General features: G+C 68.2%; 113 protein-coding genes (2 of these 113 running past the window's edge). 59 read left to right on the top strand and 54 right to left on the bottom strand.

Annotation, left to right across the window (positions count from 1 at the left end; genetic code table 11):
* The 3 genes in view from WKR98_RS08620 to WKR98_RS08630 are tightly spaced (at most 24 nt apart) and all read left to right on the top strand, a layout consistent with a single transcriptional unit that may run on beyond the window.
* Positions 1-364, top strand: partial view of an ABC transporter ATP-binding protein gene (locus tag WKR98_RS08620; protein WP_202865584.1) — the end only. The gene continues 476 nt to the left of window position 1, outside the view; 364 of the gene's 840 nt are visible here — the last part of the coding sequence; the start codon falls outside the window, past its left edge; its stop codon occupies positions 362-364.
* 14 nt (positions 365-378) lie between these two features.
* Positions 379-1,209, top strand: a complete 831-nt coding sequence (locus tag WKR98_RS08625; protein ID WP_341432642.1) for an ABC transporter permease — start codon at positions 379-381, stop codon at positions 1,207-1,209.
* A 24-nt stretch (positions 1,210-1,233) separates the two neighbouring features.
* Entirely contained in the window at positions 1,234-2,310 is a 1,077-nt protein-coding gene (locus WKR98_RS08630) for an ABC transporter substrate-binding protein (RefSeq protein ID WP_341432643.1), read from the top strand.
* Positions 2,311-2,322: 12 nt separating this feature from the next.
* Here WKR98_RS08630 and WKR98_RS08635 read toward each other — a convergent pair whose 3' ends face one another.
* Positions 2,323-3,087 (bottom strand): sulfite exporter TauE/SafE family protein, encoded by a 765-nt coding sequence (locus WKR98_RS08635; protein ID WP_341432644.1) that lies wholly within the window; start codon positions 3,085-3,087, stop codon positions 2,323-2,325.
* 96 nt (positions 3,088-3,183) lie between these two features.
* Here WKR98_RS08635 and WKR98_RS08640 point away from each other — a divergent pair, with 96 nt between their 5' ends.
* Positions 3,184-4,089: a LysR family transcriptional regulator gene (locus tag WKR98_RS08640; protein WP_124687710.1), complete on the top strand. Its 906-nt coding sequence runs from the start codon at positions 3,184-3,186 to the stop codon at positions 4,087-4,089.
* Between the two features lie 21 nt (positions 4,090-4,110).
* On the opposite strand, the gene lysA is transcribed toward WKR98_RS08640, so the two are convergent.
* Positions 4,111-5,403: a diaminopimelate decarboxylase gene (gene lysA / locus WKR98_RS08645; protein ID WP_341432645.1), complete on the bottom strand. Its 1,293-nt coding sequence runs from the start codon at positions 5,401-5,403 to the stop codon at positions 4,111-4,113.
* Positions 5,400-5,666: an LPS translocon maturation chaperone LptM gene (lptM, locus tag WKR98_RS08650; RefSeq protein WP_341432646.1), complete on the bottom strand. Its 267-nt coding sequence runs from the start codon at positions 5,664-5,666 to the stop codon at positions 5,400-5,402. Before lptM ends, lysA begins: the two co-directional genes overlap by 4 nt.
* Positions 5,667-5,730: 64 nt before the next feature.
* Between lptM and cyaY the strand changes: the two genes are divergently transcribed.
* The gene (gene cyaY, locus WKR98_RS08655) at positions 5,731-6,072 is read left to right on the top strand and encodes an iron donor protein CyaY (protein ID WP_124692203.1); all 342 of its coding nucleotides are present in this window, start codon (positions 5,731-5,733) and stop codon (positions 6,070-6,072) included.
* 74 nt (positions 6,073-6,146) lie between these two features.
* On the opposite strand, the gene WKR98_RS08660 is transcribed toward cyaY, so the two are convergent.
* Positions 6,147-8,510 carry a penicillin-binding protein 1A gene (locus WKR98_RS08660; RefSeq protein WP_341432647.1) on the bottom strand — a complete coding sequence of 788 codons (2,364 nt, stop codon included), beginning with the start codon at positions 8,508-8,510 and terminating at the stop codon, positions 6,147-6,149.
* A gap of 287 nt (positions 8,511-8,797) precedes the next feature.
* On the opposite strand from WKR98_RS08660, the gene WKR98_RS08665 reads away from it, so the two are divergent.
* The 5 genes from WKR98_RS08665 to WKR98_RS08685 all read left to right on the top strand — a co-directional run bounded on the left by WKR98_RS08665 (position 8,798) and on the right by WKR98_RS08685 (position 13,457).
* Entirely contained in the window at positions 8,798-9,334 is a 537-nt protein-coding gene (locus WKR98_RS08665; protein ID WP_124692204.1) for a shikimate kinase, read from the top strand.
* The gene (gene aroB / locus WKR98_RS08670; protein ID WP_341432648.1) at positions 9,331-10,440 is read left to right on the top strand and encodes a 3-dehydroquinate synthase; all 1,110 of its coding nucleotides are present in this window, start codon (positions 9,331-9,333) and stop codon (positions 10,438-10,440) included. The genes WKR98_RS08665 and aroB overlap by 4 nt, the downstream gene beginning before the upstream one ends.
* Positions 10,441-10,470: 30 nt before the next feature.
* Entirely contained in the window at positions 10,471-11,607 is a 1,137-nt protein-coding gene (locus WKR98_RS08675) for a deoxyguanosinetriphosphate triphosphohydrolase (RefSeq protein WP_341432649.1), read from the top strand.
* 1,215 nt (positions 11,608-12,822) lie between these two features.
* A complete protein-coding gene (locus WKR98_RS08680) occupies positions 12,823-13,080 on the top strand; it encodes a type II toxin-antitoxin system RelE family toxin (protein WP_087836810.1) in 258 nt (85 codons plus the stop codon).
* A 35-nt stretch (positions 13,081-13,115) separates the two neighbouring features.
* Positions 13,116-13,457: a helix-turn-helix domain-containing protein gene (locus WKR98_RS08685; protein ID WP_341432650.1), complete on the top strand. Its 342-nt coding sequence runs from the start codon at positions 13,116-13,118 to the stop codon at positions 13,455-13,457.
* Between the two features lie 107 nt (positions 13,458-13,564).
* Here the strand turns inward: WKR98_RS08685 and WKR98_RS08690 are convergent, their stop codons facing one another.
* On the bottom strand, positions 13,565-14,968 hold the full coding sequence (locus WKR98_RS08690) for an alkaline phosphatase PhoX (RefSeq protein WP_341432651.1): 1,404 nt from the start codon (positions 14,966-14,968) through the stop codon (positions 13,565-13,567).
* 138 nt (positions 14,969-15,106) lie between these two features.
* On the opposite strand from WKR98_RS08690, the gene WKR98_RS08695 reads away from it, so the two are divergent.
* Both WKR98_RS08695 and WKR98_RS08700 read left to right on the top strand, forming a co-directional pair.
* Positions 15,107-15,721: an LOG family protein gene (locus tag WKR98_RS08695; protein ID WP_124687718.1), complete on the top strand. Its 615-nt coding sequence runs from the start codon at positions 15,107-15,109 to the stop codon at positions 15,719-15,721.
* A gap of 92 nt (positions 15,722-15,813) precedes the next feature.
* Positions 15,814-16,224 (top strand): DUF3830 family protein, encoded by a 411-nt coding sequence (locus WKR98_RS08700; RefSeq protein ID WP_341432652.1) that lies wholly within the window; start codon positions 15,814-15,816, stop codon positions 16,222-16,224.
* A 7-nt stretch (positions 16,225-16,231) separates the two neighbouring features.
* On the opposite strand, the gene ilvA is transcribed toward WKR98_RS08700, so the two are convergent.
* Positions 16,232-17,743, bottom strand: coding sequence for a threonine ammonia-lyase, biosynthetic (gene ilvA / locus WKR98_RS08705; protein WP_341432653.1), 1,512 nt, complete (start codon positions 17,741-17,743; stop codon positions 16,232-16,234).
* A gap of 149 nt (positions 17,744-17,892) precedes the next feature.
* On the opposite strand from ilvA, the gene WKR98_RS08710 reads away from it, so the two are divergent.
* The 5 genes from WKR98_RS08710 to WKR98_RS08730 all read left to right on the top strand — a co-directional run bounded on the left by WKR98_RS08710 (position 17,893) and on the right by WKR98_RS08730 (position 24,193).
* Complete coding sequence (locus tag WKR98_RS08710; RefSeq protein ID WP_124687721.1) at positions 17,893-18,453, top strand: YqaA family protein; 561 nt, start codon at positions 17,893-17,895, stop codon at positions 18,451-18,453.
* A 19-nt stretch (positions 18,454-18,472) separates the two neighbouring features.
* Positions 18,473-18,835, top strand: coding sequence for an arsenate reductase (locus WKR98_RS08715; protein ID WP_124687722.1), 363 nt, complete (start codon positions 18,473-18,475; stop codon positions 18,833-18,835).
* A 142-nt stretch (positions 18,836-18,977) separates the two neighbouring features.
* A complete protein-coding gene (locus tag WKR98_RS08720) occupies positions 18,978-22,907 on the top strand; it encodes a DUF3683 domain-containing protein (RefSeq protein ID WP_124687723.1) in 3,930 nt (1,309 codons plus the stop codon).
* Positions 22,908-22,950: 43 nt separating this feature from the next.
* On the top strand, positions 22,951-23,703 hold the full coding sequence (locus WKR98_RS08725; protein ID WP_341432654.1) for a flagellar brake protein: 753 nt from the start codon (positions 22,951-22,953) through the stop codon (positions 23,701-23,703).
* 19 nt (positions 23,704-23,722) lie between these two features.
* Entirely contained in the window at positions 23,723-24,193 is a 471-nt protein-coding gene (locus WKR98_RS08730; protein ID WP_341432655.1) for an HIT family protein, read from the top strand.
* On the opposite strand, the gene serA is transcribed toward WKR98_RS08730, so the two are convergent.
* The 11 genes from serA to acnA all read right to left on the bottom strand — a co-directional run bounded on the left by serA (position 24,188) and on the right by acnA (position 37,915).
* Positions 24,188-25,387, bottom strand: a complete 1,200-nt coding sequence (gene serA / locus WKR98_RS08735) for a phosphoglycerate dehydrogenase (RefSeq protein WP_341432656.1) — start codon at positions 25,385-25,387, stop codon at positions 24,188-24,190. The genes WKR98_RS08730 and serA overlap by 6 nt on opposite strands.
* A gap of 80 nt (positions 25,388-25,467) precedes the next feature.
* Positions 25,468-26,442, bottom strand: coding sequence for an aldo/keto reductase (locus tag WKR98_RS08740; RefSeq protein ID WP_341432657.1), 975 nt, complete (start codon positions 26,440-26,442; stop codon positions 25,468-25,470).
* Between the two features lie 4 nt (positions 26,443-26,446).
* The gene (locus WKR98_RS08745; protein ID WP_341432658.1) at positions 26,447-27,427 is read right to left on the bottom strand and encodes a Bug family tripartite tricarboxylate transporter substrate binding protein; all 981 of its coding nucleotides are present in this window, start codon (positions 27,425-27,427) and stop codon (positions 26,447-26,449) included.
* A gap of 47 nt (positions 27,428-27,474) precedes the next feature.
* Positions 27,475-28,206, bottom strand: a complete 732-nt coding sequence (locus WKR98_RS08750; RefSeq protein ID WP_341432659.1) for a maleate cis-trans isomerase family protein — start codon at positions 28,204-28,206, stop codon at positions 27,475-27,477.
* Between the two features lie 8 nt (positions 28,207-28,214).
* A complete protein-coding gene (locus WKR98_RS08755) occupies positions 28,215-29,411 on the bottom strand; it encodes an FAD-dependent oxidoreductase (protein WP_341432660.1) in 1,197 nt (398 codons plus the stop codon).
* 185 nt (positions 29,412-29,596) lie between these two features.
* Positions 29,597-30,412, bottom strand: a complete 816-nt coding sequence (locus WKR98_RS08760; protein ID WP_124687731.1) for a GntR family transcriptional regulator — start codon at positions 30,410-30,412, stop codon at positions 29,597-29,599.
* Between the two features lie 97 nt (positions 30,413-30,509).
* Positions 30,510-32,060, bottom strand: coding sequence for an aldehyde dehydrogenase (locus WKR98_RS08765; protein ID WP_124687732.1), 1,551 nt, complete (start codon positions 32,058-32,060; stop codon positions 30,510-30,512).
* Positions 32,061-32,090: 30 nt separating this feature from the next.
* On the bottom strand, positions 32,091-33,098 hold the full coding sequence (locus WKR98_RS08770) for a CobW family GTP-binding protein (protein WP_341432661.1): 1,008 nt from the start codon (positions 33,096-33,098) through the stop codon (positions 32,091-32,093).
* Between the two features lie 11 nt (positions 33,099-33,109).
* Entirely contained in the window at positions 33,110-33,841 is a 732-nt protein-coding gene (locus WKR98_RS08775) for an isochorismatase family protein (RefSeq protein WP_124687734.1), read from the bottom strand.
* A 19-nt stretch (positions 33,842-33,860) separates the two neighbouring features.
* Positions 33,861-35,225 carry a dihydroorotase gene (locus WKR98_RS08780; RefSeq protein WP_124687735.1) on the bottom strand — a complete coding sequence of 455 codons (1,365 nt, stop codon included), beginning with the start codon at positions 35,223-35,225 and terminating at the stop codon, positions 33,861-33,863.
* Positions 35,222-37,915 (bottom strand): aconitate hydratase AcnA, encoded by a 2,694-nt coding sequence (gene acnA, locus WKR98_RS08785; RefSeq protein ID WP_341432662.1) that lies wholly within the window; start codon positions 37,913-37,915, stop codon positions 35,222-35,224. The genes WKR98_RS08780 and acnA overlap by 4 nt, the downstream gene beginning before the upstream one ends.
* A gap of 265 nt (positions 37,916-38,180) precedes the next feature.
* Here acnA and WKR98_RS08790 point away from each other — a divergent pair, with 265 nt between their 5' ends.
* From WKR98_RS08790 to WKR98_RS08800, 3 genes are read left to right on the top strand one after another with little or no spacing between them, the layout of a single operon-like run.
* Entirely contained in the window at positions 38,181-38,921 is a 741-nt protein-coding gene (locus WKR98_RS08790) for a GntR family transcriptional regulator (protein WP_341432663.1), read from the top strand.
* A gap of 26 nt (positions 38,922-38,947) precedes the next feature.
* On the top strand, positions 38,948-39,841 hold the full coding sequence (locus WKR98_RS08795) for an isocitrate lyase/PEP mutase family protein (protein WP_124687738.1): 894 nt from the start codon (positions 38,948-38,950) through the stop codon (positions 39,839-39,841).
* 59 nt (positions 39,842-39,900) lie between these two features.
* A complete protein-coding gene (locus WKR98_RS08800) occupies positions 39,901-40,035 on the top strand; it encodes a hypothetical protein (protein ID WP_255465718.1) in 135 nt (44 codons plus the stop codon).
* Positions 40,036-40,055: 20 nt separating this feature from the next.
* Here WKR98_RS08800 and phoR read toward each other — a convergent pair whose 3' ends face one another.
* Positions 40,056-41,342 carry a phosphate regulon sensor histidine kinase PhoR gene (phoR, locus tag WKR98_RS08805; RefSeq protein ID WP_124687739.1) on the bottom strand — a complete coding sequence of 429 codons (1,287 nt, stop codon included), beginning with the start codon at positions 41,340-41,342 and terminating at the stop codon, positions 40,056-40,058.
* A gap of 220 nt (positions 41,343-41,562) precedes the next feature.
* Positions 41,563-42,261 carry a phosphate regulon transcriptional regulator PhoB gene (phoB, locus tag WKR98_RS08810; RefSeq protein ID WP_087841592.1) on the bottom strand — a complete coding sequence of 233 codons (699 nt, stop codon included), beginning with the start codon at positions 42,259-42,261 and terminating at the stop codon, positions 41,563-41,565.
* A gap of 141 nt (positions 42,262-42,402) precedes the next feature.
* On the opposite strand from phoB, the gene WKR98_RS08815 reads away from it, so the two are divergent.
* The 8 genes from WKR98_RS08815 to WKR98_RS08850 all read left to right on the top strand — a co-directional run bounded on the left by WKR98_RS08815 (position 42,403) and on the right by WKR98_RS08850 (position 50,478).
* Entirely contained in the window at positions 42,403-42,828 is a 426-nt protein-coding gene (locus tag WKR98_RS08815; RefSeq protein WP_124687740.1) for a gamma-butyrobetaine hydroxylase-like domain-containing protein, read from the top strand.
* Entirely contained in the window at positions 42,825-43,601 is a 777-nt protein-coding gene (gene ubiE / locus WKR98_RS08820; protein ID WP_124687741.1) for a bifunctional demethylmenaquinone methyltransferase/2-methoxy-6-polyprenyl-1,4-benzoquinol methylase UbiE, read from the top strand. Before WKR98_RS08815 ends, ubiE begins: the two co-directional genes overlap by 4 nt.
* 235 nt (positions 43,602-43,836) lie before the next feature.
* Entirely contained in the window at positions 43,837-44,802 is a 966-nt protein-coding gene (locus WKR98_RS08825; protein ID WP_124687742.1) for a Tim44 domain-containing protein, read from the top strand.
* A 112-nt stretch (positions 44,803-44,914) separates the two neighbouring features.
* Entirely contained in the window at positions 44,915-45,538 is a 624-nt protein-coding gene (locus WKR98_RS08830) for a ubiquinone biosynthesis accessory factor UbiJ (RefSeq protein WP_161567686.1), read from the top strand.
* 3 nt (positions 45,539-45,541) lie between these two features.
* Complete coding sequence (ubiB, locus tag WKR98_RS08835; protein ID WP_341432664.1) at positions 45,542-47,095, top strand: ubiquinone biosynthesis regulatory protein kinase UbiB; 1,554 nt, start codon at positions 45,542-45,544, stop codon at positions 47,093-47,095.
* A gap of 103 nt (positions 47,096-47,198) precedes the next feature.
* Positions 47,199-47,939: a sulfite exporter TauE/SafE family protein gene (locus WKR98_RS08840; protein ID WP_341433834.1), complete on the top strand. Its 741-nt coding sequence runs from the start codon at positions 47,199-47,201 to the stop codon at positions 47,937-47,939.
* 119 nt (positions 47,940-48,058) lie between these two features.
* Positions 48,059-49,492 carry a sodium:solute symporter family protein gene (locus WKR98_RS08845; RefSeq protein WP_341432665.1) on the top strand — a complete coding sequence of 478 codons (1,434 nt, stop codon included), beginning with the start codon at positions 48,059-48,061 and terminating at the stop codon, positions 49,490-49,492.
* Between the two features lie 146 nt (positions 49,493-49,638).
* Positions 49,639-50,478 carry a ferritin-like domain-containing protein gene (locus tag WKR98_RS08850; protein WP_341432666.1) on the top strand — a complete coding sequence of 280 codons (840 nt, stop codon included), beginning with the start codon at positions 49,639-49,641 and terminating at the stop codon, positions 50,476-50,478.
* Positions 50,479-50,519: 41 nt separating this feature from the next.
* Here the strand turns inward: WKR98_RS08850 and WKR98_RS08855 are convergent, their stop codons facing one another.
* The gene (locus tag WKR98_RS08855; protein ID WP_124687748.1) at positions 50,520-51,974 is read right to left on the bottom strand and encodes a DegQ family serine endoprotease; all 1,455 of its coding nucleotides are present in this window, start codon (positions 51,972-51,974) and stop codon (positions 50,520-50,522) included.
* Between the two features lie 487 nt (positions 51,975-52,461).
* Here WKR98_RS08855 and WKR98_RS08860 point away from each other — a divergent pair, with 487 nt between their 5' ends.
* Together WKR98_RS08860 and WKR98_RS08865 are read left to right on the top strand one after the other, a co-directional pair.
* On the top strand, positions 52,462-52,926 hold the full coding sequence (locus tag WKR98_RS08860; protein WP_341432667.1) for a helix-turn-helix domain-containing protein: 465 nt from the start codon (positions 52,462-52,464) through the stop codon (positions 52,924-52,926).
* Positions 52,923-53,321, top strand: a complete 399-nt coding sequence (locus WKR98_RS08865; protein ID WP_341432668.1) for a hypothetical protein — start codon at positions 52,923-52,925, stop codon at positions 53,319-53,321. Before WKR98_RS08860 ends, WKR98_RS08865 begins: the two co-directional genes overlap by 4 nt.
* 4 nt (positions 53,322-53,325) lie before the next feature.
* Here the strand turns inward: WKR98_RS08865 and WKR98_RS08870 are convergent, their stop codons facing one another.
* Both WKR98_RS08870 and WKR98_RS08875 read right to left on the bottom strand, forming a co-directional pair.
* A complete protein-coding gene (locus tag WKR98_RS08870; protein ID WP_124687751.1) occupies positions 53,326-54,648 on the bottom strand; it encodes an ATP-binding protein in 1,323 nt (440 codons plus the stop codon).
* Positions 54,645-55,304 carry a response regulator gene (locus tag WKR98_RS08875; protein WP_124687752.1) on the bottom strand — a complete coding sequence of 220 codons (660 nt, stop codon included), beginning with the start codon at positions 55,302-55,304 and terminating at the stop codon, positions 54,645-54,647. Before WKR98_RS08875 ends, WKR98_RS08870 begins: the two co-directional genes overlap by 4 nt.
* 115 nt (positions 55,305-55,419) lie before the next feature.
* Here WKR98_RS08875 and rfaE2 point away from each other — a divergent pair, with 115 nt between their 5' ends.
* Positions 55,420-55,899, top strand: coding sequence for a D-glycero-beta-D-manno-heptose 1-phosphate adenylyltransferase (gene rfaE2 / locus WKR98_RS08880; protein WP_124687753.1), 480 nt, complete (start codon positions 55,420-55,422; stop codon positions 55,897-55,899).
* A gap of 6 nt (positions 55,900-55,905) precedes the next feature.
* On the opposite strand, the gene WKR98_RS08885 is transcribed toward rfaE2, so the two are convergent.
* Genes WKR98_RS08885 through WKR98_RS08895 form a run of 3 tightly spaced genes read right to left on the bottom strand, consistent with a single transcriptional unit; the run spans position 55,906 to position 58,511 of the window.
* Positions 55,906-56,766 carry an SPOR domain-containing protein gene (locus WKR98_RS08885; RefSeq protein ID WP_341432669.1) on the bottom strand — a complete coding sequence of 287 codons (861 nt, stop codon included), beginning with the start codon at positions 56,764-56,766 and terminating at the stop codon, positions 55,906-55,908.
* A 15-nt stretch (positions 56,767-56,781) separates the two neighbouring features.
* Positions 56,782-57,672 carry a type III pantothenate kinase gene (locus WKR98_RS08890; RefSeq protein ID WP_341432670.1) on the bottom strand — a complete coding sequence of 297 codons (891 nt, stop codon included), beginning with the start codon at positions 57,670-57,672 and terminating at the stop codon, positions 56,782-56,784.
* On the bottom strand, positions 57,669-58,511 hold the full coding sequence (locus tag WKR98_RS08895) for a biotin--[acetyl-CoA-carboxylase] ligase (protein WP_341432671.1): 843 nt from the start codon (positions 58,509-58,511) through the stop codon (positions 57,669-57,671). Before WKR98_RS08895 ends, WKR98_RS08890 begins: the two co-directional genes overlap by 4 nt.
* 132 nt (positions 58,512-58,643) lie before the next feature.
* Here WKR98_RS08895 and WKR98_RS08900 point away from each other — a divergent pair, with 132 nt between their 5' ends.
* From WKR98_RS08900 to WKR98_RS08965, 14 genes are all read left to right on the top strand, one after another.
* On the top strand, positions 58,644-59,813 hold the full coding sequence (locus WKR98_RS08900) for a VanZ family protein (RefSeq protein WP_341432672.1): 1,170 nt from the start codon (positions 58,644-58,646) through the stop codon (positions 59,811-59,813).
* Positions 59,814-59,849: 36 nt separating this feature from the next.
* Complete coding sequence (locus WKR98_RS08905; protein WP_087836781.1) at positions 59,850-60,167, top strand: (2Fe-2S) ferredoxin domain-containing protein; 318 nt, start codon at positions 59,850-59,852, stop codon at positions 60,165-60,167.
* 7 nt (positions 60,168-60,174) lie between these two features.
* Positions 60,175-60,834, top strand: coding sequence for an alpha/beta hydrolase (locus WKR98_RS08910; RefSeq protein ID WP_341432673.1), 660 nt, complete (start codon positions 60,175-60,177; stop codon positions 60,832-60,834).
* 160 nt (positions 60,835-60,994) lie between these two features.
* Positions 60,995-62,245, top strand: coding sequence for a D-alanyl-D-alanine carboxypeptidase family protein (locus WKR98_RS08915; RefSeq protein ID WP_124687759.1), 1,251 nt, complete (start codon positions 60,995-60,997; stop codon positions 62,243-62,245).
* A gap of 184 nt (positions 62,246-62,429) precedes the next feature.
* Positions 62,430-63,293 (top strand): D-amino acid aminotransferase, encoded by an 864-nt coding sequence (locus WKR98_RS08920; RefSeq protein ID WP_341432674.1) that lies wholly within the window; start codon positions 62,430-62,432, stop codon positions 63,291-63,293.
* A gap of 6 nt (positions 63,294-63,299) precedes the next feature.
* The gene (locus WKR98_RS08925) at positions 63,300-63,578 is read left to right on the top strand and encodes a DUF493 family protein (protein WP_124687761.1); all 279 of its coding nucleotides are present in this window, start codon (positions 63,300-63,302) and stop codon (positions 63,576-63,578) included.
* A gap of 6 nt (positions 63,579-63,584) precedes the next feature.
* Positions 63,585-64,271, top strand: a complete 687-nt coding sequence (gene lipB / locus WKR98_RS08930; protein ID WP_341432675.1) for a lipoyl(octanoyl) transferase LipB — start codon at positions 63,585-63,587, stop codon at positions 64,269-64,271.
* Between the two features lie 60 nt (positions 64,272-64,331).
* Positions 64,332-65,336, top strand: a complete 1,005-nt coding sequence (lipA, locus tag WKR98_RS08935) for a lipoyl synthase (protein WP_124687762.1) — start codon at positions 64,332-64,334, stop codon at positions 65,334-65,336.
* A 259-nt stretch (positions 65,337-65,595) separates the two neighbouring features.
* Positions 65,596-66,588, top strand: a complete 993-nt coding sequence (locus WKR98_RS08940; protein WP_161567688.1) for a Bug family tripartite tricarboxylate transporter substrate binding protein — start codon at positions 65,596-65,598, stop codon at positions 66,586-66,588.
* A 20-nt stretch (positions 66,589-66,608) separates the two neighbouring features.
* Positions 66,609-66,977 carry a cupin domain-containing protein gene (locus WKR98_RS08945; RefSeq protein ID WP_341432676.1) on the top strand — a complete coding sequence of 123 codons (369 nt, stop codon included), beginning with the start codon at positions 66,609-66,611 and terminating at the stop codon, positions 66,975-66,977.
* Positions 66,978-66,979: 2 nt separating this feature from the next.
* The gene (locus tag WKR98_RS08950) at positions 66,980-67,741 is read left to right on the top strand and encodes an HpcH/HpaI aldolase family protein (protein ID WP_341432677.1); all 762 of its coding nucleotides are present in this window, start codon (positions 66,980-66,982) and stop codon (positions 67,739-67,741) included.
* Positions 67,738-68,670 (top strand): DUF6282 family protein, encoded by a 933-nt coding sequence (locus WKR98_RS08955; RefSeq protein ID WP_124687766.1) that lies wholly within the window; start codon positions 67,738-67,740, stop codon positions 68,668-68,670. Before WKR98_RS08950 ends, WKR98_RS08955 begins: the two co-directional genes overlap by 4 nt.
* A gap of 8 nt (positions 68,671-68,678) precedes the next feature.
* Positions 68,679-69,545, top strand: coding sequence for an IclR family transcriptional regulator (locus WKR98_RS08960; RefSeq protein ID WP_341432678.1), 867 nt, complete (start codon positions 68,679-68,681; stop codon positions 69,543-69,545).
* Between the two features lie 41 nt (positions 69,546-69,586).
* A complete protein-coding gene (locus WKR98_RS08965) occupies positions 69,587-70,639 on the top strand; it encodes a dihydroorotate dehydrogenase (RefSeq protein WP_124687768.1) in 1,053 nt (350 codons plus the stop codon).
* Positions 70,640-70,680: 41 nt separating this feature from the next.
* Here the strand turns inward: WKR98_RS08965 and WKR98_RS08970 are convergent, their stop codons facing one another.
* The 4 genes from WKR98_RS08970 to WKR98_RS08985 form a co-directional block, all read right to left on the bottom strand.
* Positions 70,681-71,955: an O-acetylhomoserine aminocarboxypropyltransferase/cysteine synthase family protein gene (locus WKR98_RS08970; RefSeq protein ID WP_124687769.1), complete on the bottom strand. Its 1,275-nt coding sequence runs from the start codon at positions 71,953-71,955 to the stop codon at positions 70,681-70,683.
* An 84-nt stretch (positions 71,956-72,039) separates the two neighbouring features.
* Entirely contained in the window at positions 72,040-73,020 is a 981-nt protein-coding gene (locus tag WKR98_RS08975; protein WP_124687770.1) for a tripartite tricarboxylate transporter substrate binding protein, read from the bottom strand.
* Positions 73,021-73,068: 48 nt separating this feature from the next.
* Positions 73,069-73,347, bottom strand: coding sequence for a muconolactone Delta-isomerase (gene catC, locus WKR98_RS08980; RefSeq protein ID WP_124687771.1), 279 nt, complete (start codon positions 73,345-73,347; stop codon positions 73,069-73,071).
* A 23-nt stretch (positions 73,348-73,370) separates the two neighbouring features.
* Positions 73,371-74,495 carry a muconate/chloromuconate family cycloisomerase gene (locus WKR98_RS08985; protein ID WP_341432679.1) on the bottom strand — a complete coding sequence of 375 codons (1,125 nt, stop codon included), beginning with the start codon at positions 74,493-74,495 and terminating at the stop codon, positions 73,371-73,373.
* Positions 74,496-74,593: 98 nt separating this feature from the next.
* Between WKR98_RS08985 and WKR98_RS08990 the strand changes: the two genes are divergently transcribed.
* Positions 74,594-75,505: a LysR family transcriptional regulator gene (locus tag WKR98_RS08990; protein ID WP_341432680.1), complete on the top strand. Its 912-nt coding sequence runs from the start codon at positions 74,594-74,596 to the stop codon at positions 75,503-75,505.
* Here the strand turns inward: WKR98_RS08990 and WKR98_RS08995 are convergent.
* A complete protein-coding gene (locus tag WKR98_RS08995; protein WP_124687774.1) occupies positions 75,502-76,272 on the bottom strand; it encodes a phytanoyl-CoA dioxygenase family protein in 771 nt (256 codons plus the stop codon). The genes WKR98_RS08990 and WKR98_RS08995 overlap by 4 nt on opposite strands.
* Before the next feature lie 194 nt (positions 76,273-76,466).
* Between WKR98_RS08995 and WKR98_RS09000 the strand changes: the two genes are divergently transcribed.
* Together WKR98_RS09000 and WKR98_RS09005 are read left to right on the top strand one after the other, a co-directional pair.
* Positions 76,467-76,739 (top strand): CopG family ribbon-helix-helix protein, encoded by a 273-nt coding sequence (locus WKR98_RS09000; protein ID WP_341432681.1) that lies wholly within the window; start codon positions 76,467-76,469, stop codon positions 76,737-76,739.
* Entirely contained in the window at positions 76,727-77,017 is a 291-nt protein-coding gene (locus WKR98_RS09005) for a type II toxin-antitoxin system RelE/ParE family toxin (protein WP_341432682.1), read from the top strand. Before WKR98_RS09000 ends, WKR98_RS09005 begins: the two co-directional genes overlap by 13 nt.
* 234 nt (positions 77,018-77,251) lie before the next feature.
* Here the strand turns inward: WKR98_RS09005 and WKR98_RS09010 are convergent, their stop codons facing one another.
* From WKR98_RS09010 to WKR98_RS09020, 3 genes are all read right to left on the bottom strand, one after another.
* A complete protein-coding gene (locus WKR98_RS09010; RefSeq protein ID WP_341432683.1) occupies positions 77,252-77,497 on the bottom strand; it encodes a helix-turn-helix transcriptional regulator in 246 nt (81 codons plus the stop codon).
* A 554-nt stretch (positions 77,498-78,051) separates the two neighbouring features.
* Positions 78,052-79,026, bottom strand: a complete 975-nt coding sequence (locus WKR98_RS09015; protein ID WP_341432684.1) for a Bug family tripartite tricarboxylate transporter substrate binding protein — start codon at positions 79,024-79,026, stop codon at positions 78,052-78,054.
* An 80-nt stretch (positions 79,027-79,106) separates the two neighbouring features.
* A complete protein-coding gene (locus WKR98_RS09020) occupies positions 79,107-80,069 on the bottom strand; it encodes a Bug family tripartite tricarboxylate transporter substrate binding protein (protein ID WP_124687787.1) in 963 nt (320 codons plus the stop codon).
* A 122-nt stretch (positions 80,070-80,191) separates the two neighbouring features.
* On the opposite strand from WKR98_RS09020, the gene pcaQ reads away from it, so the two are divergent.
* Positions 80,192-81,151: a pca operon transcription factor PcaQ gene (gene pcaQ / locus WKR98_RS09025; RefSeq protein WP_341432685.1), complete on the top strand. Its 960-nt coding sequence runs from the start codon at positions 80,192-80,194 to the stop codon at positions 81,149-81,151.
* Positions 81,152-81,176: 25 nt separating this feature from the next.
* Here the strand turns inward: pcaQ and WKR98_RS09030 are convergent, their stop codons facing one another.
* The 5 genes from WKR98_RS09030 to WKR98_RS09050 all read right to left on the bottom strand — a co-directional run bounded on the left by WKR98_RS09030 (position 81,177) and on the right by WKR98_RS09050 (position 84,632).
* A complete protein-coding gene (locus WKR98_RS09030; RefSeq protein WP_341432686.1) occupies positions 81,177-82,061 on the bottom strand; it encodes a Kdo hydroxylase family protein in 885 nt (294 codons plus the stop codon).
* A 4-nt stretch (positions 82,062-82,065) separates the two neighbouring features.
* Positions 82,066-82,605: a TlpA disulfide reductase family protein gene (locus tag WKR98_RS09035; protein WP_124687790.1), complete on the bottom strand. Its 540-nt coding sequence runs from the start codon at positions 82,603-82,605 to the stop codon at positions 82,066-82,068.
* A gap of 113 nt (positions 82,606-82,718) precedes the next feature.
* The gene (locus tag WKR98_RS09040) at positions 82,719-83,393 is read right to left on the bottom strand and encodes a BON domain-containing protein (RefSeq protein ID WP_341432687.1); all 675 of its coding nucleotides are present in this window, start codon (positions 83,391-83,393) and stop codon (positions 82,719-82,721) included.
* Complete coding sequence (locus WKR98_RS09045; RefSeq protein ID WP_124687792.1) at positions 83,393-83,983, bottom strand: phosphoheptose isomerase; 591 nt, start codon at positions 83,981-83,983, stop codon at positions 83,393-83,395. Before WKR98_RS09045 ends, WKR98_RS09040 begins: the two co-directional genes overlap by 1 nt.
* 163 nt (positions 83,984-84,146) lie before the next feature.
* A complete protein-coding gene (locus WKR98_RS09050) occupies positions 84,147-84,632 on the bottom strand; it encodes a YraN family protein (protein WP_124687793.1) in 486 nt (161 codons plus the stop codon).
* Between the two features lie 26 nt (positions 84,633-84,658).
* Between WKR98_RS09050 and rsmI the strand changes: the two genes are divergently transcribed.
* On the top strand, positions 84,659-85,588 hold the full coding sequence (gene rsmI, locus WKR98_RS09055) for a 16S rRNA (cytidine(1402)-2'-O)-methyltransferase (RefSeq protein WP_124687794.1): 930 nt from the start codon (positions 84,659-84,661) through the stop codon (positions 85,586-85,588).
* Positions 85,589-85,715: 127 nt separating this feature from the next.
* Here the strand turns inward: rsmI and WKR98_RS09060 are convergent, their stop codons facing one another.
* Both WKR98_RS09060 and WKR98_RS09065 read right to left on the bottom strand, forming a co-directional pair.
* Positions 85,716-86,594: an IclR family transcriptional regulator gene (locus tag WKR98_RS09060; protein ID WP_161567690.1), complete on the bottom strand. Its 879-nt coding sequence runs from the start codon at positions 86,592-86,594 to the stop codon at positions 85,716-85,718.
* A gap of 80 nt (positions 86,595-86,674) precedes the next feature.
* The gene (locus WKR98_RS09065) at positions 86,675-87,343 is read right to left on the bottom strand and encodes a hypothetical protein (RefSeq protein ID WP_161567691.1); all 669 of its coding nucleotides are present in this window, start codon (positions 87,341-87,343) and stop codon (positions 86,675-86,677) included.
* Between the two features lie 174 nt (positions 87,344-87,517).
* Here WKR98_RS09065 and WKR98_RS09070 point away from each other — a divergent pair, with 174 nt between their 5' ends.
* Complete coding sequence (locus tag WKR98_RS09070) at positions 87,518-88,774, top strand: MFS transporter (RefSeq protein WP_130356935.1); 1,257 nt, start codon at positions 87,518-87,520, stop codon at positions 88,772-88,774.
* Between the two features lie 13 nt (positions 88,775-88,787).
* Here the strand turns inward: WKR98_RS09070 and WKR98_RS09075 are convergent, their stop codons facing one another.
* From WKR98_RS09075 to WKR98_RS09125, 11 genes are all read right to left on the bottom strand, one after another.
* Positions 88,788-89,867: a septal ring lytic transglycosylase RlpA family protein gene (locus WKR98_RS09075; protein ID WP_124687796.1), complete on the bottom strand. Its 1,080-nt coding sequence runs from the start codon at positions 89,865-89,867 to the stop codon at positions 88,788-88,790.
* A 3-nt stretch (positions 89,868-89,870) separates the two neighbouring features.
* Positions 89,871-90,803, bottom strand: coding sequence for an RNase adapter RapZ (gene rapZ / locus WKR98_RS09080; RefSeq protein WP_124687797.1), 933 nt, complete (start codon positions 90,801-90,803; stop codon positions 89,871-89,873).
* A gap of 182 nt (positions 90,804-90,985) precedes the next feature.
* Positions 90,986-91,918 carry an HPr(Ser) kinase/phosphatase gene (gene hprK, locus WKR98_RS09085; RefSeq protein ID WP_341432688.1) on the bottom strand — a complete coding sequence of 311 codons (933 nt, stop codon included), beginning with the start codon at positions 91,916-91,918 and terminating at the stop codon, positions 90,986-90,988.
* 39 nt (positions 91,919-91,957) lie between these two features.
* Positions 91,958-92,434: a PTS IIA-like nitrogen regulatory protein PtsN gene (gene ptsN, locus WKR98_RS09090; RefSeq protein ID WP_087837517.1), complete on the bottom strand. Its 477-nt coding sequence runs from the start codon at positions 92,432-92,434 to the stop codon at positions 91,958-91,960.
* A 394-nt stretch (positions 92,435-92,828) separates the two neighbouring features.
* On the bottom strand, positions 92,829-93,158 hold the full coding sequence (gene hpf, locus WKR98_RS09095) for a ribosome hibernation-promoting factor, HPF/YfiA family (RefSeq protein ID WP_124687799.1): 330 nt from the start codon (positions 93,156-93,158) through the stop codon (positions 92,829-92,831).
* Positions 93,159-93,434: 276 nt separating this feature from the next.
* A complete protein-coding gene (locus WKR98_RS09100; protein WP_124687800.1) occupies positions 93,435-94,910 on the bottom strand; it encodes an RNA polymerase factor sigma-54 in 1,476 nt (491 codons plus the stop codon).
* A 9-nt stretch (positions 94,911-94,919) separates the two neighbouring features.
* Positions 94,920-95,729, bottom strand: coding sequence for an LPS export ABC transporter ATP-binding protein (gene lptB, locus WKR98_RS09105; protein WP_124687801.1), 810 nt, complete (start codon positions 95,727-95,729; stop codon positions 94,920-94,922).
* Positions 95,726-96,334 (bottom strand): lipopolysaccharide transport periplasmic protein LptA, encoded by a 609-nt coding sequence (gene lptA, locus WKR98_RS09110; RefSeq protein ID WP_124687802.1) that lies wholly within the window; start codon positions 96,332-96,334, stop codon positions 95,726-95,728. Before lptA ends, lptB begins: the two co-directional genes overlap by 4 nt.
* Positions 96,335-96,341: 7 nt before the next feature.
* Positions 96,342-96,959, bottom strand: a complete 618-nt coding sequence (gene lptC, locus WKR98_RS09115) for an LPS export ABC transporter periplasmic protein LptC (RefSeq protein WP_341432689.1) — start codon at positions 96,957-96,959, stop codon at positions 96,342-96,344.
* Positions 96,956-97,564, bottom strand: coding sequence for a KdsC family phosphatase (locus WKR98_RS09120; RefSeq protein ID WP_124687804.1), 609 nt, complete (start codon positions 97,562-97,564; stop codon positions 96,956-96,958). The genes lptC and WKR98_RS09120 overlap by 4 nt, the downstream gene beginning before the upstream one ends.
* A 5-nt stretch (positions 97,565-97,569) precedes the next feature.
* A complete protein-coding gene (locus WKR98_RS09125) occupies positions 97,570-98,586 on the bottom strand; it encodes a KpsF/GutQ family sugar-phosphate isomerase (protein ID WP_341432690.1) in 1,017 nt (338 codons plus the stop codon).
* A gap of 209 nt (positions 98,587-98,795) precedes the next feature.
* On the opposite strand from WKR98_RS09125, the gene WKR98_RS09130 reads away from it, so the two are divergent.
* Positions 98,796-99,335: an adenine phosphoribosyltransferase gene (locus WKR98_RS09130; protein ID WP_124687806.1), complete on the top strand. Its 540-nt coding sequence runs from the start codon at positions 98,796-98,798 to the stop codon at positions 99,333-99,335.
* Between the two features lie 13 nt (positions 99,336-99,348).
* On the opposite strand, the gene uvrA is transcribed toward WKR98_RS09130, so the two are convergent.
* On the bottom strand, positions 99,349-102,255 hold the full coding sequence (gene uvrA / locus WKR98_RS09135; RefSeq protein ID WP_341432691.1) for an excinuclease ABC subunit UvrA: 2,907 nt from the start codon (positions 102,253-102,255) through the stop codon (positions 99,349-99,351).
* A gap of 250 nt (positions 102,256-102,505) precedes the next feature.
* Between uvrA and WKR98_RS09140 the strand changes: the two genes are divergently transcribed.
* The 3 genes from WKR98_RS09140 (at position 102,506) to WKR98_RS09150 (ending at position 104,783) form a co-directional block, all read left to right on the top strand.
* Positions 102,506-103,705, top strand: coding sequence for an MFS transporter (locus WKR98_RS09140; protein ID WP_124687808.1), 1,200 nt, complete (start codon positions 102,506-102,508; stop codon positions 103,703-103,705).
* A 160-nt stretch (positions 103,706-103,865) separates the two neighbouring features.
* Positions 103,866-104,363 carry a single-stranded DNA-binding protein gene (gene ssb, locus WKR98_RS09145; RefSeq protein WP_341432692.1) on the top strand — a complete coding sequence of 166 codons (498 nt, stop codon included), beginning with the start codon at positions 103,866-103,868 and terminating at the stop codon, positions 104,361-104,363.
* Between the two features lie 21 nt (positions 104,364-104,384).
* On the top strand, positions 104,385-104,783 hold the full coding sequence (locus WKR98_RS09150; protein ID WP_341432693.1) for a VOC family protein: 399 nt from the start codon (positions 104,385-104,387) through the stop codon (positions 104,781-104,783).
* A 63-nt stretch (positions 104,784-104,846) separates the two neighbouring features.
* Here WKR98_RS09150 and WKR98_RS09155 read toward each other — a convergent pair whose 3' ends face one another.
* Positions 104,847-105,179, bottom strand: a complete 333-nt coding sequence (locus WKR98_RS09155; protein WP_124687811.1) for a DUF190 domain-containing protein — start codon at positions 105,177-105,179, stop codon at positions 104,847-104,849.
* Positions 105,180-105,198: 19 nt separating this feature from the next.
* Positions 105,199-105,582, bottom strand: coding sequence for a fluoride efflux transporter CrcB (gene crcB, locus WKR98_RS09160; protein ID WP_124687812.1), 384 nt, complete (start codon positions 105,580-105,582; stop codon positions 105,199-105,201).
* Positions 105,583-105,682: 100 nt separating this feature from the next.
* Between crcB and WKR98_RS09165 the strand changes: the two genes are divergently transcribed.
* From WKR98_RS09165 to WKR98_RS09180, 4 genes are all read left to right on the top strand, one after another.
* Positions 105,683-107,170, top strand: a complete 1,488-nt coding sequence (locus tag WKR98_RS09165; RefSeq protein ID WP_124687813.1) for an AMP nucleosidase — start codon at positions 105,683-105,685, stop codon at positions 107,168-107,170.
* Positions 107,171-107,229: 59 nt separating this feature from the next.
* Positions 107,230-108,789, top strand: a complete 1,560-nt coding sequence (locus WKR98_RS09170; RefSeq protein ID WP_341432694.1) for an EAL domain-containing protein — start codon at positions 107,230-107,232, stop codon at positions 108,787-108,789.
* Between the two features lie 45 nt (positions 108,790-108,834).
* On the top strand, positions 108,835-110,040 hold the full coding sequence (locus WKR98_RS09175; RefSeq protein WP_341432695.1) for an MFS transporter: 1,206 nt from the start codon (positions 108,835-108,837) through the stop codon (positions 110,038-110,040).
* A 153-nt stretch (positions 110,041-110,193) separates the two neighbouring features.
* Positions 110,194-110,602: the start of a glycosyltransferase gene (locus tag WKR98_RS09180; protein ID WP_341432696.1), read on the top strand. It continues 641 nt past the right edge of the window; 409 of the gene's 1,050 nt are visible here — the first part of the coding sequence; it begins with the start codon at positions 110,194-110,196; its stop codon lies beyond the right edge, outside the window.

The following is a 110,602-nucleotide window of genomic DNA, read 5'->3' on the forward strand; positions in this document are numbered from 1 at the left end:
GCGCGTGAACCTGGCGCGCGCGCTGGCTACCGATCCCGACGTGCTGTTGATGGACGAGCCCTTCGCCGCGCTGGATGCGCAGACGCGGGAGTTCATGCAGTCCGAGCTGTTGAACATCTGGGCGCGTTCGCGCAAGACGGTGCTGTTCATCACGCACCAGATCGACGAAGCCGTGTATCTGGCCGACCGCGTGGTCGTGATGGGAACGCGGCCGGGCCGGATCAAGCGGGAGTTCCGCGTGGACTTCCCCCGTCCGCGCGAACTCTCGCTCAAGCGCGGGGCCGATTTCCTGCGGATGTCGGACGACATCTGGAAGCTGATCGAGGAAGAGGCCGACCGCATCAACGTGATCCGCGCGGAATGACACCAGGAGACAACATGGCAAGCATCGCCCCATCGCTGCCGGTCAGCCGTCCGGCGGCGCGCAAGGTCGGTTTCTACAAGCGGCACGAAGCCGCGATCCTCGGCCTGTCCACCCTGGCGGCGCTGATCGCCATCTGGGAGTTCTGCTGGCAGATGGGCTGGATCTCGCCTTTGTTCTTCAGCGGGCCGTCGGCCATCGCGCGCAAGTTCGTCGAGCTGTGCGCCGACGGGCAACTGGCCGCCAACGCGCTGTACAGCGGCAAGAACTACCTGATCGGCTTGGCGCTGGCCTTCTTAGTGGGCGTGCCGCTGGGCATCCTGCTGGGCTGGTACCGGCGCGCGCTGATGATGTTCGATCCGCTGATCAACGCGTTGTATGCGACGCCGCGCATCGCGCTGTATCCGCTGATCATCATCTGGTTCGGCATAGGCAGCGGCTCGAAGATTTTCGTGGTGTTCCTGTCGGCCATGCTGCCCATCATGGTCAACACGCTGGCGGGCGTGCGCAACATCGACCCCGATCTGTTGCGCGCCGCGCGCGCCTTCTGCGCGACGGATCGCCAGATCTTCACCACCGTGGCGCTGCCCTATTCGGTGCCGTTCATCCTGACCGGCGTGCGGCAGGGCGTGGCGCATGGGCTGATCGGCGTCATCATCGCCGAGCTGTCCGCGGGCAACGAAGGCATAGGCTTCATGATCGCCTACGCCGGACAGATGTTCGCCACCGACACGCTCATGGTGGGCGTGCTCGTCACCGCCTTCGCCGGCATGGTCATCACCTGGGGCGCCGAACGCATCCAGCGCCGGTTCCAGCGTTGGCGGCCCGAGCACGTGGGCGGACGCTAGGCTTGCAAGCAAAGGAGCGAGACGATGAGTGAACGGAACGACATCCCCTCGTTGCCCGGCCGGCGCCGTTTCATGGCCGGCGCCGGCGGCGCGGCCATGCTCGGCTGGTCGGCGCTGGGCGCGGCGGCCGACAAGCCCGCGAAAATGACGCTGGCTTACCCCACCCGCAGCGGCGCCACCTGGCCGATGTGGATCGCCAAGCGCGCCGGGCTCTACGAGAAATACGGCATCGATGCCAACCTGGTGTTCGGCGTGCATCCGGCCGGCGTCGCCATGCTGGTCAGCGGCGAGGCGCAGGGCATCAATTCCGGGCTGGACCAGGTCATCCCCGCGCTGGTGCGCGATCCCAGCATGGTCATGACGCACAGCATGCTCAACAAGGGGAACTTCGCGCTGGTCGCGCGCGGCGGGATCGGCAGCGTCAAGGATCTGAAGGGCAAGCGCATCAGCGTCGGCCGCCTGGGCGATCCGCCGTACTTCTATACCGTCGAACTGCTGCGCAAGTACGGCCTCGCGCCCGGCGACGTGCAATGGGTGTCGACCGGCACCGATGCCGCATCGCGCGCGAGCATGCTGCTGGGCGGACAGGTGGACGCCGGGCTGCTGACGGCGCCGTCGTACTTCAAGCTGGAAACCCAGGGCCTGAAGGTGCTGACCGAACTGCCGGACCACGAGGACATCTACGTCAGCACCGCCTTCCTCCATAAGCGCAGCTACCTGGCCGAACAGCGGGGCCGCGCCGAGGGACTGATCCGCGCCCATGCCGAGGCGATCAAGCGCTTCTACGACGACAAGGCCTTCGCCGTGGCGACCTTCAAGGCGTTCGACCAACCCGAGAGCGAAGCGGACATCAGCCGGGTCTACGACATCTACGTCAAGCGCAACGTGCTGGACCGCGTGCCGCTGATTTCCAAGGCGGCCATCCAGGCGACGGTCGACCGGCTGGCGGAGCAGACGCCGGCGGTGCGCAAGCTGGACCTGGGCAAGGTCGTGGACAACAGCCTGGTGCTCAAGCTGGCCAGGGACGGATGGTTCGAGCAGTTGTTCGGCTCGGCCGTGCGCGAGGAGCAGGAGCGCAAGATCGCCGGCGCGCTGGGCTGATCTCGCCGGTGATCACGACGCGAAGTAGCGCAGCACCAGGACCGCTCCCGAGGCCAGCACGACCAGCGCCACCAGACGCAGGAAGGCCTCGCGGCTGAGCGCCAGCGTGATGCGCCGCCCCGCCCAGGTGCCCAGCAGCATGGCGGGCGCCAGCAGCAGCGCGCTGGCCAGCAGGCCGGTGTCGGCATAGACGCCGGCCACCAGAAAGAACACGGCGCGGGTGAAGGTGGCGAGGCCGATCAGAGTGCTTTGCGTGACGCGGATGTCGTTCTTGTCGCGCAGGCGGCCGGCCAGGTAGATGGCATAGATGAAACCGCCGCTGCCGAACAGCGCGGAGAACACGCCGCCCACCGTGCCGAAGGCATAGGCCGACCGCGGCGGCAGCGCCCGGTGCGGCCGAAAGCCGCTCAGGGAATACAGCGCATAGGCGATGGCGAAGATGCCCAGCAGCAGGAGCAGGGCGTCCGGCCGGCTGCGCAGCAGGACGACGGCGCCCAGCAGGCTGCCCAGTACCATCGCCGGTACCAGCCGCCGCAGCTCGCCCACCGATGCGTGGCGGACGTCGCGCGCCACGCTGGTGGTGGCCGCGGCGAAGTCCAGCAGGGCCAGGAGCGGTACGATGGTGGCGACCGGCACGAAGTTGGCCAGCAGCGGGCCGGCGACCAGCGCGGTGCCGAAACCCGCCATGCCGAAGATGACGTAGGCCGCGGCCACGCCTGCGAACATCAGCGCGAACTGGGACGGGGTAACGGGAAGCAGGGACAGGAGGGCATCCACGGCGTGGCTCGATCGGGTCGACGGCAGCAGTCTGGGCCCTGGGCGCTCGGCGGTCCAATTCTAAAATCAGGCCTCATCCATCTCATCGCGCGATAAATGTTCTCGGTCAGGCAGCTTGGATACTACGTGGCGATCGTCGAGGCCGGCAGCTTCAGCGAGGCGGCCGAGCGGCTGCACGTCGCGCAGTCGGCGCTGAGCCGGCAGATCAAGCTGCTGGAGGAAGAGGTGGGCGTGGCGCTGCTGGCGCGCACCACGCGGCAGGTGGAAATGACGGCGGCGGGAAGGGCCTTCCACGAGGACGCGGTGCGCATGCTGGGGGAGCTGGGCGAGATGGCCAGTCGGGCCCGCCAGGCCGAGCGCGGCGTGCAGGGCAGCGTGGCGCTGCTGCATTCGAGCTCCGTGCCGCTGGGGCGGGCGCTGCTGGCGCCGCTGCGGCGCCATCTGTCGCGCCAACCCGGCGTCAGCCTGTCCATTTCGACCGCGTCGTCCGAGCAGCAGGCGCAGGACATCCAGGACGGCCGCGCCGACCTGGGGCTGGCCCGCGCGCCGGTGCTGCGGCAGTTGCCCGACGTCCTGACGGAAGTCCTGTACGACGAGGCGCTGGTGCTGGCCGTGCCGGCCGGGCACCCGCTGGCGGAGCGCGAGGCGGTGCCGCTGCACGCCTTGCGCGGCGAACGCTTCGTGTCGCTGCCGCATCCCCATCGGGGCGGATTGAGCTATCGGGTGGTGGAATTGTGCCGGCAGGCCGGGTTCTTTCCCGAGGCAGCCCAGGCGGTGTCCCGCAAGGCGACCCTGCTGCGGCTGGTGGAACTGGGGTTCGGCGTCGCGCTGGTGCCGGCCGACATGGCGGCCGAGACGCGGGCCGAGGTGCGCCTGGTCGCGCTGGCCGAATGCGATGCCCGTACCCAGGTACTGCTGCACGTCCACCGCTCGCCCACGGCGCAGGCTCGCCAGCTTGCCGATGCGCTGCGTGCGGCCTGCGCGGGACCGCGCGGGGAATGACCCCGCGCGGACGAGGTCCGGTCAGCCCAGGGTCGATTCCAGCGACAGCAACTGCGCGACGGTCTCGCGCGCGCGCACGACGTGGTAGTGGTCGCCGTCCACCATGACTTCGGCGGCGCGGGGACGGGTGTTGTAGTTGCTGGCCATGACCATGCCATAGGCGCCCGCCGATTCCACGGCCAGGTAATCGCCTTCGCGCACGGCCAGGTCGCGGTCCTTGGCCAGCCAGTCGCCGCTTTCGCACACCGGCCCGACCACGTCGTAGCGGCCGGCCGTTTCGCCGGCACGCGGCGTCACCGCCAGCACGCCGTGATAGGCCTCGTACAGCGTCGGGCGGATCAGGTCGTTCATGGCCGCGTCGACGATCAGGAAGTTCTTTGCTTCCGTGGGCTTGAGGTATTCCACCCGCGTCACCAGCAGGCCGGCGTTGCCGACCAGCGAGCGGCCGGGTTCCAGCACGATCTGGCGCGAGCCGTAGCCGCGCGCGTCGATGCGTTCGAACACGCGGGACAGCAGGTCGGCCGGGGCGAGAGCGGTTTCGTCGGCATAGCGGATGCCCAGGCCGCCGCCCAGGTCCAGGTGCTCGACCTGGATGCCGTCGGCGGCCAGCTTGTCCAGCAGGTCGAGCAGCTTGTCCAGCGCGTCCAGGAAGGGCGCGGTCTCGGTGATTTGCGAGCCGATGTGGCAATCGACGCCCACGATCTCGATGCCGGGCAGCGCGGCCGCGGTCCGGTAAGCGGCGGGGGCGTCGTCGATGGCGATGCCGAACTTGTTTTCCTTGAGGCCGGTCGAGATGTAGGGGTGGGTCTTGGGATCGACGTCGGGGTTCACGCGCAGCGAGACCCGTGCGCGCTTGCCCATTGCATGCGCGACCTGGGACAGGCGATGCAGTTCGGGCACGGATTCGACGTTGAAACACTTGACGCCGGCTTCCAGCGCCAGGCGCATTTCGGCGGCCTGCTTGCCTACGCCCGAGAAGACGACCTTGGCCGGATCGCCGCCCACCGCCAGCACGCGCTGCAGCTCGCCCGCGGACACGATGTCGAAACCGGCCCCCATGCGCGCGAACTCGCGCAGCACCGCCAGGTTGGAGTTGGCCTTCATGCCGTAGCAGACCAGCACGTCGCGCGCGCCGATGCCGAGCCGGTAGGCATCGTAGGCGGCATGCAGCGCGGCGCGCGAATAGACGTAAAGCGGCGTGCCGAGCGTGTCGGCCAGATGGGCCACGGAGACGCCTTCGGCATGGAGCACGCCGTCGCGATAGGCGAAGTGGGGGCTGCCGACCGGGGTGGGCAGGGAAGCGGGGGTGGTCATTGTGTCAGGGGGGTATGCGAGATGGATTCGTTGCGCCGGGAAATATCGTCGACGTCGCCCGTGGTCTTGGATGCCGGCGCGGGGGCCGGGGCCGGTTGCGCGGCCGGTGCGGGCGCCGTGGGCGGCGGCGTGGCGGGCAGGTAGAGCGGGCCCTTGATGCCGCAGGCGGCCAGCAGCGCGAGCGGCAGGGCCGCCAGCAGGGGGGCCAGGCGGCGCGAGGCCGGCCGGGCGCCGCTGGCTACAATGCCGGTATCAGCAACCAACGAAGGGTCTGGGCATGCGGCGCGCGCGGGACGCGTGGGTTTCATGTCGGACATAGTCGAAATTATGAACGAAAGCGAGTTTCTTGCCTTGGCCGACGCCATCCTGGATTCCATCGAGCGTCAGGCCGACGTGTGGTTCGAGCAGCGCGACATCGACATCGAGGCGACGCGCAGCGGCAATGTGCTGACGCTGACCTTCGCGGATCGCAGCCAGGCGGTGGTCAATAGCCAGGCGCCGATGCAGGAAATGTGGGTGGCGGCGCGCAGCGGCGGGTTCCATTATCGCCTGAAGGACGGAAAGTGGCTGGATACGCGGTCAGGAGAGGAATTGGCGCGGGCGTTGTCGCGGATTTGTTCCGAGCAGTCGGGGGAGGAAGTCGTGGTCGAGGAACTGCCGGTTCGGTGACTTCCGAACACGGCCAGCTCCGGGGCGTCTCGTGGCGCCGGCCGCCCGCGGCGTGCGGGCGGGTATAGAGGCGGTCAGGGTAGGTATTCCTGGCGGGTGTTGCCCCCACCGCTGTTGCTGCCCGAGTTGCCGCCATTGCCGTTGATCAGGTTGCCCAGGCTGTCGATCAGCCGCGACATGGGATCGGTGGAGGGGGGCGGCAGGCCGACGGAGGCGACGGCCTGGCCAGGCGGGAATTCGGCGAAGTAGTAGTCGCCGTTCTGCACGATGATGCCGGACGGCATGGGCTGTTCGCGCTGGGGGATTTCCTTCAGCGCGCGCTGCATGTATTTCAGCCAGATGGGCATGGCGGCGCCGCCGCCGGTTTCGCGCACGCCCAGCGAGCGTGGCTGGTCGTAGCCCAGCCAGGCCACGCCGACCAGGCCGGGGGTGTAGCCGGCGAACCAGGCGTCCACCGAGTTGTTGGTGGTGCCGGTCTTGCCCGCCACGTCCTGGCGCTTGAGCGACAGGGCGGCGCGGGCGGTGCCGGTGCGGACGACGTCGCGCAGCATGGAGTCGGCGATGTAGGCGGTGCGGGCGTCGATGGCGCGCAGCGATTCGTCGCCGGCCTTGGTCGGGCGGGCCTGCATCAGGACGCGGCCGGTGCTGTCGGTGACCTTGTCGATCAGGTAGGGGGTGACGCGATAGCCGCCGTTGGCGAACACGGAATAGGCGCCGGCCATTTGCAGCGGCGTGACCGAACCCGCGCCCAGCGCCATGGTCAGGTAGGCGGGGTGGCGCGCGGCGTCGAAGCCGAATCGGGTGATGTAGTCCTGGGCGTACTGCGGGCCGATGCTTTGCAGCACGCGGATCGACACCATGTTCTTGGACTTGGCCAGCCCCTGGCGCATGGTCATGGGCGGTTCGTTCTTGCCGTCGTAGTTCTTGGGTTCCCAGCGCTGCGAGCCGGTGGCCGAGGCTTCGAGCACGAAGGGGTCGTCGGAGATGATGGTGGCGGGGGTCAGGCCCCGTTCCAGCGAGGCCGCGTAGATGAAGGGCTTGAAGCTGGAGCCGGGCTGGCGCCAGGCCTGGGTGACGCGGTTGAACTTGCCGCTGTGGAAATCGAAGCCGCCGACCATGGCGCGGATGGCGCCGTTCTGCGGGTCGGTGGAGACGAAGGCCGCCTGGACCTGGGGCGTCTGCAGGATTTCCCAGTCGTTTCCGGTTTTCAGGATGCGGACGATGGCGCCGCGGCGGATGCGCACCGAGGGCTGGGCCTTGGCCGACAGCGCCGGCTGGACGAACTTGAGCCCCTTGCCGGTGATGTCGATGATCTCGCCCGAGCTGCGGGCCACGCGGACCTTGCTGGCATCGGCGGCCAGGACCACGGCGGACAGCAGGGTGTCGCTGTCGGGGTAGTCGTTCAGGGCGTCGTCGACGGCTTCGTTCAGCTTCTCGGGGTTGTTGTCGATGCCGCCGGGCAGGTCGACGAAGGCCTCGGGGCCCCGGTAGCCGTGGCGGCGCTCGTAATCCAGCACGCCGTCGCGCAGGGAATCGTAGGCGGCGTCCTGCATGTCGCGGTTCACGGTCGTGTAGACGTTCAGGCCGCGGGTGTAGGTCTCTTCCTTATAGATGTCGTAGACCAGCTGGCGCGCCAGCTCGGCCACGTATTCGGCGCGCACGCCGAATTCCCCGCCCAGTTGGCGGACCTGCTGCTTTTCGTCCAGGGCGGCGCGGTATTCGGGTTCGGTCAGGTAGCCCAGGCCGAGCATGCGCTGCAGCACGTATTGCTGGCGCAGCTTGGCGCGGGTCGGGTTGACCACGGGGTTGTAGCGCGACGGGGCCTTGGGGATGCCGGCCAGCATCGCCGCCTCGGCGGCGGTGATTTCCGACAGCGGCTTGCCGTAGTAGATGCGGGCCGCCGAGGCGAAGCCGTAGGCGCGCTGGCCCAGGTAGATCTGGTTGATGTAGAGCTCCAGGATCTGGTCCTTGGTCAGGTTGGCCTCGATCTTGAAGGTCAGCAGGATCTCGTAGAGCTTGCGGGTCCAGGTCTTTTCCGACGACAGGTAGAAGTTCCGCGCCACCTGCATGGTGATCGTGCTGGCCCCCTGGCTCTTGGACAGGTTCACCATGTTGGTCAGGGCCGCGCGCATGACGCCGGACCAGTCTATGCCGCCATGTTGGTAGAAACGGTCGTCTTCTGCCGACAAGATCGCCGATTTCAGCACGTCGGGCACATCGCGGATGCGCACCACGTTGCGTCTTTCCTCGCCGAATTCGCCGATCAGGGCGTTATCCGCGGTGTAGATGCGCAGCGGCATCTTGGGGTGGTAGTCGGTCAGGGCATCGAGGTCGGGCAGGTTCGGGTAGGCGAGGGCCAGCGCCAGCCCCACCAGGAGGGCGCCACAAACGGCCAGCCCGGCCAGAACGCCGGCGACCTTCAGGAGAATACGGGACATGAGGAAGCAGCTTCTCGTGCGAGGACGAGACCCATTATAGGAACATCGAAACGGATCGGCTTATAGACCGTCCGGCGGCCGGGGCGTTCCTGTAACAGTTGGTGTGCCGGACGCCCCGGGTCGATTTTCCGCTTCCGGCCCTCTTGCGGGATAATGCATCTTATATCGATATCTTTCTGTGGCTTCGGCCTCACGAGCTAGTGGATCAGGTCTCTTACGATTCATGCGCGGCCGCCGCCACGGGGCCGGCAGGCACGGTATTCGTGCCGCCCGTATTCCTCGTCGGCATGATGGGGGCGGGCAAAACCACGATCGGCCGCGGCCTGGCCCGGGCGCTGTCGCGCCAGTTCCTGGACGTGGACCTGGTGCTGGAAGAGCGCTGCGGGGTCCGCGTTCCCACCATTTTCGAGCTGGAAGGCGAGACCGGCTTCCGGCGCCGTGAAACCCACGCGCTGGACGAGTGCAGCCGGATTTCCGGAGTGGTTCTGGCCACCGGTGGCGGCGCCGTGCTGGCCGAGGACAACCGCCGCATGCTCCAGCAGCGCGGCACGGTCGTCTACCTGCGGGCCAGGGCCGAGGAGCTCTACCAGCGCACCCGCTACGACCGCAACCGGCCGCTGCTGCAGACGGCCGACCCGCTGGGCCGCATCACCGAGCTGCTGCGCCAGCGCGAACCGCTGTACGAGGAAATCGCCGATCTCGTCGTCGACACCGGCAAGGTGTCGGTGTCGCGGCTGGTCGGCCGCATCGTGCCCATGCTCGCAACCTGCAACAAGCAGGTCCGGCCGCCCGCCGACGACCTGCCCCCGCTGGAGTGTCTATGAAAGAAGTCCGTGTCGAGACGCCGGGCGGAAGCTATCCCATACGGATCGCTCCCGGCCGCCTCGATCGCCTGGCCGAGGCCGTGCCGGCCGACGCCACCACCCTGGTCGTGGTCACCAACCCCACCGTGGCGGCGCTGTACGCCGAGCGCGCCGAGCAGGCCCTGGCGGCCACCGGCCGGCCCATCCTGCGCATCGAACTGCCCGATGGCGAGCAATACAAGGATTGGCAGACCCTGAACCTGATCTTCGACGCCATGCTGGCCCGGCACTGCGACCGCAAGGCCGTGATCGTCGCGCTGGGCGGCGGCGTGATCGGCGACGTCGCCGGCTTCGCCGCCGCGGTCTACATGCGCGGCATCCGCTTCATCCAGGTCCCCACCACGCTGCTGTCGCAGGTCGATTCGTCGGTGGGCGGCAAGACCGCCGTCAACCATCCCATCGGCAAGAACATGATCGGCGCGTTCTACCAGCCGATCGCCGTGGAAATCGACACCGACGTGCTGTCCACGCTGCCGGCGCGCGAAGTGTCCGCCGGGCTGGCCGAGGTCATCAAGTACGGCGCCATCCTGGATGCCGACTTCTTCGCCTGGTGCGAGACCCACGCCCAGGACCTGCGCGCGCTCGAGCCGGGCGCGCTGGCCGTCGCCATCGCCCGCTCGTGCGAACTCAAGGCCTACGTCGTCTCGCAGGACGAACGGGAAACCGGCCTGCGCGCCATCCTGAACTTCGGCCACACCTTCGCCCACGCCATCGAGGCCGGGCTGGGCTTCGGCGCCTGGCTGCACGGCGAGGCCGTCGGCTGCGGCATGGTGCAGGCGGCCGAACTGTCCGCGCGCGCCACCGGGCTGCCGCAGTCCGACGCCGAACGCATCCGCGGCCTGGTGCTGGCCATCGGCTGCCCCGTCTTTGCGCCCGACCTGGGAGCCGACCGCTGGTTCGACCTGATGCAGGGCGACAAGAAGACCGAAGCCGGCCAGATCCGCTTCATCCTTTTGCCCAGGCTGGGGGAAGCGGTACGGACCCCGGCCGAGGCCGGACTGGTCCGACAGGTCCTGGACCGGACCGTCGCCAAAACAGCGGGTGAGCAACCAGCCACGCTCGCCTGACCCCACCCACTCCGGAGGAGCCCCGACGTCATGCCCCAAGTCCTCGCTCCCTACGCCGCCGACCCGGCCGCCACCCGCGGCCGGCGCCACCCCGAAGCCCCGCCCCAGGGGCGTTCCGAATTCCAGCGCGACCGCGATCGCATCATCCATTCCAACGCCTTCCGGCGGCTGGAGTACAAGACCCAGGTCTTCGTGAACCACGAGGGCGACCTGTTCCGGACCCGCCTCACGCACAGCCTGGAGGTGGCGCAGATCGCGCGCTCCATCGCGCGCAACCTGGGCTTGAACGAAGACCTGGTCGAAGCCATTTCCCTGGCCCATGACCTGGGCCACACCCCCTTCGGCCATGCCGGGCAGGACGTGCTGCACGCCTGCATGCAGGAGTTCGCGCCCGAGGCCGGAGGCTTCGAGCACAACCTGCAAAGCCTGCGCGTGGTGGACGAACTGGAGGAGCGCTACGGCGACTTCAACGGCCTGAACCTGTGCTTCGAGACCCGCGAGGGCATCCTCAAGCACTGCTCGCTGACCCGGGCCGCCCGGCTGGGAGACGTGGGCGAGCGCTTCCTGAACCGCACCCAGCCTTCGCTGGAAGCGCAACTGACCAACCTGTCGGACGAGATCGCCTACAACAACCACGACATCGACGACGGCCTGCGCTCCGGCCTGGTCTCGCTCGAACAGATGCGGCAGGTCGGCATCTTCAACCGCCATCATGCCGAGGTCGTGCAGCGCTATCCGGGCCTGCCCGAGCGGCGCGCCATTACCGAGACCGTGCGGCGCATGATCAATACCCTGATCATCGACCTGACCGACACCACCGCCGCGCGCATCGCCCAACACCAGCCCGCCACCATCGACGACGTGCGCCGCGCGCCGCCCCTGGCCGGCTTCAGCCCCGCAGTGAAGGCCGAGGCCGACGAACTCAAGGTGTTCCTGCGCGACAACCTGTATCGCCATTACCGCGTGCTGCGCATGACCACCAAGGCCAAGCGCGTGCTGCGCGACCTGTTCATCGCCTTCCTGGAAGACCCGCGCCTGCTGCCGCCGCAGTACCAGGCACGGGCCAATGTGGATCAGCCGCGGGCCATTGCCGACTACATCGCGGGGATGACCGACCGGTACGCGATCAAGGAGCATCGGCGGTTGTTTCTGGTAAGCGACGAGTAGGGGGCTGGAAGGGGCGTTGCTGGCGTCGATGTGGTTGGAATCCGCTTGGCCGTGTGAAGTGGGGCGTCGTTCTTGTTTTTCGGCGGGTGATCGGCTCTTTAAAAAGTTGGTGGATTTTTGCTGGGTGGTTTTTTCTTTTGAAAACAAGCGGTTATGTTTGGAGTGTTCCCCGCGGGCGCGGGGATGAACCGTGGACGACCAATGGTTAGGGCCGGAACCTATGGTGTTCCCCGCGGGCGCGGGGATGAACCGTGGCAGCGCCGGGTGGGAGCCCCCGCAGCCGTGTGTTCCCCGCGGGCGCGGGGATGAACCTATGACACTCTCAATTGGCGGTCAATTCGTCATGTGTTCCCCGCGGGCGCGGGGATGAACCGTCCGAGCTTAGTTCTAATGGGAACGGCTCCATGTGTTCCCCGCGGGAGCGGGGATGAGCCGATCGGGGAGCGCGCCGCCTACCCGCGACCGACGTGTTCCCCGCGGGAGCGGGGATGAACCGTCGCTCCAGTTGTGCCCGGGTCCAGTAGCCATGTGTTCCCCGCGGGAGCGGGGATGAACCGGATTGGGTGGCCCGCAACCTGGGCGTGCAGCTGTGTTCCCCGCGGGAGCGGGGATGAACCGCAGGACCATCCGTCGAACACCCCACAGATAGGGTGTTCCCCGCGGGAGCGGGGATGAACCGGCGCTGACCCTGACAGCGCGCGACGCGGCGGCGTGTTCCCCGCGGGAGCGGGGATGAACCGGGAAAGAACGGATCGCAGACCAGGTGGGTGCCGTGTTCCCCGCGGGAGCGGGGATGAACCGTGCTCGGTCGCCTGCGATCTCGGCGTCTGTCCGTGTTCCCCGCGGGAGCGGGGATGAACCGGCCATCATCGCGCGCCCGCGCAACACGGCCCGGTGTTCCCCGCGGGAGCGGGGATGAACCGGAACTCGCCGCCATCAAAGACCCGGTGAAGTAGTGTTCCCCGCGGGAGCGGGGATGAACCGGTCGATGCGGCGCTGGCTGAACGCAACACCAGGTGTTCCCCGCGGGAGCGGGGATGATCCGACCTATCAGACCGGGGCCGAGCAACTGGCCAAGTGTTCCCCGCAGGAGCAGGGACGAATCATGTTTCGCGCTCACGCATGAGCCCGGCGCGCTACCTGCTGCGCGATCCCCCGAGTCGTGGATTTTATATAGGTTTTCCTATAAAATAACCTATATTCGATAAGGCACAGATGTACACCATCAACTGGATGAAGAAGGCTCGCAAGCAGCTGGCAACGGTCGGTACGCAGAAGGCCCGCGAAGCGATTGTTGATGCCGTGTCCACGTTGGTGGACTTGCCCAACGCCCAGAATGTGAAAGCCCTCACGAAGCACCAGTACGGTTACCGCCTGCGCGTCGGTAAGTATCGAGTGCTATTCGACGCGGATCATGAAATCCGAATCGTCGAAGTGCAAGAGGTGAAGAAGCGCGACGACCAGACGTACTGACACCCCATCCGGGCAATAGCCCGGCGGAGAACGCGATGAGCAGGAACCACACCATCATCAACACTAGCGACGGCCGGCCGGCCTTCGTTGTGCTTCCCTACGACGAATACATTGCGCTGACTGGCAATAAGCCGCGCATCCCCGCGGGGGAGGCGGTGCCCCATGAGGTGATCAGCCTTCAGGTCAAGAACGGATGGAGCCTGATCCGGGCGTGGCGGGAGTACCTTGGGATCACCCAGGCGGAAATGGCCGCACGTCTTGAGGTGCGGCAACCGACCTACGCGAACATGGAAGGCCCCGATGCCCGGCCGCGCAAGGCGACCCGGGCCCGCATTGCCCAAGCGCTCGGGATTTCGCTCGATCAGCTTGATGGCTAGTGTTCCCCGCGAGAGCGGGATGAACCGTTCGAGCTCAGCCGCCGAATGGGTTCGTTCAAGTGCTCCCCGCCCAAGCGGGGCATGAGCTCATGCCCCTCGCTGCCTGGCTACACCACCAGCTTCGTCGGCAACAACACCTCGAACGTGATCCCTTCCTCCGACTTGCCCGCCGTGCCGCGCTGCGAGCTGAAGTAGAGCCGGGTGCCGTCGGGCGAGACGGCGGGGCCGGTGATCTCGCTGTCGTCGTGGCCGACCAGCCGCATCACGGCCTGCGACGTGCCGTCGTCGCGCAGCACGCCGATCTCCAGGTTGCCCGCGTCCTCGGCCACCAGCATTTCGCCGAAAGAGGTGATGGTGATGTTGTCCGGTTCGTCGATGCTGTGGGTTTCGGCCGGGCCGAGCTTGCCGTCGAAGATGACTTCGAGGGTGCGGTGGGCGGTGTCGTAGGCCCAGATGCGGCTGTTGCGGGACGTGACGAAGAACACGATGCCGTTGAAGAACCAGATGCCTTCGGCCTTCTGGAAGTAATTGCCCGGGGGCAGGATGCCGCCCTTGCGCAGGGTGTCGCGGATGTTCTTCTGGCCCTGGTCGGGGAAGGCCACGGGTTCCCAGGTGATGGACACCGGCGTCTTGCCGAAGCCGATCAGGTCGGCGTAGGCGGCGTCGGCGGAGTCGGCGTCGCGGGGCAGGGCGTCGATGCGCAGCACTTGCAGCTGGCCGGACTCGAACTTGACGGGGCGTTCGGCGCCGGCGGGCCAGTCGGTCGAGTCGCAGACGTAGCGGTAGATCCGCCCGCCGCTGGCATCCTCGGTCAGGTACAGCATGCGGTTGGACGGGTCGACGCAGACCGCTTCATGCGCGTATCTGCCCAGGGCGGGCCAGGCGCGGGGCGGGTTGGCGTCGGACCAGGGGTGGTAGGGGTCGCATTCCCAGACCAGGCCGGCGATCTGCTGGGTGAGTTCGAATTCTTCGCACGACAGCCAGGTGTTCCAGGGCGTGGGGCCGCCGGCGCAGTTGCCCGAGGTGCTTTTGAGGATGGGGTAGGCGTCGATGACCTTGCCGGTCTTGTCGAACTTGAGCGCGCTGACGCCGCCCAGCGGGGCGGTCATTTCGGCGTTGCTGACGTAGATCCAGCCGCCGTCGTCGGTGGCATAGCAGGCGCCGCCGTCGGGCGCGGCATGCCACAGGAAGCTGCCGCCGCTGACCGGCGCCTTGCCGCTGCGCGCGACGATGCGCGAGGAGAAGCCCTTGGGCAGCATCACGCCGTTGGCGTCGGCGGGTTGCAGCTCGGTGAATTTGGCGAAGGGGTTGAACTTCTCGACGGGCGGTTCGGGATCGACGGGGGGCTTGGGGTCGACCGGCGCGGGGTTGGAGGCGTCGTCGCCGTCGCCGCCACAGGCTGCCAGGAAGCCCGTCAGGCTGACCGCGCCGGCGGTGCGGAAGGTCTTGAGCAGGAAGGCTCGGCGCAGGGAGAAGTCCAGGGGGATGACGGGGTAGGTGTGTTCGCTCATTGTTCTCGGAGTGCGGATGGGTGAAGGCTCGAATGTGGAGCGCTGCCATCCTGCGTGCTTCGCGTTACAGGGTGGTGACTCCATCGGGCGGCCCGGCATTGCGTTTACACTTCCACGCTTCGGCACCGGGATTTTTTCATGGACACCACAGCGCTTGCCCTCGGCCGGGTCGCGGTCTTCTGCGGCTCGAATTTCGGTTTCTCGGACGAGTACGCCCAGGCTGCGCGGCAGCTGGGCGCGCAGATCGCGGCCCGCGGCCTGACGCTGGTGTACGGCGGCACTCACAAGGGCCTGATGGGCATCATGGCCGACACGGTGCTGGAGGCCGGCGGCCAGGCGGTGGGTGTCATCAATCGCCGGCTGCACGACCGCGGCCATCTGCATCCGGGGCTGACCTCGCACGAGATCGTGGCGGACATGCGGGCGCGCAAGGCGCGCATGGCGGATCTGGCGGACGCCTTCATCGCGATGCCCGGCGGCCTGGGGACTTACGAGGAGTTATTCGAGGCCGCCACGCTGACGCAGCTCGGGGACCACACCAAGGCGTGCGGGGTACTGAACGTGCGCGGTTTCTACGAACCCATGCGGGCCATGCTGACGCACGCGGTGCAGGAGGGCTTCATGAAGGCCGAGCACCGCGACATGATCGTGATCGAGGCCGACCCGGGCGCGCTGCTCGACGGGCTGGCGGCCTGGAAGGCGCCGACCGTGACGAAATGGATCGGCGATCCCGATCCCGCGCCCGCGGCCTGACGCGGCCGTCCATTTGATTAAACTGAGGCGGCCTGGCCGGTTTTTTTCATCACCCCGGGCCGGTCACCGGCCTTCACCCTTCGCAGACAATCATGACAAGAATCCGCATACGCGCCGCCGAATACGAGTTCATTGCCGAGACCAACCCGGATGCCCCGGAGACGGTGGCTGCTTTCATGAAGCTGCTGCCCTATACGCAGAAGATCATCCACGTGCGCTGGAGCGGCGAGGGCTGCTGGATTCCGCTGGGCGAGTTCAAGCTGGGCGTGGGGTTCGAGAACCACACCAGCCATCCATCGGTGGGGGACATCCTGTTCTATCCGGGCGGCTACAGCGAGACCGAAATCATCCTGGCCTATGGCAGCTGCATGTTCGCCAGCAAGATGGGCCAGCTTGCTGGCAACCATTTCCTGACCGTGGTCGAGGGCAGGGAGAACCTGCGCGCGCTGGGCGTGAAGACGCTGTGGGAAGGCGCGCAGGATATCGTTTTCGAACTGGCGTGAACGGGGCCTAGCGCAGGAACAGCTTGTAGGCCGGGTTTTCCGATTCGTCCCAGTGCCGGTAGCCCAGTTCCGCCAGGAAGGCCGCGAAGGTCCTCTTGTCGGACGGCGGCACTTGCAGCCCCACGACGATCTGTCCGTAGTCGCCGCCCTGGTTGCGGTAGTGGAACAGGCTGATGTTCCAGTTGGGCGACATGGAGTTCAGGAAGCGCATCAGCGCGCCGGGCCGCTCGGGGAACTCGAAGCGGTACAGCAGTTCGTGATTGGCCTGGGGGCCGCTGCCTCCGATCATGTGGCGCAGGTGGGTCTTGGCCAGTTCGTCGTGCGTGAGGTCGATGGCGGTGAAGCCGTTGCGCCGGAAGTTGGCGGCGATCTTGGCCGATTCGCCGGCCGACGCGGTCTGCAGGCCGACGAAGACGTGGGCCTTTTCCGAGTCGGCCATCCGGTAGTTGAACTCGGTCACGTTGCGGTTGCCGACCAGTTCGCAGAAGCGGCGGAAGCTGCCGCGTTCCTCGGGCATGGTCACCGCGAACACGGCTTCGCGCGCCTCGCCCACGTCGGCGCGCTCGGCCACGAAGCGCAGCCGGTCGAAGTTCATGTTGGCGCCGCAGGCGATGGCCACCAGGGTCTTGCCCTTCATGCGGTGCTGGGCGGCGTATTTCTTGAGGCCGGCCAGGGCCAGCGCGCCCGCGGGCTCCAGCACGTTGCGGGTTTCCTCGAACACGTCCTTGATCGCGGCGCAGATGGCGTCGGTGTCGACCACGACGAAGTCGTCCACGTATTTGCGGGTGAGGCGGTAGGTTTCCTCGCCCACGAGCTTGACGGCGGTGCCGTCGGAGAACAGGCCGACGTCGGGCAGGGTGACGCGGCGGCCTTTCCGCACGCTCTGGACCATGGCGTCGGAGTCGACGGTCTGCACGCCGATGATGCGGATCTCGGGGCGCAGCTGCTTGACGTAGGCGGCCACGCCGGAGATCAGGCCGCCGCCGCCGATGGCGACGAAGATGGCGTCGATGGGGCCGGGGTGCTGGCGCAGGATCTCCATGCCTATGGTGCCCTGGCCGGCGATGACGTCGGGATCGTCGAAGGGATGGACGAAGGTGAGTTTTTCCTTCGCTTCCAGCTGCTTGGCGTGGTTGTAGGCGTCGGTGAAGCTTTCCCCGTGCAGGACGACTTCGGCGTTGCGGGCCTTGACCGCGTCGATCTTGAGCTGGGGGGTCGTGACCGGCATGACGATGACGGCCCGGCAGCCCATGCGCTGGGCGGCCAGCGCGACGCCCTGGGCGTGGTTGCCCGCGGAGGCGGCGATGACGCCGCGTTCGAGCGCCTTGGGCGGCAGGTTGGCCATCTTGTTGTAGGCACCCCGCAGCTTGAAGCTGAAGACGGGCTGGGTGTCTTCCCTTTTGAGCAGCACCGTGTTCGCAATTCGCGCCGAAATCTGGGGAGCGGCTTCGAGGGAGGTCTCGATAGCGACGTCGTAGACTTTGGCGGTAAGAATGCGCTTGAGATAGTCGGTGGCCATGATGCTGCGTCAGGGGTTGGTGGAAAAACCGTAGTCCTTTAGTTTGACACAGATGGCTCAAGGGGCGCTTTGTCCCTTCGAAAGCGCCGGCGTTGGGGGTGCCTCCAGGGCGCCGCGTAAGCGGGTACGGGGTGGTCTAAACTCTCGCCATGCATCAATGGCTGGAATCCTCCGTTCAATGGCTGCTCCACACCCTGGCCCTGCCGGAAGTGGGGCTGTCGGCCATTTTCACGGTCAGCCTGGTTTCCGCCACGCTGCTGCCCATGGGATCCGAGCCGGCGGTATTCGGCTATGTGAAGCTGGCCCCGCAGATGTTCTGGGTGGCGGTGCTGGTGGCGACCGCGGGCAATACCGCGGGGGGGATGATCAGCTATTGGATGGGGGTGGGGGCCAAGCGGGCGGTGGAGCGCATCAAGGCGCGGCGCGAGGCCCGGCATCCCCACGAACACGAGGCGGAGCCGGACGGCGGCGAGGCGCATGCGCCCTCGCGGAAGGATCGCTGGCACGCCTATGCCCACGCCTGGATAGAGCGGTTCGGCGCCAAGACGCTGCTGCTGTCGTGGGTGCCCCTGGTGGGGGATCCGCTGTGCGCGGTGGCGGGGTGGCTGCGGCTGGATTTCCGGGCCTGCGTGGTCTATATGGCCATCGGCAAGTTCGGGCGCTACGCCACGATGACCGCCGCGCTGCTGTGGGTGTTCCCCGACAAGTAGCAAGAAAAGGATCTGGACTATGACGACGCGGGTCTACGGACTGAACAATTGCGATACCTGCCGCAAGGCGCGTAAATGGCTGGCCGCCCAGGGGCTGGAGGCCGATTTCATCGACTACCGGGAGCATCCGGTGGGCGCGGACGCGCTGCGGGACTGGGCGGGGCAGGTGGGGGGCTGGGAGAAGCTGGTGAACCGGTCGTCCACGACCTGGCGCAACCTGCCGGAGGACCGCAAGCAGCCCGCTGGCGAGGCGCAGTGGCTGGCGCTGGTGGCCGAGCATCCGACGCTGGTGAAGCGGCCGGTGCTGGTGACGGCGGACGGGGTGGCCAGCGTGGGGTTTTCCGAGGCGGGCTGGGCGCGGCGCCTGGGAGCCGCTTCCTAGGGCGGAAATCCCTCGCGTTGAATGCAATTCCCGCGAGATATGACCCTTTTCACGGGTCGGGAAAAGGGGGCGTCCCCAGCGAGGGGGCGGGGCAATCGGCTAGAATGATCGGCTACCCTCGGGATGAAGTACAGCCCCCACCATGAACGCCCCTCTGCCCATCGCCCTCGCCCCCGCGCACGCACCCACTCGCCTGCGGGAGATTCCGTACAACTACACGTCGTTTTCCGACCGGGAAATCGTGCAGCGGCTGCTGGGCTCGCAGGCTTGGGAAATGCTGTGCGACCTGCGGGGCGAGCGCCGCACCGGCCGGTCGGCGCGCATGCTGTACGAGGTGCTGGGCGACATCTGGGTGGTGCGCCGCAATCCCTACCTGCAGGATGACCTGCTGGACAATCCCAAGCGCCGCGGCCTGCTGGTCGAGGCGCTGAACCACCGGCTGCGCGAGGTCGAGCGCCGGCGCGAACCCGACGACGCCGAGCGCGACGGCAAGGTGGGCCGGCTGCTGGACATGGCGCGCAGCGCCGTGCGGGCCTTCGAGCAGGAGTTCAACGAGACCGCCGAACTGCGCCGCCGGGTGCAGAAGGTGCTGGGCCGCACGACGGCGCGCGACAACATCAAGTTCGACGGGCTGTCCCGGGTCTCGCACGTCACCGACGCCACCGACTGGCGGGTGGAATTCCCGTTCGTGGTGCTGACGCCCGACAGCGAGGACGAGATCGCCGCGCTGGTGCGTGGCTGTATCGAGCTGGGCCTGACCATCATCCCGCGGGGGGGCGGCACGGGCTATACCGGCGGCGCGGTGCCGCTGACCTGGAAGTCCGCCGTCATCAATACCGAGAAGCTCGAGACCCTGGGCGAAGTCACCGTCGGGCCGCTGCCTGGCGTGGACCGCGAGGTCGCCACGGTGTTCACCGGCGCGGGCGTGGTCACCAAGCGGGTGGCTGACGCGGCCGACAAGGCCGGTTTCGTGTTCGCCGTGGATCCCACCTCGGCCGAGGCCTCCTGCGTGGGCGGCAACGTCGCCATGAACGCCGGCGGCAAGAAGGCGGTGCTGTGGGGCACGGCGCTGGACAACCTGGCCTGGTGGCGCATGGTCGACCCCGAGGGCAACTGGCTGGAGGTCACGCGCCTCGAGCACAACCTGGGCAAGATCCACGACGTGGCGGTGGCACGCTTCGAGCTGAAGTGGTTCGACGGCGCGGGCAAGCCGGGCGAACACCTGCTGCGTACCGAGACGCTGGACATCCACGGCCGCGTGTTCCGCAAGGAAGGCCTGGGCAAGGACGTGACCGACAAGTTCCTGGCCGGCCTGCCGGGCGTGCAGAAGGAAGGTACCGACGGCCTGATCACGTCGGCGCGCTGGGTGCTGCACCGCATGCCCAAGCACGTGCGCACGGTCTGCATGGAGTTCTTCGGGCAGGCGCGTGACGCCATTCCGTCCATCGTCGAGGTCAAGGGCTACCTGGACGGCGAAGGGCGGGCGCGCGGCGCCATCCTGGCCGGCCTGGAGCACCTGGACGAGCGCTATCTGCGCGCGGTGGGCTATGCCACCAAGAGCAAGCGCGGCACGCTGCCCAAGATGGTCCTGATCGGCGACATCGTCGGCGACGACGAGGATGCCGTGGCCGTGGCTGCCAGCGAAGTCGTGCGGCTGGCCAATACCCGCCACGGCGAAGGCTTCGTGGCGGTCAGCGCCGAGGCCCGCAAGAAATTCTGGCTCGACCGTTCGCGCACGGCCGCCATCGCGCGCCACACCAACGCCTTCAAGATCAACGAAGACGTGGTGATTCCGCTGCCGCGCATGGGCGAGTACACGGACGAGATCGAGCGCATCAACATCGAGCTGTCGACCCGCAACAAGCTGCGGCTGATCGACCGGCTGGCCGAGTTCTTCGACGGCGAGCTGCCGGTGGGCAAGAGCGAGGACGGCGAGGGCGAGAAGCTCTCGCGCGAGGAAATCCTGGGCGACCGCGCCGTGCAGGCGCTGGAACTGCTGGAGGCGGTGCGCGACCGCTGGAACTGGATCCTGCGCAGCATGGACCTGCCGCTGGCCGATACGCTGGGCGAGTTCGCCCGCATCGGGCTGGGGCAGCTGCTGCCGGCCTTGCAGGAACGGCTGCAGGTCCAGCCCACGGCCCGCGTGTTCGACGTGGTGCAGGACCGTACGGTGCGCGTGTCCTGGAAGGCCGAGCTGAAGGCGCCGCTGTCGCGCATCTTCTCCGGCCAGGCCTGCGCGCCCATCCTGGTCCGCGCCCAGGAAATTCACGACAAGGAACTCAAGGGCCGGGTGTTCGTCGCGCTGCACATGCATGCGGGCGACGGCAACGTGCACACCAACATCCCCGTCAACTCCGACAACTACGAGATGCTGCAGGAGGCCAACGAGGCCGTCGCGCGCATCATGGACGTCGCGCGCAACCTGGACGGAGTGATCTCGGGCGAGCACGGCATCGGCATCACCAAATACGAATTCCTGTCCGAAGCCGAGCTGGCTCCGTTCCAGGATTACAAGCGCCGCATCGATCCGCACAACCGCTTCAACGCCGGCAAGCTGATGCCCGGCGGCGACCTGCGGCACGCCTACACGCCCAGCTTCAACCTGCTGGGGCACGAGTCGCTGATCATGCAGCAGAGCGACATCGGCGCGATCTCGCACGCCATCAAGGACTGCCTGCGCTGCGGCAAGTGCAAGCCCGTGTGCGCGACCCACGTGCCGCGCGCCAACCTGCTCTATTCCCCGCGCAACAAGATCCTGGCGACCTCGCTGCTGGTCGAGGCCTTCCTGTACGAAGAACAGACGCGGCGCGGCATCAGCATCAAGCACTGGGAAGAGTTCGAAGACGTGGCCGACCACTGCACGGTGTGCCACAAGTGCGAGAAACCCTGTCCGGTGGACATCGATTTCGGCGACGTGTCCATGAACATGCGCAGCCTGCTGCGCCGCATGGGCCGCAAGTCGTTCAACCCCGGCACGGCCGCGGCCATGTTCTTCCTGAACGCCAAGGACCCGCGCACCATCAACGCCACGCGCAAGGCCATGGTCGACGTCGGCTACAAGGCCCAGCGACTGGCCCACGACGTGCTGGCCAAGTTCGCGCGCAAGCAGACCGAGCATCCGCCGGCCACGGTGGGCAAGCCGTCCATGCGGGAACAGGTGGTGCACTTCGTCAACAAGAAGATGCCCGGCAACCTGCCCAAGCAGGGCGCGCGCAAGCTGCTGGACATCGAGGACGCCAAGTACATCCCCATCATCCGCAACCCGCGCGCCACCTCGGCCGATACCGAGGCGGTGTTCTATTTCCCGGGCTGCGGATCCGAGCGCCTGTTCTCGCAGGTGGGCCTGGCGACCCAGGCCATGCTGTGGCATGCCGGCGTGCAGACCGTGCTGCCGCCGGGCTACCTGTGCTGCGGCTACCCGCAGCGCGGCAACGGCATGGACGACAAGGCGCAGAAGATCATCACCGACAACCGGGTGTTGTTCCACCGGATGTCGAACACGCTCAACTACCTCGACATCAAGACCGTCGTGGTCAGTTGCGGGACCTGCTACGACCAGCTGGCCGGCTACGAATTCGAGAAGATCTTCCCCGGCTGCCGCCTGATCGACATCCACGAATACCTGCTGGAGAAGGGCGTCAAGCTCGAGGGCGTGACCGGCGCGCGGTACATGTACCACGACCCCTGCCATACGCCCATGAAGCTCCAGGATCCGATGAAGACGGTGCGGGCGCTGGTGGGCGAGGGCGTGGACAAGAGCGATCGCTGCTGCGGCGAGTCCGGCACGCTGGCGGTGACCCGTCCCGACATCTCCACGCAGATCCGCTTCCGCAAGGAAGAGGAACTGCGCAAGGGCGCCGACAAGCTGCGCGCCGACGGCTTCCAGGGCGACGTCAAGGTGCTGACCTCCTGTCCGTCGTGCCTGCAGGGGCTCAGCCGCTACAACGACGACGCGAGCCTGGACGCGGACTACATCGTGGTCGAGATCGCCCGCCACGTCCTGGGGCAGCAGTGGATGGAGGACTACGTCAGGCGCGCCAACGACGGCGGCATCGAGCGGGTCCTGTTGTAGGCGTGGCATTGGGAACGGGCGCGCACGCACGGAAGGGCGAGCCATGAGGGAGCACCCGCTGCTGCCTCTGACGCCCGAGCCCGCCGGCGACGACTCGCTCGAGGACTTCCGGATCTCGCAGCCGCTGGAAATCCTGACCCTGCTCGGACGCATGGCCGAGCAGTCCGAAATCGTGGCCCTGGCTGCCGCCGACGGCGTGTCCTGCCTGTCGGCCATCGCCGGGGTGGACCGCGGCAGGCGCCTGCTGTGGCTGTCGGGTACCCCCGGCGACACCTGCCTGGAACACCTGCTTGCTTCGCCGTGGAAAGTGGCCGTCGGCTACCTGGATCACGTCAAGATCCAGTTCCGTGTCCACAACCTGCAATGGCTGCCCGGCGCCGACGGCGGCCGGCTGGCCTGCCTGCTGCCGCTGGAGTTGTACCGTTTCCAGCGGCGCTCGTATTTCCGCGTTCGTCCGGCCGGGCGTCCCGCTCCGGTGGTGCGGGCGCGCCGCGATCCGGCCGACGCTCCCATCGAACTGGAAGTGATCGATATCAGCATGACCGGGGTCGGCTTGCTGCTGCCGCCCGGTAGCCGGCCTTTCCCGGTGGGCACGCAATTGCCGCGCGCGACGCTGGTATTGAGTCCCGCGATCCGGCTTCCGGTGGACCTGAAGGTGATGCACGTCACACCGCGCCGCGAGCCCGAGCAGGGCCACCACATGGGCTGCACCCTGGACGGCCTGGACGAGAACGGCCTGCAGGCCTTGCAGCATTTCATCAGCCAGGCGCAGTCGCGCCAGGGCGGTTCGTCATAGCCACCAAGGTCTTCCCCAGATGAGTTCTCCTGCCGATTCCTGCCCCCTTTGCGCCACCGACGGTGCGCCGGCCTTGTGGCGGGACGATCGTCTGCGCGTGATCGCCGTCGACGATGCGGACTATCCCGGCTATGTGCGCGTGATCTGGCGCACCCACGCGGCGGAGATGACCGACCTGGACGACGAGGACCGGCTGCACGTGATGCGGGTGGTGCTGGAGGTGGAGGCGGTCATGCGCGATCACATGCGGCCGGACAAGGTCAACCTGGCCGCACTGGGGAACATGGTGCCGCACCTGCATTGGCACGTCATTCCCCGCTGGCGCGGCGACCGCCATTTTCCCGATGCGATCTGGGCCGCGCCCCGCGTCGCGCCCGGCGCCGAGCCCGAGGCGTTCCGCGAACTGGCCCGGGCTGCGGCGCAGCGCGTGCCCGAGTTCCACCGCCGCCTGCAGGAGCGGCTGTCGGTGCGCTTCGCCCCTGCGCTATAGCAGGTCGCAGCGCACCGTCATCGGCAGCGCGCGCAGCGCATCCATCAGCGCCGCGTCCGCCTGGTTGCCGATGTCGGTCAGCACGTAGCCGATCGGTCCCTTGGTCTGCAGTTGCTGGCTGCAGATGTTGATCTTGCGTTCGGCGAAGACCGCGTTCAGCAGGGCCAGCGCGCCCGGTTCGTTGCGGTGCACGTGCAGGATGCGCGAGGTGCCCGCCATGTCCTGGTGGGACAATTCGGGGAAGTTCACCGCCCCCTTGGTCGTGCCGCCCTGGATGAAGCGCACCAGCTTCTCGGCCACTTCCTTGCCGATGTTCTCCTGCGATTCGACCGTGCTGCCGCCGATGTGCGGCGTCAGGATGACGTTGGGCAGGCCGATCAGCGGGCTTTTGAGCGGTTCGTCCACGCTCTTGGGCTCGACCGGGAAGACGTCCAGCGCCGCGCCGCGCAGCAGGCCGGCATCCAGCGCGGCCCGCAACGCATCGATGTCGACCACGGTGCCGCGCGAGGCGTTGATCAGGATGGCGCCGCGCTTCATCTGCGACAGCGTGGCCTCGTTGATGATGTTCTCCGTGGAGCGGCCGCCGGGCACGTGCAGGGTTACCACGTCGGACTCGGCCAGCAGCGCGGACAGGTCGGGATAGGCGCGGGCATTGCCCAGCGGCAGCTTGGCCTCGACGTCGTGGAAGATGACGCGCATGCCCAGCGCCTCGGCCAGGATGCCGACCTGCGAGCCGATGTTGCCGTAGCCGATGATACCCAGGGTCTTGCCGCGTGCCTCGTAGGCGCCGGTCGCGCTCTTGTCCCAGTGGCCCTGATGCACGCGCAGGTTCTTCTCGGGGATGCGGCGCAGCAGCAGGATGGCCTCGGCCAGCACCAGTTCGGCCACCGAGCGGGTGTTGGAGAACGGCGCGTTGAAGACCGGCACGCCATGTTCCATTGCGGTGGCGAGGTCGACCTGGTTGGTGCCTATGCAGAAGCAGCCGATGACGCGCAGGTCGGGCAGGCTGTCGATGATGCCCGCATCCAGGTGGGTGCGCGAGCGGATACCGACCACGCTGGCGCCCCGCAGGGCATCGCGCAGCGCGTCGGGCGGCAGGGCGCCGGCGTGGGTGGCGATGTCGCTGTAGCCCGCGGCGGTAAAGACTTCGACCGCGCTGGGATGGATGTTCTCGAGCAAGACGATTTGTGCCATGGGGAGCAGCTCCGGCTGAAATGCTGACGTCCCTATGGTAACGCCTGGTCCGCCGGCGGACGGCCTTGAACCTACGGGCGTCAGGGGTTCAGGCGCACCCGCAGGTAGTCGCGCGGTTCGTAGGCCGCGGCCAGCCGGTCCAGGGCCTGGGGGGGCAGGCGCAGGTCGCGCCCGCGCAGCGCCGCGTCCAGGTGCGAACTTCGCGACGCGCCGACGATGACCGAACGCACGCCGGGCTGGGCCAGCACCCACGCCAGCGCGACGGCCGCGGGTTCGGCGCCCAGTTCGGCGGCGATGCGCAACTGCTCGGCGCGGACCCGGGCGCCGCGCGGCCCGCCGTACAGGCGCTGCCCCTTGGCGTCGGTGGACAGGCGGGCGGCGGCTTCGGCGTCGCCCGCCGCCGCGTCGGCCAGGTAGCCGCGCGCCAGCGGGCTGTAGGCCAGGATGTCCAGGCCGTGTTCGGCGCAGGCCGGCAGGGTGGCGCGCAGCTCTTCCTGGTAGAGCAGGTTCAACTGCAACTGCGCGCTGGCGTAGCCGCGCGCGCCCAGGAGGGAGGCGGCCCGCGCCGCCTGGGCGATCTGCGAGTGGTCCAGGTTGGAGCAGCCGTACGCGCGGATCTTGCCCGCGTCGACCAGGGCCTCGAGGGCACCCAGCGTTTCCTCGATGGGTACCGTTTCGTCCCAGCTGTGGACCTGATAAAGGTCGATGTAGTCCGTGTCCAGGCGCCTGAGCGAGGCCTCGGCCTGCCGGGCGATCTGCGCCGCCGACAGGCCCCGGCCATCGGCCACCGGCAGGCCCACCTTGGTGGCGAGTGTCAGGCGGTGTCGGCCGCCGTGTTCGCGCACCAGCCGGCCCAGGATGCGTTCGCTTTCCCCGTCCGAGTAGTAGTTGGCGGTATCGAAGCACTCGATGCCGTTCTCCAGGCCCTGGCGAAACAGGGCCCGCGCCGTGTCCAGCCCGACGACCCAGGGCGCCCAGGCGGGATCGCCGTAGGACATCATGCCCAGGCACAGGCGCGACATCCGTGGCGGCGGGGATCCGGCGCGCGCAGCCATGGCGCTACTCCAGCGTGACGCCGGCCGTCTGCACCATCTTGCGCCAGCGGGCGATCTCGTTGCGGTGGAACTCCTCGACCTGCGCCAGGGGCTTGAACCAGGGTTCGAAGCCCGCGCCGGCCAGCTTCTGCTGGATGTCGGGCTGGGCCATGACACGCGCCAGCTCGTCGCTCCACTTGGTCAGGACCGCGCGCGGCGTGCCGGCGGGGGCGTACAGCCCGATCCAGCTGTCGGCCGACAGCGTCTCGTAGCCGAGTTCGTGCAGCGTGGGGACGTCGGGGGCCTGCGCCTCGCGGGTATCGCCCGAGATGGCCAGCGCGCGCAGCTTGCCGGCCTTGATGTAGGCGATGGCGCTGGCGTAGCTCGCGGTCATGAAATCCACGTGGCCGGCGATCAGGTCGGTCACGGCCGGCGCGGCGCCCTTGTAGGGGATGTGCGTGCAACGCATCTTCATGCTCGAGCACAAGGTCTCGGATACCAGGTGCGAGGACGAGCCGGGGCTGGAGGATGCGTAGTTCACCGGTTTGCCGCGCCCGCCCTGGATGAGTTCGGCCAGCGTCTTGTACGGCGAGGAGGCGGGCACGACGATGGCGTGGCGCGTGCGGGTAAGCAGGGCGATGGGCTGGACGTCCTTGCTCAGATCGAACTGGATCTTGGGGAACAGCGAGGCGTTGGTCGAATGGGTCTGGTTGTTGCCCAGCGTCAGGACGTAGCCGTCGGGCGCGGCGCGCACGCCCGCGGCGGTGCCGATCAGGCCCGAGGCGCCGGCCATGTTGTCGATCACCACGGACTGGCCCCAGGCTTCGCCGACCTGCGCGCCGATCAGGCGGGCCACCACGTCGGTGGTGCCGCCGGCCGGGAACGGGACGATGACGCGGACGGGCTTGTTGGGATAGGCGCCGTTCTGGGCGAAGGCGGGGGCGGAGGGCAGGCTGGCGGTACCGGCCAGGGTGGCCAGCAGGGCGACGAGGCGAACGGAGGTCATGGCGGATATCCTCGATGAAATGATGGGACGGAGTCGGACGATTCGGGTCAGGCCTTGCACAGCCAGGGGAAGGCCCGCGTCATCCAGTCGGGATGGGGGATTCCCAGCGTCCGGCTGATGCTCCAGATGCTGCACAGGTTGGACGACAGGATAGGGACCTGTTTGCCGGTCGCCTGGATGATCGATTCGATGGTGGGCATGCCCGTGCCCGACAGCAGCACGGCGCCGTCGGGATGCGCCTGCACCGAGGCCAGCCGCTGGGCGACCTCGGCCGGCGAGACCTTGTAGGCGACCAGTTCGTCGGCGAAGTGTTCGACGTGGTCCACCTGCACGCCCGCGCCGCGCCAGTAGGCGATGGCCAGTTCGGTCAGCCAGTCGGGATAGGGCGACACCATGCTGATGCGCGTGATGCCCAGGTGGCGCAGCGCGCGCGCCAGCGCGAAGCTGGCGGTTTCCACGGGCATGCCGAACTGTTCGGACAGTTGCGCGCAGCGGCGCAGGTCTTCCTGGTGGCCGATGCGGTACTGCGAGCCAGTCAGGGCGATGACGGCACCGTCGAGCCTGAGCGAGCCGAAGCCTTGCAGGCAGGACGCATAGCTGTCCAGATAGGCCAGGTTGCGAGTATCGAGATCGCCGGCCACCACGGGCAGGCGCATCGCGTGCAGCGCGGCGGCGGACGGCAGCAGCGCCGGGTATTCGACTTCCACGGTGGGGTTGGCGGGCGGCACCAGGGCGCCGACGCGCCATTGGGGGCGGCTGACGAGAGGGAGATCGGTCATGGCGGGTCTCATGCGGCGGCGGAAACGGGATCGATGCGGCGCGCCAGTTCGGGGGCCATGTCCAGCATGGCGGTCCGGCGCAGGAAGGCGAGACGCTGGACGGGGTCGCCCAGCAGTCCCTTGACGTTGTCGAGCCAGGTGGCCTGCCCGGTCACCATGGCATCGGTGCGCGGCAGCAGGGAGTCGGCGGCGACCTGGTGGCGCCGGTCGGCGGCCGCATCGACGACGGCCTGGTCGTCCTTGCGCAGGCCCTCGACCAGGGCGGTGGCCATGAAGTAGGCGTCGTGCAGGCCGCAGTTCATGTTCATGCCGCCGCGGGTGTTGCTGAGGTGGGCGGCGTCGCCGGCCAGGTAGATGCGCCCCGCGCGGTACGTGCCGGCCACGAACTTGCTGGCCGAATACACGTCCTGGCCGACGATGTTGGGCAGCTCCTTCAGCCCGGGCACCAGTTGCTGGAGCCGTTCCAGTATCCAGGCGCGCGACTGGGCGCGGGCCTCGTCCACGTCGGGCGGCACGCGCAGGATGATGCGCCAGCAGTCGGGCATGCGCAGGAAGCTGGCCGAGGCGTCACCGTTGACGAGGTAGCTGATGGGCCGCAGGCCGGGCAGGATGCGTTCCAGGCTTTCGTCGGCCAGCACCCGCAACACGCAGCCGGGATAGGGGGTCGGGTCGAACGGCAGGCCCATGGACTCCCGCACTTGGCTGCGCGCGCCGTCGGTGCCGAGCAGGTAGTCGGCGCGCAGAGTCTGGACACCCTCGGGGCCTTGCACGCGCACGGTGACGCCGCCGGCGTCCGAGGCCGCGTCCAGGAAGGCGGTGCCGAACCGGACGTCGGCATGCGGATGTTCGCGCAGTTGCGCCAGCAGCAGCGGCGTGATGCGCGACTGTTCCAGGTGCAGGCGATACGGATAGTCGGTGTCGTTCTTCAGTTCGGCCAGGGCGATTTCGCCCAGGATGCCTTGTTCGGTGCTGCGGTACTGGATGTGCGTGACGTCCTGCCCCTGTTCCAGCATGGCGGACAGCACGCCCAGGTGGTCCAGCACCGCCAGGGTGGGCGCGTGGAAGGTCGAGGCCTTCGAGGCTTCGTTGAGCCGGTCGCGCTTTTCCAGGAGCGTGACGCGCAGGCCGGCGCGCGCGATGATCAGCGCGGCGGTCAGGCCCACCGGCCCGGCGCCGGCAACGATGACGTGGTGAGGTTGCTGCATGGAATCCTTCTGTCGATGAGGCGACCGGCGCTGGCATCGAGCCGGTTTAAAAGTATTTTGTATCATACATAATACTTTTATGGGTATTGTCGGGGATACGGATCAGGGCGCGACGGCTCAGGCCGGCGACGGGCGTATCGGCGGGATCAGGGGAGGGGGCGGCGCGCGCGACGGCGCCGCCCGGGTCAGTCCGGGACTTCCGACCAGCGCGGGGCGTCGCCCTGTTCGATGCGCGACAGGTTCACGCGGTACTCGTAGCGATCGGGCCGGTAGAGTTCGTGCAGGATCTCGATGGGCCGCCCGGCGGTATCGCGGTAGACCCGCGTCAGGCTGATCAGCGCGCTGCCCATCTCGACCTGCAGCGCCTGCGCCGTATCCTTGTCGGCCAGCGTGGCGCTGATCCACTGCTCGGCCTGGGTGGCCTTCACGCCCTGGCGCTCGAGCAGGATGGACACCGGCGTGTTGCGCAAGTCGCTGCGTTTGAGCAGGCTGGCCTCGGGTTCCGGCAGGTAGCAGGTGATATGCGAGAAGGGCGAGGTGGCGTCGCTGCGCACGCGCACGATACGCAGGCCCGGCTCGCCCTGCTGCCGGTCCAGTAGCGGCGCGATGTTGGTCGGCAACCCGACGCGCTCGAACGCCAGCAGCCTGACCTTGGTCGTCTCCTGGAAGTGGACGATGTTCTCGATCAGGCCGCTGAAGCCGGTCTTGCCGGGCGGGCGGACGGGCTTGCGGGCGAAGGTCCCCCGGCCGCGCTGGCGCGTGATCAGGCCGTCGGCCTCCAGGATGTTCATCGCCTTGCGCAGGGTCACACGCGAGACCTGGAAGCGTTCGGCGAACTCGGCCTCGGTCGGCAGCGGCGTGTGTTCGTCGTAGCCATGGTCCCGGATGTGCTGGAGCAGCAGGGTATAGACCCGGTAGTAGAGCGGGACGTAGTCGGCGATGCGATGCGAGGCGGCGGCGTCCTCGCTTTTCCGGGAGCGGGTGGAGTCGGTTCTGGTCACGATGGGGCGGCACGGCGGCGCATGCCGTCATGCCGGGTAGGTCGCTGGGGGCTCGCGCCATCATAGCCAATTTGCCTTTCCGCCGCCGGGAGCCGGTTCAGCGCCGCACGAAGGGGTTGGGGATGTCGGTTTCCATGGACAGCCAGACGCTCTTGATCTCCATGTACTCGCGCATGCCGGCAATGCCGCATTCGCGCCCGACGCCGCTCATCTTGAAGCCGCCGAACGGCGAGGTGACGCTGGTCGAGCGGTAGTTGTTGACCCAGACCGTGCCGGCCCGCACCTTGCCCGCCATGCGCAGCGCACGCGGCATGGAGGTGGTCCAGACGCCGGCCGCCAGGCCGAAGTCGACGTCGTTGGCGATGGCCACGGCCTCGTCTTCGTCCTGGAAGCGGATGACCGACAGAATGGGGCCGAACACTTCTTCCTGGGCGATGCGCATGCGGTTGTCCACGTCCGCGAAGATGGTGGGCTGGAAGAACAGCCCCTCGGGGCACTCCGGCACGTGGGCGCGCTTGCCGCCCGCCACCAGCCGGGCGCCGTCGGCCAGCGCGACCTGCACATAGGATTCGATCTTGTCGAGCTGCGGCGCGGTGGAGATGGGCGCCACCTGGGTCTGTGCATCGGCGGGGTGGCCGAAGCGGGCGCTGCCGGCGATCTCGACCAGGCGTTCCAGGAAGCGGTCGTGGATGCCGTCCTGGAGGAGCAGGCGCGAGCCGGCCACGCAGGTCTGGCCCGAGGCGGCGAAAATGCCGGCCACGGCGCCCTTCAGGGCCTGTTCGAAGTCGGCGTCGTCGAACACGATGTTGGGCGACTTGCCGCCCAGCTCCAGCGTCACGCGCTTCATGCGCGAGGCGGCCTGCTCGTTGATGCGCTGGCCGGCCTCGGGGCCGCCGGTGAAGGCGATGCGCTGTACCAGCGGATGGTCCACCAGCGCGGCCCCGACCTCGGCGCCCAGCCCGGTCACGACGTTGACGACGCCCTCGGGCACGCCGGCGAGCTGGAACAGCTTCATCAGTTCGAGCAGCGAGGCCGAGGTGAATTCCGAGGGCTTGAGCACCACCGTGTTGCCGGCCGCCAGGGCGGGCGCGATCTTCATGCTGGCCAGCGGCAGGGGCGAGTTCCAGGGCGTGATGCAGGCGACCACGCCCAGCGGTTCGTAGACGGTGTAGTTGAAGACGCCCGGCTTGTCGGTCGGGATGACCGTACCTTCCATCTTGTCGGCCAGGCCGCCGTAGTAATAGTAGTAGTTGGCCATGTAGCGCATCTGCATGGACAGCTCCGCGCTGAGCTTGCCGTTGTCGCGCTGTTCCACGTGCGCCAGCCATTCCGCGTGTTCGGTGACCAGGTCGCCGATGCGGCGCAGCAGCGCGCCGCGTTGGCTGGCGTTCATGGCCGGCCACGCGCCCCGGGTGAAGGCGCGATGGGCGGCTTGCACGGCCGTGTCCACGTCCTGCGCGGTGCCGCGGGCGATGCTGGCCCATTGGCGTCCGGTGACCGGGTCGCTGGTGGCCAGGCGGGCGCCAGCGGCGCCGGTGAACCCGCCGTCGATGAACTGGGTGTAGACCAGGTGGCCCTGCGCGTCGGCGGCGGTGGGCGGGAGCTTGGGGAACTGCTGGGCGTAGGCCTGGGTGTCGGGACGTGGCATGGAATCGAAGTCTGGAAATGAAGGGGTGGGTCAGGCGCCGCCGTCGAGCGCGGCGGCGGCCCGTGCGAGGTCTTCCTCGTCGGCGTCGCGGGTGATGACCACCAGCACGCCGGACAGGTCGTCGGGCACCTGGCCGTCCAGCAACTGGGGCGGGCTGAAGACGTGGCGCACGCCATGGATGGCGTAGTGCGCGCCGTCTTCCATGCGCAGGATGCCCTTGACGCGCAGCAGCCGTTCGCCCAGCCGGGATTGCATGAAGGCGACCCAGGCGGCGTAGCGTTCCCAGCCGACCGGACCATCGGCCCGGATCAGGTGCGAGGCGATGCCGTAGCGCAGGACGTGGGCGAGCCGCGTCCAGGCCTGCGGGCGTTCCTGCTCGGGCGGGCCCGGCACCGCGGCCCGGCGGTCCGCCGCCTGGAAGAGGTCGGTCGGTTCCCGCAGGCCGTCGCGATTCGCGTGCAGGACCGGAGCTCCGGGCGCCTGCCGGCGCAGTTGCCCGGCCAGGGCCGATGCGGCCTCGGGCGCGACCGTGTCGGTCTTGGTCAGGACCACGAGGTCGGCCACCGCGAGCTGCGTGGCGGCGGTCTCGTATTCTTCCAGCGTGGCCGCGCCGTGGGCGGCGTCGATGGTGGTGATCACGCCGGCCAGCCGCACGTGGCGGGCGATGGAGGCGTCGGATGCCAGGGCGTTGATCAGCGGGCCCGGCTCGGCCAGCCCCGAGGTCTCGACCACGATGCGCGAGAACGCCGGGATCTCGCCGCGCAGGCGCCGGTAGTACAGCGACTCCAGCGTTTCCTGCAGCGCGTTGTTGCTGGCGCAGCACAGGCATCCGGAGTCCAGGAGCACGATGTCGTCTTCGCTGGACTGGCCGACCAGCACATGGTCCAGGCCGATCTCGCCGAACTCGTTGATGACCACGGCGGTGTCGGCGAACGCCGGGCTGCGCACCAGCCCGGCGAGCAGGGTGGTCTTGCCGCTGCCCAGGAACCCGGTCAAGAGATAGACCGGGATCGGCGCGGCGGGCGTGGCGGACGGCATGCGCGGGACGCTCAGCCGGCCGAGCCGCCGCCCTGGCGCACCGGCAGCGCGGCCAGGTAGTCGCGCACTTCGGCCGAGGGAATCACGTCGGCGTACTTGCAGTTCAGGTCGAACAGGTTGATGGCGTGGCTGGCCTGGAAACGGTCGAATGCCGTCTCTTCGGGAATGATCACCTTGAAGTTGTACGAGTAGGCGTCCACGGCGGTGGCGCGCAGGCAGCCCGACGAGGTGCAGCCGACCAGGATCAGCGTGTCGACGTCCAGGAAGTTCAGGTGGCTCATGAAGGTCGTGCCGAAAAAGCACGATGGCTTGGTCTTGGTGATGCGGATGTCCTGCGGGCGCGGTGCCAGCGCCTCGACGGTCCGGGTGGCGTGGGTATCCGCCAGCACGGTTTTTTCCCCGCCGCGATGGTTTTTGCCGACCTGCACGCCGCTGTCGAGCAGGTCGGGGCGGCGCGCGCTTTCCGTGTAGAACACGGGGATGTTCTTCTCGCGCGCAAGTTCGAGCAGCGGCACCATGTGCGCGACGGCGTCCCAGGCTTCCTTGCCGCAGTGGGTGCGGTACTGCTTGAGGCCGTCCAGGATCTCCTGCGGGGTGTCGCCGCAGAAGTTGTACTGGACGTCGATGATGAACAGGGCGGGGCGCGTGCCGAAGCCGCCGCGCTTGCCGTAGCCGGCCACGGCAAGGACCTGCTGGTCGCGTTCGGTCAGGAAGTCGTCCCAGATGCGTTTGGTTTGGCTCATGTCGTTTCCTTGGGGAGTATCAAAGGCGCCGGAGGTAGCGGCCGCCGGGCTGGCGGCGGGCGTCATCGGTGATCTTGCCGTCCAGGGCCACGGTGCGGCCGCGCACCAGCGTGCGCACCGGCCAGCCCTTGAGCGTCATGCCCTCGTAGGGCGAATAGTCGGCGTAGGATTCGAGCGTGGCCGGGTCCACGGTTTTTTCCAGGTCCAGGTCGACCACCAGCAGGTCGGCATCCTTGCCGACCTCGATGCCGCCCTTGGCCGGCATGTTGTAGTGCCGGGCCGAGTTGGCCGAGGCGACCTCCATCAGCCGTTCCAGCGGCACGCCGCGGCGGTGGTAGCCCTCGTGCAGCAGGATGGGCAGGATCATGCCGGTGCCGGGAAAGCCGTTGCTGGCGGCCCAGATGTCCTTGTCCTTGGTGCTGCGCTTGCGCGGCACGTGGTCCGAACCGATGGTGGTGACCGAGCCGTCCAGCACGCCTTCCCACATGGCGTCGACGTCGGCCTGGCCGCGCACGGGCGGATTGACCTTGGCATAGGGGCCGGCGGGGCTCTCGTCCGTCAGGAACAGATAGTGCGGGCAGGTCTCGACGTGGATGGGCGGGGCGTTGCGGTTGCGCCGATGGCGCCGGACCTCGTCCAGGGCCTCGCCGCTGCTCAGGTGGACGATGTTGACGGCGGCGCCGGTCTTGGACGCGAAATAGCACACGCGGTGCACGTTCTCGGCCTCCAGGAAGTCGGGGCTCTGCTCGTTCCAGGCCTTCAGGTCGTCGCGGCCGGCGGCGCGCAGCGGATCGCGCAGCAGCGGGATCACTTCCACGTTCTCGCAGTGCACGCCCAGGATCGCGCCCGGGATGCGCGCGGTCTCGCGCAGCGCGGCGAACAGGAGGCCGTCGTCGATGTCGGTGAAGCCCTGGGCCAGGCCGGCGGCGCCCTTGTACATCATGTAGAGCTTGTAGGACGAGACGCCGAAACGTTCGGAGATTTCCTTCAGCGTCTCGACGTGCAGGTGGCTGGTCAGGCCGAAGTGGAAGCCGAAGTCGATACAGCTTTGCGCCAGGGCCCGGTCGTGGGCCGCCTGGAACGATTCGCGGATGTCGCGCGAGCGGTGGAAGGACAGGACCGAGGTGGTGCCGCCCAGGGCGGCGGTGCGCGACTCGGTCTCGAAGTCGGTCTCGGGCGAGCCGAAGCCGAAGTGCACGTGCGGATCGATGACGCCCGGCAGCACGCACAGGCCCTGGCAGTCGATCGTTTCATCGGCCGCCAGTTGCGCGCCGGGTTCGGCGATGACGGCGATGCGCCCCTGGCTGATGCCGATCTGGCCGGGGGTCAGGCCGCGCTGCGGCAGCAGGATCCTGGCGTTGGCCAGGACGAGGTCCAGATTCATGGTTGCGTTTCCTCGTTGAAATCCGGGGTGGTGCCTACGGGGTCCAGGCAGGCCTGGAGGACGCTGGCCGGGATGCCGCCTTCCTGCATCAGCTGGCGCTCGGCCTGGGTCAGGACCTGGGCCTGCACCTGGAAGCGGATGACGCCGTCCGGGCCGGTGGCCTCGACCGTGATGGGGGCGCCGTCCATGATGCCGGGGATAAGCCCCTGGAAACCGAAGCTTTCGGCGCCGGTCAGGCCCAGCTGGCGCCATCCCTGCCCGGGCAGGAAGGCCAGGGGCAGCACGCCCATGCCCACCAGGTTGGCGCGGTGGATGCGTTCGAAGGACTCGGCCAGCACGGCCTTCACGCCCAGCAGCGCGGAACCCTTGGCGGCCCAGTCGCGGCTGCTGCCCGTGCCGTATTCCTTGCCGGCCAGGATCACCGTGGCGATGCCGTCCTCGCGGTAGGCGCGGGCCGCATCGAAGATGGTGCAGGGCGCGTGGTCGGGAAAGTGGACCGTGACGCCGCCCTCGGTGCCGGGCACCAGCAGGTTCTTGATGCGGATGTTGGCGAAGGTGGCGCGGGCCATGATCTCGTGGTTGCCGCGCCGCGCCACATAGGTGTTGAAGTCGGCGGGCGCCACGCCGGCCTCGATCAGGTAGCGGCCGGCGGGGGTGTCGGCGGGGATCTCGCCGCCGGGGGAGATGTGGTCGGTGGTGAGCGAGTCGCCGAAGGCGGCCAGCACGCGTGCGCCTTGCAGGCCGCGTTCGAACTGGCCGAGGCCGCTCGCGGCGCGGGCCTGGCGGAAGAAGGGCGGTTCGACCAGGTAGTGCGACTGCCGGTCCCAGGGGAAGAGCGGTCCGCGGGGAGCGTCCAGCGTGTCCCACAGCGAGCCGCCGGCGGCGCGCGCTTCGTAGGTGTCGACGAAGATCTCGCGGCGGGTGGCGGCGGGCATGGCCTGGGCGATTTCCTCGGGCGTCGGCCACAGGTCGCGCAGGTAGACCGGCACGCCGGCGGGGTCGATGGCGACGGGCTCGCGCGTCAGGTCGATGTCGATGCGGCCGGCCAGCGCGTACAGGACCACCAGCGGCGGCGCGCCGATGTAGTTGGCGCGGATCAGCTTGTGGATGCGGCCTTCGAAATTGCGGTTGCCCGACAGCACGGCCGCGGCGACCAGCCCGCGCTGTTCGATTTCGCGCGCGGCCTCGGGAACGAGCGGTCCGGACTTGCCGCCGCAGGTGGTGCAGCCGTAGCCGATCAGGTGGAAGCCCAGCGCGGCCAGGGGCGCCAGCAGGCCGGCCTCTTCCAGGTAGCGCGTGACGGTGCGCGAGCCGGGAGCCAGCGAGCGCTTGACCCAGGCCGGTGGCTGGAGCCCGCGCGCGGCCGCCTTGCGGGCGACGATGCCGGCCGCCAGCATGACGGCGGGGTTGGAGGTGTTGGTGCACGAGGTGATGGCGGCCAGCGCGATGCTGCCGTGGTCCATGGCGCCTGCGCCGGGGGCCGGCGCGGCGCCGAAGCCCCCGTCGGCCAAGGGGCGCGGCAGGCGGGCCCGGAAGTCTTCGGTGATGCGCGCCAGCGGCAGGCGGTCCTGCGGCCGGCGCGGTCCCGCCATGCCGGGCAGCACGGTGTCCAGATCGATCTCGACGATCTGGCTGTAGACGGGAGAGGCGTCGCCGGCGTCCCGGAACAGGTGGTTGGCCCGCGTATAGGCCTCGACCAGGGCAACCTGTTCCTCGGGACGGCCGGTGGTGCGCAGGTAGGCCAGGGTCTGGCCGTCGATGGGGAAGTAGCCGCAGGTGGCGCCGTACTCGGGGGCCATGTTGGCGATGGTGGCGCGTTCGGGCACCGTGAGGCCGGCCACCGCGGGGCCGAAGAACTCCACCGCGCAGGCGGTGACGCCCACCCGGCGCAGTGTTTCGGTAATGAGCAGCGCGGCGTCGGTGGTCAGCGCCGAGGGCGGAATGCGGCCGGACAGGCGTACGCCCACCACGCGGGGGATGGGGAAGGTGTAGGCCTGGCCGAGCAGCGCGGCTTCGGCGTCGATGCCGCCCACGCCCCAGCCCAGCACGCCCAGCGCGTTGACCATGGGCGTGTGGGAGTCGCCGCCGATGACGAAGTCCGGATGCGCCCAGGTGCCGTCGGGCCGTTCGGCGCGGCAGACCACTGGCGCGATGTGTTCCAGGTTGACTTGGTGGATGATGCCCGTGCCCGGCGGGAAGACGCGCAGGCCGGCATAGGCCTGCTGGGCCCATTTCAGGAAGCGGTAGCGTTCGGCGTTGCGCTGGAACTCGCGGGCGAGGTTGCGCTCGGCCGCGTCGCCGCCGCCCCAGTGGTCGACCTGCAGCGAGTGGTCGACGATCAGGTCCACCGGCACGCGCGTGTCCACGGTGGCGACGTCGCCACCACGGGCCGCGACGGCATCGCGCAGGGCCGCCAGGTCCTGCAGCACCGGCAGGCCGCTGGAGTCGGGCAGGATCACGCGCGCCACGTGCAGCGGCAGGTCGGCGCCGATATGCGCCTGCCAGTCGAGCAGCGCGCGCAGGTCGGCCTGGGCGACCTGCCGGCCCCATGCGCGGTTGCGCGCCAGGTTCTCCAGCAGCACGCGCACGACGTAGGGATAGTCGGCCAGCGGCTTGCCCGCCGCCTGCGCCATGGCGGCGAGATCGGCGATGAACAGCGAACCGGATCGGAAGGAGAAGGTGCGGGTCATGGACGGAGGCGGCGAAAATGCGTGCGGCTTTGCTATGGTATGAATCTTATGAGCACCGTTTGTTAAATGTCAACACTTTGGCGTGGAAGAGTGGTTGGGGAAATGGAGGCGGCCGCTTGCTTTGGTTCATTTCAAAGCTCGAATTTTCTTGATATAAGGCTTTTCATGCAGGCATCGGCTTATGCTCGAGGGTGCTTTTCATGCAAACCCGAATCACGCAAAAGAGTTGACACTTTTAAAACCGTTTTGATAATCTGTCGACACTATGGACGAATCAGCCGAGACCTTCATCAACAGGGAGGACGCCCAGGGGCCCCTGGCCGACGCGGTATTCCAGCAGGTGCTGGACGCGATCTACCAGGGCCGGCTGGCGCCCGGCAGCGTCATCAACGAAGTGGCGCTGGCCCAGGAATTCGGCGTGAGCCGTGGGCCGGTGCGCGAGGCGGTGCGCCGCCTGCAGGGCATCCAGTTGGTCACCCGCGAGCCCTACCAGAAGGCGCGGGTCGTGTCGCTGTCCGCCGAGTCCGCGCTGGAGCTGTTCCAGATGCGGATGGCGCTGGAGGGCGTGGCCTGCAGCCTGGCCACCCAGCGCATGAGCGACGAGGAGGTGGCGCAACTGCTGGCGGAGCTGGAGCAGGACCGGCAGCGCCAGCTGCGCAAGGACCGGGGCGAGTCGTCCGGACCTCGGGTATTCGATTTCCACGAGCGCATCGTGCGGGCTAGCGGCAACAACCGCATCATCCACGCGCTGTGCGAAGACCTTTATCACCTGCTGCGCGTGTACCGCCGGCATTCCGGGACCGTGCTCGAACGCAAGGAGGACGCCTATGCCGAGCACTGGCAGATCCTGCGCGCGATCAAGTCGCGCGATGCGGAACTGGCGGAGTCGCTGATGCGCTCGCATATCGAACGCGCGGCCCGGCACCTGTTCACCCATCTCGCGGACCGGGACGACACCGACGTCGCCCCGGGACGGCGAGGACGGGCGGCCGGGACGGGCACCTGAAACACTGACCATTTCGGAGTCATCGCATGAACAGTCCCCGCAAGTTCCGGGAGTTGCTCAAGAACGAGGAATTCATCGTCTCGCCCGGGGTGTACGACGGGTACAGCATACGGCTGGTAGAGGCCGCCGGGTTCAAGACCGCCTGCACCAGCGGGGCCGCCGTCTCGAACGCGCTGCTGGGCATCGCCGACATCGGGGTCATGGGATTGACCGAGAACGTCAACCATTGCCGCAACCTGGCGCGCTCGGTGTCCATTCCGCTGACGGCGGACGCCGACAACGGCTACGGCAACCCGGTGAACGTGTTCCATACGGTGCGGATGTTCGAGGAAGCCGGCGTGGCCGGCATCAACCTCGAGGACCAGGTCAGCCCCAAGCGCTGCGGCCACATGCCCGGCAAGGACGTGGTCAGCCAGGCCGAGATGGTCAAGAAGATCGAGGCCGCCTGCCTGGCGCGCCGCGACGATGACTTCGTCATCATCGCCCGCACCGACGCGCTGGCCATCGAGGGCATCGAGGGCGCGGTGCGCCGGGCCAAGGCCTATGCGGCGGCGGGCGCCGACATGCTGTTCCCCGACGCGGTGCGTACCGAAGACGACATCAAGCGCATCGTCGATGCCGCCGGCATTCCGGTCACCGTCAACATGGGATTCGGCATACGCAGCCGGCCCACCACGCCGCTGATCCCGCTGCCGCGCCTGAAGGCGCTGGGCGTCAAGCGCATCAGCCTGCCGCGCATGCTGCCGGCCGCCGCCATCCATGCCATGCAGCATGCGCTGCAGGCCATGCGCGGTGTGATGGAAAGCGGCGAGCCCGTCGATCGTCCCGACCTGCTGGTAGGCATCGAGGACATCATGAAGCTGATGGGCTACGAAGAAATGCGCGCGCTGGAAAAGCGCCTGACCACGCTGGCCGAATAGCCGCCGCCGAGCCCGCCTGGGCGCATGCCCAGGCCACGCAGTTCCCGAACGCGATCGTCTTGCATCCCAGGGTGCCGGCCAACAACCTGACCGAGTTCGTGCCCAGCTCCCCCGTCGCGTTCCGTGCCTTCGTGGAGCGCGAGATCGCGATGTGGGCCGAGGCGGTGAAGGTGTCGGGCGCGCAGGCCGACTGAAGGCCCTGGCGGCGCCTGGCCTACGCCACCCGGCTGTCGGGGAAATGCAGCGCGAAGGTGCTGCCTTGGCCCAGCTCGCTGGCGATTTCCAGTTCGGCGTCGTGCCGCATGGCGATGTGCTTGGTGATCGCCAGCCCCAGCCCCGTGCCGCCCGATTCGCGCGAACGGCTGCGGTCCACGCGGTAGAAGCGCTCGGTCAGGCGGGGCAGGTGATGCGAGGCGATGCCTATGCCGGTGTCCTTCACGGAATAGCGGGCATCGCCATCGGCTTCGCGCCGCCAGCGCACCGTGATGTGGCCGCCCTCGGGCGTGTAGCGCACGGCGTTGATCAGCAGGTTGGAGATGGCCGACGCGAGTTCGGTGCCGGTGCCCAGGACATCCAGGCCTTCGTCGATCTCGCCGACGATCTCGTGGCGGCCGCCCGACAGGGCGCGCGCCTGGCTCAGGGCCGTCTCGATCAGCGCCGGCATGTTCACCGGCTGCGGATCGGTGGTGGGCGAGGATTCCAGGGTGGACAGGGTCAGCAGGTCGGCCACGATGGCCTGCATGCGCTGGGCCTGGTCCAGCATCAGCTTCATGTACTGTTCGCGCTGCTCGTCGCTCAGCGCTTCCGCGGGCATGTCGCGCAGCGTTTCCAGGAAGCCCGACAGCACCGTCAGCGGCGTGCGCAACTCGTGCGAGACGTTGGCGACGAAATCGCGGCGGGTGGTCTCCAGCCGCTCGATCTGCGTCACGTCGCGCGTCAGCAGCATGCGCTGGTGCTTGTTGTACGAGATGAGCTGCACCATCAGCAGGCGATCGCCGCCGCCGGGGCTGCGCACCAGGCGCGGCGCGGGCCAGTCCTCCTGGCGGGCGTAGTTCACGAACTCGGGGGCCCGCACCAGGTTCAACAGGCTCTGGCCGCGGTCGGCCGGCAGGCGCAGGCCCAGGTGCTGGCGCGCGATGCGGTTGCACCAGTCGATATGGAATTCCTTGTCCAGCGTGACCAGTCCGTCGGGCAGGGCCTGGGCGGCGGCGAAGAAGCCCTGTACGTTCCCTTCCAGCATCGCGAGCTGGCGTTCCTGGTTGCGCAGGTGCCGGTAGATGCGGGCCAGGGCCTCGTCCCACGAACCGGCCGAGGGCGGCGGCGGCCGTTGCAGGTCGTTGGTCCAGCGCGTGACGCGCGAGAGCTGCCAGATATGCCAGACCAGCAGCGTGCCCAGGCCGAAACTGAAGACGGCCCAGCCGAAGCTGCCCGTGATCGGCCGCGTGAGGGCCGCCAGGCCGGCCCACAAGAGGACGACGATGAGGTTGCGTATCCAGACCATGGAGCGAATTGTCGCATTGCCCGGAGCCCGGACCCTGCCGTCTTTTATGGTTTTTTTGTGAATTTTCCAGGGCACGGCGGATCCGGCTCCGCCGGTCCTTCAGTAGAGCCCTGCGGGGCCCGGCGCCGGGCCGCCCCAAGGCGGGCCCCGGCCCCCTCGGGGGGGCTGCCGCATAGCGGCTGGGGGCTCACCATGCCGGGCGCGCGTCGGCGCGTGGGGGTTATTGGCCTACAGGATGGGCGGTGAAGCGGTAGCCGCTGCCGCGCACGGTCTCCACGTGCCCGTCGTGCTTGCTGGGCTCCAGGGCCTTGCGCAGGCGCCGGATGTGCACGTCCACCGTGCGTTCTTCGACGAACACGTGGTCGCCCCACACCTGGTCCAGCAGCTGCGAACGCGAGAACACGCGCTCGGGGTGGGTCATGAAGAAGTGCAGCAGGCGGAACTCGGTGGGGCCGATGTTCAGGGTCACGCCGTTGCCGTTGAGCCGGTGGGTGACCGGATCCAGCCGCAGTCCGGCGACGTCGATCAGGTCGTCGGTCAACTGGGGCGCGCGGCGCCGCAGGACGGCCTTGATGCGGGCCATCAGTTCCTTGGGCGAGAACGGCTTGGTGATGTAGTCATCGGCGCCGGCCTCCAGGCCGTCGACCTTGTCCTGCTCGGCGCCCTTGGCGGTAAGCATGATGATGGGAACGGCCTTGGTGCGCTCCTCGGTCCGCAGCTTGCGGGCCAGCGATACGCCCGAGGTGCCGGGCAGCATCCAATCGAGCAGGATCAGGTCGGGGAGTTCGGCCCGGATCAAGGTCTGGGCCTGTTCGGCGTCAGCCGCGCGCAGGACCTTGTGGCCCGCGAAGGACAGGTTGACCGAGACCAGCTCCTGGATGGCCGGTTCGTCTTCGACGACTAAAATAGTGCTGGACATGGATATGCCGGTTGGGTTGCTGAAGCATGTCCATAGTATGGCGGTATTGTTTCAGGTATGTGACATGATCCGGCGCCCGCGGACGCCCCGGCGCGGCCGCGGCCCCCATCGGCTACCATGGAGTCCCTACGCGAGAACACTATGGCAGGCCTGGACAAGAATACCCCTCTCCCCACCAATATCGTCGTGCACAGGCAGTCCAGGATGCTGGAGGTCGCCTTCGACGACGGCAGCAGTTTCCGGCTGCCTTTCGAGCTGCTGCGCGTCTACAGCCCTTCGGCCGAGGTCCGGGGCCACGGGCCGGGCCAGGAGACGCTGCAGGTGGGCAAGCGCGACGTGGATCTCGTCTCGCTCGAACCGGTGGGCAACTACGCGGTCCAGCCCCGGTTCTCCGACGGGCATTCGACCGGAATCTATTCGTGGGACATCCTGTATGCACTGGGCCGCGACCAGGACCGCCTGTGGGCGGAGTATCTCGCCGCGCTGGAGGCGGCGGGGGCCTCGCGGGATCCCGAGCCGCGGGACGGGATGGCGACAACCGAAGTACGCCGTGAAGGTAAGCAATGAGCGATAAGCAGCACTCCTCCGCGCCGGCCGGCGACACGCCGCCGGGCACGACCCATTTCGGCTTCCAGCAGGTGGCCGAGACCGACAAGGCACGCAAGGTGGCCGAGGTCTTCCATTCGGTGGCCGCGCGCTACGACGTCATGAACGACCTGATGTCCGGCGGCATGCACCGGGCCTGGAAGGTATTCACCGTGGCCCGCGCCGGCGTGCGCCCGGGCATGAAGGTGCTGGACATCGCCGGCGGCACCGGCGACCTGGCCAAGGCCTTCGCCCGGCGCGCCGGGCCCACCGGCGAGGTCTGGCTGACCGACATCAACGATTCCATGCTGCGCGTGGGACGGGACCGGATGCTGGATGCCGGGCTGATGCTGCCGACCGCCGTCTGCGACGCCGAGAAGCTGCCCTTTCCGGACGGCTATTTCGATCGGGTCTCGGTGGCGTTCGGGCTGCGCAACATGACCCACAAGGACCGGGCCCTGGCCGAGATGGCGCGGGTGCTGCGCCCCGGCGGCAAGCTGCTGGTGCTGGAGTTCTCCCGGGTCGCCAGGCCGCTGCGGGCGGCCTACGACTGGTATTCGTTCAACATCCTGCCCTGGCTGGGGCGCAAGGTCGCCCAGGACGAGGCCAGCTACCGCTACCTGGCCGAATCCATCCGCATGCACCCGGACCAGGACACCCTGGCCGGAATGCTGGAACAGGCGGGCCTGGCGCGTGTCCAATATTTCAATCTGACCGCCGGGGTGGTCGCCCTGCACGAGGGCGTGCGGCTGTAGCCTCCCTTGTTGCAAATTCCCTCGCGAATCCGGGGCGTTCCGACTGGCGATTTGCGCCGTAGTCCGTTAAATTTCAGCTTATTGTCAGGAAAGGCTGCTACGACCGCCCGTCTGCGGGGGCGTCGCGGCGCCGGGCATCCCCACCTGGCAGCAATGGCGCCCACGCTGGCCGGCAGACCCGGTACCGGGGCCGGCACGGCGGCGCCACGACATTGATTACAGGAGAATCCACACAATGTCCCGACGATTTTTTTCCAGGTTCATCCCGGCTCTGGTCATCGCCGTCTCGACGGTGGCGATGCTGGGCGTCTCGCATGACGCCCTGGCCAAGCGCCTGGGCGGGGGCGGCAGCATGGGCCGCCAGTCCAGCAACCTGACGCAGCGGCAGGCCACGCCGCCGGCGCGCACTCCCCAGCAGAACCAGCAGGCCGCGCCGTCGGCGGCTCCTGCCGCCGCGGGGGCCGCTGCGGGCGCCACCGCCGCGCGCAGCGGCATGTCGCGCTGGCTGGGCCCCATCGCCGGCATCGCCGCCGGCCTGGGCCTGGCGGCCCTGCTGTCGCATCTGGGCCTGGGCGCGGCCGCGGCCGAGCTCATCGGCAGCCTGCTGCTCATCGCGCTGGCCGTCTTCGCCGTGCTGTTCATCGTTCGCCGGCTGCGCGGCGTCGGTCAGCAGCCGGCGCTCCAGGGCGCGGGCAACAGCCGCTTCCAGCAGCGTAACGAGCCGCCCGCCACCATGGCGCGCGAATCGGCGGCACCCGCCGCCGCTCCTGCCGCATCCGTGGCCGCCGCGGGCCCTGCGCCCACCGGCGAGTGGGGCATCCCCAGCGATTTCGACACCGCGAATTTCCTCAGCCATGCGAAGAACTACTTCGTGCAGTTGCAAGGCGTCTGGGACCGCGGCGACGTGAACGAGCTGCGCGACCTGGTCACCGACGATCTGCTGGCCGAACTCAGCCAGCAGATCGGCCAGCGCGAGGGGCAGAACGTGACCGAGGTGGTGCTGTTGAACGCGGAACTGCTGGGCATCGAAACCGTCTCCGACGGCCATCTGGCCAGTGTCCGGTTCTCCGGCATGCTGCGCGAGGCACCGGGCACCGAGGCCTTCCGCTTCGAGGAAGTCTGGAACCTGTTCAAGCCCAACGACGGCGGCTGGCTGCTGGCCGGCGTGCAGCAGATCCCGGTGCAGGAACACAACCGGTAAACTTGCGGGGTCGAACCCCGTGGAACGCCCGTCCTCGGACGGGCGTTTTTCATTGGAAGGCCGGATTGCCGGTCGGTTCTCCTTACTGGTTTCCGCCTTGCATCCTATGCCCGTGTCCCTGCCGTACCCTTCCGCCGCCGCCATCCGGGCGCTCGACACGCTGCTGTTGCGCGAGCCCTGGGCCCGCGAGCGGCTGCGCCAGCATGCCGGCAAGACGGCCCGCCTGGCCGCCGGTTCCCTGCGCATGACGCTGACGATCACCCCGCACGGCCTGGTCGAGGCCGCCGCCGTGGATGCGGTGCCCGACGTGACCCTGACCGTCGATGGCGGCAGGCTGCCGGAACTGCTGTCGGGCGATGCCGCCCGCCGGATGGGGGCGGTGCGCATCGAGGGCGACGCGGCGCTGGCCCACGTGCTGGGAGACCTGGCGCGGGACCTGCGCTGGGACGTGGAAGAGGACCTGGCCGGGATTGTCGGCGACATACCCGCCGCCCGCCTGGTCCGGACGGCGCGGGGTGTGGCGGGCGGATTGCGCGCCAGCGCGTGGCGGCTGGCCGAGAACGTGGCGGAGTACCTGACCGAGGAAAGCGGGGCGGTGGCGTCCTCGCATGCGCTGCAAGCCTGGGGAGGCGAGGTGCGGCGCCTGCGCGACGACGCCGAGCGCGCGGGCAAGCGGGTCGAGCACCTGCGGACGCGACTGGCCCGGCTCGAAACCCGTCCGGGCGCGGAGGGCTAGGCCATGTTCACCTTCCTGCGCCTGATCCGCATCATGTTCGTCAGCTTCCGCTACGGCCTGGACGAACTCGTGATCTCCGGCATCCGGCATCCCTGGACCGAGCGCCTGCTGGTCGTGATGCGGCTGGGCCGCAAGCTGCACGCGCCGCGCGGCGAGCGGCTGCGCCTGGCGCTGGAGACGCTGGGCCCCATCTTCGTCAAGTTCGGCCAGGTGCTGTCGACCCGGCGCGACCTGATCCCGGCGGACATCGCCGACGAACTGGCGCGCCTGCAGGACCGCGTGCCGCCGTTCCCGTCCGAGGTGGCGATCGCCAGCATCCGCAAGGAGCTGGGCCGCCATCCGGACGAACTGTTCGCCAGCTTCGAGCGCGAGCCGGTGGCCTCGGCCTCGATCGCGCAGGTGCATTGCGCGGTGCTCAAGGATGGCCGCGACGTGGCCGTGAAGGTGCTGCGGCCCAACATGGCGCCGGTGATCGACAAGGACCTGCGGCTGCTGCGGGCGGCGGCCACGCTGATCGAAAGGATCTCGGCCGACGGACGGCGCCTGAAGCCGCGCGAGGTGGTGGCCGAGTTCGACAAGTACCTGCACGACGAACTCGACCTGCTGCGCGAGGCGGCCAACTGCAGCCAGCTGCGCCGCAACTTCGCCCCCGACGGCCCTCGCGGCGACCTGCTGATCGTGCCGGAAGTGATGTGGGACTACTGCTCGTCGTCCATCTTCACGATGGAGCGCATGCGCGGCATCCCCGTCAATCACGCCGAGCGGCTGGTCGAGGCCGGCGTGGACCTGAAGAAGCTGGCGCGGGACGGCGTGGAGATCTGCTTCACCCAGATGTTCGCGGACGGCTTCTTCCACGCGGACATGCATCCGGGCAACATCTACGTGTCGGACGACCCGCGCACGCTGGGGCGCTACATCGCGCTCGACTTCGGCATCGTCGGTTCGCTGTCCGAGTTCGACAAGAACTACCTGGCGCAGAACTTCCTGGCCTTCTTCCGGCGCGACTACCGCCAGGTGGCCCGCCTGCACATCGAGTCCGGCTGGGTGCCGCCCGGCACGCGCGAGGAAGAACTCGAGGGCGCGATCCGGGCCTGCTGCGAGCCTTATTTCGACCGGCCGCTGGCCGAGATCTCGCTGGGGCAGGTGCTGCTGCGCCTGTTCCAGACCTCGCGCCGCTTCCACGTCGAGATCCAGCCGCAACTGGTGCTGCTGCAGAAAACGCTGCTCAACGTCGAAGGCCTGGGCCGCGAACTGGATCCGTCGCTGGACCTGTGGAAGACGGCCAAGCCCTACCTGGAACGCTGGATGCACGAGCGCGTCGGCTGGGCGGCGCTGCGCAACAACCTGCGGCGCGAGTCGCAGCAGTGGGCGCAGATGCTGCCCGAACTGCCGCGCCTGGTGCATCATCAATTGGCCCGCCCGGATCGTTCCGCCGATACCCTGGCCGAACTGCAGCGCCTGCGGGCCGCCCAGCAGCAGACCAATCGCCTGATGGCTGTGATCGCCGGCGTGCTGGCGGTGGGCGTGGCCGTGGCCCTGTGGGCGGTCGCCCGCTAGCCTTGTTCCTGGCTCCGGATTTTCCGAAGGCTGGATCCGCGTAATCCGCATTTCCAGCCGGCGCGCCTTGCGGCAGCATGGCGTCATGGACTCCTTGCTCTCGATGTACTCCGCGGCCAGCTGGCCGCTGATCCTTCTCATCCTCGGTACCTTCTTCGTGGCCGGCGCCGTGAAGGGCGTCATCGGCCTGGGGCTGCCCACCGTCGCCATGGGGCTGCTGGGCCTGGCCATGGTCCCGGCGCAGGCCGCGGCGCTGCTCGTGGTGCCATCCTTGGTGACCAACGTCTGGCAACTGGCCGCCGGCGGGCGCTTCGTGCACCTGGCCAGGCGGCTGTGGCCCCTGCTGGCGGGCGTGGTGGCCGGCACCTGGCTGACGGCGGCGCTGGCCGGCACGGGGTCGCAGCCCTGGGCGGTCCGGGCGCTGGGCGTGGCCCTGGTGCTGTACGCGGCCTTCGGCCTGATGGCCTTCCAGCTGCGCGTGCCGCCCGGCGCCGAGCGCTGGCTGGGCGCGCTGTCCGGCCTGGCGACCGGCGCGGTCACCGCCGCCACGGGCGTGTTCGTGATTCCCGCCGTGCCCTACCTGCAGGCGCTGGGCCTGGCCAAGGATGAACTGGTGCAGGCGCTGGGCATGGCCTTCACGGTCTCGACGCTGGCGCTGGCCGTGGCGCTGGCGCGCGGCGGCGCCCTGGGCTACCAGCAGATGGCGGCGTCCCTGGTGGCCCTGGTACCGGCCATGGCGGGCATGTGGGCGGGCCAGTATCTGCGCCACCGCATCAGCCCCGCGGCGTTCCGCCGGGGGTTCTTCACGGGGCTCGGCCTCCTGGGCCTGTACCTGTGCTTCTGACCGGCCGCAGCGCCCCGCTCCACCCACCGATACGCCAGCCCTGACGGGCCTGGAAAGCCCTGGCCCGCTGTGCGATACTCGCGCGGTTTTGGCTTTTTTTCCCGGGTGGGCTCGGCATCATGGTGTTCTGGTTCGTCTTGCTCTACCTGCTGGTTTCCATCTGCATCGGCGTGGTCGCCGCCCGCCGGGTGTCGAACTCCACCGACTATGCGGTGGCCGGCAGGTCGCTGCCCCTGTTCATCGTGGTCGCCACGACCTTCGCCACCTGGTTCGGCTCCGAGGCGGTGCTGGGCGTGTCGGCCGTGTTCGTGCGGGAAGGGCTGGGCGGCGTGGTCGAGGATCCCTTCGGCGCGTCGATGTGCCTGGTGCTGGTGGGCGTGTTCTTCGCCGCGCGGCTCTACCGGCACAATCTGCTGACGCTGGGCGACTACTACCGCGAACGCTACGGCCCCATCGTCGAGGTCCTCATGAGCCTGGCGATCATCATTTCGTACCTGGGGTGGGTGGCGGCGCAGGTCAAGGCGCTGGGGCTGGTGTTCCACATGCTCGATCCGGGCGTGTTCTCGCAGACCGGCGGCATGATCATCGGTACGCTGATCGTGATGACCTACACCCTGTTCGGCGGCATGTGGTCGGTCGCGCTGACCGATTTCTTCCAGATGATCGTGATCGTGGCCGGGCTCTTCACCATCGCCTATTTCGCCACCGACCTGGCCGGCGGCGTGGGCGTGGTCGTGCACGAGGCGACCAGCCGCGACCTGCTCAATTTCCTGCCGCCGGCCACGGCGCACGACGTGCTGTTCTTCTTCGCGGCGCTGGTCACGATGATGCTGGGCTCCATTCCCCAGCAGGACGTCTACCAGCGCGTGATGTCGTCCAAGGACGTGGGGACCGCCCGGCGCGGCCCCGTCATCGGCGGGCTGCTCTACCTGATGTTCGCCTGCATCCCCATGTACATAGGCGTGGCCGCCTTCAGCGTGATGCCCGATACGGTCGGGACGCTGCTGCAGGAGGATCCCCAGAAGATCCTGCCCACCTTCATCCTCGAGCGCATGCCCGCGGTGGCGCAGGTGTTCTTCTTCGGCGCGCTGCTGTCGGCCATCATGTCGACCGCCTCGGCCACGCTGCTGGCGCCTTCGACCACCTTCGCCGAGAACATCCTGCGCCATTTCCTGCCGGGCATGTCCGACAAGCATTTCCTGCGCGCGATGCGCGTGTCGGTGGTGCTGTTCGGACTGTGCGTGCTGGCTTTCGCGCTCAGTACCTCCGACAGCATCTACGAGATGGTGGCGGGCGCCTATACCGTGACGCTGGTGGGGGCGTTCGTGCCCCTGCTGATGGGCCTGTACTGGCGGCGCGCGACCACGCAGGGCGCGCTGCTGTCGTCGGTGATGGGGGTGGCCGCCTGGCTGCTGGTCAGGGCTTTTGCCGCGGAGGAATTTCCGCCACAATTGGCAGGACTGCTGGCGGGATTCGTCGGCATCTGGGCCGGCAGCCTGCTTCCCCAAGTGGTGCGGGCGCGCGCGCGGCCCGCGCTGCATCCGGTCCTGTAAGTTCTGTTACAGGCGCGTCCCGCGCCATGCCCGGCCGGATCTGGAAGGAATGTGTCATGCGGGGGTAAGACTCCCGCTATATCGTTCGCCGACCTTCCGGCGACTTGGAACGCTCAAGCTGCCGGCTTCCATACAAGGGCCCCATCATGCTGTACCCGGAACTATTCAAATCCCTGGAGTCCGTGCGCTGGGACATGGGAAAGGACGTGCCGTGGGACCAGTTCGACGCCAGTCTGCTGACCGACGAGCAGGCGCATACGATCAAGATGAACGCGATCACCGAGTGGTCGGCGCTGCCGGCCACCGAGATGTTCCTGCGGGACAACCGCGAGGACAGCGACTTCAGCGCGTTCATGTCGATCTGGTTCTATGAAGAGCAGAAGCATTCGCTGGTGCTGCAGGAATACCTGAAGCGCTTTCGTCCCGACATGCTGCCGACCGAGGACGAACTGCACCACGTGCGCTTCGAGTTCGACGCCGCGCCCGCGCTCGAGACCCTGACGCTGCACTTCTGCGGCGAGATCCGGCTCAACCATTGGTACCGCCGCGCGGCGCAATGGCACAGCGAGCCGGTCATCAAGGCCATCTACAAGCTCATCGCGCAGGACGAGGCCCGCCATGCGGGGGCCTACCTGCGCTACATGAGGCGGGCGCTGACCGAGCGCGGCAAGGAACTGGCCGACCAGGCGCGTGCCGCCTTCGCCAAGATAGGTGTGCTGATGGCGTCGGCCAAGCGCACGTCGCAGGCGCTGCATCCGACCAATCTGCACGTCAACAAGAGCCTGTTCCCCAACGACACCGTGCAATCCCGGCTGCCCGAGCCGGGCTGGCTCGACCGCTGGCTGGACGACCAGATCCAGTTCGACCGCGAGTGGGAGGGCAAGGTGGCCGATCGCATCCTGCACACCATGTCGACCCTGCTCGGCCGCAGCTTCGCGACCGTGCAGGACCTGAACCGCTACCGCAAGGAGCTGGCCACCGGCTGAGCGGCGGCCAGGGTGCCGGCGGGATCCCGGCCCGTGGGTCTTCAGCCCAGCTGCACCGGCACGAAGATCTTGGCGTCGCCGCGCTGCACGAGCAGCGCCACGTTCTTGCCCGACTTCGCGATCAGCGAGCGCACCTGGTCGACGCTCTGCACCGGGACGCCGTTCAGCGACAGCAGCAGGTCCCCGGGTTCGATGCCGGCCTGTTCGGCCGGGCCGCCCACCTGCTCGACCACCAGCCCGCCATTGTCGCCCACGGCCATCCGTTCCTGCGGCGTGAGCGGACGCAGCGCCAGCCCCAGCCGGCCGTGCGCCGCGCCGCCGCGCGTATCGGCGCTGGCCGTGGCTTCGGCCTTGGCGCTGCCCAGCTTGGCGACGATGTCGTGCGGCGAGCCGTTGCGCCAGACTTCCAGCTTGACGTCCTGTCCCGGCGTGGCCAGGCTGATCACCGCGGGCAGGTCGCCCGAGGCCACCACGGGCTTGCCGTCGATCTTGCGGATGATGTCGCCGGACTTCAGGCCGGCCTTGTCCGCGGGGCTGCCCTTTTCCACGCTGGCGACCAGCGCGCCGGTGGGCGAGTCCAGCTTGAACGAGTCGGCCAGCGCCTGGTTGACTTCCTGGATGGTGACGCCCAGGCGGGCATGGTGGACTTCGCCGTGCGCCACGATCTGGTCCTTGACCTTGGCGGCCACGTCGATCGGGATCGCGAACGACAGTCCCTGGTAGCCGCCGGTCTGGCTGTAGATCTGCGAGTTGATGCCGACCACTTCGCCGCGCGAATTGAACAGCGGCCCGCCCGAGTTGCCAGGGTTGACGGCGACGTCGGTCTGGATGAACGGCACCGAGCCGTCATTGGGCAGCGAGCGGCCCTTGGCGCTGACCACGCCGGCCGTTACCGTGTTCTCCAGGCCATAGGGCGAGCCGATGGCCAGCACCCATTCGCCCACGCGCAGGTCGCTGGGATTGCCCACGACCACGACCGGCAGGTTGCGCGCGTCGATCTTCAGCACGGCAACGTCGGTCTGGGGGTCCGAGCCCAGTACCTTGGCGCGGAATTCGCGCCGGTCGGTCAGCTTGACGGTGACTTCCTTGGCGTCCTTCACCACGTGGGCGTTGGTCAGGATGATGCCGTCGGGGCTGACGATGAAGCCGGAGCCCTGGCCGCGCATCGGCACGCTGTGCGAGCCGCCACCGCCGCCGGGATAGCCGGGGAAGCCGCGGAAGAACTGCGCGAACGGATCGCCGTCGTCGTCCGAGACCTTGGTGGTGCCGGTCACGCTGATGTTGACCACGGCCGGGCCGTAGCGCTGGGTGATCTGCGAGAAATCGGGGGGCGTCACCGCGCCCACGGGCGCGGCCGCCTGCGTGCTTGCGGCGGAGACCGGCACGGCCTGCGCCGTGGCGGTGCGCTGGAACGCCGTGGCGCCGGCGGCGCCGAACACGCCGGCGGCAACCAGGGCGACGGCCAGGTGCGAAGCGGAGAACTTGCGGGTGTTCATGGTGGGCTCCTCTGCCAGGTAATGGAACATGGCGTCATGGTGGAGCGCTTGTCTTAAAGGGAACTTAAGTCCCCCCCTACGCGCTTCGCGCGCCCCCCAGGGGGCGATGCGGGTGGACCGGCGGAGCCGGATCCACCGCATCCTGGGTCTAGTACCGCTGTCTTGGGGTGCAGCACGGTTGCTATCGCTGGCTGCCAGCGGGAGCAACGATGTGGCGTACCAAGAAACAGGTACTAGACCCAGGGCGCCGAGGATCCGGCTTTGCCGGTCCGCCAGCGCCGCCCCTTGAGGGGGAGCGGCCAAAGGCCGCTTGGGGGTGGGCTTCCCTGACCGGCGGAGCCGGATCCACCGCATCCTGGGTCTAGTGGGGGCAGTGTTCTTGCTCTGGTCGGGGTTTGCTGTCGGAGGACAGACGGATTTTCGTTTGTTTCGTTTTTCGATTGTTTCGATTAATATGAGGAATGTTTCTTCGTCCGGGAGTTTTGCCATGGCCACCGCTCCGTCCAAGATGATGCTGCCCGTCGAGCGGGAAGTTCAGGCCGCCGTGCAAGGTCAGCGTGCACTGGCTGCCTATCTGGCGACGCGTGTCGAAACGCAGCGGATTCAAATCTTCGACGATAAGAACCAGGCTCATCAGGTCGAGCTGCCTACCTCAGCGCTGCGCCTGCTGGTGGACATACTGGCCGAACTGGCCGATGGCAATGCGGTGAGGGTCGTGCCTGTTCACGCCGAACTGACCACCCAGGAGGCCGCGGACATGCTCAATGTTTCGCGCCCGCATCTGGTCAAGCTATTGGAGGATGGCGCGTTGCCTTTTCACCGGACGGGCAAGCATCGCCGCGTGCGGTTTGCCGATCTGATGCGGTACAAGGAGACGCGTGATCTCGCCGCCGAGCAGGCCATGGGCGAACTTGCGCGGCAGTCGCAGGAGTTGAAGATGGGGTATGAATGAGGCATTTCCCCTTCACGGTCATCTACGATGCATGCGTGCTTTATCCCGCGCCGTTGAGAGACTTCCTGATGTGGTTGGGGTTATCAGGTCGGTTTCGGGCGCGATGGAGTCGCGAGATCCACGAGGAATGGAAGCGCAACCTGCTGCTTAATCGGCAGGATCTGACGCGCGCGCAATTGGATCGAACCTCTGACTTGATGGATCGTGCCATTCCGGACGAGTTCATCGACAATCTGTTCGATCTCGATGCGGCCGCGGTAGTGTCTGCCGCGCAGCGTCAGCGCGCGCAGCTTGTTCATCCCTCTATCGATGTCGACCGTTACCTGGACATCCTGCTCCGGCAGGGATTGGTGCAGACCGCGAAGGCGCTGGCGACGTATCGCGGCATCCTTTGAGTTGCTATGGGGCGACGGGAAACAGCACCCTCACGCGCAGGCCGCCCAGGGGGGAGTCCAGGAGTTCTATCGTGGCGTGGTGGCGGTCGGCGATGGCCTTGACGATGGCCAGGCCCAGGCCGCTGCCGGGGGTGTCGGCGGTCTGGGCGCGGTAGAAGCGGTCGAAGACGCGGCCGCGTTCGACCACGGGGATGCCGGGGCCGTCGTCGTCCACGTCCAGCGTGACGCCCTGCGGGCCGGCCGCGAGCCGGATGTCGACGCGTCCGGATGCGGGCGCGTATTTGACGGCGTTCTCCAGCAGGTTGCGCACCAGCAGGACCAGGGCTTCGTCCTGGCCCGCGATGCGCGCGCTGGTGGCGCCTTCCATGCCGATGTCCACGCCGCGCGCGTGGGCCTGGGGCAGGATGTCGGCCAGCGCGGTGCGCACGACGTCGCCCAGGTCGAGTGTCGCGAGCGCCGGCCCCTGCGCTTCCTGGCGCGCCAGCGACAGCAGTTGTTCGACCAGCCGGGTGGCGCGGTCTATGCCGGCCGACAGCCGGGTCACCGCCACCTGGCGCGTGGCGTCGTCTTCGGCGCGGCGCAGCGATTGCAGTTGCAGCTTGAGCGCGGCCAGCGGCGAGCGCAGTTCGTGCGCGGCGTCGCCCACGAATTGCTTCTGCGCGTCGAAGGCCTGGCGGACACGTCCGAGCAGCAGGTTGAGTTCATGGACCAGGGGCCGCACCTCGTCGGGCAGGCCGGCCTCGCTGACGGGCGACAGGTCGTCGGCCTGGCGCGAGGCGACCTGGCGGCGCGTCCGGTCCACCGGGCCGAGCGACAGGCTGATGACCCACCAGACGACCAGCATCAGCAGCGGCGCCATGGCCGCGATGGGCCAGATGGTGCGCAGCGCGAGCGTGCGCGCCGTGCCGGTGCGCACGCGTACGTCCTGGGCGACCTGGATGATCTGCAGCGGCGCTTCCATCGAGTACATGCGGTAGGTGGCGCCGTCGGCCTCGACGGTGGAGAAGCCCAGGATGACGCGGTCGGGCAGCACGAGTTTGGGCGTGGAGCGGAACAGGCGCACGCCGTCCGGCGTCCAGATCTGGATGATGAGGTCGCGCGCGGCCGGATCGTCCAGCAGCCCGCCTTCCGGCCCGGTGCTGAACAGCGGGTTGCCGTTGCCGAGCGCCAGCGCGGTGCGCTGCAACTGGTAGTCGAAGATCTCGTCGGTCTGGACCAGCGCGCCGCGATAGGCGATGGCGCCTTGCACCAGCGCGGCCAGGAAGATCGCGGCCAGCAGGAAGGCCAGCAGGCGGGCGCGCAGAGAGTGGCCGGGCAGGAGTTTCATGATTTGGGGATGACGTAGCCGACGCCGCGCACGGTCTGGATGAACTGTGTGCCGAGTTTCTTGCGCAGGCCGTGGATGTAGACCTCGACCGCGTTGCTGCTGATCTCGTCCTTCCAGCTGTAGAGCTTTTCCTCCAGCTGGGCGCGCGACAGGATGAGGCCCGGCCGCGCCAGCAGCGGTTCGAGTACCGCCCATTCCTTGGCGGTAAGCGTGACGGGCTGGCCATCGACGGTGGCGGTGTGCGTGGCGGGATCGAGGACGACGCCGCCGTGTTCGTACAGCGGTTCGGCCCGCCCCGCGCTGCGGCGGATCAGCGCGCGGATGCGGGCCAGGATCTCGTCCACGTCGTAGGGCTTGACGACGTAGTCGTCGGCACCGGCATCCAGGCCGGCGATGCGCTGGCCGATGGCGTCGCGCGCCGTGGCGATGATGACCGGGATGCGCACCTTGCGCGCGCGCAATTCGCGCAGCACGGACAGGCCGTCGCCGTCGGGCAGTCCCAGGTCGAGCAGCACGAGGTCATAGGTCTCGGTGCGCAGCGCGGTGTCCGCGCTTGCGGCGTTCTTGACCCAGTCGACCGCGTAATGTTCGGCGCGCAGGACGTCCATCACGCTCTCGCCTATCATCGGATCGTCTTCGACCAGCAGCAGTCGCATCGCATTCCCTCGTCCCGGGGTAGGTCCCGGCCATGGACGCGCACAGTGTATCGCCCCCTGCGCGCGCCGAAGCCCTCTACAATGGGCCGTTCAGCCATTCCCGCGCCGCCTGACCGTGCCAGCCCGCTTCGAATCCAAGATCCTCAGTCCCGCCGAATGCGTGGCCGCCCGCGCGGCCTGGCCGCGCCCGCTGGTCTTCACCAACGGGGTGTTCGACATCCTGCACCGCGGCCACGTCACCTACCTGGATGCGGCCGCGCAATTGGGCGCGATGCTGGTGGTGGCGGTCAACACCGATGCCTCGGCGCGCCGCCTGGGCAAGGGGCCGGACCGGCCGCTGAACGGCCAGGACGACCGCGCGGCGCTGCTGGCGGCGCTGGCCTCGGTGGACGCGGTGACGTGGTTCGACCAGGACACGCCGCTGGAGCTGATCGGCCAACTGCGGCCCGACCTGATCGTCAAGGGCGGGGACTACGACATGGACGCGCTGCCCGAGACCGCACTGGTGCGCAGCTGGGGCGGTGACGCGGTGGCCATCGACTTCGAGCACGACCGCTCCACCACCAAGCTCGTGCAGCGCATCCGGACGCGCTGAGCGCCGTCAGCGGCAGTCTTGCACCGAGGGGCGGTCGAACAGGCTGCGCGCTCCTTCGATGGCGCGGCGGCCGGAGGCGGCGACGCCGTCCAGGCGCAGCCAGCTCTTGCCGCCCAGGGCGCTGCGCGATACCACCTTGGCGTTGCTCACACCCTGGCCTTGCAGGGCCGTGGCCTGTTTCTTCGCTGCGGCCTCGGTGCCGAAGACGCCCAGCGAGATGGCGTGCTGGAGCGGGCCGCCTTCCTGGATCACGAAGTAGTCCTTGACTCCGTTCTTGCCGAGTTGGGCCGCGGCGGCCTGCGCGGCCGAGGCGTTGGGCAGCGGCGGCACGATGACCATCCATCCCTGCTTGCCCGCTTCGCGCCGGGTGCCCTGTTTCGCCGCCGGCAGGTGTTCGTTCGCCCATTTCCTGGCGATGATGAGATCGGCTTCGCTGAACGTGCCCCATTCGACGCAGGCGAGCGGTTCGCGCGGTGGGGGAGGGCTGGCCGGGGCGGCGGCAGGTGCAGGGGGAGTTGCCGGTGCCGGCGCGGCGTCGGACGGCGCGGCCGCGGGGATGATGGCGCCGGCCGGGGGTGGCTCGCCGGTCTCTGCCGCGGAGCCTTGCGCGGCATCGGCGTTGGCCGAAGGCTCGGTGGCCGGGGCCGCCTGGCCGGATTCCGCCGGTTCGGCGGCGGGCGCCGGCGGCGCCTCGTCGGTGGCGTTGATGCCGGGCAGCCGGGGCACCTGGATCGTGTCGGCGCGCAGTTCCGAGCGCATCCGGGCAGGGTCGCGGCCGCGTTCCGAAAAGGGCTGGCCGAACCAGCCGCGATCCAGGGCGAAAAGCGCCACGTTGGCCAGGAGCAAGACGACGAACAGGCTGCGCATGAAAAACCGGAGAGGTCAGGGGGAGGGGGCGAGCCCCGATTCGGCCAGGCAGGCCAGGCCGTCGAGGACGGGATTATCGACGACCAGTACCTGGCGCGTCGAGCCGGCGGCGCGCATCAGGTGGGCGACCTCTCCGGCGATGGCGGCCCAGGCGCCGCCGCTGGCCACCAGCAGCGGTTCCTGCCGGAAGCGTTCGCGCGCGGCCAGCCACTGGCGTGCCACGGCGCCGGCCTGGGCCGCCGCCACGCCGGACATGATCGCGTCGCCGGTGTTGTCGGGAAAAGGCGCGACCTGGCCGTTCGAGCGCGGCACGCCGGCGGTGCCGGCCGCCAGCGACTGGCGCATCAGATCGCGGCCGGGCAGGATCAGGCCGCCGACGAAGCGGCCCGCGCCATCCAGGGTGTCCACGGTGGTGGCGGTGCCGAAATGGGCCAGCACGTGCACCGGGGCGGGGGTGCCGGGGGCGGCCTGGCGGCGCCAGCGATTCCAGATCCCCACCAGGCTGAGCCAGCGGTCGGCGCCCAGGCGCTCGGGATGGCGGTAGCCGTTCGTGACGCCCAGCAGCCGCCGGCCGGCGCGTATCCAATCCACCGCGCAGCCGTTGCGCGCCAGCAGCTCGGCGATGGTGCGCTCGCTGTCGTCGCCGGCCACGTTCGAGCCCATCGCGGCATGGGGCCGCAGGCCCGCTTCGTCCAGCCAGGGCAGGAGGGCTTCGGGCACTTCCTCGTGGCGGAAGGCGACCTGCAGGGGCGTGCGCGGCACGGCCTGTCCCGCGGCCGCGCCGTCGTCCCGCCAGCCGAATTTGACGCGGGTGTTGCCGGCGTCGATCAGCAGCGTGCCCGCGCGTTCCGCATGCGGCGTGGATCCGGGCGCGCGCCCTTCGGGCGGCCGGGCGGGCGCGCTCATGCCTGGGCCGCCCGCACGGAGATGTCGCCCACGGTGACGGCGCGCGTGCCGTCGGCGGCCTGGACCAGCAGCTTGCCGCCTTCGTCCACACCCCGGGCCGTACCTTCGAACAGTATGCGGCCATTGTCCATGACCCGGACCGGCAGGCCGTACAGCGCGTCCCAGCGGGCGAATCGCGCCTGGAACGGGCCGAAGCCCTCGGCGGCATAGTGGGCGATGGCGTCGTGCCAGGACCGCGCCACGGCGGCGGCCAGGCGCACGGGATCGCCGGTGCTGCCGGTTTGCGCCCAGTCGGCGACTTCGCGGCCCAGGGCCTGCGACAGCGCGGCCGCGCCTCGAAGGTTGATGCCGATGCCGAGAATCAGGCCCACGCGCCCTGAGGCCGGCACGGCCACGGTCTCGACCAGGATGCCCGCCAGCTTGGCGGCACCCCATTGCACGTCGTTGGGCCATTTCAGGGCCAGTAGCGCGTCGTCGGCGCCGCTGCCCAGCAGGCCGCTCAGGGCTTCGCACGCGGCCACGCCGGCCACCAGCGACAGCGGCGGCAGGCGTGCGGGCGGGATGTCCGCCTGCCAGCCGCAGGAGAAAAGCAGCGCGTCGCCCGCGCGCGTGCGCCAGGGCCGGCCGGCCCGCCCGCGTCCCGAAGTCTGCTCGTGGCTGCCCAGCAGCGCCGGCCCGGCGCCGCCGCGGCGCAGGTATTGCTGGAGGTCGGCGTTGGTGGACGCCGTGGCGTCCAGCCAGGTCACGGTCCAGTCCGGCAACTGGCGCCGCAAGCCGGCGGCAAGCTCCCCCGGAGGGGCCAGCCGGGTGTCGGAGAGGGCGGAGTCGGGTGCAACCATGGATCTTCGTCGAGGGCCGCGCGTGGAACGCGGAAACACCGGATTGTAGGCAGAGCCGGCGGATTTCGCATGCCGGGGCCTGCAAAACGCATAAACTTGAGGCATGTCGTTTACGTTTTGCTCCCGTCGCCCATGAGCACGCCGCCCGAAGGACGTGCTCCCTCCCACACGGAGGATGTCGCGCAGCGACACGAGGGCACCCCGATCCCCTCGTCCGCCGTGCCCGCGCCGCCGGGCCTGCACGGCGCGCCGCTGGCGCGGCTGGCGTTGTCCATCATCGTTCTGCTGGTCGTCTATGCCAGCCTGTATCCGTTCTCGGGGTGGGTGGACGTCGGCGTGCCCCCGTTCGCCTACCTGCGGGCGCCGTGGCCGCAATACTGGGTCGGTTCCGAGATCATCGCCAACGTCGCCGCCTACCTGCCCGTGGGCGCGCTGTTCGTCTGGGCCGTCTATCCGGCCTGCCGGGGCCTGCTGGCCGTGGTCCTGGCCGTGGCGTGCTGCGGACTGCTGTCCGGCGTACTGGAGGCGTTGCAGACCTATCTGCCCAATCGCATCGCCTCGAACGTCGACCTCGCGGCCAACACCGCCGGCGCTCTGCTGGGGGCGCTGGTCGGCACCGCCACCGCCTCCTGGCTGATCGGCCACGGCGCGCTGGCGCGCTGGCGCCAGCGGTGGTTCCGGGCCGAGGCCGGTCCCGCGCTGATCCTGGCGATGCTGTGGGTATTCATGCAGATCCCGCGCCAGCCCATGCTGTTCGGCACCGGCGAACTGTGGCTGCTGCTGGGCGACTGGGCGGCGCTTCCCTCGGACGTGGTGGGCTTCCTGTGGTCGCCCGAGCCCGCGCAGCGCATCGTGGCCGAACAGGTCTGCACCGCCGCCGCCGTGGTGGGGGCCGCGATGCTGCTCCTGTACATGGCACGCCCGGTGCCGGCGCGCGGTATCCTTCCCATCGTCCTGGTCGCCTGCGCCGTGCTGGCGAAGGCGGCCCTGCAGCCCCTGGCCGTGCCGGGGCAGGCGCCCGGCGCGTGGGTCACCACCGGGGCCGCGGCGGGCACGGCGGCCGGGCTGCTGCTGGCGACCGGCATGGCCTATCTGAAGCCGGCCTGGCAGCGCGGCCTGGGCATCACGGCGCTGTGCGTGCAACTGGCCATCGTCAACCTGTTTCCGTCCGACCAGTATTTCGACATGACGACAGCGATGGCCCGCACGGGCTGGCTGCACCTGGAATCGCTCACGCTCGGCCTGTCGGTGATCTGGCCGCTGGCGGCGCTCTTTTTCCTGGCCCGGCGGCGTCCCGCCTGACCTCCCGATTGTCCCCATTCCCTTTTGCGAGCCGGTATGGAGTCCTACTACAAACACCACGTCTTCTTCTGCCTGAACGAGCGCGGGGCCGATGCCCCCCGGCCCAGCTGTGCGCGCCAGGGCGCGCAGGCCATGCAGGACTACGCCAAGAAACGCATCAAGCAGCTGGGGCTGGCCGGCAAGGGCGAGATTCGCATCAACAAGGCGGGCTGTCTGGACCGCTGCGAGGAAGGCCCCGTACTGGTGGTCTATCCCGAGGGCGTCTGGTACACCTACGTGGACCAGAGCGACATCGACGAGATCATCGACTCGCACCTGGTGCGGGGCGAGCCGGTCGAACGCCTGAGGATCTGAGGTTCGCATGGCCAACACCACGGAACATCTGGTTCTTGAAGGCGGCGCGGGCGCCGTCGATTGCGCGCTCGACATCCCCGAGGGCGGCCTGGAGGCCGCGCGCGGCTGGGCGTTGGTGCTGCACCCGCACCCGCTGTTCGGCGGCGCGCGCGACAACAAGGTGGTCACCACCATCGCGCGCGCCTGCGTCCAGCACGGGCTGGCGGCGGTGCGGCCCAACTTCCGGGGCGTGGGCGCGTCGGCGGGCGAGTTCGACAACGGCCAGGGCGAAGCCGCCGACATGCTGGGCGTGGTGGACCAGTTCCGCGACCGGTATCCGGCGCTGGCCGGCGGCCGCTTCGTGCTGGGCGGCTTCTCGTTCGGCAGCGCGGTGGCGAGCCAGGTCCACGCCGGTTGCGGACCGCAGAGCGAGCGCGGACTGGACATCGCGGGCCTGATGCTGCTGGGCACCGCGGCCAGCCGGTTCTCGGTCGCCAGCGTGCCGGAGGACACCCTGGTCGTGCACGGCGAACAGGACGACACCGTGCCGCTGCAATCGGTCATGGACTGGGCGCGCCCGCAAGGCCTGCCCGTGACGGTCATTCCGGGCTCGGGCCACTTCTTCCACGGCAACCTCGTGGTCGTGAAGCGGCTGGTGCTGGCTTACCTGGCACGGGTCCTGGGCTGAACCGGCCTGACATCCAGCTGTAGCATTCGGTTTCATCAGGTGTCCGGCGCCGCGTCGCCGGCCCGGCGGCCCGGGTGCCTATAATCACGTTTTCCACCCCGCATCGCGGGGCGCGCGCCAGGCCCGGCGGCACGCCCCTCTTGCACGACCATCCTCCCACATGAAACTGCGCTTTTTCTCGTTTGGTCCGGGACGTCGGTTCGCGCTGGCCACCGTGGCTTCCGCCTGCTTCCTCGCGTTCCCGGCCGCCGTGCCTTCCTCCGCCCTGGCCGCCGCCGCGCCTCCCGCCACCACTTCCGCCGCGACGCCGTCCGCGCCGCCGATGTCGACCGTCGGCCTGCTGTCTTCCGTGCCGGCGCCCGCGATCGCGGCGCGCGCCTGGGTGACCATCGACGTCACCAGCGACCAGATCCTGGCCGAGGAGCGCTCGGGTGAACGCATCGAACCCGCCTCGCTCACCAAGGTCATGTCGGCCTACCTGGTGTTCAACGCGCTGAAGGAAAAACGCCTGACGCTGGCCCAGACGGTCAACGTGTCGCAGAAGGCGTGGCGCACCGGCGGTTCGCGCATGTTCATCGAGCCGCGCAAGCCCGTCACGGTCGAAGAACTGATCCGCGGCATGATCACGCAGTCCGGCAACGACGCCACCGTGGCGCTGGCCGAGGCCGTGGCCGGCAGCGAGGACGCGTTCGTCGCGCTGATGAACCAGGAGGCCACGCGCCTGGGCCTGAAGGAGACGCACTTCACCAACTCCACGGGCCTGCCCGATCCGCAGCACGTGACCACCGTGCGCGACCTGGCCCTGCTGGCCAAGCGGCTGATCCAGGATCATCCCGACTACTACGGCTACTACAAGGAACGCCAGTTCACCTACAACAAGATCACCCAGCCCAACCGCAACCGGCTGCTGTGGGTGGATCCGTCGGTGGATGGCATGAAGACCGGCCATACCGATGCAGCGGGCTACTGCCTGATCGCCTCGGCGATGCGCGGTGACCGCCGCGTGTTGACGGTGCTGGTGGGCGCCTCGAGCGAGAACGCCCGGGCACAGGAAAGCCTGAAGCTGCTGAACTGGGGTTTCCAGAACTTCGATACCGTCAAGGTCTACGACGCCAAGCAGCCGGTGGTGGAGCCCAAGGTCTGGAAGGGCAGCGTGGGCAAGGCCAAGCTGGGTTCGCCGTCGGCGATCTGGGTGACCGTGCCGCGCGGCCAGGCCGGCAACGTCAAGTCCATGATCGAACGGACCGATCCGCTGGTCGCGCCGCTGCAGGCCGGCCAGCAGGTGGGCACGGTCAAGCTGACCCTGAACGACAAGCCGGTGCGCGAAGTGCCGCTGACCGTGCTTGAACCGGTGGACGTGGCCGGCATCTTCGGCCGGGCGTTCGACGCGGTTCGCCTCTGGTTCAATTGAAGCACCCCCCTACGCGCTGACGCGCGCCCCCCAGGGGGCGGCACTGGCGGACCGGCGGAGCCGGATCCGCTGTGCCCGGGCAACTCACCGGCTGATGGGGGAGGGGCTTGGCGCGGCATCGTCACTGGGGTGTAGCATTGTCGTCGTGTAGTACGTTTATCCGGGCTCTCAGCGTGGGGTAGCCATGATTCCTGGTATCGAGGGTGATCCTCGGGTCTATCTGAACGGCGAGTTCACGCCGTTGTCGCAGGCCAAGATATCCGTGTTGGACCGGGGGTTCATCTTCGGCGACGGGATCTACGAGGTCGTGCCGGTGTACGGGCGCAAGCCGTTCCGGATGGCGCAGCACCTGGCCCGGCTGGAACGCAGCCTGGCCGCGATCCGGATTCCGAATCCGCATACGGTCCGGCAGTGGCAGGACCTGGTGGGCAAGCTGATCGAGGCCTCGGATGCGCAGGACCAGCTCGTCTACCTGCAATTGACCCGGGGCGTGGCCAGGCGCGACCATGCCTTTCCGGCGCAGGTCGTGCCCACGGTGTTCGGCATGAGCAGTCCCTTCGCGCGGCCCTCGGCGCAAGCGCGCCGGGACGGCGTGAAGACGGTCAGCATGCCGGACGAGCGCTGGCTGCATTGCGAGATCAAGTCCACCTCGCTGCTGGGCAACGTGCTGGCGCGGCAGTTCGCGGCCGATCGCGACGTGCCCGAGGTGGTGATGTTCCGCGACGGCCATCTTTCCGAGGGCTCGTCCAGCAACGTCTGGGTCGTCAAGGACGGCCGGCTGCTGGCGCCCTTGAAGGACAACCTCATCCTGGAAGGCATCCGCTACGGCTTCATCGAGGACATGGCCGTGGCCCGCGGCATCCAGCTCGAGATGCGGCCGATTTCCCGGGCCGAGGTCGACGCGGCCGACGAATTGATGTTGTCGTCGGCCACCAAGGAAATCCTGCCCGTCGTGTCCCTGGACGGCAAGCCCGTCGGCGATGGCCGGCCCGGGCCGGTCTATGCGCGGCTGCGCGAGGGATACGACGAGGCGATTGCAAGGCTTTGATGCATCATGGCAGACTTACCTGAAACTCCCGACTCGCTGATCGAATACCCGTCGGACTTTCCGATCAAGGTCATGGGCGCCCATCATCCCGATTTCGTCGCGGTGCTGACCGAGGTGGTCCTGCGCCACGATCCCGGATTCGACCCCGAGTCGGTGGAAAAGCGACCCAGTTCGGGCGGCAATTACCTGGGCCTGACCTTCATCGTGCGGGCCACCTCGCGCGAGCAACTGGACGCCCTGTACCGCGAGCTGACCTCGCACCCCATGGTCAAGTACGTGCTGTAGCGCCGCATGTTGATCCGCTGGCTGCCGGCTCCCGCCGATTACCACCAGACCTGGGAGGCCATGAAGGCCTTCACGGCCGCGCGTGGGCCCGAAACGCCGGACGAGATCTGGCTGGTGGAGCATCCGCCGGTCTTCACGCTGGGCCTGGCCGGCAAGCCCGAGCACGTGCTGGCGCCGCGCGACGTGCCCGTGGTCAAGAGCGATCGCGGCGGGCAGGTGACTTACCACGGCCCGGGGCAGGTGGTCGCCTACGTGCTGCTGGACCTGAAGCGGGCCGGGTACTTCGTGAAGGAATACGTGGCGCGGGTGGAGCAGGCGGTGATCGACATGCTGGCCGGCCTGGGCCTGCCCGATGCGCGCCGCAAGCCGGACGCCCCCGGCGTCTACGTCGACTGGCCCCGGCCGCCCGAGGCCGCGCTGGAACTGGCGAAGATTTCCGCGCTGGGCATCAAGGTCCATCGCGGCTGTACCTATCACGGCGTGGCGCTGAACGTGGCGATGGACCTGTCGCCCTTCACCTGGATCAACCCTTGCGGCTACGCGGGATTGCGGACGATAGACCTGGCTTCCTGCGGCTGCGGCGTCAGTCTGGAAGAGGCCGGCAATCGCCTGGCGCGTCATCTGGAGCAGGCCCTGACGGCCCAGGCGCCGGCAGGGGCTTTGGCCGCCCCGGCGCCGGCGGCGGTAGAATAAGGGTCTTTACTAATCCCGGCCCCCGGTTCTACCCCGGTCACGCCGAACAGGAACCAGTCGATGAGCTCTGTGCCCGAAACGTCCGCCGTGGGCGGCAATGCCGACGCACCCGTGGCGGCACCGGCCTACGATCCGCTGCAGAAGCAGAAGTCCGAATCCAAGGTCTCGCGCATTCCCGTCAAGGTCGTGCAGGTGGAACGGCTCAAGAAGCCGGAGTGGATCCGCGTGAAGGCGGCGTCCCCGGGGTCGCGTTTCTACGATATCAAGCGCATCCTGCGCGAACACAACCTGCATACGGTGTGCGAGGAAGCCTCGTGTCCGAACATCGGGGAGTGCTTCGGCAAGGGCACGGCCACGTTCATGATCATGGGCGACAAGTGCACCCGCCGCTGCCCGTTCTGTGACGTGGGCCACGGGCGTCCCGATCCGCTGGACACCGACGAGCCCCTGAACCTGGCCCGCACCATCGCCGCGCTGAAGCTCAACTACGTCGTGATCACCTCGGTGGACCGCGACGACCTGCGCGACGGCGGCGCCGCCCATTTCGTGGAATGCATCGCCAAGACGCGCGAACTGTCGCCCTCGACCCGCATCGAGATCCTGGTGCCCGATTTCCGCGGCCGCCTGGACCGCGCGCTGGCCATCCTGAACGCCGGCCCGCCGGACGTGATGAACCACAACCTGGAAACCGTGCCGCGCCTGTACAAGCAGGCGCGCCCGGGATCCAACTACGAGCATTCGCTCAAGCTGCTGGCCGAATTCAAGGCCCTGCATCCCGACGTGCCGACCAAGTCCGGCCTGATGCTGGGCCTGGGCGAGACCGACGAGGAGATCCTGCAGGTGATGCGCGACATGCGCGCGCACAACGTCGACATGATCACCATCGGCCAGTACCTGCAGCCTTCCGAGCATCACCTGCCGGTGCTGCGCTACGTGCATCCCGACACCTTCGCGATGTTCGAGCGCGAGGCCTACGCCATGGGTTTCACCCATGCCGCCGTGGGTGCGATGGTGCGTTCGTCCTACCACGCCGACCAGCAGGCGCACGCGGCGGGCGTTGCCTGACGCGTCCCGGTTCCGCTGCCGAGAACGAGGCCTTCGGGCCTCGTTTTTTTTCGTCCATCGCCTGCGCGGGCGCTTGACACCCCTGGTCCGGCTCTTTACCATGTTTCTCACAAAGAAATTATTTTCTTTTTAAAAGAACAAATGAGAGGCGGGAGCAGGCCCTGGGTCCGCAATCTCCCCGCCTTTCCCCCGTTCCCGGAATCTCGCGCCCATGCCGTGCAGGCAGGGGGGCGCTCACACTCGAACAAGGAGACGCACCATGTCATTCCCGCGGCTTTTCCCCGCCCCCGCCTGGCGCGGCGGCGCCATTTTCCTTGCCTGCATGGCCGCCTGTGGCGTGTCGGTGGCCGAGACCTATCCCACCAAGCCCATCCGGCTGATCGTTCCGTTCGCCCCGGGCGGGGCGGTCGACATCGTCGGCCGCCTGATGGCGCAGTCGCTGAACGAAAGCCTGGGCCAGGCCGTGATCGTGGAGAACCGCCCCGGCGCGGGCGGCCTGCTGGCCATGGAGGAGGTGGCGAAAGCCGCGCCCGACGGCTACACGCTCGCGGTCGGCGCGGCCGGGCCGCTGACGGTCAGCCCGGCACTGTTCAAGGAACGCAAGTTCGATCCGCTGGAGCGGCTGGAACCGGTGATCTGGTACGCCAGCACGCCGGGCATCCTGGTGGTGAATCCCGCGCTCAAGGCCAACACCGTGGCCGAGCTGATCGCCTTGTCCAAGTCCGGTTCGCGTCCCCTGGCCATGGGGTCGGCCGGCAGCGGCAGCATCAACCACCTGATGGGGGAGTATTTCCAGCAGGTGGCCGGCGTCAGCTGGATGCACGTGCCCTACAAGGGCAGCTCGCCCGCGCTGACCGACCTGGTCGGCGGCAACGTGCAGGTGATGATGGACATCGTGCCGACCGCCACGCCGCTGGTGAAGTCGGGCAAGCTGCGCGCCCTGGCGGTGACCACACCCAAGCGTTCCAACATGCTGCCGTCGGTGCCCACCGTGGCCGAGCTGGGATATCCCGGTTTCGACGCCAGTTCCTGGCTCTCGCTGAACGCGCCGCACGGCACGCCGGCAGCCATCATCCAGAAGCTGAATCGCGCCCTGAACGAGGGGCTGGCCAAGGAAGACGTCCGCCGCCGCATCACCGACATCGGCGCCGAGCCGGAAGGCGGTACGCCGGACCGCGTCACGGCGCGCCTGAAGCTGGACATCCCGCGCTGGAGCAAGCTGCTGGAAACCGCGGGCGTCACGGTGCAATGAAGCGAACTCAAGGAGGCGGTATGGCATTGGCGAATCTGCATAACTGGAACGACCTGTCCCGGGAGACCGTTCGCAAGGGCGTGGAGCGGGTCGGTTTCCGCGGCGAGGACGTGATGTGCGTCATGAACTGGCTCACGCCGGGCATGGACACCAATCCGCACAGCCACACGTTCGAACAACTGGTGATCATCGTGCAGGGCCGGGTGCGCTTCCACGTGGGCGACGAAGTGGTCGAGGGCGGCCCGGGCAGCATGATCCGCATCCCGCCGCACGTGATGCACTATGCCGAGCCCGTGGGCGACGAAGTGGTCCTGAACCTGGACGTATTCGCGCCGCTGCGGGAAGACTACAAGCACCTGGTCGAGTACCAGTGCGCCGAGTTCGAGTGACCATGGCCACCGCGAACCAGGCGTTCCGCGCCCGCCTGCGCGAGCGCGCGCCGCTGAGCGGGACGTTCATCAAGACGCCCGCGTACCAGCACGTCGAGATCGCCGGCGGCGCCGGCCTGGACTTCGTCGTGCTGGATGCCGAGCATGCCGTGTTCGATCCGGCCCAGCTGGACCAGTGCGTGCTGGCTGCCCGCGCCGCCGGCACCGCGGCGGTCGTGCGTCTGCCCGACCCCGGCTCCTCCAGCGTGCTGCGCGTGCTGGACATGGGGGCCGCGGGCGTGCTGGTGCCGCACGTGGTCGATGCCGAGTGTGCCCGCGAGATCGTCGCGCGAACCCGCTACGCCGATGGCGTGCGCGGCTACAGCAATTCGCCGCGCTCGGGCGGATATGGCGCGCTGCCCATGGCGCGGCACATGCAGGAGGCCGATGCCGGCGCCAGCGTGCTGTGCCAGATCGAGGACCGCGCGGGCGTGGACAACATCGCCGCGATCGCCGCCGTGTCCGGCGTCGATTGCCTGTTCATCGGGCGCGCGGACCTGGCGGTCTCCTATGGCGTGACGGAGCTCGATCACCCGCTGGTCGCGCAGGCGGTCGACAAGGTGATCCAGGCCGGCGCGGCCGCCGGGGTCGCCGTGGGCATTTTCCTGCCCGATGCCGGCGCGCGGGCCGCCTACGCCGCCCGCGGCGTCAGCCTGTTCGTGATCGGCTCGGACCAGAGCTGGCTGCGCGCGGCCTTTCTTCAAACATTGGAGTGCAAACCATGAATACTTCCGCCGTCGCAACACCGGCCACCGAGCTGGACCCCCGGGTCGAAAACCTCGTGCAGGGCGCCATCGACCTGCATTGCCATAGCGGACCGTCGGTGATGGCCCGCTACCTGGACCACCTGGAGGCCATGCGGGAAGCCTCCGAGGCCGGCCTGAAGGCCGTGCTGCTGAAGGACCATTATTATTCGGCCACCCCGGTCACCTACCTGCTGAACAAGCATTTCAGCAACCTGGGTGTGCTCATGCTGTCGGGCGTGCCGCTGAACAACTCGGTGGGCGGCCTGAACGTGCACGCGGTCGAGCATGGCATCAAGCTGGGCGCGCGCCTGGTGTGGATGCCGACGTTCTCGTCGGCCAATCACATCGACCACCACAAGCAGGATCACAAGTTCACCGAGAAATTCCCGCAGACCAAGAAGAAGATGATCGATCCGGTGCCGCTCACGGTGCTGGATGCCGGCGGCAGGCTCAAGGAGGAGGTCAAGGACATCCTCGACCTGATCGCCGAGGCCGACGTGGTGCTGTCGGCGGGGCATCTGCACATCTCGGAGATCTGGCCGCTGTTCGACGAGGCCCGCAAGCGGGGCGTCAAGCGCCTGCTGGTCAACCATCCCACCTATGTGGTGGACGCCACGCTCGACGACATGAAGGTGCTGGCGCGCGACGGCGTCTACATGGAGCATTCGATGTGCATGTGGGTGCCCGGCTCCAAGTTCAAGTTCTACGAACCGGAGTTCCTGCGCCAGATCATCGAGGCCGGCACGGTGGACCGGACCATACTGGGGTCGGATCTCGGCCAGCAGGGCAATCCGCGGATCGTGGACGGTTTCCGCCACGTGATCCGGACCTGCCTGGACCTGGGCTACACCGAGGCGGAAGTTCGTAAAATGACTTCCACGAACGCATCCGCCCTGATGGGTATCTGAGGAGAGGTATGAGGACCAGCGCCGCAAAGAAGACGGAACCGGAAGCACCCGCGACCTCGGCCAAGGGGGCGGGCCCCGCGCTGCTGGAGTCGGTGGCCATCGTCTTCACGATACTCGATCAACTGGCCGCGGCGCGCCGCCCGCTGGGTGTGACCGAGCTGGCGCTGGCCATCGACGAACCCAAGCCGCGCGTCTACCGGCACCTGGCTTCCCTGCGGCAGCTCGGCATCGTCGAACAGGACCTGGTCAGCGAGAAATACCGGCTGGGCGCCAAGCTGGTGTCCTACGGAACGGCAGCGGGCGAGCAGTTCGACCTGAGGCTGATCGCCGATCCCTACCTGACGCAGCTGCGCGACCAGACCAGCCAGACGGCGCTGCTGTCCGCGGTTACCGAGGACTCGGCGCTGGTCATCTCGTCGGTGGAGTCGACCAACCAGGTCTGCATCACCGTCAAGCCCGGCAACCGCGTGCCGCATCACTGCTCGGCCCAGGGCCGGATCGTGCTGGCCTACTGCGATCCGGCCACGCAGCGCAAGATCCTGCGGCGCGAACTGCAGGCCTATACCGACCGGTCCATGGTCGAGCCGGCACGCATCCTGGAGCGCCTGGCGCTGATACGCGAGCGGCTGTTCGAAGAAGCCAACGGCGAGGTGCTCGAAGGCATCAACGTGCTGGCCGCGCCCATTTTCCGGGGCGCCGAGAAGGGCGACGAACTGATGGGCATCATAGGCGTGATCGGCGCGAGCAAGGACGTGCCTTCGCCGCCGCCGCCCGGCATGGTGAAGCTGGTCCAGCAGGCGGCGGCCGCGCTGACCGAGCGCCTGAACGGGGTTTCCTACAAGCACCTGGAGTTGGCCGGCGCCGGGAAGAATTGAAGCGGCCGGGGGCATGCCCCGCCGCAATCCGAGAGAATTCCATGTCTAGACTCGAAGTGGCAGTGGGGTCGCTGCCCTTGAAGAACCCCGTGATCTGCGGATCGGGGGAACACACCATGACGGCCGACGGTATTCGCGCTGCCCTGCGGGCGGGCGTGGGCGCCGTGGTCGCCAAGTCCGTCAACGAATCGGCCGCGGCCAAGCAGCAGCTGGACCGCACCGACTACGCGTTGCTGGGCAGCGACTGGCAGCGGCTGCCGTGGAATTTCGCGCCGCCGGCCGATGCGCAGCTGTTGTGCCGCTCGGGCCTGATCCAGTTGGAGTTCGAGCCCTGGATGGAACAACTGGTCGCGCTGGACCGCGAAGCCGCGGCGCAGGACGCCTACGTCATCCCCAGCCTGATCCTGAGCGATCTCGACCAGTGCGCGCGCTATGCGCGGGCCATCGAGCAGATGGGCCTGCGGGTGCTGGAAGTGAACATCGGCGCGCCCCATGGCGAGGAAGCCGCGCGCGGCGCCATTGTGCTCGAACGCAGCAGCGAACGCATCACCACCATCGTCCGCACGCTGCGCGCCGCGACGCGGCTGCCGCTTTGGATCAAGCTGACGGGGCAGAGCGAGGACGTCGCCGCCCTGGCCGACGCGGCCAGGCAGGCGGGTGCGGACGCGGTCGTGATGATGGGGCGCTTCATGGGCTTCCTGCCCGATCTCGACACCGAGGCGCCCGTGCTGGGCACTTCCGCGGCGCTGGGCGGCGGCTGGGCGCTGCCGCTGACGGCGCGCTGGCTGGCGCTGAGCCGCAAGCGGCTGGGGCCGGACTACCCCCTGCTGGCCACCAACGGCGCGCGCAGCGGCCATGACGTCGCCCGGTTCCTGCTGGCCGGCGCCTGCGCCACCGAGATGACCTCGGCGGTGTTCACCGGGGGGTACGAGGTGCTGGCCCGCAGCGTGCGCGAGCTGGACGCGTACGTGCAGAGCCGGGGCAAGCGCGCCGTCGATCTGCTGGGCGTGGCGGCCGACCGGCTGGCCTCCTACGGCGACCAGGCCTCGCGGCCGGGTTATTGGCAGACCTTCGTGCCGCCCGCGGCGGCCTGAGCCGTTGCCGCAGGCAGCCTCTCGGCTGCCTGCTTTGTGGGTCAGGCCGCGGCCAGCGCCTGGTCCAGATCGGCGATCAGATCGTCCAGATGTTCGATGCCGATGGACAGCCGCAGCATGTCCTCGCTCACACCGGCCTTCTTCAGTTCGTCGGCATCCAGTTGGCGGTGGGTGGTGGACGCGGGATGCGTGGCCAGCGAGCGCGCGTCGCCGATATTGACCAGCCGCGTGAAGAGCTTGAGCGCATCCAGCACCCGGGCGCCGGCTTCGCGGCCGCCGGTCTTCAACCCGAACGACAGGATGCCCGAGGCGCGCCCGCCCATGTAGCGCTGTGCCAGATGGTGGTCGGGGTGGCTGGACAGTCCGGCGTAGTTGACCCAGCCCACCTTCGGGTGATCCTGCAGGTATTGGGCGATGGCCTGGCTGTTGTCGCAGATGCGGTCCATGCGCAGCGGCAGGGTCTCGATGCCTTGCAGCACCAGGAAGGCGTTGAAGGGCGACAGCGCGGCGCCGGTGTTGCGCAGCGGCACGACACGCGCGCGGCCGATGAAGGCCGCCTCGCCCAGGGCTTCCGTATAGACCACGCCGTGGTACGAGACGTCGGGTTCGTTCAGCCGGCGGAAGCGGTCCTTGTGCCGGGCCCAGGGAAACTTGCCGCTGTCGACGATCGCGCCGGCCATGCTGTTGCCGTGGCCGCCCATGTACTTGGTCAGCGCGTGCACCACGATGTCGGCGCCGTGCTCGAACGGGCGGCACAGATAGGGGCTGGGAACCGTGTTGTCCACGATCAGCGGGATGCCGTGGGCGTGCGCGATGTCCGCCAGCGCGGCGATGTCGGTGACGTTGCCCAGCGGGTTGCCCACCGATTCGCAGAAGATGGCCTTGGTCCGCGCGTCGATCAGCGGGGCGAACGAGGCGGGGTCGGACGGGTCGGCGAAGCGTGTCTCCAGGCCCTGCTGCGGGAAGGTATGGGCGAACAGGTTGTAGGTGCCGCCGTACAGCGCGCTGGCCGCGACGATGTTGTCGCCGGCTTCGGCGATGGTCTGTATCGCATAGGTGATGGCCGCCATGCCCGAGGCCAGCGCCAGCGCGCCCACGCCGCCTTCCAGCGCGGCCACGCGCTTTTCCAGCACGTCGGTGGTGGGGTTCATGATGCGGGTGTAGATGTTGCCCGGCACCTTCAGGTCGAACAGGTCGGCGCCGTGCTGCGCGCTGTCGAAGGAGTAGGCGACCGTCTGGTAGATGGGCACGGCCACCGCGTGGGTCGTGGGCTCGGGGCTGTAGCCGGCGTGTACCGCCAGGGTTTCTATTTTCATGGGGCTGTCTCCGCAGGTTCCGCTTCGATGAACGGCGCATTATGCGCGAGGATGCGCATTGGAAACAGCCCCCGGGCCCGCGCCTTACTCCATCCTGATCCCGCGCGATTCGATCAGCTCGCGTCCGCTCTTGATTTCCGCGGCGAGATAATCGCGCAGTTCGGCGGGCGATCCGCCTATGGGTTCGGCGCCGATCGAGGCCAGGGTGCCCTGCACCTTGGGCGTCTTGAGCGCGTCGCGCATGGCCCGGTTCAGCTTGTCGATGACGGCGGGCGGCGTACCCGCCGGCGCGAAGGCGGCGAACCACGGCGTCAGTTCATAGCCGGGCAGGCCGGCTTCGGCCACTGTCGGTACGTTGGGCAGCGCGGCCGACCGCTTTTTGGTGGTGACCGCGATGGGGACGAGCTTGCCGGCGTCGATGTGCGGCTTGGACGAGGTGATGCTGTCGAACATGTAGTCGACCTGCCCGCCCAGCATGTCGGCGATCGCCGGGCCGCTGCCCTTGTAGGGCACGTGCAGCATCTGTACGCCGGCCATCTTGGCGAACAGTTCTCCGGCCAGGTGGATGGAAGTTCCCACGCCGGCCGAGGCATAGGTGTACTTGCCGGGATGCGCCTTGGCGAGCGCGATGACTTCCGGCACGGTCTTGGCCTGGATGCGCTGGGGGTTGACCACCAGCACGTTGGGCACGACGGCCAGCAGCGAAATGGGCGCGAAATCCTTGACGGGGTCATAGGCCATGTCGGGATACAGCGCGGGGTTCACCGCCATGCCGTTGGCCACGATCATGATGGTGTAGCCGTCCGGCTTGGCGCGCGCCACCGAGGTGGCGCCGATGTTGCCGCCGGCGCCCGCGCGGTTCTCGATCACGAAGGACTGGCCCAGGCTCTTGCCCATGGCTTCGCCCAGCGTGCGGGCGATGTTGTCCATGGCGCCGCCAGGCGGGAAGGGAACGATCCAGCGGACGGAGCGGTCCGGATAGCTGTCACCCGCGGCGGCCGCGCCGAGCGGCAGGGCAAACAGGGCGGCAAGGACCAGGGCGGTTGTCTTGTGCAGGGGTTTCATCGTTGTCTCCGATATGAATAGTAGATACGGATGGGCCGCCGGTGGCGTTCAGTGGATGGACGAGGGGTGGCGGGCCAGCGGCGTGACGTGGATCTCCATGTAGGGAAACAGCGGCAGCGACGACAGCAGCGCGTGCAGCTCGTCGTTGTCGGCCACGTCGAAAATGCTGTAGTTGGCGTATTCGCCCACCACGCGGTAGAGCTGCGGCCATTTGCCCTGTCGTTGCAGATCCTGGGAATAGGCCTTTTCAGTGGCTTTCAGCGTGTCGGCTTCTTCCTTGGGCATGGACGGCGGCAGGCGGACATCCATGCGGACGAGGAACAACATGTGACTCTCCTGGTGATGGCGCTTCAGCGATCGCGGCGATAGCGCCTGAGTTTTTCTTCGTCGAGCGCCAATCCCAGTCCGGGTCCGGTGGGCAGCGTCATCGAGAATTCCTGGTAGGCGGGGCGTTGCTGGACGACGTCGTCGACCAGCAACAAGGGGCCGAACAATTCGGTGCCCCATTCAAGACGGGGCAGGGTGGCGAAGGCGTGCGCGGCGGCCACCGTGCCTATGCTGCCTTCCAGCATGGTGCCGCCATACAGCGCCATGCCCGCGGCATCGCCGACGGCGGCGGTGCGCAGCACTTCGTAGAGGCCGCCCGACTTGGAAATCTTCAAGGCCAGCACGTCGGCCGCGCCCTGGCGGGCGAGGTCCATGGCGTCTTCGGGGCTGTGGACGGCCTCGTCGGCCATGATGGGCACGACGAAGCGCGCCGCCAGCCGCGCCATGCCTGCCCGGTGGGCGCGGGGCAACGGCTGCTCGACCAGGTCCACGCCGGCCGCCTCCAGCCGGGCGATGCCGGTGGCCGCCTGCGACTCGCTCCAGGCCTGGTTCACGTCCACGGTCACGCGCGCCCGCGCGCCCAGCGCCTCCTTGATGGCGCACACGTGGGCCACGTCCTCGGCCACGGAACGGCGGCCGATCTTCAGCTTGAAGGTATCGTGCCGCCGCGCGGCCAGCAGGGATTCGGCCTCTTCGATGTCGCGCCGGGTATCGCCGCTGGCCAGCGTCCAGAGCACGGGCACCGTATCGCGCACGGCGCCGCCCAGCAGCGTCGAGACCGCTACGCCCAGCCGCTTGCCCTGCGCGTCCAGCAGCGCCGTCTCGAGCGCCGACTTGGCGAAGGTGTTGCCGCGCGCCACCCGGTTCATGCGTTGCGTCGCGGCCAGCACGTTCGAGGCATCCTGCCCCCGCAGCGCCGGCGCCAGGTAGGTGTCGATGGCGAGCTTGATGCCCTCGGGGCTTTCCTCGCCATAGCTCAGGCCGCCTATGGTCGTGGCTTCTCCCAACCCTTCCACGCCGTCGGAGCAGCGCAGACGCACGATGACGAGCGTCTGCACGTTCATGACCGTCATCGCCAACTGGTGGGCGCGGATGGTGGGCAGGTCGACCAGGATGGCCTCGATCGACTCGATGTGGGGGAAAGCCATACTTTTCCGGTTCATTGTGATTCGGGAAGTCAGTATGGAAGTCGATTTTTCCTGCGTCCAAGACTATATTTGGCGTTTTCAATACCTAAAAAGTATCGATGGACGTCAGGCAACTCCGCTATTTCCAGGCCGTGGCGCAGGAAATGAACGTCACCCGCGCCGCCGAGAAGCTGCACATGGCGCAGCCGCCGCTCAGCCGCCAGATACGCGCGCTGGAAGACGAGCTCGGGGTGCTTCTGTTCGAGCGCACCGGGCGATCGCTGCGATTGACCGAGGCCGGCCGCTTCCTGCTCGAACACTCGCTGCAATTGACCGCGCGCTTCCAGGAAATCACCGAGGCCACCCGGCGCCTTGGGCAGCAGGGGCGGCGCTGGTTCGGCGTGGGCTTCGTGCCGTCCACGCTGTACGGATTCGTGCCGGAGTTGATCCGCCGCCTGCGGGGCGCGGACCGGCACGTCGAAGTGGGCCTGTCGGAACTGACGACATTGCAGCAGATGGAGGCGCTCAAGGCCGGGCGCATCGACATCGGGTTCGGGCGCATCCTGTTCGACGATCCCGACATCGAGCGCAAGGTACTGATGGCCGAACCGCTGGTGGCGGTGGTGGCGCGCTCCCATCCGCTGGCCAGGCGTACGCGGAACGGGGTGCGGGCGGCCGAGCTGGCCAAGCAGCCCTTCATCCTGTATCCGGCACGCCCCCGGCCCAGCTATGCCGACCATGTGCTGGGCCTGTTCCGGGCGGCGGGGCATGGCCTGGACGTGGTCCAGGAAGCCAACGAATTGCAGACGGCGATCGGGCTGGTCGCGGCCGGCCTGGGCGTAACCGTGGTGCCCGCGTCGGTGCAGCGCCTGCAGCGCGAAGACATCGCCTATGTGCCGCTGGACAGCCCGGGATTCACCTCGCCGGTAATCGTCAGCCGCCGCCGCGACGACCGTTCACCGTTCCTGCTGCAGGCCAGCGCGCTGGCCGACGAACTGGCGGCCCAGGAACTGCGCGCGCATGCGCGCTAGCTGCCTTCCAGGCTGATGCTGCCCTTGGCGGCCGAGCGGGTACCGGGCAGGGGGCGGTTGCTGGCGGCATGGTAGGTGAACACCACCGAGAACTTCACGTCGTCCGTGGCGTTGCGGTCGGCCGCGTGCAGGGTATTGCAGTGGAAGAACATCACGTCGCCTGCACGCAGTTCCGGCACGATGGCGCGCTCGATGATCGCCCGGTTGGCCGGCAGGTCGTCGCGGAAGAATTTGCGTTCGTCGAAACGCGAGGCATCGAAGCTTTCCCGATGAGACCCCGGCACCAGATGCAGCGCGCCGTTGCGGTCCACTTCGTCCCCCAGCGCCAGCCAGATCGAGACCATGTCGTCGCGCTGGAACGACCAGTAGCGGAAATCGCGGTGCCAGCCCGTGAGCGTGCCGTAGCGCGGATGCTTGGTCATGACGCAGTTGTGATGGGCCAGCGACAGCTTGGCCGGTTCCGCGAAATAGGCGGCCATCCAGTCGCGGATGGGCGCACAGGTCGCGTACTGCCGATAGGCTTCGTCGCGTGACCAAGCATCCAGCAGCCGCCGCACCGTCCGCCCGCCCTCGGCCTCGCGCGAGGTCGGGGCGCCCGGGTAGCCCAGGTCCGCTTCGTACTCGATGGGCTCGATATGAGCGTTGAGCTGCGCACGCGCACTCTGCAGCAGCGCCGCGCACGCATCGGCATCGAGGAAATTGCGCACCACCACCAGACCATCCCGGCGCAGTGCCGCGATCTGTTCGTCGCGTGACAGGCTAGCCATGCTGCTCAAACACAAGAGAAGAAAAATCAGCTGACTAGGATACGCTGAATTTCTCCGAAAAACGCTTGCGCCTTTGTCCGTCTGTCGCCCTTTCTGTGCGTGAGTCAGCACAAGCCACTGCCACACGCCGTAGACGAACACTCGCACAAAGACTACAGTATTCATTGGTACTACCTTCGAATATACATTCCATCATGGCCACGACCATCAAGCTCAATGACGACTTGAAAGCTCGCATACATCGCCTTGCAGATCAGCGGGACCGTTCGGCCCACTGGATCATGCGCGAAGCAATCACGCAGTACGTGGAGCGCGAAGAAAAGCGCGAGGCGTTCAAGCACGATGCGATGCGTGCATGGAATGACTATCAGGCCAACGGATTGCACGTGACGCTTGAAGAAGGGGATGCCTGGCTGGCGAAGCTCGAAGCGGGCGAGGATGCGGAGCCACCTAAGTGCCACGAGTGATATGGACGCCACTGGCACTGGACGATGTGCAGAGCCTCTATCGCTTTCTCGCGCAGAAGGATATAAGCGCCGCGCGACGTGCCGTACAAGCAATCCGCGCCGGGGTGAGGATGCTTGCCAGGCAGCCGCGCGTCGGTCGTCCGATCGAAGACATGGACGCGGAGTTTCGTGAATGGCTTATCGATTTCGGGCCACGCAGCTATGTTGTCCTATATCAATTGCATGGCGAAACCGCTTCCATTTTGGCTGTGCGCCTTCAAAAAGAAGTAGGGTATTGAGAAGAAGTTCTCTGCGTGAGCGGGCAGTCCTGGACAAATAACGAAGCCGGCTTGCTGTAGCCTCCATCGGCCCGGGACTCCGGGCTTTCGGAGCCCTCATGGAAACCCCCGCTCAATACGGCTTGGGAATGATCTGGTGACGGCGCGTGTGGCGTGCATTCCGCACTGGATGAATAGCAAGGATGGTGTCCAGAGTCCACGACGAGGGGGGACACTCTGTTCTGTTCGCACGTTCTACCCGGCAATCCCAAGACGGCGATAAGCCATCTTGCGGTCTCTAATCGTGAGCTGATCGATCGAAATCCCGAGCGCCTGCGCGATTTGCGCGCGTCGCTTTTCTCGGCCAGGCCTGGGTGCCTCCATGCTCGCGTAGGTCGGTTGCCGCACTTCAAGACGCGTTGCCATCTCCGCCTGGGTGATGCCCAGGTATTCCCTCCATGCGCGGATCAGACTCCATTCGTTCTTGACCTGAAGGTTCACGTGTTCCCCGCGGGAGTGTGGGGGTTTACTCGGGTGAATGCCTGATCTTGGGCAAGGGGGCATTCTTGCAGTAGCCAATTCGCCTGTAGAAATACCTTGAATTAAATGCCCATATTGGGTGGCTTCATTCCCAATATAGGTATGTTTTGCTTCACCATGAACTCCAACTTGGCCGATGCCCTATTCCCTCGGACCAAACAGCGCGTGTTGGGATTGCTGTTCGGCCAGCCTTGATGCAGTTTCTATGCCAACGAGGTGATGCGAATCGTGGCCAGTGGCTCCGGCGCGGTTCAGCGTGAGTTGGCGGCCTTGGCTCAGAGCGCCTGGTCACCGTCAAGGCTGTTGGCAATCAAAAGCACTATCAGGCCAACCCAGACTCCCCGATTTTTGAAGAGCTGTGTGCGGTCGTGCCGAAGACGATAGGGCTGGCAGACCCTCGTCCCTGCCCATCGAGAGTCGTTTCGATTGGGCCTACAACGCGTGGTTCCCCGCGAAAGCGGGGATGAAACGCCCGACAGCGGGCGCTTGTCCGCCTCGGTGACTGGAAGCTCCTCTTACTCCACCGTGATCTTGTTCGCCGTCGCCAGCTCCTTCCAGCGGCGGGTCTCCCCCTGGATGAACGTGGCGAACTCGGCCGGCGTGCTGCCCACGGTGTCCAGTCCGAGCTTGTTCAGCTTGGCGCGCGTATCGGGATCCGACACGGCCGCCTTGATCTCCTTGGCCAGGCGGTCGACCACCGCCGCCGGCGTGCCCTTGGGCACGAAGAAGCCGTTCCATTCCAGCACTTCGAAGTTCTTGAAGCCGTTTTCCGCGATGGTGGGCGTGTCGGGCAGCGCGGCCATGCGCTTGGCGGAGGTGACGGCCAGCGCCTTGAGGCGGCCGGACTGGACGTAGGACAGGCCCGACGCGGCGTTGGCGAAGTAGGCGTTCACCTGTCCGCCCATGACGTCCGCCAGGGCCGGGGCGCCGCCCTTGTAGGGCACGTGCAGCATGTCGATGCCGGCCTGGTTCTTCAGCAGCTCGCCCACCAGATGGGCGGGGCTGCCGGCACCGTACGAGGCGTAGCTGACCTTGCCCGGATGCTGGCGCGCGTAGTCCACGAATTCCTTGAAGCTCTTGTAGGGGGCGTCGGGATGGACGACCAGGATGTTGGGCACCGTGATCGCCAGGGACACGGGCACGAGATCCTTGTCCGGATCGAAGGGCATCTTGCGCAGCGCGGGGTTGACCGCGTAGGTGGAGGCGTCGTACAGCACCGTATAGCCGTCAGGCGCGGCCTGGACCACCGCCTGCGCGCCTATCATGCCGCTGGCGCCGGGCCGGTTGTCGATCACGACCTGCGTGCGCAGCGCCGTGCCCAGCCGCTGCGCGATCACCCGTGCCGCATTGTCCGCGCCGCCGCCGGCCGAGTAGGGAACGATGACCCGGATGGGGCGGCTGGGATAGTCCTGGGCGTGGCCGGGCGCGGCGACAGACAGGGCAAGCGTGGCAACGATGCCGGTGGCGGCCAGATGGGTGAATACGGGCATGGGGGTCTCCGAAGGCGGATATCTTGTCGGCGCGGCCGCTACGTGGCGGCCTGCCCCCGTAGTGTAGTAGTCAGGGAAGCCTATTCCTTGATATCGATGCGCTTGACCACTTCGGCCCACTTGGCCGTGTCGCGCTTCAAGGTTTCCGCGGCTTGCGCGCCGACCTGGCCCACCGGGGTCAGGTCGAGCGAGGTCAGGCGCTGGCGCACGGGCGCTTCCTGCAGCGCCGCCGCCACGGCTTCCTGCAGCGCCTGCACCACGGCGGCCGGCGTGTCCTTGGGGGCCATCAGGTACTGGTTGAACGAGGCGTCGATGTTGGGCAGGCCGACCTGCGGCAAGGTGGGCACCGTGGGCGCCATGGGCGAGGGCCGGGCCGAGGAGACGGCCAGCGCGGTCAGCCGTCCGGCCTGGACGTTGGGCAGCACCGTGGGCGTCGCCAGGAAGCCGCAGTCGACCTGCCCACCCATGACGTCGGTCATCGCCGGGCTCGGGCCTTTGTACGGGACGTGGGTCATGGCGACGCCGGCCTTGCTCAGGACCAGTTCGGCCGCGAGGTGGCCGGGCGAGCCCTGGCCGCCGGACGCATAGGTCATCGGCGTCTGCCGGGCGCGCGCGATCAGTTGCTCCATGGACGTGAGCTTGAGCGCGGCATTGCACACCATCATCTGGTTGAAGTTGGCCACCAGGGAAACCGGTACGAGGTCGGTGCGCGGGTCGAAATCCATCTTCTTGTAGACGAAGGGGTTGACCGTGACCACGGTGTCGGGCGTGACCAGCAGCGTGTAGCCGTCGGCCGCGGCCTTGGCCACCTGCTGCGCGGCCAGGCCGTTGTTGGCGCCGGCGCGGTTCTCGACCACGAAGGTCTGCTTGAAGCGGCTGCCCAGTCGCTCGGCCAGGATGCGGGCGACCATGTCCGACGGCGCCCCCGGCGGCGAGCCGACCAGGACGCGTACCGGCTTGGCCGGGTAGCCGGACTGCGCGTGCGCGACGGAAGAGGCGGCAAGGATGGCGGCGGCCAGCAGGGCCGGTCGAAGAACGGGCATGGGTCTCACTCCTGATGCTGATGTTTTGCCGCAGTGTATTTAGTTATTTTGGTTATGAAAAATGAAAAATAAGAAGAGTTGATTTCCTTTTGGTTATGATTCGACCTGATCGGGAGGAGAGCATGCAGGAACACGGCATATCCACGGGACTGGGCCGCATCAAGCTGCGGCATCTCCAATGCCTGGTCGCCATCGCCGCGTGCCGCCACATGGGGCAGGCGGCCGATGCGCTGGGCATCTCGCAGCCGGCCATCTCCAAAACCCTGGCGGAACTCGAGGACGTGGTGCAGGCGCAGCTCGTGGTCCGCAGCAAGCGCGGCGCGTCGCTGACGGACAAGGGCCGTGTGCTGCTGGGTTATGCCGGCAGCAGCCTGCGCACGCTGCGCGAGGGCCTGGACCGCGTGTCCTCGGTCGTGCGGGACGACGTGGCCGTCATCGCGATCGGCACCTTGCCTACCGTCGCGCCCACCATCGGGCCGCAGGCGGCCAGCCTGTTCAAGCGCCAGTGGCCGTCGGTGCGGCTGAGCGTGCATACGGGCGTAAACGCGGGGCTGCTGGCGCTGCTCAAGCAGGGTGAACTGGATCTGGTGCTGGGGCGCGTGGCCGAGCCCTCGGAAATGCTGGGCCTGTCGTACGAGCACCTGTACGAGGAGCCGGTCGTGGTGGTCGCGCGGCCCGGGCATCCGCTGGCGCCCGCCCGCCGGGTGGAGGCCGAGGAGATCGCCGCCTGCGGCATGGTGGTGCCGCTGCCGGGCACGGCCATTCGCCACACTATCGATTCGTACATGGTCCGGCACGGCGTGGGAGTGGGACGCGAGGCGATCGAGACGCTGTCCGATGCCTTCGCCCGGTCCTACGTGGCCCATACCGACGCGGTCTGGATGATCGCGCTGGGTGTGGTCGAGCACGACCTGCGCGCCGGCAGCCTGGTCCGGCTGGCCTGCGATACGCAGCACACCTCGGCCTCGGTCGGACTGACGCTGCGCAGCGATGCCGTGCCCTCGCACGCGGTGCGGGCACTGATCGAATGCATACGCGAGGCGGCCGCGCAGCGGCGCCAGCAGGCCGAAGGACAGGCCTGAAGGGCCGTGCGGGGAAGTAAGGGGGCTAGTGCGCCGCGGCGACCTGCCGCGCCAGCACGCGCTGGGGCGACATATCGGGCCGGGCCATGGCCGACACCGGCAGCAGGTAGGTCTGCTCCAGCATGAACTGGCCCGTCATGGCCGCGTGCGGGGTCTGGTCCGAGAAGCAGATCCAGGTGCTGCCCGGCGGGAACTCGATGCTCTCCTGCTGGCCGTCGCGCTGGTAGCCGGAGTCGGCCTTCATGCGGTCGTGCAATTGCAGCATGAAGTGGTCGTAGGCGCTGCGGCGGCTCTTGGTGATGTGCAGCTTGTGCAGCAGCCACGCCACGCCGGGGCGGTAGGCCGGCATCTGCGGCAGATAGCGCGCCGACAGCGTGTCGAAGGCTTCGCCGACCCGCCACAGGCGGGTGTCGCCGTGCGGGTTGATGTTATTGAAGACGCGCAGGATGCGCTGTTCGCCCACCGGCCGTGAAGGGAAGGCATCGACGTGCAGGCGGGTGTCGTCCTTGCGCCAGGACATCTTCCAGGTGCCGATGCGATGCAGGCGCAGGCTGGTGGTGGGGGCGTGCAGGTGCGAGGCGTACTCGGGCAGCAGGCGGTCCAGGAAGCGGCGCGTGGTCTCGTAATAGCGGCGCACCAGCGCGCCGATGGCGGCCTGGCGCTCGTCTTCCACGGCTACGCCGGTCAGCTTGCCGGTCGTGGCGTTCAGGCTGATGTTCTTGCGTTTGGGATCGACCAGCGCGGGGTCGAGCAGGCCGGTTTCGGCCTGGCTCAATTCGAACCGCAATTCGGGGAAATACAGGACCTTGCCTTCTTCCAGCTCGGCCACGGGCGTGGACGCGCCAGCGTGGCCGGGTGCGTCGTCCCAGGAGCGGTGGTCGATGCGGACGATGCGGGAGGGCGCGCTCATGGCGTCAGCTGGCCAGCGCCTTCTCGATCGTGGCGTGGAACTCGGCCACGTTGGGCTCGCCCAGATAGCGCTTGATGATGCGGCCCTGCTTGTCGATCAGGAACGAGGTGGGCGTGAGCTTGACGTCCTCGAAGCTGCGTGCGATCTCGCCCATCGGGTCGAGCGCGACCTTGAAGGGCAGTTCGCGGGTCTGCGCGAAATTGAGCACGTAGTTGGCCGGGTCGTAGCTCATGGCTACCGCGACCATTTCGTAGCCCTGCGGCGCGTACTTCTTGTAGGTCTCGACCATCATCGGCATTTCCTTCACGCAGGTCACGCAGCTGGTGGCCCAGAAGTTGACCAGCACCACCTTGCCGCGCAGGCTTTCGGTGGTGAACTGGTCGCCGTGGATGGAGGTGAAGGTGGTGTCGGGCGCCTTGGCGGCGGGGGCCAGCGCGAACCAGGCGCCGGCGGCGGCCAGCAGCGCGACCACGAGGATGGCGGCCAGCTTGGCGGCGCCGCGCTGGGCGCGGGCGGTTGCGTTGAAGGGGGCTGAAATCGGCATAGGGAGCGATCCGTTGCGTGGCGGGCAAGGCGGCGTGTGTCCGCGCCCGCGATGCGGCCCATTATAGGCCGGGATGCGCGGCCCGCCCGCTTCGCCGCGGGCGGGGACGCCGGTCAGCGGCTGGCGGACGAGCCGCCGGTGGCCGGCGACTGGTCCTGCTCGGCCTTCACCTTGGACAGGTCCTGCAGTTCTTCTTCGGTGATGTAGTCGAACACCTTGACCACCTTCTTGACGCCGCTCACGCCGGCGGCGATCTCGGCGCCGCGCTTGCCCTCGCGTTCGGTGACGCGGCCCATCAGGTAGGCCACGCCGTTCTCGACCGTGATGCGGAAGGAATTGGCGAAGAGATCCTTGGCGTCCACCAGTGAAGCCTTGATCTTGCCTTCGATGAAGACGTCGTTCGAGCGGGTGGCCAGCGAGGTCGGGATGCCGATCTGGAGCTCGTTCACGAGGGCGCGGACGTTCTCGACGCCGCGCGCCTGTTCCTCGGCATCGCGCTTGGCGGTCTCGTCGGGGACTTCGCCGGTCAGCAGGAGCTTGCGGTTGTAGGCGTTGACGTTGATATGGCCCTTGTCGCCATAGCGGCCCGACAGCCGGCTGGACGCCTTGAGCTCGATGTTCTTGTCCTCGACCTGGATGCCCACGGTGCGGCGGTCGGTGGCGGCCATCGTGCCGACGTAGGCGCTGCCCAGGACGATGGGGGCGCAGGCGGATACCGCCCATGCCGAGCTTGCGACCACGAGGGCCAGGACCAGGGGGCGTACCGAAGCGGCCGGTTTGCGAAACATCAGAGATCTCCCAGCAGTTGAGCGTCGATGCCGTCGCACATGGCGTGCAGCAGCAATATGTGGACTTCCTGGATGCGCAGGGTGCGGTCGTGCGGCACGCACAGGTGCACGTCGTCTTCCGTCAGCATCTGGCCGATCCGGCCGCCGCCCTTGCCGGTCAGCGCGATGACGCGCAGCTCGCGGGAATGGGCCGCTTCGATGGCCTCGATCACATTGGCCGAGTTGCCGCTGGTGGAGATGGCCACCAGCACGTCGCCCGGCTGGCCCAGTGCGTTGACCTGCTGGGAGAACACCCGGTCGTAGCCGAAGTCGTTGCCGACCGCGGTCAGGATGGAAGTATCGGTATTGAGCGCGATGGCGCCCAGCGGCAGCCGTTCGCGTTCGAAGCGGCCGACCAGCTCGGCGGCGAAGTGCTGGGCATCGGCGGCCGACCCGCCATTGCCGCAGGCCAGGATCTTGCCGTTGTTGGACAGGCTGAACACCAGCGCATCCACGGCCGCCGCGGTAGGCGCCGACAGGGTGTCCTGGCAGTGTTCGAACAGCGCGACGGCGTCGCGGAAATGGGCGGATATGCGGGCGATAAGGTCCATGCCGGGATTATCTCATGCAGGGGAAACGGCCGGCTTGCCGGCCGCGCCGGCAAGTGTGTCCGCTGTAACCGGCCGTGACGCCCCGGTTGCGGGGCGACAGCCATGGCGTTGGAGCGGTTGGAGCAATGATAGTTTCCCTGGCCGGCCGACGGGAGGCCGCCCGCTACCGGAAACCGGGCAGCGCCTCGAGCGAAAAGGCGTGCCGTATCCAGCGCGGCGGGGCATCGGCCTCGAAGGCCAGGACATCGAAGCGGCAGGCGGGCGGTGGTCCCTTCCAGCAGGCGCGCAGGAAATAGGCGGCCGTGCGCGCCAGGCGCAGCCGCTTGGCCGGGCCCACGCTGGCCGCCGCACCGCCGTAGCGGTTACGGGCACGCGCGCGGACTTCGACGAAGACCAGGACGGCGCCCTCGCGCATGACCAGGTCGATTTCGCCGGCGCGGCAGGCCACGTTGCGGGCCACCAGGACCAGCCCGGCGGCGTGCAGGTGCGCCAGCGCCTCGCGCTCGGCCCGGTCGCCGGCCTGCTGCGCGGGCGAGCGGCGGGGCGGCAAGGCCGCTTCCTGCCTGCGGCCCGGCCGGGGGCTGCGACGTATCGCCCGCCGCTGCGCCGCATGGGCCAGTGCATAGGCCTGGGTGTCGGCCGCCGTCACGGGCGCCCTCGCGGTATTCTCGCGCCATGGACAATGAAATCGAATCCTCCAGGCCCGCCACGGGTGCCTGGGAACGGCTGGCGGACAAGGTGGCGGCGCAGCACTGGCCCGCCCCGGCGCTGTACGTGGTGGCCACGCCCATCGGCAACCTGGGCGACCTGAGCCTGCGCGCCCAGGCCTGCCTGCAGCGGGCCGACGTGATCGCCGCCGAAGACACGCGCATGACCCGGCCCCTGCTGGATGCCTGGGGCATTTCCACCCCCTTGATGGCGGCCCACCGGCACAACGAGGCGCAGGCGGCCCAGGCCATCGTCGGCCGGCTGGCCGCGGGCGAACGGGTGGCGCTGGTGTCGGACGCGGGCGCGCCCGGCGTCAGCGATCCCGGCTCGCGCATCGTGCGCGAGGTGCGTGCGGCCGGCCACCCGGTGGTGCCGGTGCCCGGCGCCAGCGCCGTGATCGCCGCGCTGATGGCCAGCGGCGCGACCTCGGACGAGAACCCGGCGTTCGTCTTCGCCGGCTTTCCGCCGCCCAAGGCGGCCGCCCGGCAGCGTTGGCTGGCCCAGTGGTGCGCGCTGCCCGCGCCGGTGGTCATGTACGAATCGCCGCACCGGATGGCGGCGACCCTGGCCGACCTGCTGGCGGTCTGCGGCGCCGCGCGGCAATTGACCGTGGCGCGCGAGCTGACCAAGCGTTTCGAGGAAATCGCCACGGTGCCGCTGGCCGAGGCCCAGGCCTGGCTGGCTGCCCACCCCCAGCGGGCGCAGGGCGAGTTCGTGCTGATCGTGGAGGCGGCGCCCGAGGAAGCGGCGGGCGCGCTGGATGCCCGGACCGACGAGGTGCTGCGGGCGCTGCTGGAGGTATTGAGCGTGCGCGACAGCGCCAAGGTGGCATCCCGCATCACGGGTGCGCCGCGGGATGCCTTGTATGCCCGCGCGCTGGCGCTGAAGGACGCGTAGCGGAAAGGCCTGGCCACAGGCTGGGACGGGAACGGGAAGGGGCATGGCGGCAACCGGAACGCGGAGTGCCCAGCATGCCCCAATCGGACGGGTACCGGGGCGCCGGTAGGACAGGCGTGTCCCGGTTTCAGCCCGGCCCGGTCGCGCCCGCCTGGCCCGCGCCCAGGACGGCGGAGATCGCGGCGGCCGCCTGCATCAGATCCCGCACGGTGTCGGGATGGGCCCGCGCCGGCAGGTAGTGGATCGAGGCGACGATGGCCAGCGCGCCGAACAGCGAACCGTCGGCCTGGAAGATCGGCGCCGCCAGGGCATTGATGCCGGTGAAGATTTCCTCGGGTGCCTCGGCCCAGCCGCGCTGGTGGACGAGCTGGATCTCGGCCCGCAGGCGGTCGGGATCGGTGATGGTCTTGGGCGTGCTGGCCGCCAGGGGCTGGGACAGTACCGCCTCGCGCAGCGACGGCGGGCCGAAGGCCAGCACGACCTTGCCCTGGGCCAGGGTATGGAAGCCCGGGAATTGTGTGCCGGGGCTGAGCAGGATCTCCAGCGCGCTGCGGCCGCGCACGACATCCAGCACGACGACCTTGTTGGGATCGAAGGTGGTGATGACGATGGTCTGCTCGACGCGGTTGCGCAGGTCTTCCATGATGGGTTTGGCCAGCGACACGGCGTCGAACTGCTGCACCAGTTTTCGTCCCAGCAGGAACAGGCGCCAGCCCACGCGGTAGCGGCTGGTGCGCTTGTTCTGCGTGACGTAGCCCTGCTGGCGCAGGGCCGTCAGGTGGCGATGCACGCGCGCCTTGGGCATCCCGAGCAGCTCGGCCAGTTCCGTGACTCCGCATTCGGTGCCCTGGGCCGCCATCAATTCCAGGATGCGCAGGGAGATGACCGAGGTCGACGAGATCGTGGCCTCGTCGCCCGAGGTCGGCAGCGCATGGCCGGTCTGGGCGTCGTCCGCGGTGGGGGCGGTGGCGTCGGGGGGCAGGAGGTCCGGGGCGGGGAGATGCATGGATCGAAGCGTGTCTTGGCAAGGCCGGTGGGTTCTCGATGGACGCATGCCCGCCCCGCCGGGGGCCGGGAAGATGCCCCTCAGGGCAGGGTCAGCATGCGCTCGCCGTACACATGATAATGCTGACGCTTGGGCTTGCCGGCGTCTTCCGGCAGGACGTAGCGCAGGGAACTGCGCTGGCGGCATCCCTGGGGCAGGATGAAGCAGCGGATGAAACTGGTATCCGTGGCCTCGGTAGTCGGGGCCAGGACCGGGGCGTGGCCCAGTTCGAACCATGCCGAGCCAGCCGGATGCACCGTGGTCCTGCCCTGGGTCTCGATGGTGATCTCGCCCTTCAGGCAGCAGCGTATGCCGGGTCCCTGGTGCACGTGCGTCAGCGCCACGCCGCCGGGCGGGAAGTCGACGCGGTCGCAGCGCATCAGCCAGTCGAACTGGTCGTCCAGCTCGATCTCCTGTTGCAGCTTGAGGGTGGACGTGGCGCCGGGGGCGCTGCGCAGCGTGCCCGCGGGGGCGTCGGGCGAAACCAGTTCCCAGCGCCACAGCACGGCGTCTTCCTCGCCCGCCACCAGCGCGATCGGGTCCTGGCCCACCCAGGCGGACTCCTGGCGCTGGTGCTGGGTACCGTCCAGGAATTCCACCGTGATTCCACCCTGCACGATGTAGACCGATCGCGGCATGCGCGGCAGGTAGACCGGCGCATGGCCGGCGGGAATGCTGTCTTCGTAAAGCCTGATGATGAAACTGCGCATGGATGACTCCTGAGGCTATGGCCGGCCCCATGCCGGGCAACGGACCGGTTTGTATCGATAAACAATACGTTCGTATCATTTATCGTAAACCATGAATGCATGGCTTGTGAATATTCAGATAGAATATTTATCGATACGTTTGTATCGTTGATCGATACATCAAGGAGACGAAGCATGGCATCCTCCGCGACCTCGCTATCCGGCGTGGCCCAGGAAAAATGGTACGTAGGGCGTACCAAGGAACAATGGCGCGCGTTCGGCTCGGCCTACATAGGCTGGATGCTGGACATCATGGATCTGATGCTGTTCGCCATGGTGATCACGCAGATGCGTGCCGAATTGAATTTCGACAGCGGCGCGGCCGGCGTCATCGCCTCGATGACGCTGCTGGCCACGGCTTTCGGCGGCCTGATCTTCGGTTTCCTGGCCGACCGGCTGGGCCGGACGCGGTCGCTGGTGCTCAGCATCGCGTGCTATTCCATCGGCACGGCCTTGTGCGGCTTCTCGCAAAACGTCACGCAACTGCTGATCTTCCGCTTCCTGCTGGGCCTGGGGGTGGGCGGGGAATGGTCGGCGGGCGCGGCCCTGGTCACCGAGACGTGGCCGGCCAAGCACCGCGGCAAGGTCATGGCCTGGGTGCAGAGCGCTTTCGCCGCCGGCTATGCGCTGGCGGCCATCGTCGCGGCGCTGGTGCTGCCCACGCTGGGCTGGCGCTGGGTGTTCGCGGTCGGCCTGGTGCCCGCGCTGTTCGCATTCTGGGTGCGCCGCCATGCGTCCGAGCCCGAGATCTGGGCGGGCCAGAAAGAGCGCCTGGGCGTCGGCGCCACCCTGAAGCTGCTGTTCGGCCAGCACCTGCGCAGCACGGTGGTCGGCCTGGCCTTCACCGCCGCGGCCATGTGCGGCTACTGGGGCCTGTTCACGTGGATTCCGACCTATCTGGCCACGCCCGTCAGCGCGGGCGGCGCCGGCCTGGACCTGACCAAGTCCACGACCTGGATCGTCATCATGCAGGTGGGCGCGGCACTGGGCTTCATCTGCTTCGGCTACATCGCCGACCGGATCGGCCGCCGCATGGCCTTCATCCTGTTCTTCCTGCTCTCGGCCGTGTGCGTGCCGCTGTACGTGCAGATCGAGTCCAGCCTGGTGCTGCTGGCGTTCGGACCGCTGGTCGCCTTCGTGGGCACGGGGTTCTACAGCGGTTTCGCGCCTACCTTCGCCGAGCTGTTCCCGACCAGCATCCGCGCGACCGCGCAGGGCTTCATCTACAACACCGGCCGGGCCACCAGCGCGCTGGCGCCGGCCGCGGTGGGCTTTTTCTCGGCTACCCACGGCGTCGCGAGCGCGCTGGGAGCCACCGCCGGGTTCTTCGCGCTGGCCGCGGTCATCGTGTATTTCTTCCTGCCCGAGACCAAGGGCGGCGAGCTGGAATAGCGGTGGCGCCCGGTCAGCGCACGACGATGACCGGGGCGATGTCCAGCCTGGCCTGCACGCGCTGCGCGGCCGCCAGCGCGCTTTCGCGCGAGGGGTAGGGGCCCAGATGCACGCGGTGCAGGCTATCGGTGTTCACGATGCGCAGCGGTTCGGTCTGGTCCCCCAACTGGGTCCGGATCCGGGATGCCAGGTCCTCGGCGTTGCGCTGGCCGCTGAAGGCGCCCACTTGCAGGAAGATGCCCGATTGCGGTGACGACACCACCGGCGTGGTGGCCGCCAGCGGGACCTGCACGCCGCCTGCCATGGGCGCGGGGCTTGCTGCCGGCAAGGGGGACGCCAGCGGCGGCAGTTCCCGTACCTGGCTGGCCGGTGGCTGCGTGGCCACCGGGATGGCGACCACCTCGGCCTCGGCCACCGGCGCGGGCGCCGCGGCCAGCATGGGAGCGCTGCCGCGCTCGTTGCGGATCCTGGCGATTTCCTGCGGGCCCAGCCATTCGACCTCGACTTCGCCGCTGCCCTGCGAGAGCAGGCCCAGCTTGTAGGCGGCGGTGTAGGAAAGATCGATGATGCGGTCGCTGTGGAACGGGCCGCGGTCGTTCACGCGCACGATCACCGACTTGCCCGTCCCGACCCGCGTGACGCGGGCGTAGCTGGGGATGGGCAGCGTGGTATGGGCCGCGGTCATCGCGTACATGTCGTAGATCTCGCCGTTCGACGTGCGCGCGCCATGGAACTTGCGGCCGTACCACGACGCGACGCCGCGCACCTTGTAGGGCTGCATGGAGGTGTCGGGAACGTAGCGCTTGCCGAAGATCACGTAGGGCTTGTTCGCGCCGCTGGCCAGCGGTTCCACGGCCGGCAGCGGGTCGGGCACCAGGTCGAGGTTGGCGGGCGGATTGGACGGCGGGCCGTCGTCCTTGTAGTAGCCGCCGCCGCGCGAACCAGACGGCCCCTTGGGCGTGGTGCCGCAGGCGGCCAGGAGCACCGTGGCGCAGACCGCCGCCCAGAGCAGGGGACCTTTGGTCCCCCCGCGCAATGGGCGGCTGGTCGTGGGGCGCGCGCCAGGCAGGGGAGGCCGGTCGGTCTGCTTCATCGTCTAGGGTCCTGGATGCTGGGGTCTGGCAAGCGGCGGCGCCTCGGCGGGGCCGCCGCCCGGATCATAAAGGTCGAACTGCTTTTGTGCACGGTGGCGCACCAGCACCTGCCCCTGGCCCGCGAACATGGCGGCCAGTTGTTCCACCACGTAGACCGACCGGTGCGTGCCGCCCGTACAGCCTATGGCCACCGTCAGGTAGCTGCGCGTGTCCTGCATGTACTCGGGCAGCCAGGTGCGGATGAAGGCGGCGATGTCGTCGATCATGCGCCCCACGCTGGGGATGGCCGCCAGGAAGTTCGCCACCGGGGCGTCCCGCCCCGTCAACGGCCGCAGGACCGGGTCGTAGTGGGGGTTGGGCAGGCAGCGCACGTCGAACATCAGGTCCGCGTCCAGCGGCACGCTTTCCTTGAACGCGAACGATTCGAAGGTCAGGACCAGCGGCACGGTATCGGCCTGCACCACGTTGCGCACCCAGGACCGCAGTTGCGAGGGCGTCAGCCCCGTGGTGTCGATGACGTGCCCCAGCTCGCGCAGCGGTCCCAGCAGCTCGCGCTCATGCGCGATGCAGGCCTCGACCGAGGGCGCGACGCCTTCGTGGAAAAGCTTGTCGGTTAGCGGATGGCGGCGGCGCGACTCCGAATAACGCTGCACCAGCGTACCGGTGTCGGCGTCCAGGAATACCACGCGGATCTCGGTGCCCAGCGCGCGCAGCGCATTGATGGTGCCCGGCAGGCTGGCGATCGCCCCGCTGGAGCGCGCATCGATGGATACCCCGACACGCTGCAGCCCTTCATCGTGCGCGGCCGCGATGAAATCGTGAAGAAAACGGACAGGAAGATTATCGACGCAGTTGTAGCCGAAATCCTCCAGGGTACGAAGAGCCACGGACTTGCCCGAGCCCGAGATACCGGTGATGAAAACGACACGTAACACAGCAGGCTTTGCCTCGTAAAAGAGGTTCGTTCGAAGCCTGAACAATAACGCACACTCCCAAACCTGTCCCCCTTTCCCCCTACCCACGCCAGCCTATTGGTTGCCAGGAAACCGCGGATCCGGCTTTGCCGGTCCGCCGGTTTCGCCCCCTGGGGGGCGCCCGAAGGGCGTAGGGGGGGACCCTACGGTTCGCCGTTCTGGATGGCGTCCATCTGCCGTTCCATGAACTCGGTCATGGTGTCGATGCCGCGCAGTTGCAGGATGGCGTTGCGTACCGCCGCCTCGACCAGCACGGCCAGGTTGCGGCCGGCGGCTACGGGCAGGACGACCTTGCGTATGGGCAGGGCCAGCACGTCCTGGGTCATGGCCTGGAGGGGAAGGCGCTCGAAATTGGCTTCGGGCGAGGTGGTGCGGACCAGGTGGACGATGATCTTGAGCTTCATCTTCCGGCGCACCGAGGTCTCGCCGAAGATCGCGCGGATGTCCAGCAGCCCGAGGCCGCGCACTTCCAGCATGTTCTGCAGCAGCGGCGGGCACCGGCCCTCGATCAGGTTGGGAGCGATGCGCGAGAACTCCACGGCGTCGTCGGCGACCAGGCCGTGGCCGCGCGAAATCAGTTCCAGCGCCAGCTCGCTCTTGCCCAGGCCCGATTCGCCCGAGATCAGCACGCCCATGCCGAGCACGTCCATGAACACGCCGTGCACGGTGGTGACGGGGGCGAGCTTCTTGGCCAGGTAGATGCGCAGCAGGTCGATGACCTGCGCCGCCGAGCGGGGTGAGGCCAGCAGCGGCACGTTGCGCTGGTCGCAGTGTTCCAGCAGGTCGGCCGGGGCGGCCAGGCCGTCGGCCATGATGATGGCCGGCACGCCGCTGGCCAGCAGTTCATCCAGGTGGTGGGCGCGCCGGCGGGCTTCCAGCCGGGCGTAGAACGCCAGTTCCTCGTGGCCGAAGACCTGGATGCGGGACGGGTGGATGAGGTTCAGGTGGCCGACCAGGTCGGCGGCGGCCAGGCAGGTGTCGGGCAGCGGCGAGCGATTCGCGTTCGAGCGCCCCGCCAGCCAGCTCAAGGAAATCTTGTCGGTGTTTTCGTCGACCAGTTTTTCGATAGTAAGCATGGGGCACACGGAAAAGGCGGCCGACCGGGGCCGGCCGGGTCAGACCGCGGCGTCGGACTGGGCCGGTTCCCAGTGGGTCAGCAGCGAGTGGATCGCGCTGGCCGAGGGTTCGGTGGCCAGGGCCTCGCGCAGCGCGCGGTTGGACAGCATCTGCGCCAGCTCGGACAGGATTTCCAGGTGCACCTGCGTGGCCTGCTCGGGTACGAGCAGGAATACCAGCATTTGCACGGGCTTGCCATCGGGGGCGTCGAAATTGATGGGCTGAGCCAGGCGCACGAAGGCGGCCACCGCATCGGTCAGCCCCTTGATGCGGCCGTGCGGCACGGCTACGCCTTGACCCAGGCCGGTCGAGCCGAGCCGTTCGCGCGCGAACAGGCTGTCGAACACCACCGAGCGGGCGATGCCGTGATTGTTCTCGAACAATAGGCCGACTTGTTCGAAAACGCGCTTCTTGCTGGTGACTTCCAGATCAAGCAGCACGTTCGAAGGGGGGAGTATCCGCGAGATCAGATTCATAACGTATGCGCCGGTCGGGCGATACAAATTCGCACAATAGATGGACCGGGCGACATCTTTTGGAGATGGACGTCGATTATAGCCAGCGTCCCGGTTCTGTCACGAAAAGCGGCACTTTTGTGCCCCGCAAACAACCCGTCCGTATCCCGACCTGGCATCACACGCCCTCGTCCCACGAAGGAAGCGCCCACCCGGGGCCCTACCCAGTCCCTCGAAAACCATGGCGCAGCGCGGCATTTCTCGATTCTGATCACGGGTAACTGGACGCGAACTCATCCTTTAAACGAAACAACGGCGGGAAAAGCCTCCTTCCCCCGCCAGCCGATGTTTTATCCAGGGGCACCGCGGATCCGGCTCCGCCGGTCCGCCAGTGCCGCCCCCCGGGGGGCGCCCGTCAGGGCGTAGGGGGGGGAATTCTCTTCATTGCTTCCTCGACCCGAGGTCGCTGGACCTTGTCCTTGTACTTGATGACCTGTCGGTCGACTTTATCGACAAGGGCGTCGATGGCCGCGTATAGATTTTCTTCTTGGGCCTCGCAATGGACGTCCTTGCCTCGGAGATGCATGGTGATTTCCGCGCTGTGGCGCAGTTTTTCCACGGAAAGCAGCACCTGGATATCGATGACGTGATCGAAATGCCTCAGCACCCGCGTGAGCTTGTTCAGGACGTACTCACGTATGGCAGGGGTCACGATGAGGTGATGTCCGCTGATGCTCAGATTCATGTAAAGCCCTCCTTGAAGCAATGTACCGGGAGACTTCCCCGGAGCCCGCGCCCATGTCCGCAGGGCATGGGCGCTTGTGGCACGAGCGTGCCACTTTGCTTGCGTCGCTCCGAACGTTCCGGATGTCGCCACGCAATCGAAGTGGCTGGCACATGCGTTTTCAGCGGTTGCTATAAAGATGAGCCTTTATCCGGGGCTTTCAAGTACGGTCTAACCCTAGCATCGCGATCCGGTGATGGATGCGCGGCATGCGATGCCGCGCGGGCGCGATCCGTACTAGATGCTCTTACGCAGGGAAACCGGCGGAATCTTGAGCGCTTCGCGGTATTTGGCCACCGTGCGGCGGGCCACGACGATACCCTGCTCCCCCAGCGTCTGCGCAAGTTGGCTGTCGGATAGTGGCTGGGTAGGATCCTCCGCACCAATGAGTTGCTTGATCAGCGCACGGATCGCCGTGGACGATGCCGCTCCTCCGGTCTCCGTGGCGACGTGGCTGCCGAAGAAATACTTCAACTCGAAAGTCCCCAGCGGGGTGAGCATGTATTTCTGCGTAGTGACGCGTGAGATCGTCGACTCATGCAAGCCTAGTGTATCTGCTATTTCGCGTAATACAAGAGGCCGCATGGCGACTTCGCCATGGTTGAGGAAACCCTGCTGCCGGTCGACGATGGCCTGGGCCACGCGCAGAATGGTGTCGAAGCGTTGCTGGACATTGCGTATCAGCCAGCGCGCCTCCTGCAGCTGCGAGGACAGCCCGGGATGGGCCGAGCTGCGCTCGGACTTCAGGATCTGCGCGTACATCTGGTTGATGCGCAGCCGCGGCATGGCTTCGCCGTTGAGCATGGCGCGCCACTGGTTGCCGGCCTTGCGCACGATCACGTCGGGCACGACGTAGTCCGCGGCGGGCGACGAATAGCGCGAACCGGGCCGCGGGTCGAGCCGGCGGATCAGGCTCTGGGCCGCGCGCAGCTGGTCGTCGTTGCAGCCCAGCGCCTTGCGCAGCTTGGCGTAGTCCCGCGCGCCCAGCAGCGGCAGGTGCTGGGCGGCGATCTGGCGGGCCAGCGCCAGCACGTCGGCATCGCGGGCCTCGGGCAGGCAATCGAGGTCCGGCACGCGCAATTGCAGGCACAGGCATTCGGAGATGTTGCGGGCGCCCACGCCGGCCGGATCGAAGGACTGGAGCAGCCCCAGCGCCGAACGCAGTTCGTCGGCGTCGATTTCCAGCTCGGGCGGGAACAGCGCGGCCAGTTCTTCCAGCGACACGTCCAGGTAGCCGTTGTCGTCCAGTTCGTCGACCAGCGCCGTCACCAGCGCCGCATCGCGCGGCGTGGCCTGCGTCAGCGCGAGCTGGCCCAGCAGGTGCTCGCGCAGCGAGGCATCGGGCGCCGCCAATTGCGGCGCGGTGTCGTCGTCGTGCTCGCCGCCGGGGCGGTGCAGCTCCGGCATGTCGGGCAGGTCCGGCGCGTCGCCGGCGTCGGCCGGCGACGGCGCCTCCACGGCCTCGCCGCCCGGTTCGGCGTCGGCTTCCGGCGAGGCGGGCGTGGTCGTGTGCATGCTGCCGTCGGCGTCGACCCGCAGCGTGGCCGCCACAGGGTCGTCCTCGCGTTCAAGCAGCGGGTTCTCCTGCAGGATCTGCTCGATCTCGTGTTCGAGTTCGAGCGTCGACAACTGCAGCAGCTTGATCGACTGCTGCAGCGCCGGCGTCAGCGCCAGGTGCTGGGAGGTGCGAAGTTGGAGTCCGGGTTTGAGCATGGGCACCGCTTACATGCGGAAGTGTTCTCCGAGGTAGACCCGTCGCACGGCAGGATCGCCGACGATCTCCTCGGGGTGCCCGCTGGCCAGTACCGTGCCGTCGCTGATGATGTAGGCGCGGTCGCAGATGCCCAGGGTCTCGCGCACGTTGTGGTCGGTGATGAGCACGCCTATGCCGCGTCCCTTCAGGAAGCGCACGATGCGCTGGATCTCGATGACGGCGATGGGGTCCACGCCGGCGAACGGTTCGTCCAGCAGGATGAAGCGCGGATTGGTGGCGAGCGCGCGCGCGATCTCGACGCGGCGGCGTTCGCCGCCGGACAGCGAGATGGCGGCGTTGCTGCGGATGTGTCCGATCTGCAATTCGTCCAGCAGCGACTCCAGGCTCTCGTTCACCTGCTTCGTGCCGAGCGGCGCGCCCTGTTCGTTGCGCTGCAGTTCCAGCACCGCGCGGATGTTCTGTTCGACGTTGAGCCGGCGGAACACGGAGGCGTCCTGCGGCAGGTAGGAAAGCCCCAGCCGCGCGCGCTTGTGGATGGGCAGGCTCGTGGCCGAGACGCGATCGATGTCGATGGTGCCGGCATCGGCCGGCACCAGCCCGACGATCATGTAGAAGCAGGTGGTCTTGCCGGCGCCGTTGGGGCCCAGCAGTCCGACCACCTCGCCGCCGTCCACGTGCAGCGACACGTTCTTGACCACCGTGCGCCCTTGATAGGATTTGCGCAGGCCCTCGGCCCGCAGGCGGCCCTCGCCCTGGGTCGACTCCTCGGCGCGCGGCGCCCCGGCCGGCGCTCCGGCTTCTATGATCGGCGCGTTCATTGCGCGGCCTTGCCCGAGGCCGGGGCGCCACAGCCCGCCGCCGGCGCGCCGGCGGCCGTCTGGCCGCGCGGCTGGATGATGGTGCGCACGCGCTGGTTGGGCGTGGGGGCCTGCGGCCCGCCGGTGGCGGTATAGGTGTCGGTGCGCTGGTTGTAGGTCACGCGCTGACCGCGCACTTCGTCGACCATCTGTTCGCAGGCCAGCCGCTTGACCACCGCCTTCGAGATGAAATGGATCAGCTCGCCGCGTCCGTCGTATTCGACGCGCTCGGCCACGCCCTCGACGTATTCGTCGGTGCCCTCGCGCCGCTGGCGCACGTTGACGAGCTTGCCGCTGTTGGCGGTGGCGACGCCGAACTGATAGCCCTCGGCGTCTTCGCGCAGGTCGAGCCTGTCGGCGCGCAGGATCAGCGAACCCCTGGTCAGCACGACGTTGCCGGTGAAGATGCTGGTCTGCTTCAGGTCGTCGTAGCGCAGCGAATCGGCATCCACCGTCGTCGGCTGGTTGCGGTCGGCGGCGGCCGCGAGCGCCTGGGCGCCGCAGGCGAGGGCGGCCAGGGCGAGCACGGCCTGGGCGGCGTATCGGGAGAATCGATGATGTGGCACGGTGTTTTTATCCTTTGGATGGCTGTCGGGCCGGGGGCGCGGCCGGCCGCGTGCTGCCCGGCACGATCTGCACCCGTGTCTGCTCGTTGACCTTCAATTCGCGCGAGACGTTGTCATAGCGCATGCCGCGTCCCTGTATGCGCGTGGTGCCGTTGACCACGGTGGCGGGCAGGTCCGTGTAGGCGACGTCCTCGTCGGGCAGCAGGGTGACTTCCTCGCTGCGTATGTTCAGCTCGGGGCGCCCCTGCCCGGGCAGCCGCCGCAACTGAACGTCGCCGCGCATGGTCACGCGCGCGCCGTCCTGGTCCATTCGCGCGTGCCGGGAAGTGGCCGTCATGGTCGGCCGCTCGGTGCGCTGGCTGACCGCGCGGAACTGCGTGACTTCCGACGAATCGTCGTCCGGGTAGTGCTCGAGCCGGTCGCCTTCCATCCGCGTCGTGGGCATGCCCTGCTCGTCGCTGCGGACCATGACGAACTGTTCGACGAAGGAGTCGATCTCGTGGGTCAGCCGGCGCGGCGGATCTTCCTTCACCGCCCGCTTGGCGTAGTCGGCCGCCCACCACGTGCCGGCCACCAGGGCGGCCAGCAGCGCGATCGATACCCCGGAGGCGAGTCGGTCTTTCATTGGGCAGAGGATCCGGCGGTGATGGTCGTGAGGGTGCGGCTGGTGATGTAGCCGCCCAGCCGGCCCTGCGCGGCCAGGATCAGGTCGCAGCATTCGCGCGCCGCGCCGTCGCCCGCGGGACGGGTGGCCACCCAGTGGGCGGCCTGGGCGACGTAGGTCGGCGCTTCGGCCACGCTGGCGGCGAAGCCCACGCGCTGCATGGCGGCCAGGTCGATGATGTCGTCGCCCATGAATCCCACGTCGTCCAGCTCGACGTTGCAGCGCTGCGCCAGCGCGGTCACGGCCGCGCTCTTGTCGCGCACGCCCTGCTGGACCTCGGAGATGCCCAGCTCGGCGGCGCGCCGCGAGACGGTGGGCGAGTCGCGTCCGGTCATGAACACGACCTCGATGCCGCTTTCGTGCAGCATGCGCAACCCGAAGCCGTCCAGCGCATGGAAGCGCTTAATGGTCTCGCCGTGCTCGCCGTAGTACAGGCGGCCGTCGGTCAGGACGCCGTCGACGTCGAAAATCATCAGCCGCAGGCGGGCGACGCGTTCGCGCACGTCTTGCGGCACGCGGGCCAGGATCAGGGCTTCGGCCGGATGGGGAGGAAGAGGAATCGCCATGGAACTCAGAGCACCTTTGCTGCCATCAGGTCGTGGGTATGAAGGGCGCCGACCAGCCGGCCGGTGGCATCGAGCACCAGCAGCTGGTTCTTGCGGTTGTCGTCCATCCGCGCGGCCGCCTCGGTGGCAAGGGCGTCCGGGCCGATGTGAAGGGGATTGCGCGTCATGCCGGCAACCACGGTCAGGTTGCGGATGTCGCCTTCGCGCTCGATCAGGCGGCGCAGGTCGCCGTCGGTGAAGATGCCGACCACGCGGTCGCCGTCGACCACGACGGTCATGCCCATGCTTTTGCGGGTGATCTCCACCAGGGCTTCGGTAACCGACGCCGTGATCGGCACGATGGGCACGTCCTTGCCGGTGCGCATGACGTCGCTGACGTGGGTCAGCAGGCGGCGGCCCAGGGCGCCGCCCGGATGCGAGCGGGCGAAGTCCTCGGGGCCGAAGCCGCGCGCCTCGAGGCAGGCTACCGCCAGCGCGTCGCCCAGCGCCAGCGCGGTGGTGGTGCTGGCGGTGGGCGCGAGGTTCAGCGGGCAGGCTTCCTGCGGCACGCTGGCATCCAGGTGCACGTCGGCAAGCTGGGCCAGTTCGGAATCCGCGTTGCCGGTGATCGCGATCAGCGGCGATCCCAGGCGCTTGACGACGGGCACGATGGTAAGCAGTTCGGCCGTGGTGCCCGAATACGAGATCGTGACCAGCACGTCGTTGGCGGTGATCATGCCCAGGTCGCCGTGCACGGCCTCGGCAGCGTGGACGAAGAACGCGGGCGTGCCGGTCGAGGCGAACGTGGCGGCGACCTTGCGGGCGATGTGTCCGGACTTGCCGATGCCGCTGACCACCACGCGTCCGGGGCAGGCCAGCAGGATGTCGACCGCGCGCACGAACGTGCGGTCCAGGCGCCCGGACAGGGCCTTGAGCGCCTCGATTTCCACCGCCAGGGTGCTGCGGGCCGAGTCGATGACGTCGACGGGGCCGGAGGCGCCGGGAACGTATACGTTGGACGTGCCGTTGTCTGAGGTGTTCATGATGGGTCCGCGCCGGTGCCGCAGGAGGGCGGGCGGCGAAAAATGCGCCTCGCGTCGCCTCGCGCGGCAACGGTCATTCAATTGCGACGATCTACCAGTATAGTAGCAAGGGCACGATCCTTGCTTTACGCTCTTTGCGTTACAGTGGCGTCCTGTGCCGCGGGAGCGCCGACCCTGGTCGCCCCCGATTCCTTCCTGTCGAGCCCGCCATGTTCCTGGACCCGAACTACATCCGAGACCGCATACGCACGGTGCCCGACTGGCCCGAGCCCGGCGTGCAGTTCCGGGACATCACGCCGCTGCTGCAGGATCCCCGCAGCTTCCGCGTGCTGATCGAGCTGTTCGTCTACCGCTACATGAACCAGCGCCTGGACCTGGTGGCCGGCATCGACGCGCGGGGATTCATCGTGGGCAGCGTGATCGCGCACGAACTGAACCTCGGTTTCGTGCCCGTGCGCAAGAAAGGCAAGCTGCCCTACGACACCATCGCCGAGCACTATGCCCTGGAATACGGCAGCTCGACGGTGGAGATGCACGCCGACGCCGTGCGCCCGGGGCAGCGGGTGGTGCTGGTGGACGACCTGGTCGCCACCGGCGGCACCATGCTGGCCGGCATGAAGCTGCTGCAGCGGCTGGGCGCCAACGTGGTTGAGGCGGCCGCGGTCATCGACCTGCCCCAGTTGGGCGGGTCGAAGGCGATACGCGATTCGGGGCTGAATCTGTACACCGTCTGCGAATTCGACGAGTGACCGCCCGGCCGGGTCAGCCGGCCTTGCGCCTGGGCGCGCGCGCCGCCCTGGGGGGCGCCGACGAAGCGCCGGCAGCCAGGAATTTCTTCAGATAGCTGCCGGTATGGCTGCCGGGCGCCTGCGCGATTTCCTCGGGCGTGCCCTGGGCCACGATGCTGCCGCCCCCGCCGCCCCCCTCCGGCCCCATGTCGATGATCCAGTCCGCGGTCTTGATGACGTCCAGGTTGTGCTCGATCACGACCACCGTGTTGCCGGCGTCCACCAGGTGCCCGATCACTTCCAGCAGCAGCGAGATGTCGTGGAAATGCAGGCCGGTGGTCGGTTCGTCCAGGATATACAGCGTGCGCCCGGTGCCGCGCTTGGACAGTTCCTGTGACAGCTTGACCCGCTGCGCTTCGCCGCCCGACAGGGTGGTGGCGCTCTGCCCCAGCCGGATGTAGCCCAGCCCCACGTCGATCAGCGTCTGCAGCCGCCGGGCGATGGCCGGCACGGCTTCGAAATACTCCAGCGCCTGTTCGACCGTCAGGTCCAGCACTTCGCTGATGTTGCGGCCGCGGTAGCGGATCTCCAGCGTTTCGCGGTTGTAGCGGCTGCCGTGGCAGACGTCGCATGGGACGTAGATGTCGGGCAGGAAATGCATTTCCACCTTGACCACGCCGTCGCCCTGGCAGGCCTCGCAGCGGCCGCCCTTGACGTTGAAGCTGAAGCGGCCGGGATCGTAGCCCCGGGCCCGGGCTTCCGGCACGCCCGCGAACAATTCCCGTATCGGGGTGAACAGGCCGGTGTAGGTGGCCGGGTTGCTGCGCGGCGTGCGGCCGATCGGGCTCTGGTCGACGCTGATGATCTTGTCGAAATGCTCCAGCCCCTCGATGGCCTCGTAGGGCGCGGGCTCGGTCTGGCTGTTGTACAGGTGGCGCGAGACCACGTTGACCAGCGTGTCGTTGATCAGCGTCGACTTGCCCGAGCCCGAGACTCCGGTGATGCAGACCAGGCGGCCCGCCGGGATGCGCAGGTCCACGCCTTTCAGGTTGTTGCCCGAACAGCCCTTGAGTTCCAGCCACGGCAGTTCGTCCTGCCCCGCCACCGGCCGGCGGGCCGGGATGGCGATGGACTTCTGGCCGCTCAGGTACTGGCCGGTCAGCGACTGCGGGTCGGCCACGATGTCGGCCGGCGACCCCTGCGCCACGACTTCCCCGCCATGTTCGCCGGCGCCGGGGCCCATGTCCACGACCCAGTCGGCCTCGCGGATCATGTCCTCGTCGTGCTCGACCACGATCACGCTGTTGCCGAGATTGCGCAGGTGCCGCAGGGTGCCGATCAGCCGGTCGTTGTCGCGCTGGTGCAGGCCGATGGACGGCTCGTCCAGCACGTACATCACCCCGGTCAGGCCCGAGCCGATCTGGCTGGCCAGGCGGATGCGCTGGGCCTCGCCGCCCGAGATGGTGTCGGCGCTGCGATCCAGCGACAGGTAGCTCAGCCCGACGTTGTTCAGGAAGGTCAGGCGGGCCGCGATCTCGCGCACGATGCGGTCGGCGATCTCGCGCTTGGCGCCGGTCAGCGCCAGCTGCTCGAACCAGTGCAGGCAGTCGGACAGCGGCAGGGCCTCCAGCTGATAGATCGCGCGCCCCTGGTCGTCCTCGCCCACGCGGACGTTGCGGGCCTCGGCGCGCAGCCGCGAGCCGCCGCAGTCGGGACAGGTCCGCACGTTCCGGTACTTGCCGAGTTCCTCGCGCACGGTGGCCGAGTCGGTTTCCTTCCAGCGCCGTTCGAGGTTGGGGATCACGCCCTCGAAGGGATGCGAGCGGACGGTCGTGCGGCCCTTCTCGTTGACGTAGGTAAAGGCGATTTCCTGCTCGCCCGAGCCGTACAGCACGCGCTGCTGGGTGTCCTCGGACAGTTCCTCGAACGGCGTGTCGACGTCGAAGTCGTAGAAGGCCGCGAGGCTGGTCAGCAACTGGTGGTAGAAGGGGTTGCGCCGGTCCCAGCCGCGGATCGCGCCGCCCGCCAGGCTCAACTCGGGAAACGCCACCACCCGCTTCGGATCGAAGAAACCCACGTGGCCGATGCCGTCGCAGCTCGGGCAGGCACCGATGGGATTATTGAAGCTGAACAGGCGCGGCTCGAGTTCCGGCAGGCTGTGCCCGCACACCGGGCAGGCGTAGCGGCTGGAGAACAGATGCTCGCGTTCGCGGTCGTCGGTGCCGGCATCCATTTCCAGCACGATGGCCCGCCCCTCGGCCAGGCCGATGGCCGTCTCGAAGCTCTCGGCCAGCCGCTGCTGGGCATCGGGCCGCACGCGCAGGCGGTCGATCACCACGTCTATGCTGTGCTTCTCGGTCTTCTTCAGCGGCGGAACGCTGTCGATGTCCAGCACCTCGCCGTCCACGCGCACCCGCACGAAACCCTGGGCCTGCAGGCTGGCCAGTTCGTCCTCGAAGCTGCCCTTGCGGTCGCGCACCAGCGGCGCCAGGATCGCCAGCCGGCTCTCGGCCGGCAGGGCCAGCGTGATGTCCACCATCTGGCTGACGCTTTGCGCCTGCAACGGCAACTGGTGGTCGGGGCAGTAGGGCGTGCCCACCCGGGCGAACAGCAGACGCAGGTAGTCATGGATTTCCGTGACCGTGCCCACGGTCGATCGCGGATTGTGGCTGGCGGCCTTCTGTTCGATGGAGATGGCCGGCGACAGGCCCTCGATCAGGTCGACCTCGGGCTTGTCCATCAATTGCAGGAACTGGCGGGCGTAGGCGGACAGGCTTTCCACATAGCGCCGCTGGCCTTCCGCGTACAGGGTGTCGAACGCCAGGGAAGATTTGCCCGAACCGGATAACCCTGTGATCACGACAAGCTGGTGGCGGGGCAATTCCAGCGAGACGTTCTTCAGATTGTGGGTGCGCGCACCCCTGATGCGGATGACATCCATCAAGCAAACCTTTACGCGAGCGGTGGCGAAAGCCAACTTGGTAATATAACCCCCCCGTACGCGCTGACGCGCGCCCCCCAGGGGGCGGGCGGCGGGGGACCGGCGGAGCCGGATCCCCCGGGCCCTGGTCTAGTGCGGCTTTCTTGGGGCGGGGCACCTGTGCTTCGCTGGCTGGCAGGGGAGGCTGCGGTGCCGCATGGGGAAGTCCCTTTAATTGGTTTTTTCACGAATGGCTAACCCTTCATTTCGGATGACCCCTTTCGAGCGCCGCGCGAGCTTGTCGCTGGCGGCGCTTTTCATGTGCCGGATGCTGGGGTTGTTCCTGCTGCTGCCGGTGTTCGCGGTGGCGGCCAAGGCCTTGCCGGGGGGGAACGATCCGGCGCGGGTGGGGTTGGCGCTGGGCATGTACGGGTTGACCCAGGCGTTCATGCAGATTCCGTTCGGGCTGGCTTCGGACCGCTGGGGCCGGCGGCCGGTGGTGGTGATGGGGCTGGTGCTGTTCGTCGTCGGCAGCGTGGTCTGCGCCACGACCGACGACCTGTTCTGGATCACGATCGGCCGGGCCATCCAGGGCTCGGGCGCGATTTCGGCGGCGGTGACGGCGTGGCTGGCCGACGCCACGCGCGACGAGGTGCGGACCAAGGCCATGGCCATGATAGGCGCTTCGATCGGGCTGACCTTCGCGGTGTCGCTGGTACTGGCCCCGGTGGTGGTGGGCTGGGGCGGGCTGACCGGCCTGTTCTGGACCATCGCCGCGCTGGGCGTGGCCGCGCTGGGCGTGGCCGCCTGGGTGGTTCCGGCCGCGCCGCCGGCGCCGCGGGGCGAACCGGTATCCATGTCCAGCGTGCTGTCGCACCCCGACCTGCTGCGGCTGAACCTGGGGGTCTTCACCCTGCACCTGATCCAGGTCGCGCTGTTCGTGGTGGTGCCGGCCGCGCTGGCGCGCACCGGCGGCCTGGACGCGGCCACGCTGTGGAAGGTCTACCTGCCGGTGGTGCTGGCCTCGTTCGTCGTGATGGTGCCGGTGATCGGCGTCACCGAGCGCTACGCCACCCACCGCAAGACCCTGCTGGGGGCCGTTGCCGGACTCGTGCTGGTGTGCATGTTCCTGCCGTGGGCGCAGGACCGCTACGGCTGGCTGGTCGGCGCCATGATCGCCTTCTTCTCGGTGTTCAACATCCTCGAGGCCATGCAGCCTTCGCTGGTGTCCCGCGTGGCGCCGCCGTCGCTGAAGGGGCTGGCCCTGGGTTTCTATAATACGAGCCAGGCCATCGGGCTTTTCGCCGGCGGGGCGCTGGGCGGCTGGCTGCTCTCCCACCTGGGGCCCGCGGCGGTATTCCAGTCTGCGGCGGGGCTGGCGGTAATATGGCTGCTGGCGGCCTGGGGGATGAAGCCCCTGCCCGCCAGGCGGGCCGCGCAGCCGGAGCGGGTGTCCCACCCCGCCTCCTGAGCCCTTTCTGTCCCATTTACGCACGAGACCGTATTGCGGTCGGCGCATTTTCAACCAATGATGTTTTTTTTCTTGTGGCCCGTGGCCGCGCCGGGCGGGGGTGGCTACAATCCCTCCGCCTCGCTGCGGGCCGGTGAATACAGTCAATAGGAGTGTGGTAATGGCATCCGTCAACAAAGTCATCCTGGTCGGCAACCTGGGCCGCGACCCCGAAGTTCGCTACACGCCCGATGGCGCCGCGATCTGCAACGTGTCCATCGCCACCACGTCCCAATGGAAGGACAAGAACTCGGGCGAACGCCGCGAGGAAACCGAGTGGCACCGCGTGGTGTTCTACAACCGCCTGGCCGAGATCGCCGGCGAATACCTGAAGAAGGGCCGTTCGGTGTACGTGGAGGGCCGCCTGAAGACCCGCAAGTGGCAGGACAAGGACACCGGCGCCGATAAATACACGACCGAGATCGTCGCCGACCAGATGCAGATGCTGGGCGGCCGCGAAGGCGGCGGCGGTGGTGGCGAAGGCGGCTATGGCGATTCCGCGCCGGCCCCGCGCCAGTCCAACCGCCCGGCCAGCGGTGGCGGCGGCCAGCAGCGTCCGGCCTCGCCGTCGAGCTCGGCGCCGAACTTCGCCGACATGGACGACGACATCCCGTTCTGACGGGTACGCCCATCCGCCTCGATGCTCCACCATCTTTCTTTCGGCGTGGCCGACCTGCGTACCGCCGCCGGTTTTTACGACGCGGTACTCGGGCCTCTGGGCTATGAGCGTGTCTGGACGGACTTCGACGGCGATCCCGACCGGCACGCCGTCGGGTACGGCCTTCCCGGAGGGGGCGACAAGTTCGCGCTCAAGCAATGCTCGAAAAGAGAGAGCGTGCCGGGACCGGGGTTCCATCTCGCCTTTTCCGCGCCCAGCCGGGATGCCGTCGACCGTTTCCACGAGGCGGCCCTGCGCCACGGGGGCGCCGACAATGGCGCGCCGGGACTGCGGCCGCGCTACGGTCCGGACTACTACGCGGCGTTCGTGGTCGACCCCGAAGGCAACCGCATCGAGGCCGTCATCAGCACGGCGGCCTGAACAGGCCCTAGCCAAACCCCGTCCGAGCCGGCGGGGTTTTTTGTTGCAAATGATCCGATCGTTTCAGCCCGCCGCCGGCGCCTGGGCGCCCACCCGCCCGAACTCCACCGGCTGCTTCACGTAGAACAGGTCGATCGGTTCCTTGGCCAGCGCCGCCAGCAGCCGGTCGCAGGTCGGCGCATCGACCGCGATCGACACCTCGACCGGCTGGTCCGCCAGCTCGAAGAAGCGTGCCGAGTGGAAGCGGCCGGTGTGCCCGAAGCTTTCGCCGGCGGCCACCAGGGTGCCGCCCAGCGCGCCCTGCGCCTTGGCGAAAGCCAGCAGCCAGTGGGCCAGGGGCTGGCCGCCGTGGCGCCGGTCCTGCTGGGTGAAGAAGGTCAGTTGGAAGCCGTTCACGGTGTGTCTCCTTGCGGGGTCAGGACTGCCGCAATCCGGCGTAGGTGGCGATGCCGAGCAGGGTCATCGCGACGGAGCCGCCCACGTGGACCAGGATGGTCGCGGCCACCCAGCCCAGCCGCTGCTGCTGGATCAGGGCGACCAGTTCGGCCGAGAAGGTGGAAAAGGTGGTCAGGCCGCCGCAGAAGCCGGTGATGATCAACAGCCGCCAATGGGGCGGCAGGGCGGGGTTGCCGGCGAAATAGGCCACGGCCAGGCCGATGATGTAGGCGCCGATGAGATTGGCGGCCAGGGTGCCCGGCGGCATGGCCGGCAGCAGGGCGTTCAGGCCCAGCCCCAATACCCAGCGCAGCAGCGCCCCGATGGCGGCGCCGACGGCGATCGCGATTACCGCGAGCAGCATGAGGGACTCCTTGCTAAGGCGGGCTAGTGTAGTACGAGCGCGGCGGACCGGCCAGGCCGCGGTAGGCTAAGCTATGCCAAGCCCTTCCTCAAAGCCGATCATGACCCCGCCCGCCAGTGTCCTTCTTCGCCATCCCGCTCCCTGGCCCGCCGAATCCTTCCGTGATCCCGACGCGGCCGTCCAGCGCCTGATCGACATCTACACGCGCAATACCGCCTTCCTCTGCGACAGCTTCCGCGAAGTGGTCGCCACGCAGGCGTCCTCGCCCGGCCGGATCCGCGCCTGCTATCCGTTCATCAGGATACGCGTGGATACCTACGACGAGGTCGACTCGCGCCTGTCGTATGGACACGTGGCCGAGCCCGGCGTCTATCAGACCACCGTCACCAAGCCCAAGCTGTTCCGCTCCTATCTGACCGAGCAGCTCCGCCAGTTGATGGCCAACCATGGCGTCGCGGTGGAGATCGGCGAATCCGACGTGCCCATCGCGCTGCATTTCGCGTTTCCCGACGGCATCTATGTCGAGGGCGAGGACATCGAGGCGTTGAAGCGGCCCCTGCGGGACCTGTTCGATACGCCCGATCTCGCGGTCACGGACGATGCCATCGTCAACGGCAGCCATCGCCACCCGCCGGACGGGCCGCAGCCGCTGGCGCCGTTCACCGCGCCGCGCATCGATTACTCGCTGCATCGCCTGCAGCACTACACAGCCACCGCACCCTCGCATTTCCAGAATTTCGTGTTGTTCACCAACTACCAGTTCTACGTGGACGAGTTCTGCCTGCGCGCGCGTACGCTGGTGGCGCAGGGCCACTACGACGCGCTGGTCGAGCCGGGCAACCGCGTCACCCGCGCGGGCGATCCGGTGCCGGACCCGGCGGCGCCGATGTCGCGGCTGCCGCAGATGCCCGCCTATCACCTGGTGCGCGAAGGACATTCGGGCATCACCCTGGTCAACATCGGCGTGGGGCCGTCCAACGCCAAGACCATCACCGACCATATCGCGGTGCTGCGTCCGCATGCCTGGCTGATGCTGGGACATTGCGCCGGGCTGCGGGCCTCGCAGCGGCTGGGCGACTACGTGCTGGCGCACGGCTACGTGCGCGACGACCACGTGCTGGATGCGGACCTGCCGACCTGGGTGCCGATACCGCCGCTGGCCGAGGTGCAGGTGGCGCTGGAGCAGGCGGTGGAGGAGGTGGCCGGGCTGTCCGGCTGGGAGCTCAAGCGCATCATGCGCACCGGCACGGTGGCGACCATAGACAATCGCAACTGGGAGCTGCGCGAGCATCTGGAGCCGGTGCAGCGCTTCTCGCAATCGCGCGCCATTGCCCTGGACATGGAGTCGGCCACCATCGCGGCCAACGGTTTTCGCTTCCGCGTGCCCTACGGCACCCTGCTGTGCGTGTCGGACAAGCCCCTGCACGGCGAACTGAAGCTGCCGGGAATGGCCAGCGCCTTCTATCGCCGGCAGGTGGGCCAGCACCTGGACATCGGGCTGCGGGCGCTGGAGATCCTGAGCAAGATGCCGCCCGAGCGGCTGCATTCGCGCAAGCTGCGCAGCTTCCTGGAGACCGCGTTCCAGTAGCGGGGCGTGCCGCCCGCACGGTAGGATGCGACCCATGATCCGGGCGTGAAGGGGGGGGCGTGACGACCGAGGGACGGCACGACAAGCGTTGGTGGCTGAGGTGGCTGCTGGTGGCGGCCGCCGCCGCGTTGCCGCTGGGAGTGGCGGTACCCTTTGTCTATCTGCAGGCCAGCCTGCTGGCGCGCCATGACGCGCGCGGCGCCGCCGAAGTGGTGATGCGCCAGGCCGATGCCATTTTCGCCGAGGCCGACAGGCTGGCCGCCGAGATGGCGCCGCAGGCCGGCAAGTCCTGTGCCGAGGCCGACGCCACGCTGCGCGAGGCGGCCTTCCAGCCGTATTTCCGCGCCATCGTCCTGGTGCGGCACCGCGTGCTCTATTGTTCCTCGATCACGGAATCCTTCACGCTGCCGCTGGCGCAACTGCTGCCGGAGGGCGAGGTGCCGCCGGGGCGGTCCTTTCATTTCGTCCCCGGCACGCCCATGGTCCCGGACCGGCCCGCGGTGATGGCGATCCGCCTGGACCAGGCCGGCGACGGTGTCATCGTCACGGTGGATGGCCGCTACTTGCGGGATCTGCTGGACGCCGTCGGCGGCACCGGCCGCTACCGGATCGGCATCGAGGCCCTGGATGGCCGGCATGGGCTGGCGGGCCGGCGGGTCGGTGTCCCGCCTCCCGGCGCCTATTTCGTGCAGGACGTGGTGTCGACGATCTATCCATTCCGGGTGCGCTCCCTGGCGGATGCGGCCCTGCTGGCCGAATACCGGAAGCGCCTGGCGGGCAGCTACGCGCCCTTCGTCGTGCTGCTGGCCCTGCTGCTGGGCTATCTGTGCCACCACTTCCTGAAGTACCGGTTCTCGCTGGTGGCCGCGATCCGGCGCGGCATGCGGCGGGGCGAGTTCGAGGTCCACTATCAGCCCGTCATCGACCTGCGCGACGGGTCGTGCGCGGGCGCCGAGGCGCTGATGCGCTGGTTTCGTCCCGGGCAGGGGGCCGTACGCCCGGACCTGTTCTTCGCCGTGGCCGAGTCCAGCGGCCTGGCGATTCCGCTGACCCGGCACCTGTTCAAGCTGGTGGGGCGCGACCTGCGCCGCTGTCCGATGGGGCCGCTATTCCGCGTGGGCCTGAACGTCACCGCCAGCCATCTGGTGGAGCCGGGCATCGTCGACGACGTTGCCCGGCTGCGCAAAGTGGTCGGTTCGGGGGCGGCGGATTTCGTGCTGGAGATCACCGAGCGCGAGCCCCTGCCCCCCATCGAGCAGGTCTACGAGCACATGGGTGTGCTCAGCGCCAGCGGCGTGAAGCTGGCCATCGACGACTTCGGCACGGGCCACAGCTCGCTGGCCTACCTGGAACGGTTCCCGGTCGATTATCTGAAGATAGACCGCGGCTTCGTGTCGGCCATCGGCACGGATGCGATCAATGCCTCGGTGCTGGAGATGATCATCGGGCTGGCTTCGCGGCTGGGGGTGGAGCTGACCGCGGAAGGCGTGGAGACGCGCGAGCAGCTCGACTATCTTGCCGCCCAGGGCGTGCACTATGCGCAGGGCTTCCTGTATGCCCGGCCCATGCCCATCGAGGCCCTGCGGGTCTGGGTGGATGCGTTCCACGGCGCGCCGTAAGCTAACATCCAGGGTCGTCCCGCCACACTTACGCCGCCCCGTCCCATGCTGCAGCTCGAACGCGTGTTTCCCGCATTGTCCGAACCCACGATGCGGCGCTACCTGATGGGGCAGGGGGTATCGGTGCTGGGGAGCTGGACGCAGAACGTCACGCTCAACCTGGTCGTCTACCACCTGTCGGGATCGGCCGCCGTGCTGGCCCTGCTCAATTTCCTGCTGTATGGGCCGCAGCTGGTGATCGCGCCCCTGGCGGGGGCGCGGGTCAATGCGGCCAACGCGCGCCGCTCGACGCTCGGCGTCCTTTATTCGTCGATGACCGTGGCCTGCATCCTGGCGGTGCTGTCGCTGCTGCACTGGCTGACCCTGCCCATCATTCTGGGGCTGGCGCTGTGCGCCGGCGTGCTGAACGCGATCGAGACGCCGTCCCGCCAGGTGCTGCTGCTGACCGGCCTGGAAGACCCGGCGCTGCTGCCCAACGCCATCGCCATGAACACCATGGTCTACAACGTGGGGCGCATGGTGGGGCCGAGCATGGCCGCCATCATCTATCCCATGTTCGGCCAGGCCGCAGCCTTCCTGACCTATGCCGCCGCGCTGGTGTTCATGGCCTGGTGCGTGCGATCGATGCCGCGCCGCGCGGCGGCGGCCGCGTCGCCTTCGCATGATCGCGGGGGCCTGCGCAATGCGCTGGTCTATGTGCTGGACGACCGCTTCACCGCCAAGTATCTGTCCATCCTGGCCTGCATGGGCCTGCTGGCGGGCAGCTACCAGACGCTGGTGCCGCTGCTGGCGGACCGGGTCTTCCACGACGCCGCCCGATACACCGGCGTTTTCTTCGCCTGCGCCGGCATGGGCGCGCTGGCCGCCGCCGTGGTCCTGTCGTCCTCCATCGCCTCGCGCACCGCCAGCCTGCTCCGGTTCGCGCCCTGGATCGCCTGCGTGGCGCTGGCGCTGCTGTCCATCAGCTGGAGCAGCGCCGTCAGCGGCGTGGCCTTCGTGCTGCTGGGCTTCTGCCTGAGCTTCTCGGCCACCTCGACCAACGCCACCATCCAGCGCCGCTGCCCGGAATCCGTGCGCGGCGCGCTGGTCGGCCTTTACGGCATGGCCTATAACGGCACCATGCCTTTCGGCTATCTGCTGGTCGGCTCGTTCTCGGAGGCCTTCACGGTAACCGGCGCGTTCGGCACCATGGCCGCGGTGCTGGCCGCGTGCATCGGGCTGCTGACGCTGCTGTACTGGCGCAAGACCTGAAGCGGCAAACGCCGATCAGAGGGAGGATTCGCACGCTGGCGCATCGACTCCCGCCCGCCATGGCCGGTAGAATGGACCGAGCTTCGAGCAAGGTCTGTCTTTTCCATGCGCGTGCTCCATATTTGCAGAGTCTATTTTCCTGACGGATGTGGCGTGACCGAACGTGCCGTCCACAGCATCGCTTCCAAGGGCGGCACCCACGGGATCGACAGCCGTGTGCTGACGGTGTCGCCGCGCGGCGGCTGCGACGAGACCGATCTGTCCGGATATCGCATCAGGCGCTACGCCGCATGGCGCAGCGGCGGGTCCCCCCCCTTCATCGCCAGGTTCCGCCGCGAGGCCGCCTGGGCCGATCTGCTGCACTTCCACTTTCCGTGGCCCTGCGCCCAATGGGCCTATCTGCTCGGCCGCGTCGCGGTGCCGGCCATGGCGACGGTCCACACCGACGCGGCGGACGGCGCCCCCCTGGCCCGCCTCGGGCGGGACGCCTTCCTGGCGCGCATGCGCCGCATCATCGTGACGTCGCCGAATTACCTGGAAGGCAGCGCGATCCTGCGCGGCC

This window comes from Pigmentiphaga sp. YJ18 (genome assembly GCF_038066655.1).
Taxonomy (GTDB): domain Bacteria; phylum Pseudomonadota; class Gammaproteobacteria; order Burkholderiales; family Burkholderiaceae_B; genus Pigmentiphaga.

Bases quoted from the DNA above. Each gene is read 5' to 3' on its own strand.
- hprK (WP_341432688.1), bottom strand. From the start codon at position 91,918: ATGCTTACTATCGAAAAACTGGTCGACGAAAACACCGACAAGATTTCC.
- WKR98_RS09035 (WP_124687790.1), bottom strand. From the start codon at position 82,605: ATGCCGATTTCAGCCCCCTTCAACGCAACCGCCCGCGCCCAGCGCGGC.
- lipA (WP_124687762.1), top strand. From the start codon at position 64,332: ATGAGCTCTGTGCCCGAAACGTCCGCCGTGGGCGGCAATGCCGACGCA.
- WKR98_RS08700 (WP_341432652.1), top strand. From the start codon at position 15,814: ATGACAAGAATCCGCATACGCGCCGCCGAATACGAGTTCATTGCCGAG.
- WKR98_RS09175 (WP_341432695.1), top strand. From the start codon at position 108,835: ATGCTGCAGCTCGAACGCGTGTTTCCCGCATTGTCCGAACCCACGATG.
- crcB (WP_124687812.1), bottom strand. From the start codon at position 105,582: ATGCTGCTCGCGGTAATCGCGATCGCCGTCGGCGCCGCCATCGGGGCG.
- WKR98_RS08755 (WP_341432660.1), bottom strand. From the start codon at position 29,411: ATGCAGCAACCTCACCACGTCATCGTTGCCGGCGCCGGGCCGGTGGGC.
- WKR98_RS08665 (WP_124692204.1), top strand. From the start codon at position 8,798: ATGATGGGGGCGGGCAAAACCACGATCGGCCGCGGCCTGGCCCGGGCG.
- WKR98_RS08910 (WP_341432673.1), top strand. From the start codon at position 60,175: ATGGCCAACACCACGGAACATCTGGTTCTTGAAGGCGGCGCGGGCGCC.
- WKR98_RS08625 (WP_341432642.1), top strand. From the start codon at position 379: ATGGCAAGCATCGCCCCATCGCTGCCGGTCAGCCGTCCGGCGGCGCGC.
- WKR98_RS08765 (WP_124687732.1), bottom strand. From the start codon at position 32,060: ATGCCACGTCCCGACACCCAGGCCTACGCCCAGCAGTTCCCCAAGCTC.
- WKR98_RS08850 (WP_341432666.1), top strand. From the start codon at position 49,639: ATGCTGTACCCGGAACTATTCAAATCCCTGGAGTCCGTGCGCTGGGAC.
- WKR98_RS08885 (WP_341432669.1), bottom strand. From the start codon at position 56,766: ATGCGCAGCCTGTTCGTCGTCTTGCTCCTGGCCAACGTGGCGCTTTTC.
- catC (WP_124687771.1), bottom strand. From the start codon at position 73,347: ATGTTGTTCCTCGTCCGCATGGATGTCCGCCTGCCGCCGTCCATGCCC.
- WKR98_RS08685 (WP_341432650.1), top strand. From the start codon at position 13,116: ATGAGCAGGAACCACACCATCATCAACACTAGCGACGGCCGGCCGGCC.
- WKR98_RS09075 (WP_124687796.1), bottom strand. From the start codon at position 89,867: ATGAAGCAGACCGACCGGCCTCCCCTGCCTGGCGCGCGCCCCACGACC.
- lysA (WP_341432645.1), bottom strand. From the start codon at position 5,403: ATGACCACCCCCGCTTCCCTGCCCACCCCGGTCGGCAGCCCCCACTTC.
- WKR98_RS09030 (WP_341432686.1), bottom strand. From the start codon at position 82,061: ATGAGCGCGCCCTCCCGCATCGTCCGCATCGACCACCGCTCCTGGGAC.
- WKR98_RS08695 (WP_124687718.1), top strand. From the start codon at position 15,107: ATGGACACCACAGCGCTTGCCCTCGGCCGGGTCGCGGTCTTCTGCGGC.
- ssb (WP_341432692.1), top strand. From the start codon at position 103,866: ATGGCATCCGTCAACAAAGTCATCCTGGTCGGCAACCTGGGCCGCGAC.
- WKR98_RS08890 (WP_341432670.1), bottom strand. From the start codon at position 57,672: ATGAGCGCGCCCGCCCGGCCGCCCGAAGGGCGCGCGCCCGGATCCACG.
- WKR98_RS08815 (WP_124687740.1), top strand. From the start codon at position 42,403: ATGGCAGGCCTGGACAAGAATACCCCTCTCCCCACCAATATCGTCGTG.
- WKR98_RS08960 (WP_341432678.1), top strand. From the start codon at position 68,679: ATGAGGACCAGCGCCGCAAAGAAGACGGAACCGGAAGCACCCGCGACC.
- ptsN (WP_087837517.1), bottom strand. From the start codon at position 92,434: ATGAATCTGATCTCGCGGATACTCCCCCCTTCGAACGTGCTGCTTGAT.
- WKR98_RS08630 (WP_341432643.1), top strand. From the start codon at position 1,234: ATGAGTGAACGGAACGACATCCCCTCGTTGCCCGGCCGGCGCCGTTTC.
- uvrA (WP_341432691.1), bottom strand. From the start codon at position 102,255: ATGGATGTCATCCGCATCAGGGGTGCGCGCACCCACAATCTGAAGAAC.
- WKR98_RS08940 (WP_161567688.1), top strand. From the start codon at position 65,596: ATGTCATTCCCGCGGCTTTTCCCCGCCCCCGCCTGGCGCGGCGGCGCC.
- WKR98_RS08955 (WP_124687766.1), top strand. From the start codon at position 67,738: ATGAATACTTCCGCCGTCGCAACACCGGCCACCGAGCTGGACCCCCGG.
- WKR98_RS08745 (WP_341432658.1), bottom strand. From the start codon at position 27,427: ATGACCTCCGTTCGCCTCGTCGCCCTGCTGGCCACCCTGGCCGGTACC.
- aroB (WP_341432648.1), top strand. From the start codon at position 9,331: ATGAAAGAAGTCCGTGTCGAGACGCCGGGCGGAAGCTATCCCATACGG.
- WKR98_RS08895 (WP_341432671.1), bottom strand. From the start codon at position 58,511: ATGGTTGCACCCGACTCCGCCCTCTCCGACACCCGGCTGGCCCCTCCG.
- WKR98_RS08860 (WP_341432667.1), top strand. From the start codon at position 52,462: ATGGCCACCGCTCCGTCCAAGATGATGCTGCCCGTCGAGCGGGAAGTT.
- WKR98_RS09045 (WP_124687792.1), bottom strand. From the start codon at position 83,983: ATGGACCTTATCGCCCGCATATCCGCCCATTTCCGCGACGCCGTCGCG.
- WKR98_RS08840 (WP_341433834.1), top strand. From the start codon at position 47,199: ATGTACTCCGCGGCCAGCTGGCCGCTGATCCTTCTCATCCTCGGTACC.
- WKR98_RS08795 (WP_124687738.1), top strand. From the start codon at position 38,948: ATGAACAGTCCCCGCAAGTTCCGGGAGTTGCTCAAGAACGAGGAATTC.
- WKR98_RS09070 (WP_130356935.1), top strand. From the start codon at position 87,518: ATGGCATCCTCCGCGACCTCGCTATCCGGCGTGGCCCAGGAAAAATGG.
- WKR98_RS08740 (WP_341432657.1), bottom strand. From the start codon at position 26,442: ATGGCTGCGCGCGCCGGATCCCCGCCGCCACGGATGTCGCGCCTGTGC.
- ubiE (WP_124687741.1), top strand. From the start codon at position 42,825: ATGAGCGATAAGCAGCACTCCTCCGCGCCGGCCGGCGACACGCCGCCG.
- WKR98_RS08975 (WP_124687770.1), bottom strand. From the start codon at position 73,020: ATGAAACCCCTGCACAAGACAACCGCCCTGGTCCTTGCCGCCCTGTTT.
- WKR98_RS08925 (WP_124687761.1), top strand. From the start codon at position 63,300: ATGGCAGACTTACCTGAAACTCCCGACTCGCTGATCGAATACCCGTCG.
- WKR98_RS08990 (WP_341432680.1), top strand. From the start codon at position 74,594: ATGGACGTCAGGCAACTCCGCTATTTCCAGGCCGTGGCGCAGGAAATG.
- cyaY (WP_124692203.1), top strand. From the start codon at position 5,731: ATGAACGAAAGCGAGTTTCTTGCCTTGGCCGACGCCATCCTGGATTCC.
- WKR98_RS08845 (WP_341432665.1), top strand. From the start codon at position 48,059: ATGGTGTTCTGGTTCGTCTTGCTCTACCTGCTGGTTTCCATCTGCATC.
- WKR98_RS09040 (WP_341432687.1), bottom strand. From the start codon at position 83,393: ATGTTTCGCAAACCGGCCGCTTCGGTACGCCCCCTGGTCCTGGCCCTC.
- WKR98_RS09060 (WP_161567690.1), bottom strand. From the start codon at position 86,594: ATGCATCTCCCCGCCCCGGACCTCCTGCCCCCCGACGCCACCGCCCCC.
- lptC (WP_341432689.1), bottom strand. From the start codon at position 96,959: ATGAAAGACCGACTCGCCTCCGGGGTATCGATCGCGCTGCTGGCCGCC.
- WKR98_RS08985 (WP_341432679.1), bottom strand. From the start codon at position 74,495: ATGGCTTTCCCCCACATCGAGTCGATCGAGGCCATCCTGGTCGACCTG.
- WKR98_RS08950 (WP_341432677.1), top strand. From the start codon at position 66,980: ATGGCCACCGCGAACCAGGCGTTCCGCGCCCGCCTGCGCGAGCGCGCG.
- WKR98_RS08875 (WP_124687752.1), bottom strand. From the start codon at position 55,304: ATGCGACTGCTGCTGGTCGAAGACGATCCGATGATAGGCGAGAGCGTG.
- WKR98_RS09150 (WP_341432693.1), top strand. From the start codon at position 104,385: ATGCTCCACCATCTTTCTTTCGGCGTGGCCGACCTGCGTACCGCCGCC.
- WKR98_RS08995 (WP_124687774.1), bottom strand. From the start codon at position 76,272: ATGGCTAGCCTGTCACGCGACGAACAGATCGCGGCACTGCGCCGGGAT.
- WKR98_RS08675 (WP_341432649.1), top strand. From the start codon at position 10,471: ATGCCCCAAGTCCTCGCTCCCTACGCCGCCGACCCGGCCGCCACCCGC.
- WKR98_RS08965 (WP_124687768.1), top strand. From the start codon at position 69,587: ATGTCTAGACTCGAAGTGGCAGTGGGGTCGCTGCCCTTGAAGAACCCC.
- lipB (WP_341432675.1), top strand. From the start codon at position 63,585: ATGTTGATCCGCTGGCTGCCGGCTCCCGCCGATTACCACCAGACCTGG.
- serA (WP_341432656.1), bottom strand. From the start codon at position 25,387: ATGGCACAAATCGTCTTGCTCGAGAACATCCATCCCAGCGCGGTCGAA.
- WKR98_RS08690 (WP_341432651.1), bottom strand. From the start codon at position 14,968: ATGAGCGAACACACCTACCCCGTCATCCCCCTGGACTTCTCCCTGCGC.
- WKR98_RS08730 (WP_341432655.1), top strand. From the start codon at position 23,723: ATGAGTTCTCCTGCCGATTCCTGCCCCCTTTGCGCCACCGACGGTGCG.
- WKR98_RS08945 (WP_341432676.1), top strand. From the start codon at position 66,609: ATGGCATTGGCGAATCTGCATAACTGGAACGACCTGTCCCGGGAGACC.
- phoB (WP_087841592.1), bottom strand. From the start codon at position 42,261: ATGTCCAGCACTATTTTAGTCGTCGAAGACGAACCGGCCATCCAGGAG.
- rsmI (WP_124687794.1), top strand. From the start codon at position 84,659: ATGGACAATGAAATCGAATCCTCCAGGCCCGCCACGGGTGCCTGGGAA.
- WKR98_RS09065 (WP_161567691.1), bottom strand. From the start codon at position 87,343: ATGCGCAGTTTCATCATCAGGCTTTACGAAGACAGCATTCCCGCCGGC.
- WKR98_RS08770 (WP_341432661.1), bottom strand. From the start codon at position 33,098: ATGCCGTCCGCCACGCCCGCCGCGCCGATCCCGGTCTATCTCTTGACC.
- WKR98_RS08720 (WP_124687723.1), top strand. From the start codon at position 18,978: ATGAACGCCCCTCTGCCCATCGCCCTCGCCCCCGCGCACGCACCCACT.
- WKR98_RS09020 (WP_124687787.1), bottom strand. From the start codon at position 80,069: ATGCCCGTTCTTCGACCGGCCCTGCTGGCCGCCGCCATCCTTGCCGCC.
- pcaQ (WP_341432685.1), top strand. From the start codon at position 80,192: ATGCAGGAACACGGCATATCCACGGGACTGGGCCGCATCAAGCTGCGG.
- WKR98_RS08855 (WP_124687748.1), bottom strand. From the start codon at position 51,974: ATGAACACCCGCAAGTTCTCCGCTTCGCACCTGGCCGTCGCCCTGGTT.
- WKR98_RS09000 (WP_341432681.1), top strand. From the start codon at position 76,467: ATGGCCACGACCATCAAGCTCAATGACGACTTGAAAGCTCGCATACAT.
- lptB (WP_124687801.1), bottom strand. From the start codon at position 95,729: ATGAACGCGCCGATCATAGAAGCCGGAGCGCCGGCCGGGGCGCCGCGC.
- ubiB (WP_341432664.1), top strand. From the start codon at position 45,542: ATGTTCACCTTCCTGCGCCTGATCCGCATCATGTTCGTCAGCTTCCGC.
- WKR98_RS08825 (WP_124687742.1), top strand. From the start codon at position 43,837: ATGTCCCGACGATTTTTTTCCAGGTTCATCCCGGCTCTGGTCATCGCC.
- WKR98_RS09125 (WP_341432690.1), bottom strand. From the start codon at position 98,586: ATGAACACCTCAGACAACGGCACGTCCAACGTATACGTTCCCGGCGCC.
- WKR98_RS08905 (WP_087836781.1), top strand. From the start codon at position 59,850: ATGGAGTCCTACTACAAACACCACGTCTTCTTCTGCCTGAACGAGCGC.
- WKR98_RS08915 (WP_124687759.1), top strand. From the start codon at position 60,995: ATGAAACTGCGCTTTTTCTCGTTTGGTCCGGGACGTCGGTTCGCGCTG.
- WKR98_RS09140 (WP_124687808.1), top strand. From the start codon at position 102,506: ATGACCCCTTTCGAGCGCCGCGCGAGCTTGTCGCTGGCGGCGCTTTTC.
- WKR98_RS08780 (WP_124687735.1), bottom strand. From the start codon at position 35,225: ATGAATCTGGACCTCGTCCTGGCCAACGCCAGGATCCTGCTGCCGCAG.
- WKR98_RS08710 (WP_124687721.1), top strand. From the start codon at position 17,893: ATGCATCAATGGCTGGAATCCTCCGTTCAATGGCTGCTCCACACCCTG.
- WKR98_RS09120 (WP_124687804.1), bottom strand. From the start codon at position 97,564: ATGGCGATTCCTCTTCCTCCCCATCCGGCCGAAGCCCTGATCCTGGCC.
- WKR98_RS08750 (WP_341432659.1), bottom strand. From the start codon at position 28,206: ATGACCGATCTCCCTCTCGTCAGCCGCCCCCAATGGCGCGTCGGCGCC.
- WKR98_RS08680 (WP_087836810.1), top strand. From the start codon at position 12,823: ATGTACACCATCAACTGGATGAAGAAGGCTCGCAAGCAGCTGGCAACG.
- WKR98_RS08865 (WP_341432668.1), top strand. From the start codon at position 52,923: ATGAGGCATTTCCCCTTCACGGTCATCTACGATGCATGCGTGCTTTAT.
- WKR98_RS08920 (WP_341432674.1), top strand. From the start codon at position 62,430: ATGATTCCTGGTATCGAGGGTGATCCTCGGGTCTATCTGAACGGCGAG.
- WKR98_RS09100 (WP_124687800.1), bottom strand. From the start codon at position 94,910: ATGCTCAAACCCGGACTCCAACTTCGCACCTCCCAGCACCTGGCGCTG.
- WKR98_RS08660 (WP_341432647.1), bottom strand. From the start codon at position 8,510: ATGTCCCGTATTCTCCTGAAGGTCGCCGGCGTTCTGGCCGGGCTGGCC.
- WKR98_RS08725 (WP_341432654.1), top strand. From the start codon at position 22,951: ATGAGGGAGCACCCGCTGCTGCCTCTGACGCCCGAGCCCGCCGGCGAC.
- WKR98_RS08970 (WP_124687769.1), bottom strand. From the start codon at position 71,955: ATGAAAATAGAAACCCTGGCGGTACACGCCGGCTACAGCCCCGAGCCC.
- WKR98_RS08900 (WP_341432672.1), top strand. From the start codon at position 58,644: ATGAGCACGCCGCCCGAAGGACGTGCTCCCTCCCACACGGAGGATGTC.
- WKR98_RS08775 (WP_124687734.1), bottom strand. From the start codon at position 33,841: ATGAGCCAAACCAAACGCATCTGGGACGACTTCCTGACCGAACGCGAC.
- WKR98_RS08640 (WP_124687710.1), top strand. From the start codon at position 3,184: ATGTTCTCGGTCAGGCAGCTTGGATACTACGTGGCGATCGTCGAGGCC.
- WKR98_RS08790 (WP_341432663.1), top strand. From the start codon at position 38,181: ATGGACGAATCAGCCGAGACCTTCATCAACAGGGAGGACGCCCAGGGG.
- WKR98_RS08870 (WP_124687751.1), bottom strand. From the start codon at position 54,648: ATGAAACTCCTGCCCGGCCACTCTCTGCGCGCCCGCCTGCTGGCCTTC.
- acnA (WP_341432662.1), bottom strand. From the start codon at position 37,915: ATGACCCGCACCTTCTCCTTCCGATCCGGTTCGCTGTTCATCGCCGAT.
- WKR98_RS08715 (WP_124687722.1), top strand. From the start codon at position 18,473: ATGACGACGCGGGTCTACGGACTGAACAATTGCGATACCTGCCGCAAG.
- phoR (WP_124687739.1), bottom strand. From the start codon at position 41,342: ATGGTCTGGATACGCAACCTCATCGTCGTCCTCTTGTGGGCCGGCCTG.
- WKR98_RS09130 (WP_124687806.1), top strand. From the start codon at position 98,796: ATGTTCCTGGACCCGAACTACATCCGAGACCGCATACGCACGGTGCCC.
- WKR98_RS09165 (WP_124687813.1), top strand. From the start codon at position 105,683: ATGACCCCGCCCGCCAGTGTCCTTCTTCGCCATCCCGCTCCCTGGCCC.
- hpf (WP_124687799.1), bottom strand. From the start codon at position 93,158: ATGAATCTGAGCATCAGCGGACATCACCTCATCGTGACCCCTGCCATA.
- ilvA (WP_341432653.1), bottom strand. From the start codon at position 17,743: ATGGCCACCGACTATCTCAAGCGCATTCTTACCGCCAAAGTCTACGAC.
- WKR98_RS09015 (WP_341432684.1), bottom strand. From the start codon at position 79,026: ATGCCCGTATTCACCCATCTGGCCGCCACCGGCATCGTTGCCACGCTT.